General features: G+C 64.2%; 106 protein-coding genes, 1 tRNA gene and 10 pseudogenes (1 of these 117 only partly in view). 55 read left to right on the top strand and 62 right to left on the bottom strand.

The genetic code is table 11. The features are described from left to right. Positions 1–14: 14 nt before the first annotated feature. Positions 15–2,123, top strand: coding sequence for an ATP-dependent DNA helicase RecG (recG, locus tag AB3L03_RS37165; protein ID WP_247336716.1), 2,109 nt, complete (start codon positions 15–17; stop codon positions 2,121–2,123). Here the strand turns inward: recG and panE are convergent. The 3 genes from panE to AB3L03_RS37150 form a co-directional block, all read right to left on the bottom strand. After that, a complete protein-coding gene (panE, locus tag AB3L03_RS37160; protein ID WP_018457936.1) occupies positions 2,120–3,049 on the bottom strand; it encodes a 2-dehydropantoate 2-reductase in 930 nt (309 codons plus the stop codon). The genes recG and panE overlap by 4 nt on opposite strands. 66 nt (positions 3,050–3,115) lie before the next feature. Further along, complete coding sequence (locus tag AB3L03_RS37155) at positions 3,116–3,946, bottom strand: helix-turn-helix domain-containing protein (protein ID WP_204511258.1); 831 nt, start codon at positions 3,944–3,946, stop codon at positions 3,116–3,118. A gap of 106 nt (positions 3,947–4,052) precedes the next feature. After that, a complete protein-coding gene (locus AB3L03_RS37150; protein WP_018457938.1) occupies positions 4,053–4,442 on the bottom strand; it encodes a hypothetical protein in 390 nt (129 codons plus the stop codon). A 177-nt stretch (positions 4,443–4,619) separates the two neighbouring features. Between AB3L03_RS37150 and AB3L03_RS37145 the strand changes: the two genes are divergently transcribed. Further along, complete coding sequence (locus tag AB3L03_RS37145; RefSeq protein ID WP_368508013.1) at positions 4,620–5,279, top strand: AAA family ATPase; 660 nt, start codon at positions 4,620–4,622, stop codon at positions 5,277–5,279. On the opposite strand, the gene AB3L03_RS37140 is transcribed toward AB3L03_RS37145, so the two are convergent. From AB3L03_RS37140 to glmS, 3 genes are all read right to left on the bottom strand, one after another. After that, on the bottom strand, positions 5,165–6,022 hold the full coding sequence (locus AB3L03_RS37140) for an NAD(P)-dependent oxidoreductase (protein WP_085353114.1): 858 nt from the start codon (positions 6,020–6,022) through the stop codon (positions 5,165–5,167). The genes AB3L03_RS37145 and AB3L03_RS37140 overlap by 115 nt on opposite strands. Before the next feature lie 104 nt (positions 6,023–6,126). Continuing rightward, complete coding sequence (locus AB3L03_RS37135) at positions 6,127–6,900, bottom strand: DUF502 domain-containing protein (RefSeq protein ID WP_204511259.1); 774 nt, start codon at positions 6,898–6,900, stop codon at positions 6,127–6,129. Between the two features lie 89 nt (positions 6,901–6,989). Next, entirely contained in the window at positions 6,990–8,816 is a 1,827-nt protein-coding gene (gene glmS, locus AB3L03_RS37130) for a glutamine--fructose-6-phosphate transaminase (isomerizing) (protein WP_204511260.1), read from the bottom strand. A gap of 220 nt (positions 8,817–9,036) precedes the next feature. Between glmS and AB3L03_RS37125 the strand changes: the two genes are divergently transcribed. Beyond that, positions 9,037–9,255 carry a hypothetical protein gene (locus tag AB3L03_RS37125; RefSeq protein WP_018457943.1) on the top strand — a complete coding sequence of 73 codons (219 nt, stop codon included), beginning with the start codon at positions 9,037–9,039 and terminating at the stop codon, positions 9,253–9,255. 6 nt (positions 9,256–9,261) lie between these two features. Here the strand turns inward: AB3L03_RS37125 and glmU are convergent, their stop codons facing one another. After that, complete coding sequence (gene glmU, locus AB3L03_RS37120; protein ID WP_204511261.1) at positions 9,262–10,617, bottom strand: bifunctional UDP-N-acetylglucosamine diphosphorylase/glucosamine-1-phosphate N-acetyltransferase GlmU; 1,356 nt, start codon at positions 10,615–10,617, stop codon at positions 9,262–9,264. Between the two features lie 173 nt (positions 10,618–10,790). Here glmU and AB3L03_RS37115 point away from each other — a divergent pair, with 173 nt between their 5' ends. Further along, on the top strand, positions 10,791–12,149 hold the full coding sequence (locus AB3L03_RS37115) for a hypothetical protein (RefSeq protein ID WP_204511262.1): 1,359 nt from the start codon (positions 10,791–10,793) through the stop codon (positions 12,147–12,149). A 110-nt stretch (positions 12,150–12,259) separates the two neighbouring features. Further along, the gene (locus AB3L03_RS37110; protein WP_018457946.1) at positions 12,260–12,640 is read left to right on the top strand and encodes a hypothetical protein; all 381 of its coding nucleotides are present in this window, start codon (positions 12,260–12,262) and stop codon (positions 12,638–12,640) included. Here the strand turns inward: AB3L03_RS37110 and AB3L03_RS37105 are convergent. Further along, positions 12,600–14,215 (bottom strand): annotated as a pseudogene (locus AB3L03_RS37105) (beta-(1-6) glucans synthase). The gene AB3L03_RS37110 and the pseudogene AB3L03_RS37105 sit on opposite strands and share 41 nt — an antisense overlap. Positions 14,216–14,487: 272 nt before the next feature. On the opposite strand from AB3L03_RS37105, the gene AB3L03_RS37100 reads away from it, so the two are divergent. From AB3L03_RS37100 to AB3L03_RS37075, 6 genes are all read left to right on the top strand, one after another. Next, positions 14,488–15,078, top strand: a complete 591-nt coding sequence (locus AB3L03_RS37100) for a beta-1-3, beta-1-6-glucan biosynthesis protein (protein ID WP_085353125.1) — start codon at positions 14,488–14,490, stop codon at positions 15,076–15,078. A 214-nt stretch (positions 15,079–15,292) separates the two neighbouring features. Next, entirely contained in the window at positions 15,293–17,968 is a 2,676-nt protein-coding gene (locus AB3L03_RS37095; RefSeq protein ID WP_085353127.1) for a glycosyltransferase, read from the top strand. Between the two features lie 315 nt (positions 17,969–18,283). Continuing rightward, positions 18,284–18,359: transfer RNA gene (locus tag AB3L03_RS37090), tRNA-Lys, on the top strand. A gap of 674 nt (positions 18,360–19,033) precedes the next feature. Further along, a complete protein-coding gene (locus tag AB3L03_RS37085) occupies positions 19,034–19,402 on the top strand; it encodes a hypothetical protein (protein WP_204511263.1) in 369 nt (122 codons plus the stop codon). A gap of 100 nt (positions 19,403–19,502) precedes the next feature. Next, on the top strand, positions 19,503–19,886 hold the full coding sequence (locus tag AB3L03_RS37080; protein WP_085384048.1) for a hypothetical protein: 384 nt from the start codon (positions 19,503–19,505) through the stop codon (positions 19,884–19,886). A gap of 308 nt (positions 19,887–20,194) precedes the next feature. Continuing rightward, positions 20,195–20,377: a hypothetical protein gene (locus AB3L03_RS37075; RefSeq protein ID WP_018457954.1), complete on the top strand. Its 183-nt coding sequence runs from the start codon at positions 20,195–20,197 to the stop codon at positions 20,375–20,377. A gap of 83 nt (positions 20,378–20,460) precedes the next feature. Here the strand turns inward: AB3L03_RS37075 and AB3L03_RS37070 are convergent, their stop codons facing one another. Next, the gene (locus AB3L03_RS37070) at positions 20,461–20,667 is read right to left on the bottom strand and encodes a hypothetical protein (RefSeq protein ID WP_085384046.1); all 207 of its coding nucleotides are present in this window, start codon (positions 20,665–20,667) and stop codon (positions 20,461–20,463) included. Positions 20,668–20,828: 161 nt separating this feature from the next. On the opposite strand from AB3L03_RS37070, the gene AB3L03_RS37065 reads away from it, so the two are divergent. Continuing rightward, positions 20,829–21,188 carry a hypothetical protein gene (locus AB3L03_RS37065; protein ID WP_143273397.1) on the top strand — a complete coding sequence of 120 codons (360 nt, stop codon included), beginning with the start codon at positions 20,829–20,831 and terminating at the stop codon, positions 21,186–21,188. A gap of 178 nt (positions 21,189–21,366) precedes the next feature. On the opposite strand, the gene AB3L03_RS37060 is transcribed toward AB3L03_RS37065, so the two are convergent. Further along, a complete protein-coding gene (locus AB3L03_RS37060; protein ID WP_085384044.1) occupies positions 21,367–22,029 on the bottom strand; it encodes a hypothetical protein in 663 nt (220 codons plus the stop codon). Between the two features lie 489 nt (positions 22,030–22,518). Here AB3L03_RS37060 and AB3L03_RS37055 point away from each other — a divergent pair, with 489 nt between their 5' ends. The 4 genes from AB3L03_RS37055 (at position 22,519) to AB3L03_RS37040 (ending at position 24,009) form a co-directional block, all read left to right on the top strand. After that, a complete protein-coding gene (locus AB3L03_RS37055) occupies positions 22,519–22,689 on the top strand; it encodes a hypothetical protein (RefSeq protein ID WP_018457957.1) in 171 nt (56 codons plus the stop codon). Between the two features lie 321 nt (positions 22,690–23,010). After that, the gene (locus tag AB3L03_RS37050; RefSeq protein ID WP_026233467.1) at positions 23,011–23,253 is read left to right on the top strand and encodes a hypothetical protein; all 243 of its coding nucleotides are present in this window, start codon (positions 23,011–23,013) and stop codon (positions 23,251–23,253) included. A 121-nt stretch (positions 23,254–23,374) separates the two neighbouring features. Next, a complete protein-coding gene (locus tag AB3L03_RS37045) occupies positions 23,375–23,614 on the top strand; it encodes a hypothetical protein (RefSeq protein ID WP_026233468.1) in 240 nt (79 codons plus the stop codon). A gap of 104 nt (positions 23,615–23,718) precedes the next feature. After that, on the top strand, positions 23,719–24,009 hold the full coding sequence (locus AB3L03_RS37040) for a hypothetical protein (protein WP_368508012.1): 291 nt from the start codon (positions 23,719–23,721) through the stop codon (positions 24,007–24,009). A 1-nt stretch (position 24,010) separates the two neighbouring features. On the opposite strand, the gene AB3L03_RS37035 is transcribed toward AB3L03_RS37040, so the two are convergent. Together AB3L03_RS37035 and AB3L03_RS37030 are read right to left on the bottom strand one after the other, a co-directional pair. Further along, entirely contained in the window at positions 24,011–24,397 is a 387-nt protein-coding gene (locus AB3L03_RS37035) for an NUDIX hydrolase (protein ID WP_027518066.1), read from the bottom strand. Positions 24,398–24,541: 144 nt separating this feature from the next. After that, the gene (locus AB3L03_RS37030; RefSeq protein ID WP_317244218.1) at positions 24,542–25,651 is read right to left on the bottom strand and encodes an AI-2E family transporter; all 1,110 of its coding nucleotides are present in this window, start codon (positions 25,649–25,651) and stop codon (positions 24,542–24,544) included. A 141-nt stretch (positions 25,652–25,792) separates the two neighbouring features. On the opposite strand from AB3L03_RS37030, the gene AB3L03_RS37025 reads away from it, so the two are divergent. The 4 genes from AB3L03_RS37025 (at position 25,793) to AB3L03_RS37010 (ending at position 28,958) form a co-directional block, all read left to right on the top strand. Next, positions 25,793–26,014, top strand: a complete 222-nt coding sequence (locus AB3L03_RS37025; RefSeq protein ID WP_018457963.1) for a hypothetical protein — start codon at positions 25,793–25,795, stop codon at positions 26,012–26,014. 155 nt (positions 26,015–26,169) lie between these two features. Then, entirely contained in the window at positions 26,170–26,397 is a 228-nt protein-coding gene (locus AB3L03_RS37020; RefSeq protein WP_018457964.1) for a hypothetical protein, read from the top strand. 118 nt (positions 26,398–26,515) lie between these two features. Beyond that, the gene (locus AB3L03_RS37015) at positions 26,516–28,564 is read left to right on the top strand and encodes an acetoacetate--CoA ligase (RefSeq protein WP_368508011.1); all 2,049 of its coding nucleotides are present in this window, start codon (positions 26,516–26,518) and stop codon (positions 28,562–28,564) included. Positions 28,565–28,655: 91 nt separating this feature from the next. Next, positions 28,656–28,958, top strand: a complete 303-nt coding sequence (locus tag AB3L03_RS37010) for a hypothetical protein (RefSeq protein WP_085353143.1) — start codon at positions 28,656–28,658, stop codon at positions 28,956–28,958. A gap of 3 nt (positions 28,959–28,961) precedes the next feature. On the opposite strand, the gene AB3L03_RS37005 is transcribed toward AB3L03_RS37010, so the two are convergent. Continuing rightward, complete coding sequence (locus AB3L03_RS37005; protein WP_026233472.1) at positions 28,962–29,198, bottom strand: hypothetical protein; 237 nt, start codon at positions 29,196–29,198, stop codon at positions 28,962–28,964. A gap of 337 nt (positions 29,199–29,535) precedes the next feature. Beyond that, positions 29,536–29,823 carry a hypothetical protein gene (locus tag AB3L03_RS37000; protein ID WP_247296650.1) on the bottom strand — a complete coding sequence of 96 codons (288 nt, stop codon included), beginning with the start codon at positions 29,821–29,823 and terminating at the stop codon, positions 29,536–29,538. Positions 29,824–30,010: 187 nt separating this feature from the next. Between AB3L03_RS37000 and AB3L03_RS36995 the strand changes: the two are divergent. From AB3L03_RS36995 to AB3L03_RS36985, 3 genes and pseudogenes are all read left to right on the top strand, one after another. Then, positions 30,011–30,597 (top strand): annotated as a pseudogene (locus AB3L03_RS36995) (formyltransferase family protein). 199 nt (positions 30,598–30,796) lie between these two features. Next, positions 30,797–31,141, top strand: a complete 345-nt coding sequence (locus AB3L03_RS36990) for a hypothetical protein (protein WP_018457970.1) — start codon at positions 30,797–30,799, stop codon at positions 31,139–31,141. After that, positions 31,086–31,631, top strand: a complete 546-nt coding sequence (locus AB3L03_RS36985) for a hypothetical protein (RefSeq protein WP_026233473.1) — start codon at positions 31,086–31,088, stop codon at positions 31,629–31,631. The genes AB3L03_RS36990 and AB3L03_RS36985 overlap by 56 nt, the downstream gene beginning before the upstream one ends. Positions 31,632–31,683: 52 nt before the next feature. On the opposite strand, the gene AB3L03_RS36980 is transcribed toward AB3L03_RS36985, so the two are convergent. Both AB3L03_RS36980 and AB3L03_RS36975 read right to left on the bottom strand, forming a co-directional pair. After that, the gene (locus AB3L03_RS36980) at positions 31,684–32,082 is read right to left on the bottom strand and encodes a RidA family protein (RefSeq protein WP_204511265.1); all 399 of its coding nucleotides are present in this window, start codon (positions 32,080–32,082) and stop codon (positions 31,684–31,686) included. Positions 32,083–32,112: 30 nt separating this feature from the next. Next, entirely contained in the window at positions 32,113–32,304 is a 192-nt protein-coding gene (locus tag AB3L03_RS36975; protein ID WP_368509136.1) for a hypothetical protein, read from the bottom strand. Between AB3L03_RS36975 and AB3L03_RS36970 the strand changes: the two are divergent. Both AB3L03_RS36970 and AB3L03_RS36965 read left to right on the top strand, forming a co-directional pair. Continuing rightward, positions 32,234–33,108: pseudogene (locus AB3L03_RS36970) on the top strand (DMT family transporter). The gene AB3L03_RS36975 and the pseudogene AB3L03_RS36970 overlap by 71 nt on opposite strands. Before the next feature lie 204 nt (positions 33,109–33,312). Then, positions 33,313–34,743: a caspase family protein gene (locus AB3L03_RS36965; protein ID WP_368508010.1), complete on the top strand. Its 1,431-nt coding sequence runs from the start codon at positions 33,313–33,315 to the stop codon at positions 34,741–34,743. Between the two features lie 75 nt (positions 34,744–34,818). Here the strand turns inward: AB3L03_RS36965 and AB3L03_RS36960 are convergent, their stop codons facing one another. Next, positions 34,819–35,061, bottom strand: coding sequence for a BrnA antitoxin family protein (locus AB3L03_RS36960; protein WP_007610629.1), 243 nt, complete (start codon positions 35,059–35,061; stop codon positions 34,819–34,821). A gap of 8 nt (positions 35,062–35,069) precedes the next feature. Then, a pseudogene (cysK, locus tag AB3L03_RS36955) lies at positions 35,070–36,041 on the bottom strand (cysteine synthase A); the annotation flags it as partial. Positions 36,042–36,240: 199 nt separating this feature from the next. Between cysK and AB3L03_RS36950 the strand changes: the two are divergent. Next, positions 36,241–36,459, top strand: coding sequence for a hypothetical protein (locus AB3L03_RS36950; RefSeq protein WP_026233474.1), 219 nt, complete (start codon positions 36,241–36,243; stop codon positions 36,457–36,459). A gap of 15 nt (positions 36,460–36,474) precedes the next feature. Here the strand turns inward: AB3L03_RS36950 and tgt are convergent. Continuing rightward, a pseudogene (gene tgt, locus AB3L03_RS36945) lies at positions 36,475–37,621 on the bottom strand (tRNA guanosine(34) transglycosylase Tgt). Between the two features lie 227 nt (positions 37,622–37,848). Between tgt and AB3L03_RS36940 the strand changes: the two are divergent. The 4 genes from AB3L03_RS36940 (at position 37,849) to AB3L03_RS36925 (ending at position 42,020) form a co-directional block, all read left to right on the top strand. Further along, a complete protein-coding gene (locus AB3L03_RS36940; RefSeq protein ID WP_368508009.1) occupies positions 37,849–39,033 on the top strand; it encodes a patatin-like phospholipase family protein in 1,185 nt (394 codons plus the stop codon). Positions 39,034–39,166: 133 nt separating this feature from the next. Then, positions 39,167–39,913: a TetR/AcrR family transcriptional regulator gene (locus tag AB3L03_RS36935; RefSeq protein WP_018457980.1), complete on the top strand. Its 747-nt coding sequence runs from the start codon at positions 39,167–39,169 to the stop codon at positions 39,911–39,913. A 247-nt stretch (positions 39,914–40,160) separates the two neighbouring features. Beyond that, entirely contained in the window at positions 40,161–40,763 is a 603-nt protein-coding gene (locus AB3L03_RS36930; RefSeq protein ID WP_204511270.1) for a PepSY domain-containing protein, read from the top strand. Positions 40,764–40,982: 219 nt separating this feature from the next. Beyond that, the gene (locus tag AB3L03_RS36925; RefSeq protein WP_231188458.1) at positions 40,983–42,020 is read left to right on the top strand and encodes an aspartate-semialdehyde dehydrogenase; all 1,038 of its coding nucleotides are present in this window, start codon (positions 40,983–40,985) and stop codon (positions 42,018–42,020) included. A gap of 113 nt (positions 42,021–42,133) precedes the next feature. Here AB3L03_RS36925 and AB3L03_RS36920 read toward each other — a convergent pair whose 3' ends face one another. From AB3L03_RS36920 to coaD, 7 genes and pseudogenes are all read right to left on the bottom strand, one after another. After that, a complete protein-coding gene (locus AB3L03_RS36920) occupies positions 42,134–42,529 on the bottom strand; it encodes a type II toxin-antitoxin system VapC family toxin (RefSeq protein ID WP_231188457.1) in 396 nt (131 codons plus the stop codon). Then, positions 42,529–42,660 carry a hypothetical protein gene (locus AB3L03_RS36915; RefSeq protein ID WP_247453087.1) on the bottom strand — a complete coding sequence of 44 codons (132 nt, stop codon included), beginning with the start codon at positions 42,658–42,660 and terminating at the stop codon, positions 42,529–42,531. The genes AB3L03_RS36920 and AB3L03_RS36915 overlap by 1 nt, the downstream gene beginning before the upstream one ends. Before the next feature lie 167 nt (positions 42,661–42,827). After that, positions 42,828–43,902, bottom strand: a pseudogene (gene queA / locus AB3L03_RS36910) (tRNA preQ1(34) S-adenosylmethionine ribosyltransferase-isomerase QueA). 142 nt (positions 43,903–44,044) lie between these two features. Beyond that, positions 44,045–44,509 carry a peptidylprolyl isomerase gene (locus tag AB3L03_RS36905; protein ID WP_018457987.1) on the bottom strand — a complete coding sequence of 155 codons (465 nt, stop codon included), beginning with the start codon at positions 44,507–44,509 and terminating at the stop codon, positions 44,045–44,047. Beyond that, positions 44,506–44,931 carry a hypothetical protein gene (locus AB3L03_RS36900; protein WP_018457988.1) on the bottom strand — a complete coding sequence of 142 codons (426 nt, stop codon included), beginning with the start codon at positions 44,929–44,931 and terminating at the stop codon, positions 44,506–44,508. The genes AB3L03_RS36905 and AB3L03_RS36900 overlap by 4 nt, the downstream gene beginning before the upstream one ends. A gap of 8 nt (positions 44,932–44,939) precedes the next feature. Beyond that, positions 44,940–45,503: a peptidylprolyl isomerase gene (locus AB3L03_RS36895; RefSeq protein WP_231188456.1), complete on the bottom strand. Its 564-nt coding sequence runs from the start codon at positions 45,501–45,503 to the stop codon at positions 44,940–44,942. Between the two features lie 41 nt (positions 45,504–45,544). Continuing rightward, a complete protein-coding gene (gene coaD / locus AB3L03_RS36890; protein ID WP_204511274.1) occupies positions 45,545–46,039 on the bottom strand; it encodes a pantetheine-phosphate adenylyltransferase in 495 nt (164 codons plus the stop codon). 247 nt (positions 46,040–46,286) lie between these two features. Here coaD and AB3L03_RS36885 point away from each other — a divergent pair, with 247 nt between their 5' ends. Further along, entirely contained in the window at positions 46,287–46,544 is a 258-nt protein-coding gene (locus AB3L03_RS36885; protein ID WP_018457991.1) for a hypothetical protein, read from the top strand. Between the two features lie 206 nt (positions 46,545–46,750). Next, on the top strand, positions 46,751–48,604 hold the full coding sequence (locus AB3L03_RS36880; RefSeq protein ID WP_085353166.1) for a potassium transporter Kup: 1,854 nt from the start codon (positions 46,751–46,753) through the stop codon (positions 48,602–48,604). 105 nt (positions 48,605–48,709) lie between these two features. On the opposite strand, the gene gyrA is transcribed toward AB3L03_RS36880, so the two are convergent. Next, positions 48,710–51,454 (bottom strand): DNA gyrase subunit A, encoded by a 2,745-nt coding sequence (gene gyrA, locus AB3L03_RS36875; RefSeq protein ID WP_085353167.1) that lies wholly within the window; start codon positions 51,452–51,454, stop codon positions 48,710–48,712. A 370-nt stretch (positions 51,455–51,824) separates the two neighbouring features. Further along, positions 51,825–52,322, bottom strand: coding sequence for a single-stranded DNA-binding protein (locus AB3L03_RS36870; RefSeq protein ID WP_007590726.1), 498 nt, complete (start codon positions 52,320–52,322; stop codon positions 51,825–51,827). Between the two features lie 459 nt (positions 52,323–52,781). Here AB3L03_RS36870 and AB3L03_RS36865 point away from each other — a divergent pair, with 459 nt between their 5' ends. The 5 genes from AB3L03_RS36865 (at position 52,782) to AB3L03_RS36845 (ending at position 59,051) form a co-directional block, all read left to right on the top strand. After that, on the top strand, positions 52,782–53,564 hold the full coding sequence (locus tag AB3L03_RS36865; protein ID WP_026233477.1) for an outer membrane protein: 783 nt from the start codon (positions 52,782–52,784) through the stop codon (positions 53,562–53,564). Between the two features lie 230 nt (positions 53,565–53,794). Beyond that, a complete protein-coding gene (locus tag AB3L03_RS36860; RefSeq protein WP_018457996.1) occupies positions 53,795–54,484 on the top strand; it encodes an outer membrane protein in 690 nt (229 codons plus the stop codon). A 282-nt stretch (positions 54,485–54,766) separates the two neighbouring features. Continuing rightward, the gene (gene uvrA / locus AB3L03_RS36855; RefSeq protein ID WP_018457997.1) at positions 54,767–57,748 is read left to right on the top strand and encodes an excinuclease ABC subunit UvrA; all 2,982 of its coding nucleotides are present in this window, start codon (positions 54,767–54,769) and stop codon (positions 57,746–57,748) included. 46 nt (positions 57,749–57,794) lie between these two features. After that, a complete protein-coding gene (locus tag AB3L03_RS36850; protein ID WP_247391999.1) occupies positions 57,795–58,358 on the top strand; it encodes a DinB family protein in 564 nt (187 codons plus the stop codon). A gap of 18 nt (positions 58,359–58,376) precedes the next feature. Then, on the top strand, positions 58,377–59,051 hold the full coding sequence (locus AB3L03_RS36845) for an HAD-IA family hydrolase (RefSeq protein ID WP_247370329.1): 675 nt from the start codon (positions 58,377–58,379) through the stop codon (positions 59,049–59,051). A 48-nt stretch (positions 59,052–59,099) separates the two neighbouring features. Here AB3L03_RS36845 and AB3L03_RS36840 read toward each other — a convergent pair whose 3' ends face one another. The 3 genes and pseudogenes from AB3L03_RS36840 to AB3L03_RS36830 all read right to left on the bottom strand — a co-directional run bounded on the left by AB3L03_RS36840 (position 59,100) and on the right by AB3L03_RS36830 (position 62,284). Then, positions 59,100–60,053 carry a cytochrome D1 domain-containing protein gene (locus AB3L03_RS36840; protein WP_247370327.1) on the bottom strand — a complete coding sequence of 318 codons (954 nt, stop codon included), beginning with the start codon at positions 60,051–60,053 and terminating at the stop codon, positions 59,100–59,102. Between the two features lie 2 nt (positions 60,054–60,055). After that, positions 60,056–60,638: pseudogene (locus AB3L03_RS36835) on the bottom strand (SRPBCC family protein). Positions 60,639–61,516: 878 nt separating this feature from the next. Further along, positions 61,517–62,284 (bottom strand): AAA family ATPase, encoded by a 768-nt coding sequence (locus AB3L03_RS36830; RefSeq protein ID WP_247370326.1) that lies wholly within the window; start codon positions 62,282–62,284, stop codon positions 61,517–61,519. Positions 62,285–62,547: 263 nt separating this feature from the next. On the opposite strand from AB3L03_RS36830, the pseudogene AB3L03_RS36825 reads away from it, so the two are divergent. Further along, positions 62,548–64,621, top strand: a pseudogene (locus AB3L03_RS36825) (DUF1217 domain-containing protein). 16 nt (positions 64,622–64,637) lie between these two features. Here the strand turns inward: AB3L03_RS36825 and AB3L03_RS36820 are convergent. Next, positions 64,638–65,498: a DUF296 domain-containing protein gene (locus AB3L03_RS36820; protein WP_085353176.1), complete on the bottom strand. Its 861-nt coding sequence runs from the start codon at positions 65,496–65,498 to the stop codon at positions 64,638–64,640. Between the two features lie 9 nt (positions 65,499–65,507). Further along, complete coding sequence (locus tag AB3L03_RS36815; protein WP_368508008.1) at positions 65,508–67,115, bottom strand: acyl-CoA synthetase; 1,608 nt, start codon at positions 67,113–67,115, stop codon at positions 65,508–65,510. Positions 67,116–67,294: 179 nt separating this feature from the next. Here AB3L03_RS36815 and AB3L03_RS36810 point away from each other — a divergent pair, with 179 nt between their 5' ends. Together AB3L03_RS36810 and AB3L03_RS36805 are read left to right on the top strand one after the other, a co-directional pair. After that, the gene (locus AB3L03_RS36810) at positions 67,295–67,651 is read left to right on the top strand and encodes a hypothetical protein (RefSeq protein WP_368508007.1); all 357 of its coding nucleotides are present in this window, start codon (positions 67,295–67,297) and stop codon (positions 67,649–67,651) included. A 248-nt stretch (positions 67,652–67,899) separates the two neighbouring features. After that, the gene (locus AB3L03_RS36805; protein WP_018458006.1) at positions 67,900–68,175 is read left to right on the top strand and encodes a GNAT family N-acetyltransferase; all 276 of its coding nucleotides are present in this window, start codon (positions 67,900–67,902) and stop codon (positions 68,173–68,175) included. 53 nt (positions 68,176–68,228) lie between these two features. Here AB3L03_RS36805 and AB3L03_RS36800 read toward each other — a convergent pair whose 3' ends face one another. Further along, entirely contained in the window at positions 68,229–68,612 is a 384-nt protein-coding gene (locus tag AB3L03_RS36800; RefSeq protein WP_085384623.1) for a DUF3597 domain-containing protein, read from the bottom strand. Between the two features lie 334 nt (positions 68,613–68,946). Here AB3L03_RS36800 and AB3L03_RS36795 point away from each other — a divergent pair, with 334 nt between their 5' ends. Together AB3L03_RS36795 and AB3L03_RS36790 are read left to right on the top strand one after the other, a co-directional pair. Then, complete coding sequence (locus tag AB3L03_RS36795) at positions 68,947–69,855, top strand: DUF2189 domain-containing protein (protein WP_026233481.1); 909 nt, start codon at positions 68,947–68,949, stop codon at positions 69,853–69,855. A gap of 130 nt (positions 69,856–69,985) precedes the next feature. Beyond that, the gene (locus tag AB3L03_RS36790) at positions 69,986–70,810 is read left to right on the top strand and encodes a lytic murein transglycosylase (protein ID WP_018458009.1); all 825 of its coding nucleotides are present in this window, start codon (positions 69,986–69,988) and stop codon (positions 70,808–70,810) included. A gap of 76 nt (positions 70,811–70,886) precedes the next feature. On the opposite strand, the gene AB3L03_RS36785 is transcribed toward AB3L03_RS36790, so the two are convergent. Further along, the gene (locus AB3L03_RS36785; protein WP_204511280.1) at positions 70,887–71,213 is read right to left on the bottom strand and encodes a hypothetical protein; all 327 of its coding nucleotides are present in this window, start codon (positions 71,211–71,213) and stop codon (positions 70,887–70,889) included. Positions 71,214–71,829: 616 nt separating this feature from the next. Between AB3L03_RS36785 and AB3L03_RS36780 the strand changes: the two genes are divergently transcribed. The 5 genes and pseudogenes from AB3L03_RS36780 (at position 71,830) to AB3L03_RS36760 (ending at position 76,559) form a co-directional block, all read left to right on the top strand. Further along, a complete protein-coding gene (locus AB3L03_RS36780) occupies positions 71,830–71,982 on the top strand; it encodes a DUF1127 domain-containing protein (protein ID WP_018458011.1) in 153 nt (50 codons plus the stop codon). A gap of 126 nt (positions 71,983–72,108) precedes the next feature. Further along, positions 72,109–73,537: pseudogene (gene trmFO / locus AB3L03_RS36775) on the top strand (methylenetetrahydrofolate--tRNA-(uracil(54)-C(5))-methyltransferase (FADH(2)-oxidizing) TrmFO). 7 nt (positions 73,538–73,544) lie between these two features. Next, a complete protein-coding gene (locus AB3L03_RS36770; protein ID WP_317244194.1) occupies positions 73,545–74,639 on the top strand; it encodes a serine/threonine protein kinase in 1,095 nt (364 codons plus the stop codon). Between the two features lie 84 nt (positions 74,640–74,723). Next, on the top strand, positions 74,724–75,302 hold the full coding sequence (locus tag AB3L03_RS36765) for a CAP domain-containing protein (RefSeq protein WP_085353188.1): 579 nt from the start codon (positions 74,724–74,726) through the stop codon (positions 75,300–75,302). 78 nt (positions 75,303–75,380) lie between these two features. Continuing rightward, positions 75,381–76,559 carry an aminotransferase class V-fold PLP-dependent enzyme gene (locus AB3L03_RS36760; protein WP_368508006.1) on the top strand — a complete coding sequence of 393 codons (1,179 nt, stop codon included), beginning with the start codon at positions 75,381–75,383 and terminating at the stop codon, positions 76,557–76,559. A 16-nt stretch (positions 76,560–76,575) separates the two neighbouring features. Here the strand turns inward: AB3L03_RS36760 and AB3L03_RS36755 are convergent, their stop codons facing one another. Genes AB3L03_RS36755 through yajC form a run of 6 tightly spaced genes read right to left on the bottom strand, consistent with a single transcriptional unit; the run spans position 76,576 to position 82,229 of the window. Further along, positions 76,576–77,820, bottom strand: a complete 1,245-nt coding sequence (locus tag AB3L03_RS36755) for a threonine ammonia-lyase (RefSeq protein ID WP_368508005.1) — start codon at positions 77,818–77,820, stop codon at positions 76,576–76,578. Positions 77,821–77,865: 45 nt separating this feature from the next. Continuing rightward, complete coding sequence (locus AB3L03_RS36750; protein ID WP_368508004.1) at positions 77,866–78,729, bottom strand: phytoene/squalene synthase family protein; 864 nt, start codon at positions 78,727–78,729, stop codon at positions 77,866–77,868. Next, positions 78,726–79,109, bottom strand: a complete 384-nt coding sequence (locus tag AB3L03_RS36745) for an Mth938-like domain-containing protein (RefSeq protein WP_368508003.1) — start codon at positions 79,107–79,109, stop codon at positions 78,726–78,728. The genes AB3L03_RS36750 and AB3L03_RS36745 overlap by 4 nt, the downstream gene beginning before the upstream one ends. 60 nt (positions 79,110–79,169) lie before the next feature. Further along, positions 79,170–80,189, bottom strand: coding sequence for a protein translocase subunit SecF (secF, locus tag AB3L03_RS36740; RefSeq protein WP_368508002.1), 1,020 nt, complete (start codon positions 80,187–80,189; stop codon positions 79,170–79,172). Positions 80,190–80,199: 10 nt separating this feature from the next. After that, a complete protein-coding gene (gene secD / locus AB3L03_RS36735) occupies positions 80,200–81,804 on the bottom strand; it encodes a protein translocase subunit SecD (RefSeq protein ID WP_018458020.1) in 1,605 nt (534 codons plus the stop codon). Positions 81,805–81,863: 59 nt separating this feature from the next. Beyond that, entirely contained in the window at positions 81,864–82,229 is a 366-nt protein-coding gene (gene yajC / locus AB3L03_RS36730; RefSeq protein WP_007610701.1) for a preprotein translocase subunit YajC, read from the bottom strand. Between the two features lie 161 nt (positions 82,230–82,390). Here yajC and AB3L03_RS36725 point away from each other — a divergent pair, with 161 nt between their 5' ends. Continuing rightward, on the top strand, positions 82,391–83,425 hold the full coding sequence (locus tag AB3L03_RS36725; RefSeq protein ID WP_368509115.1) for an ATP-binding protein: 1,035 nt from the start codon (positions 82,391–82,393) through the stop codon (positions 83,423–83,425). Positions 83,426–83,582: 157 nt separating this feature from the next. Here the strand turns inward: AB3L03_RS36725 and AB3L03_RS36720 are convergent, their stop codons facing one another. Together AB3L03_RS36720 and AB3L03_RS36715 are read right to left on the bottom strand one after the other, a co-directional pair. Next, the gene (locus AB3L03_RS36720; RefSeq protein WP_247548107.1) at positions 83,583–84,968 is read right to left on the bottom strand and encodes a LysM peptidoglycan-binding domain-containing M23 family metallopeptidase; all 1,386 of its coding nucleotides are present in this window, start codon (positions 84,966–84,968) and stop codon (positions 83,583–83,585) included. A 109-nt stretch (positions 84,969–85,077) separates the two neighbouring features. Next, on the bottom strand, positions 85,078–85,728 hold the full coding sequence (locus tag AB3L03_RS36715; protein WP_026233485.1) for a protein-L-isoaspartate(D-aspartate) O-methyltransferase: 651 nt from the start codon (positions 85,726–85,728) through the stop codon (positions 85,078–85,080). A gap of 225 nt (positions 85,729–85,953) precedes the next feature. Between AB3L03_RS36715 and AB3L03_RS36710 the strand changes: the two genes are divergently transcribed. Continuing rightward, on the top strand, positions 85,954–86,325 hold the full coding sequence (locus tag AB3L03_RS36710; protein ID WP_007590670.1) for a response regulator: 372 nt from the start codon (positions 85,954–85,956) through the stop codon (positions 86,323–86,325). Positions 86,326–86,360: 35 nt separating this feature from the next. On the opposite strand, the gene surE is transcribed toward AB3L03_RS36710, so the two are convergent. From surE to AB3L03_RS36650, 12 genes and pseudogenes are all read right to left on the bottom strand, one after another. Continuing rightward, positions 86,361–87,128, bottom strand: coding sequence for a 5'/3'-nucleotidase SurE (gene surE, locus AB3L03_RS36705; RefSeq protein WP_085353192.1), 768 nt, complete (start codon positions 87,126–87,128; stop codon positions 86,361–86,363). Between the two features lie 101 nt (positions 87,129–87,229). After that, positions 87,230–87,592, bottom strand: coding sequence for a hypothetical protein (locus tag AB3L03_RS36700; protein ID WP_085353194.1), 363 nt, complete (start codon positions 87,590–87,592; stop codon positions 87,230–87,232). Between the two features lie 94 nt (positions 87,593–87,686). Continuing rightward, a complete protein-coding gene (gene serS, locus AB3L03_RS36695) occupies positions 87,687–89,018 on the bottom strand; it encodes a serine--tRNA ligase (RefSeq protein WP_018458027.1) in 1,332 nt (443 codons plus the stop codon). A 198-nt stretch (positions 89,019–89,216) separates the two neighbouring features. Next, on the bottom strand, positions 89,217–90,029 hold the full coding sequence (gene tatC / locus AB3L03_RS36690; protein WP_018458028.1) for a twin-arginine translocase subunit TatC: 813 nt from the start codon (positions 90,027–90,029) through the stop codon (positions 89,217–89,219). Beyond that, positions 90,026–90,580, bottom strand: coding sequence for a Sec-independent protein translocase protein TatB (tatB, locus tag AB3L03_RS36685; protein ID WP_018458029.1), 555 nt, complete (start codon positions 90,578–90,580; stop codon positions 90,026–90,028). The genes tatC and tatB overlap by 4 nt, the downstream gene beginning before the upstream one ends. An 88-nt stretch (positions 90,581–90,668) precedes the next feature. Then, the gene (locus tag AB3L03_RS36680) at positions 90,669–90,905 is read right to left on the bottom strand and encodes a twin-arginine translocase TatA/TatE family subunit (RefSeq protein WP_007610722.1); all 237 of its coding nucleotides are present in this window, start codon (positions 90,903–90,905) and stop codon (positions 90,669–90,671) included. 166 nt (positions 90,906–91,071) lie between these two features. After that, on the bottom strand, positions 91,072–91,821 hold the full coding sequence (gene scpB, locus AB3L03_RS36675) for an SMC-Scp complex subunit ScpB (RefSeq protein WP_204511288.1): 750 nt from the start codon (positions 91,819–91,821) through the stop codon (positions 91,072–91,074). A 27-nt stretch (positions 91,822–91,848) separates the two neighbouring features. Then, positions 91,849–92,688, bottom strand: a complete 840-nt coding sequence (locus AB3L03_RS36670) for a ScpA family protein (protein ID WP_007590654.1) — start codon at positions 92,686–92,688, stop codon at positions 91,849–91,851. Next, positions 92,685–93,713, bottom strand: a complete 1,029-nt coding sequence (gene nagZ / locus AB3L03_RS36665) for a beta-N-acetylhexosaminidase (RefSeq protein ID WP_018458031.1) — start codon at positions 93,711–93,713, stop codon at positions 92,685–92,687. The genes AB3L03_RS36670 and nagZ overlap by 4 nt, the downstream gene beginning before the upstream one ends. A gap of 45 nt (positions 93,714–93,758) precedes the next feature. Further along, a complete protein-coding gene (locus AB3L03_RS36660; protein WP_247296838.1) occupies positions 93,759–95,333 on the bottom strand; it encodes an SPOR domain-containing protein in 1,575 nt (524 codons plus the stop codon). A 138-nt stretch (positions 95,334–95,471) separates the two neighbouring features. After that, a pseudogene (gene argS / locus AB3L03_RS36655) lies at positions 95,472–97,261 on the bottom strand (arginine--tRNA ligase). A 9-nt stretch (positions 97,262–97,270) separates the two neighbouring features. Beyond that, on the bottom strand, positions 97,271–98,479 hold the full coding sequence (locus AB3L03_RS36650) for a deoxyguanosinetriphosphate triphosphohydrolase (RefSeq protein WP_085362127.1): 1,209 nt from the start codon (positions 98,477–98,479) through the stop codon (positions 97,271–97,273). Between the two features lie 134 nt (positions 98,480–98,613). Between AB3L03_RS36650 and erpA the strand changes: the two genes are divergently transcribed. Further along, entirely contained in the window at positions 98,614–98,943 is a 330-nt protein-coding gene (erpA, locus tag AB3L03_RS36645; RefSeq protein WP_007610737.1) for an iron-sulfur cluster insertion protein ErpA, read from the top strand. 9 nt (positions 98,944–98,952) lie between these two features. On the opposite strand, the gene AB3L03_RS36640 is transcribed toward erpA, so the two are convergent. Continuing rightward, positions 98,953–101,283 (bottom strand): ATP-binding protein, encoded by a 2,331-nt coding sequence (locus AB3L03_RS36640; RefSeq protein WP_368508001.1) that lies wholly within the window; start codon positions 101,281–101,283, stop codon positions 98,953–98,955. 133 nt (positions 101,284–101,416) lie between these two features. Between AB3L03_RS36640 and xth the strand changes: the two genes are divergently transcribed. After that, positions 101,417–102,214 (top strand): exodeoxyribonuclease III, encoded by a 798-nt coding sequence (gene xth, locus AB3L03_RS36635; RefSeq protein ID WP_007610740.1) that lies wholly within the window; start codon positions 101,417–101,419, stop codon positions 102,212–102,214. A 15-nt stretch (positions 102,215–102,229) separates the two neighbouring features. On the opposite strand, the gene AB3L03_RS36630 is transcribed toward xth, so the two are convergent. Next, a complete protein-coding gene (locus AB3L03_RS36630; protein ID WP_007590646.1) occupies positions 102,230–103,051 on the bottom strand; it encodes a tetratricopeptide repeat protein in 822 nt (273 codons plus the stop codon). Beyond that, the gene (gene ilvD / locus AB3L03_RS36625) at positions 103,038–104,762 is read right to left on the bottom strand and encodes a dihydroxy-acid dehydratase (RefSeq protein WP_027518135.1); all 1,725 of its coding nucleotides are present in this window, start codon (positions 104,760–104,762) and stop codon (positions 103,038–103,040) included. The genes AB3L03_RS36630 and ilvD overlap by 14 nt, the downstream gene beginning before the upstream one ends. 700 nt (positions 104,763–105,462) lie before the next feature. Here ilvD and AB3L03_RS36620 point away from each other — a divergent pair. Both AB3L03_RS36620 and AB3L03_RS36615 read left to right on the top strand, forming a co-directional pair. Then, positions 105,463–105,729 (top strand): hypothetical protein, encoded by a 267-nt coding sequence (locus AB3L03_RS36620; protein WP_204511292.1) that lies wholly within the window; start codon positions 105,463–105,465, stop codon positions 105,727–105,729. Next, positions 105,729–105,950 (top strand): hypothetical protein, encoded by a 222-nt coding sequence (locus tag AB3L03_RS36615; RefSeq protein WP_018458040.1) that lies wholly within the window; start codon positions 105,729–105,731, stop codon positions 105,948–105,950. Before AB3L03_RS36620 ends, AB3L03_RS36615 begins: the two co-directional genes overlap by 1 nt. 26 nt (positions 105,951–105,976) lie before the next feature. On the opposite strand, the gene AB3L03_RS36610 is transcribed toward AB3L03_RS36615, so the two are convergent. Further along, positions 105,977–106,555, bottom strand: a complete 579-nt coding sequence (locus tag AB3L03_RS36610; protein WP_204511293.1) for a hypothetical protein — start codon at positions 106,553–106,555, stop codon at positions 105,977–105,979. A gap of 200 nt (positions 106,556–106,755) precedes the next feature. Here AB3L03_RS36610 and AB3L03_RS36605 point away from each other — a divergent pair, with 200 nt between their 5' ends. Next, positions 106,756–106,929 (top strand): hypothetical protein, encoded by a 174-nt coding sequence (locus tag AB3L03_RS36605; RefSeq protein WP_018458042.1) that lies wholly within the window; start codon positions 106,756–106,758, stop codon positions 106,927–106,929. Positions 106,930–107,081: 152 nt separating this feature from the next. Here AB3L03_RS36605 and AB3L03_RS36600 read toward each other — a convergent pair whose 3' ends face one another. The 3 genes from AB3L03_RS36600 to AB3L03_RS36590 form a co-directional block, all read right to left on the bottom strand. Then, the gene (locus AB3L03_RS36600; RefSeq protein WP_018458043.1) at positions 107,082–107,294 is read right to left on the bottom strand and encodes a hypothetical protein; all 213 of its coding nucleotides are present in this window, start codon (positions 107,292–107,294) and stop codon (positions 107,082–107,084) included. Between the two features lie 149 nt (positions 107,295–107,443). Continuing rightward, a complete protein-coding gene (locus AB3L03_RS36595; RefSeq protein WP_018458044.1) occupies positions 107,444–107,620 on the bottom strand; it encodes a hypothetical protein in 177 nt (58 codons plus the stop codon). A gap of 105 nt (positions 107,621–107,725) precedes the next feature. Next, on the bottom strand, positions 107,726–109,462 hold the full coding sequence (locus tag AB3L03_RS36590; protein ID WP_018458045.1) for an adenylate/guanylate cyclase domain-containing protein: 1,737 nt from the start codon (positions 109,460–109,462) through the stop codon (positions 107,726–107,728). Positions 109,463–109,786: 324 nt separating this feature from the next. Here AB3L03_RS36590 and AB3L03_RS36585 point away from each other — a divergent pair, with 324 nt between their 5' ends. Then, on the top strand, positions 109,787–111,744 hold the 5' portion of the coding sequence (locus AB3L03_RS36585; RefSeq protein ID WP_368508000.1) for a transglycosylase SLT domain-containing protein. 232 nt of this gene lie beyond the right edge of the window; only the first 1,958 of its 2,190 coding nucleotides appear in the window; it begins with the start codon at positions 109,787–109,789; the stop codon falls past the right edge of the window.

The raw sequence follows: 111,744 nt of genomic DNA, 5'->3' as shown, positions 1-111,744 counted from the left end.
CCTAGATTCGCCTGATGCGCCCCAGCCTGCTCAACCCGCTGTTTGCCCCCGTGACCAGCCTGCCCGGCGTCGGTCCGAAGCAGGACAAGCTGCTGCAATATCTGCTCAGCCGCAATGAGACGCCGCGGCTGGTCGATCTGTTGCTGCATTTGCCGAGCCAGGTGATCGACCGTCGCGCCCGGCCGAAGATCCGCGACGCCGTGCAGGGAACCATGGTGACGCTGGAGGTCACGGTCGACCGCCACCGCCCGCCCCCGCCGCGCAATGCGCGCGCGCCCTACCTCGTTTACGCCAGCGACGACACCGGCGACGTCGTGCTGACGTTCTTCCGCGCAAAGCCCGGCTATGTCGAGAAGCTGCTGCCGATCGGCGAGAAGCGCTTCGTCTCCGGCACGCTCCAGATGTACGACGCCGTCCCGCAGATCGTGCATCCCGACCGGGTGCTGGACGAGGAGGCGATTTCCAAACTCTCCGGCATCGATCCCGTCTATCCCTTGACCGAGGGCCTTGCACTCGGCTCGCTGCGCCGTGCGGTCGCGCAGGCGCTGCAGAAGCTCCCGGCACTGCCGGAATGGATCAGCCCGGAGGTGCTGCGCCGCTGCGGCTTCCCGCCGATCGCCGAGGCGCTCACCCGCGTGCACCAGCCGGTCGAGCTCACCGACATTCTGCCCGACCAGCCGTTCTGGTCGCGCCTCGCCTTCGACGAACTCCTGGCCGGGCAACTTGCGCTTGCCCTGATCCGCGCCCAATTGCGACGCCCGGCCGGTGTGCGCAACGCCGGCGACGGGCACCTCCGCAACAAAATCATCGATGCCCTGCCCTATGCGCTGACAACCTCCCAGCGCGACGCAGCAGCCGCCATCGCCAATGATCTACAACAGCCGGTGCGCATGTTGCGCCTGCTCCAGGGCGACGTCGGCTCCGGCAAGACCGTGGTCGCGCTGCTGGCCGCCGCTGCCGTCACTGAGGTCGGCAAGCAGGCCGCCTTGATGGCGCCGACCGAAATTCTGGCTCGTCAGCATATCAAGACCATCGCGCCGCTCGCCGAGCGCGCGGGCATGCGGGTCGCGATCCTCACCGGCCGCGAAAAGGGCAAGGAGCGGCGTGACCTGCTGGCACAACTCGAAGCCGGCGAGATCGACCTGCTCGTCGGCACCCATGCGCTGATCCAGGACGACGTGATCTTTAGCGATCTCGCCCTCGCCGTCGTCGACGAGCAGCATCGTTTTGGCGTGCGCGAGCGGCTGGCGCTGACGGCAAAGGGCGAGGCCGTCGACGTGCTGGTGCTGAGCGCCACGCCGATTCCGCGCACGCTGGTGCTGACCTATTTCGGCGACATGGACATCAGCGAGCTCAGGGAGAAGCCGGCCGGCCGCCAGCCGATCGAAACTCGCACCATATCGATGAGCCGCCTCGGCGAGGTCACCGACAGCATCGGCCGCGCGCTCGAATCCGGCAAGCTGGTCTACTGGATCTGCCCGCTGGTCGAGGAATCCGAGGCCGAGGGTACCGAGCACCTGACCAATGCGACCAAGCGCTTCGAAACCCTGCAAAAGCGTTTCGGCGACCGTGTCGGCCTCGTCCACGGCCAGATGAAGGGCACCGAGAAGGACCGCGTCATGGGCCAGTTCGCCGCCCACGAGATCGGTCTGCTGGTCGCGACCACCGTGGTCGAGGTCGGTGTCGACGTGCCGGCGGCGACCATCATGGTGATCGAGAACGCCGAACGCTTTGGCCTCGCCCAGCTTCATCAATTGCGCGGCCGCATCGGGCGCGGCTCGGAGGCCTCGACCTGTCTGCTGCTCTACTCCGAGCCGCTCGGCGAGATGTCGAAAGCACGGCTGAAGGTGATCCGCGAGACCACCGACGGCTTTCGGATCGCCGAGGAAGATCTGAAGCTGCGCGGCGAAGGCGATGTGCTCGGCGTGCGCCAGAGCGGCCTGCCCGGCTACCGCATCGCCCGCTCGGAGGTGCACGGCCAGCTCATCACGCAGGCCCGCGACGAGGCGCTGCGCATCCTGAAGGACGATCCAAAACTCAAGGGCGAGCGCGGCGAGGCACTGCGCTGCCTGCTGTATCTGTATGAGCGGGATGAAGCGATCCCGCTGATCGGAGCGGGTTAGCTGGCCGCTCGTTGCCGCCCAATCTCATAAGCCGCCACATGCGCTCGGGCGAGATCCAGCAGGGGCGTGTCGATGCCGAGTGCACGAGCCCGGTTGGCCATATCGCCGAGGATATGCTCCGCCTCGGTGACCGAGCCGCGCTCGATATCACGCAGCATCGAGGCCTTGAGCGGGGAATCCGGGGTCGTGAACAGCTTCCGGTCAAACTCGATGAAAGGCGCTCGCGGCTCAAAACCCGAGGCCGTGGCGACGGCGCAGCATTCGGCAAACAGGCGGAAGATGGATTGCTCGCCGTTCGGAACGGCCAGAATGTCTCCGATGCTTGCACGCATCAGGCAGGTGATGCCGGCGAGCGTCGAGAGCTGGACGAATTTCTCCCACATGTCCTGCATGATCGCTTCGCTGGCGCGCACGTCGATACCGGGCACGTGCAGCAGCGTCTCCAGGGCGAGCACACGCTCGCTCAACGACCCCCCGATTTCGCCGAAGACGATGGTCTGATTGGCCATGAACTGAACGACGCGGCCATCCGCATCGAGCCCGGCACTGACGTTCGCGAGCCCGCCGAGAACCTGAGCGGCGCCGAACCGCGCCGTCAGGGCGTCGACATGTTTCAGCCCGTTGAGGATCGGCAAAATCATCGTGTGGGCGCCAACGGCCGGGGCAAACTGGGCCATCGCATCGTCGAGCGAGTAGGATTTCACCCCGACGAGCACGACGTCGAACGTTTCCTTGAGGTCGTTGGCCAGGATGATCTTCGGCTGCACGGCGAAATCGCCCTGCGGGCTCACGACCTGCAATCCATTCCGCCGCAATTGCTCCGCACGCCCGGCCCGCACCAGAAAGTTCACGTCGCCGCCGGCTCGGACCAGGCGCGCTCCGTAGTAGCCTCCGAGCGCTCCCGCGCCGATCACAAGCACTCTCATTCGAACTCCCATTGCGGAGTGACCGCTTTCGCAGAAACAATAACAGATGAGCCTCGCGACGTCTCCTCAACCGGCGTGCGCGCGCAAGAACCTGCCGTGCTCGGCTTCGGTCCCCTCGTTGGCGGGGAACATGCACTCGAGCCGCAGCTCCTCCCCCGTCACCGTCTGCGGCGTTCCAACCGTCGTGATCAGGGAGAAGTAGTCCAGCGTCACACCGTCCTTGACGAAGGACAACGGGATCATCGGCATCGCATCGGATGCCGACGGCGCACGCCATTCCGGCTTCACCCCGGGGTATTGCGACAGCTCCTCCAGCAACGCCTTCGTCCTGATGTCAACCACGTGTCCGACTGCCTCGCGATACACCCGCGCCAGCAGCCCGCGTGCGGTCTGCGGCCAGTTCGCGATAAAAGGGCGCATGCCCTCCGGATCGAACATAAGATGCAGCAGGTTTCGTGGCGCCGGCCGTGCGGACATGTCGATGAAGCAATTGAACAGAAGCGGCGCGGCCTCATTGGTCATCAGCACGTTCCAGTACCGGTCCATGACGATGGCGGGAAACGGCTCGTGCTGACGCAGCATGCGTTGCAGGGCACGGTTGATGCTCGTCATGGCGGGCGCCTCGAGCGCGGGCTCGGAATAGGACGGCGCATAGCCGGCGGCCAGCAGCAGCTCGTTGCGTTCGCGCAAGGGCACGTCGAGGGCTTGCGCAAGGTCGAGCAGCATCTGGCGGCTCGGAACGCTGCGGCCGCTCTCGACGAAGCTGATGTGCTTCTGCGAGACGCCGGCGTCGAAGGACAGGTCGAGCTGCGTCTTGCCGCGAATGTCCCGCCATTGACGCAGCAGCGCGCCCGCGGAACTGGCGCGCGTCTTGAGGGCACTGGCCGTCGCTTTCATGGCCGACTGATCCTTCCTGTCGATGTGCGGCATCGTCAACGCGCATCGGCGGCGGTAAGTCGGCTTGTCCGAGGCACCACCGCCGATGGTAGCAGGTTCGTGGCGATCAACCGAAGGCGACCGGCCCCACGGCACCGACCCAGTGCCGTACCTTGGTGTCGTTCCTCTCGTCCATGTAGAAGAAGTGCGTCATCGTGGGATGAACCGTCTTCATTGAGGGATCATCGGGTGTCATGTCCACGACACCCCGAAACACCTTCAGCGACCCCGCGTCCCAATATTCGGTGATGTGATGGAGCGCGGTGAATCCGGTGTCGATGAAGGCCTTCAGATTGCCGCGGATCGCCTCGCGCCCCTTCCAATCGGCGACGCCGAGGTTGCAAACGGCATCTTCCGTAAAACAGTCGAAGCCTGGTCCGAAGGTCTTGTTGTCGATCTCCCGCCACATGTCGAGCAGCCATTGCGGCGGCTCCTTCTTCGTAAACACGACTTGCATAGCTCTCTCCTCATGCACCGACACACACGCGACAGGAGGCTTGATGGAATGCTTCCTGTCGGGTGAATGAACCGGGACAGTAGCCAGGCTGCAGATGGGCTCAATTACATGCCAGGTAATAAGGCGCGTTCGGAGGCCTCCTCTTCCCTTCGCCCGACTTTATGGAACCCTACGACGATGCGCCGGATCATCGTTGTAGGCTGTCAGGGTAGCGGAAAGACGAGCCTCTCCCGAAATCTCGGGCAAAAGCTCGCGCTGCCGGTGGTGCATCTCGACGTGCTCTACTGGCGGCCGGGATGGAAGCCATCCGACAAACCGAACTTCCGAGCACGGGTTACTGAGGCGATCGCGGGCGACGCATGGGTTGTCGACGGCAGCTTCTCGGGACTTGCCTTCGATCTCACGCTCGCGCGCGCCGATACGCTGGTCGTCATCGACCGCCCGCGCTGGCTCTGCCAGTGGCGCATTCTCCTGCGATCCGCCTTCGATCGCGACAAGGCCCGGCCTGATCTCCCAGAGGGGTGCCCCGAGCAGTTCGACTGGAAATTGATGCGCGAGGCGTGGCGCTACGACACCGAGCGCGCGCCTGTCATCGAGGCCGAGCGTATGCAGTATGGCGCTGACGTTCCGGTCGTGCGCTTGAGACGCGATCGAGACATCCAGGGGTTTCTGGATCTCGCTGCACGGCACATGATGGATGGCGGTGACGTGAGACGGGACGATCAGGATTTCTTCTGCGCGATGCGCGCGGCGAATGCCTTCATCAGGTCGGTATCCGCCGCCTCGCCTTTCGCATCCTCGGCGAGGTGGTCGAACCAGCGCGCAAAGCCTTCGTAAACCTGGCTCGCCGGATGATCGGGGCCGAGGAAGCCGGAAATCTCCCGCATCTCCGCGACCCAGCGATAGGCTTTCGGAATCATGTCCGGCAGCGCGACTTCGAGCCGGGCCAGAACCGCGGGCTGGCTGAGTGCGAGTTCGTCGCGCAGCGCATCCGCAGCCCCCGCTTTCGTTGCCGCGACCACCATCGCCGCGCCGATCCCGGCGAGGCCCTTGACGATCCCGGCATAGGACATTTTCAGCGCGGACGCGGCACCGACCGGCCCTTCGACGATCCGCACGTCGAGCCCGAAATCCTTCAGCACGGCGACATCCTTGGCGTGCTCGCCCGACATGTAGAAGGCCGGGCTCTTGCCACCGGGCTGGGGCGGGAACCCGATGATGCCGGCATCGACGAACGGCGCCTGTGCCGAGCCGATGATCTCCTCGATCCTCATCACGGTATCGACGTTGACGGCATTGCAATCGACCACGACCGGCTTCTTCTCGCGCCGGACGATCAGCCCGGCCAGCCGCTCGGCGAGCGCCACGGCTTCGCCCGGCGGCACGATCGACAGGATGATGTCGGCGTCCGCGATCGCGTCGTCCTCGGCGCCGATCATGCCGGCATCCGTGGCGCGTTTGCGCGTCGCTTCGCTCCGCCCTCTCAACGACGTCAGCACACGCGCACCGTGCTCGCCGAGACGGCGGGCCACGGCACTGCCCATGGCACCGGGCGCGAGGATCGCAATAGTTTTGGACATCGTGCACTCCAGATCGAAGCCCGAGCAACGCGCTCAGTTCAATCGGAGACTAGCAGAGGACGAGACGCCCGCGTGAACGGCGGCCATCCCGCAGGGGAATGGCCCTACTCCACCTTCGCAGGCTGGGGCTGCACCGCCGCCGAGGCGTTGGCAATACGCGCGGCATTCGCCATGCCCGCCAGCGCCGCTGCCTTCTTCGAATCGGGCGCTGAGCCCGGCTGCACGACGCCGGCCGACATGATCAGCGTCGCGGCATCCTCGGTGCTCATGTCGACCTCGACGATCTTGCTCTTGGGCACATAGAAGAAGAAGCCGGTCGTCGGGTTCGGCGAGCACGGCAGGAACACCGAGACGTGCTCCTCCTGACCCGGCAGGCTGCGGGAGACGTCCTCGTTCGGCGCTTGCGAGATCAGCACGATCGACCACATGCCCGGCGAGGGAAACTCAACCAGGCCGACTTTGCGGAAGCTCGAGCCCTTGCCCGAGAACAGCGTCTCGAACACCTGCTTCAGGCCGCGGTAGATGGCGCGTACCGCCGGGATGCGGCCGAGGAAGGTCTCGCCGACATCGACCAGTGTCCGGCCGATCAAATTGGCCGCGAGGAAGCCGACCAGCGTCAACGTGAAGAATGCGACGATCAGCCCCCAGCCGGGAATGACATAGGGCAGATAAGTCTCGGGCCGATAGGCCAGCGGCACGAACGGCCGCACCACGCCATCGACCCAGGTGACGAACCACCAGACCAGATACAGCGTGATCGCAATCGGCCCCGTCACGATGAGGCCGGTGAGGAAATAGTTACGGAAGCGGCCGATCAGGCCGGTATGCGGCTCGAGCACGGCATCAAGAGGCGCAGGCGCGTCGTCACGGGGGTTCATTCGGGTTCCAAGTCAGTCGCTTCGTCCAAGCTAGGGTCTTCTAGCAGGTTTTGGAAGACCACGAAGCGTCCCGCACTCGACCCTTCTGCCTATTCCACCGTCACGGATTTCGCGAGATTGCGCGGCTGGTCGACATCGGTCCCCATGATGACCGCCGTATGATAGGCGAGCAGCTGAACCGGGACCGCATAGACCATCGGCGTGAACGCCGCCGCCATATCGGGCATGACGATGGTGACGAGGGACTCGACGGTTGCCTCCTGCGCGCCTTTGGCGTCGGTCATCAGGATGATCTTGCCGCCGCGAGCGGCGACCTCCTGCATGTTGGAGACGGTCTTTTCGAACACCCGGTCGTAGGGCGCGATGACGACGACAGGCATGGTCTCGTCGATCAGCGCGATCGGGCCGTGCTTGAGCTCGCCGGCGGCATAGCCCTCGGCGTGGATGTAGGAGATCTCCTTCAGCTTCAACGCCCCTTCGAGGGCGAGCGGGAAGCTGGTGCCGCGACCGAGATAGAGCACGTCGCGAGATTTCGCGATCTCGCGCGCGAGCTTCTCGATCTGGAGCTCGGTGGTGAGCGCATCCGACATCAAACGCGGGATTTCGACGAGCCCGTGAACGAGCTTGGTCTCGTCCTCGTCGGTCAGTTCGCCGCGGGCCTTGCCGGCCGCGATCGCAAGATTTGCCAGCACCATGAGCTGGCAAGTGAACGCCTTGGTCGAGGCGACGCCGATCTCTGGGCCGGCCAGCGTTGGTAGCACGGTCTCGCTTTCGCGCGCGATCGTCGAGGTCGGCACGTTGACGACGGCCACCGTGTGCACGCCTTGGGCCTTGGCGTAGCGCAGCGCGGCCAAGGTGTCGGCGGTCTCGCCCGACTGCGAGATGAAGATGGCGAGATCACCCTTGCGCAACGGCGCCTCGCGGTAGCGGAATTCGGAGGCGACATCGACCTCGACCGGCACGCGCGCGAAACGCTCGAACCAGTATTTTGCGACGAAGCCGGCGTAGCTCGCAGTGCCGCAAGCCGTGATGTTGATGCGCTGGATGTTCTTGAAGTCGAACGGCAGCTTGACCGGCAGCGAGACCCGCTCGGTCGCCATGTCGACATAGCGTGCCAGCGTGTGGCCGACCACTTCCGGCTGCTCGTGGATCTCCTTGGCCATGAAGTGGCGGTAATTGGCCTTGTCGACCAGCGAGGTCGAGGCCGCGTGCTTGGTCTTCTCGCGCTGGACGGCATGGCCGTCCTTGTCGAAGATCGAAGCGCTTGTATGGGTCAGCACGACCCAGTCGCCGTCCTCGAGATAGCTGATCGTGTCGGTGAACGGCCCGAGCGCGATGGCGTCGGAGCCGAGATACATCTCGCCGTCACCATAGCCGATCGCGAGCGGCGGACCGTTGCGCGCGCCGATCATCAAATCGTCCTCGCCCGCGAAGATGAAGCCGAGTGCGAACGCGCCGCGCAGCCGCGCCAGCGTCAATTTCACCGCTTCCACCGGCTTGTTGCCGCGCGTGAGCAGGTCGTCGACGAGATGCAGCACGATCTCGGTGTCGGTCTGGGTGTGGAACACCGTGCCTTTCTTTTCGAGCTCCTCGCGCAGCTCGCGGAAATTCTCGATGATGCCGTTGTGAACGACGGCGACACGCTCGGTCGCGTGCGGGTGCGCATTGTTCACGGTCGGCTTTCCGTGGGTGGCCCAGCGGGTGTGACCGATTCCGGTCGTGCCCTTGAGCGGCTCGGCCTCCAGCCGCTTCTCCAGATTCTTCAGCTTGCCCTCGGCGCGGCGGCGCTCGAGATGCTTGCCCTCGAGCGTGGCGACGCCCGCGGAATCATAGCCGCGATATTCAAGACGTTTGAGCGAATCCACCAATTGCTCTGCAACCGGCTGGCGCCCGAGAATGCCGACAATCCCGCACATGCGGATCAATATCCCCCAAATCGTCGAAAAATCGCCTAAACGACCAGCTCAGTTTTTAGCGAAGTTCCTAAGGAACCAGATACTCAATAATTATTGCTGATTGAGACAGCACCGACGGCGACCGAGCCTCGCCTGCGTCGAACTGGCTGGGCCTTAAACCGCGCGCGTTAACTTGTTGTCAACAAATTTGGCCAACCCTTGCGTACCAAGGAGAGAGGCCATGAAAGGCTCATCCAACCGCAAAGGCCTGTCATCGATGGCGGTGCGCGCCAGCGAGACCACCGGCACGCACCTCGCGCATTGGCCGCCGCCCCAGCGCGGCAAGGAAAGCAAGCCCGTCTTCATCAAGCATGTCGCGGGCGAGCCGGCGAAGCGTGCCAAGCCGCGCGGCTGGCGCCTGACGCGCGCGATCTTCTCCGAATTCGCCGACGACGAATAGCGGCGTTCATTTCTCCGGCTTCTTGCCACCCGTCTTCAGCTCGCGATAGCGCACCGCCCCACCTTCGCGGATGGTCTGCGGGCTACGCTCCAGCGCCATGGCGTCATCAGGCACGTCGCGCGTGATCACGGAGCCCGAGCCGATATAGGCGCCGTTGCCGATTGTCACCGGTGCAACCAGCGAGGAGTTGGTGCCGACGAAGGCGCCCTGCCCGATGATCGTCTTGTGCTTCTTGAACCCATCGTAGTTGCAGGTGATGGTGCCGGCGCCGATGTTGGAATTGGCGCCGATGGTGGCGTCGCCGATGTAGGAGAGATGGTTGACCTTGACGCCGGCCTCCAGCGTCGCGGCCTTGGTCTCCACAAAATTGCCGATGCGCGCGCCGTCGCCGAGCGAGGTGCCGGGCCGCAGCCGCGCATAGGGGCCGATCGAGACCTTCTTGCCGAGCTTGGTCTCGACGATATGCGAGAAGGAATGGACCACCGTGCCGTCGCCGATCGAAACGCCGGGGCCGATCACCACGAAGGGCTCGATCGTCACGTCGTTGCCGAATACGGTATCCGCGGCGAGATAGACGGTTTCGGGCGCGATCAGCGTGACGCCGGACTCCATCGCCACTTTCCGCAACCGCGCCTGCATCACGCCTTCAGCCTCGGCGAGCTGCGCCTTGGTGTTGATGCCGCGCACTTCGTCCTCGCTGGTTTCGATCACCACGGCATCCCATCCCTGTTCGCTGATAATGCCGACCGCGTCGGTCAGATAATATTCGCCCTTGGAATTCGCATTGCCGATCTTGTCGAGGATCGCGAGCGCGCGGCGGCCGTCGATCGCCATGACCCCGGCATTGCACAGGTCGATCTTGCGCTCCTCGGCGCTGGCATCGGCCTGCTCGCGGATCGCGACCAGGCGGTCGCCCTCGACGATGAAGCGGCCATAGCCGGTGGGATCGGCGGCGCGGAAGCCGAGTGCGGCAATTGCGGCGCCTTTGGCCAGCGGCGCGCGCAGCCGCGCAAAGGTCTCGGCCGAGATCAGCGGCGTGTCGCCGAACGCAATCAGCAGATCATCCACGCCCCGCGCAATGACATCACACGCCGCCAGCACCGCATGTGCGGTGCCGAGCCGTTCCTGTTGCACGAAGGTGAGCGCGTCGGGACGGATGCGCCTTGCTTCGTCCGCCACCGCCTGATGATCGGGTCCGATCACGACCGCGAGCGAGGTGCCGGTTCCCTTGGGCGCCGCGGCGAGCACGTGGGCGAGCAGGCTCTGGTGCGCGACAGGATGCAGCACTTTCGGCAGGTGTGAGCGCATACGCGTGCCTTCGCCGGCGGCGAGCACGATCGTGAGGCTGGAACGGGCGGTCATCGCAATCCTGTCAATCGGCCGAATCAATCGGCGCCAGCGGGCGACGGGCCGCCCTCATCAGCTATCGCCTTGCTACCCCCGCAAACGCCCGGAGTTCAAGTGCGACACGCTTTTCCTGTTAATGTTCCCTGATTGATCGGGGAAGCCGGACAGGGGTTGGGCACTTAACGTTCATGGCAAAGGATTCCGACCCACTGGCGGATGCCTTCGGCGCCAAGGAGACCGGCGGGCTGTTCTCCGGACTTGTGGCCGAGGAGAGTTCGTTCGATCGCGGCATGATGTGGCGGCTGGGCTCATGGGGCGTGGCGGCCGTCGGCGCCGTGGTGCTTGCCGTGTTCGCCAACCAGGCCCAGCTCGGCTGGCGGCGCGACCAGGTCGCATCCGCCGATCTCGCGCGCCAGGCCGACCGGCTCCAGATCCTGACCAAGGAGAGCCAGAACGAGGCCCGCCGGCTCGCCTCCGCCATCGAGACGCTGAACACCGATCGCGACCGGCTCTATTCGCGCGTCACCGTGCTGGAGCAAGGGCTCGATTCCGTCACCGGCGCCATCGCCAAGCAGACGACAACGCCGCCGCAGGCGTCCGTTGCGAAGCCGCAGGACGCGCCGGCCTTGATCGGCCCGCCGGCGCCCGGCATCGCGCAGGTCGCCTCGACACCGGCTCCGGCCAACGACAAGCCGCGCGCCGAGGCCGCAAAGGAGCCGTGGAGTCCGCCGCCGCAGAGCGCGGCCGCGGCCTCGCTGGTCGCGCAGTTGCCGGCGACGAATTCGGCACTGCCGATGCTTCCGTTGGTCCCATCCAAATCGATCATGGCGCCGCCCGATCCGGCCGCCCCGAAACTGGTTCAGCCCGAAACCGCAGAGAAGGCGACCGAGAAGGCTGCCGAGACGAAGCCAGAACCGGCGCCCGCTCCGATCGAAGTCGCCGCGGCACCTGCCAAGGAGGCCGCCGAAAGCGAGGCTCCCGCGATCGCGGTCCAGCAGACGCGCTTTGCGATTGATCTCGGTGGCGCCAACTCGCTCGATGGCCTGCGCGCGCTGTGGCGCGGGGTCACCAAATCCAATCCCGAAATCGCAGCGCTGCGGCCGATCATCATGATCAAGGAAGGCAACACCGGCCTTGGCATGCAGCTCCGCCTCGGCGCCGGTCCGCTGATCAATGCAGCGGCTGCAGCAAAACTCTGCGCCGGCCTCGCCGAGAACGACCGCCACTGCGAGACCACCGTGTTCGACGGCCAGCGGCTGTCAATGCGCGGCGGCCAAGAGAAGAAGCAGGACAAGACCCAAGACAAGACCCAAGACAGGGTTCAGGAGAAGGACTCCGACAAGCCCCAGGACTCGGTGCCGCAAGCCGAGACCGCCCCAGCGCCCGCGCCGGCCGCCAAGCCCGACAAGCGTCGCCGCAGCTATTCCTCAAAACGCTCATCGAAGCGCGAGGAGCCCGCGCCTGCTCCTGCGGCGCAGCCGGCCGCACAGCCGAAGCCCGAGACGGCGTCGGCGGGATCAACGCTGTCGTCGTTCTTCAGAAGGTAGCTTACCTCGCGGCAATTCATCAGCGTAATGGGTGAAGGATCTCACGCAGGTCGCGAGAAACTTGCGCCTCCCCTGTTGCCCCGTTCCACCATCCCGACCATATTGCCGCCATGACAAAAAAGCCCTTCCGCCTCACGCCCTACCAGGTGCAGTTCCTGATCGTCGTCGGCTTCGCCAGCGTCGGCTATGCGCTCTATCTGCGCTATCTCGGAATCGAAAACTCGCAGGTCGGTCTCGCCTGCGACGCCGGGCTTCAGACCCTGGTCTGCAAGGCGCGCTCGGTCTCGACCGTGCTGTTCAAGAATTCGGTGTTCGGCATCGTCGCGCTGGTGGTGGCAACGCTGAACCTGATGCGGCCGTCCATCGTGCTGCTCACCGCCGGCATCATCGCCGCGGGCCTTGGCATCGTGCTCTACAATGTCGTGCTGTCGGGCCTGGCGATCGGCCTGCTCATTCTTGGATTTGCTCGGCCCGCGCCCGCCACAGCGTGAGCGCGAACAAGAGATAGATCGCGCAGGTCCACAGCGACTGCCAATTGTCGCGGCCCTCGTTGAACAGCACATAGGCCGCCGACAGCGTCAGCACGCCGGCGAAGACCGATTCCGCGATCGGACGCTGACCGATCTGCGGCCGGTTCAGCATCAACAGCGCAAACGGCACAACCGCCATCGTCAGCGCGGCGTAAGGGAAATCCTTGTAGCGCGGGTCGAACACGAATCCGAGCGCGGTCTGCGCCGCGATGACCGCCGTCACTGCCAGCGTCAAGCCGAGCACGGCGGTGAGCTTCGACCATTTCCGGCCCTCGCGCGGACCAAGCAGATCGAGGAAGGTCGGAAGGCTGCGGCCGATCACCATCGCCTGCGCGCAGAAGATCGGCGACAGGATGCCAGCCGCGAGCAGCGCGCCCCACAGCAGCCAGCCGCCGATGCCGTAGCTCTCGTAGTACATCTTGTCGGCGCCGATCCCGAGCAGAATGCCGGCCGAGGTTGCCGAGATCGCCACGCCGAGCCAGGACGAGAAGCGCGGCGTCCAGGGTCTGCGCCGCAACGTCAGGCCCGCGACCGCGAACACCAGCACGGAGAGGCCCATGCCGGCGGCCATGTACCATTTCCAGTACGGGAAATTGCTGATCGGCTCGCCCGGCGGATATTTCAGGCTCCGGCGCACCGAGTCATAGAGGCCCCAATAGCCGCCGACGGTGCCTTCCAGTTTGCGCTTCCACGGCTGGTCGTAGGACTCGATCAGATTGACGCGGAATTTCTGCGCTTTCGCCAGACTCAGGATCTCCGAGACCACGCGCGCCTGGTTGGTGCGCGACGGCAGCGCGCCATCTCGCATGCGCCCTTCGCTCGGCCAGCCGGTTTCGCCGATCAAAATCTCCTTGCCGGGAAATGCGACCGCCATGCGCTCGCGGATCTGTTCAACATGGGAGGCGGCGAACTTGGCCCGCACCGGATTGTCTTCCCAATAGGGCAGGATGTGGATCGTGACGAAGTCGACGGCGTCATAGATCTCGCGATTCCTGAGCCAGAACTCCCAGACATCGGCATAGGTGACGGGCACGCTGACCTGCGCCTTCACCGAGCGGATGATGGAGACGAGGTCCGCGGTCGTCATCTCGCCGCGCAGCAGCACTTCGTTGCCGACGATGATGCTGGTGATGATCCCGGGGAAATCCTTGAAAGGCGAATGGCGAGCGCGGCCTGCTCGAAATTCTTGGTGCGGTTGCTGGAGAGCCAGATGCCCTGGAGCACCTTCAGCCCGCCGATCCGGGCCGCGATCGCCGGCACCTGGTCGAGCCCGTTCTCCATCGAATAGGTGCGGACGCAGTCGGTGATCTCCTTGAGCTGGCGCAGGTCCTGCTCGATCTGATCGGCCTCGATATGAGTCCATGCGTTCAGCGGCGACTGCTCGCCGCGGAACGGCGCGTAGGAGACGCATTGGACCTTGTCGGCGGGATCGATCGGGGCGCGCGCGAGCGAGATCGGCGTGGCAAGCCACCACCAAACGGCAGCGATCGCACCCAATGAAACGAGCAGAAGCGCCAGTGGCGTACGAAGAGAAATCGGTTCCGTCCTCCGCGAAGGGCCGTCGATTACCTGCTAGCACGCCGTCTGCCAAGGGGGTGACTCCGTTATGGATCCATCCCTCCCCTGAGGAATTTACCTGCGGCCGTTCGACCGAGGCCTAGGATCGTGACTTTGCTGGACAAAATTCCAGATTCAGGCCATGGACTCGGGAGGACTTTTCCGCCGCATTGGAGACCCATTTGGACGCCATCACCGGGCGCGTCCGCGAAGGTCCTGACGCGGACGGTCAGTGATATATTGGGGAATTCATGCGGCAACGGGTGTTCGAGTTACGAAATGCGGTCCTGCGGCAGTTCGCCGCCACCTTGGCCGTTTCTTCCCTTGTCATCCTGATGGGTATCGGCGCGGCCTCCGCCCAGAGCGGCACGCCCGCCCCCGACCAGAGCAAGGCAGCCGCCCAGCCCGCCGACACGGCCAAGGATGCCGCCCAGAATCAGCGCCGCACCGACGAATTCGCCGAAGCAGCCCAGGTCATCAGCGGCCCGGCCGGCAACCCCGAATGCGTCTGGCTCGGCCGCCGCGTGGTGCGGCTGATGTGGCGGGACGACCTCGATACCGCATTCCGCCATCTCGACCTCTATGACCGTTTCGGCTGCCCCGGCGGCCACATCCAGGCCGCCTTCCGCTGCCTGACCCGCTTCGGCGGCCAGATCGATCCCAAGGTCGCCGAGACCCTGGACAGCCGTGTGCACGCTTGCTGGATCAACCCGGCGTCGCAGCCACAGCAGGCGGCGGCCGCGGCCTCGCAGCCGGCCGCGCCCGCATCGGGCAATGCGCAGCCGCAGCCGGCCGCGAGCCCCTCGCCGGCGGCAAGCCCGTCACCGGCGCCCCCGAAATAGCCGCGATTGTTTCAGCCTCCGTTCAGGAACGATCGGCGATAGAAGCAATTGGCACTGCTGCGAATTTCGAAATGTGCATGCCCTCATTCGGTCATGAGGCGATGACAGTTGTGAAACCGCGCGGCAGAGGTATGCTCCATTTGCCGCGGACTTGGTCGGATCTCGGGGTCGGATCCGCTTCCCTGCCCCCTCAGCCCCTTTTGGTTTAGCCGCGATGCGGGTTGTCGCCGCCGTTCTGTTGCTTGTGTCCGCGCTCCACGCCGGCCTCTGGGGAGTCTCGCGCGACAAGGAACCCGCGCCCGACTTCAAGGGCCTGCTGCCCAGCGTCTCCTACGCCCCGTTCGAGGGCTCGGCTCATCCTGATATCGACAACATTCCGACGGTGGAGAAAATCCGCGCCGACCTGAAGACGCTGTCGACGATGACGCGCGCGATCCGCCTTTATTCGTCCACGGGCGGCGTGGAACTGGTGCCGCCGATCGCGGCGGAGTTCGGCCTCAAGGTCACCGTCGGCGCGTGGATCGACAAGGACAAGGATCGCAACGAGCGCGAGATCAAGGCCGCCATCGAGCTCGCGCGCAAGAACAGCAACGTCAACGGCGTCGTCGTCGGCAACGAGGTGATCTACCGCGGCGAGCAGAAGGTCGAAGACCTCATCGAGATGATCAAGAAGGTCAAGGGCTCGGTCCGCGTACCCGTCACGACCGGTGAGATCTGGAACATCTGGCGCGACAATCCCGACCTCGGCTCCAACGTCGACTTCATCGCCGCCCACGTGCTGCCCTATTGGGAAAACTTCCGCTCGGATCAGGCGGTCGACCAGGCCGTCGACCGCTACAATCTGTTACGCAACCTGTTCCCCGGCAAGCGCATCGTGATCGCCGAATTCGGCTGGCCGAGCGCGGGTTACAATTTACGCAACGCCGACCCCGGTCCGTTCCAGCAAGCACTGACCTTGCGCAACTTCGTCAGCCGCGCCGACGCCATCGGCATGGAATACAACATCGTCGAGGCCATCGATCAGCCCTGGAAATACTTCGAAGGCGGCGTCGGTCCGTACTGGGGCATCCTCAACGCCAGCCGCGAGCCGAAATTTGCCTGGACCGGCCCGGTGCAAAATCCCGATTATTGGAAGCTGATGGGTGTGGCGCTCCTCGTCGGTATCCTGCTGTCGCTGCCGATCCTGCGGCTGCAGCAGCCGACGGCGAAGCAGGCGTTCCTGCTGTCGGCCACCGCCAACGGCGTCGGCGCCTGGGCTGCCACCGTGTTCGCGTTCTGGAACGGGCACTATTTCATCTTCGGCTCGGCCTTCGCGCTCACGCTCGGCATGATCCTGCTTGTTCCCCTCGTGCTGATCGCGATGGCGCGCATCGACGAAATCGCGGCCGTCGCATTCGGCCGGCCGCCGCAGCGGCTGCTCACGAAAGGTAAGCCGGTCGAGGACGTGCCCGAGAATTATTGCCCGAAGGTCTCGATCCACATCCCCGCCTATTTCGAACCGGTCGAGATGCTCAAGCAGACGCTCGATGCGCTGTCGCGGCTGAACTATCCGAACTACGAATGCGTCGTCATCATCAACAACACGCCGGACCCTGCCTTCTGGCAGCCGATCCAGGATCATTGCCGCGCGCTCGGTGAACGCTTCAAGTTCATCAACGCCGAGAAGGTGCAGGGCTTCAAGGCCGGTGCGCTGCGCATCGCGATGGACCGCACCGCCGTCGACGCCGAGATCATCGGCATCCTCGATGCCGATTACGTCGTCGATCCCGACTGGCTGAAGGACCTCGTGCCGGCGTTCGCCGATCCCAGCGTCGGCCTGGTGCAGGCGCCGCAGGAACATCGCGACGGCGACCTGTCGATCATGCACTACATCATGAACGGCGAATATGCCGGGTTCTTCGACATCGGCATGGTCCAGCGCAACGAGACCAACGCCATCATCGTGCACGGCACGATGTGCCTGATCCGCCGCGCCGCGATGGACATGGCCGGCGGCTGGTCGTCCGACACGATCTGCGAGGACAGCGATCTCGGCCTTTCGATCCAGCAGCTCGGCTGGACTACGCACTACACCAACCACCGCTACGGCCAGGGCCTGCTCCCCGACACCTACGAGGCCTTCAAGAAGCAGCGTCACCGCTGGGCCTATGGCGGCCTCCAGATCGTCAAGAAGCACTGGCGGAACTTCCTGCCCGGACGGAGCCGGCTGACGCCCGACCAGAAGCGCGAATATGGCCTGGGCTGGCTGAACTGGCTGGGTGCCGAAAGCCTCGGCGTCGTCGTGGCGCTGCTCAACCTCGTCTGGGTGCCGATCGTCGCCTTCGCCGACATCGCCATCCCCGACAAGATCCTGACGCTGCCGATCATCGGCGCCTTCATCGTCTCGCTCGTACACTTCTTGTCGATGTACCGCGCCCGCGTCGCGATCAAGCCCGGCCAGATGCTGGGCGCGATGATCGCGGCGATGAGCGTGCAGTGGACGGTGTCGCGCGCGGTGGCGCAGGGACTGATCACCGAGCACATTGCGTTCGCGCGCACCTCCAAGGGCGGCCTGTCCAGGATGTCGATCGAGTTCCAGGCGTTCTGGGAGGCCGTGATCGGCGCCCTGCTCCTGATCGGCGCCGGCGTGCTGGTGGCCTCCAACAGCTACCGCCAGATCACCGAGATCTACATCTTCGCCGGCGTGCTGGTGCTGCAGAGCCTGCCGTTCCTGGCCGCGGTCGCCATCGCCATCCTCGAGCTCAGCCGCATCAACTCGTTCCAGTTCTGGCGCGACAGCGCGATCCGCACCGCCGAGCTGATCGGCTTGCGCCCGGTCGCGCTACCCACCCCCGCCGGCACGCCGCAGCAAGTGCCGGTGCCGAGCGAGGTCCGGCGGGAAGCGAACTGACGGGGCTCCGAACGTGGCATCCGTCCCGTGGGCGGACGTCGCGGCTTCTTCGGCGTGGATGACGGCCGCCATTCGGGTTGAAAATCCCGGCTCAAGCATTGGAAACGGCGAGCGAATTCCCGCTGTTGCCTTCAAGTTCGGCAACCACCCGAGCTATTGACCTCCGCGCCCCATCCCCCTACACAGCGCGGGCCGAAAGCATGATCCGGAAACAGCCGGTTTTTCCGCAACGCTTGCGTCGATGTGGCGGCAAGACATGCTTTTCCAAATGACCGAAGACGATGGCGATTTCTTTGAAGCCATCAGCGGCCATGGGAGCGCGTAGCTCAGCCGGTAGAGCACGTGACTTTTAATCACGGGGTCCTGGGTTCGAGCCCCAGCGCGCTCACCAACACAATGAAGCAGTAATCCCAAACGCAACTTCGACAGAAAGCTCCATGTCGGCACTGTGTCGGCAGCTGGAATTCCGCTGCTGACGCGTCCTGCCGCCGCAAATGAGCGGCGCTTTGATGTCGGCGCTTGCCGACGAGACTCTTCCGGAAAACTGGTGTGCCCAAAGCCATTCCGCCCCAAATAGGCCGCCTCAGTTGCCGCTCTCTCAGACGGTGCCGACGTCCCGCACGCCGGGCTCCGCCTCGTCACCGGAGCCAGAGAACAAGTAAATTAAGGCGGCGCCGGTCGTCCCCGCCTTAAGCGCGCAATCTTGATTTGGGCTCTCTCCCCGGCGACAGGCCAATCCTATATGATAACCAACGGACCATCGGCAGGAGCCACTCCATGCTTGCCTCAATCATGTTTGGCTTTGTCATTGTCACCCTGATGATGTGGTGTGGGCGCGTGACCGCCAATTTCGCGGCACAGAGAGGCCGGTCTAGGCGCATTTGGTTCATCTGGGGAGCGCTGCTGTTTCCACTGTTTCCGGCTCAATGGTTCGTCTTGGGACTTCTGCCAAAGAAGTAAGGCCGCTTCTCAAACGTCCGCCTCTTTCATTTGCCTATCGGCCTGAGTTCCGGGCGGAACGAACGGACAGTCGAACGATTGCTCCTCTTGAGTAGGAGTTGCGTCATGCGTCATGCGCCGTCGATTGTGCCGCTGGATCGGCTCGACCGGGAGATTTACCTGGTACTGGAAGACTTCGGCGCGCGCGCCGGCTGCTCCTGGCGCGAGGCCGACGAGCAGGATACCGACGTCGAGACCATCATCCGCGACCTACTCTCCGGGCAGTACGCGTATCCCGTCCGTATCGTCGCCTTCAACGCCATCGAGGGCTGGTCTCGCGATGCCACCAGCGAGATCGCAGATGAGCTTGCCGAGCGTGTCACGAGTAGCGAGATCACGCCGGCCTTGCAGGCCTTCGTCCAAGCAAATGCTTCCCGACCTTTTGCTGTACAACTGGCGCTTCCTTTACGGGGGCCGCCTGAGTTCAATCTGTGATCGTGATGTTGCGTGGGGATTGCGGTGCCAGTGCACTAAACAGGCACAGCCGTCGGAAGTTCGCGCTTCCCTTCGGCATGATTTTTTGGTACCAAATAAAATGAAACCAGCAAAAAAGATTCGTGCCAAAAAGCATCGCGGCCGCCCCGCTACTGGTCAAGGCGTCCAGATCGGCACGCGCTGGCCGGAGGCGACTGTCGCTCAGATCGACGCATGGGCGTCGGGGCAGGAAGACACTCCGGCTCGCTCTGAATCCATCCGTCGGCTGGTTGATATTGGCTTGGGCAAACCCGCCCCCGCCCTCGCGGTTACGTCTACCGCCAAGGCCTCGTCCGAGCGGGCTCGGGAAATGGCGGGTAATGCGATCGACAAGCTCAAAGACAACAAAGCGAGCCCGGATGACCAGGCCAGCCGCAAGCGGCGGCTCGTCAAGGGACCCGAGGAATTCCAGAATGTTCGACGCGACCGGCCAAATCGAAAATGAATTGACCGGCGCCCGCCTGGTCAATCTCGCCTGAAGGCAAAAAGCAAATGATCAAACCCAAACGGTCGGCCGCGCAACAAGTCTCGGACGAAGCCGATCGAAGGACCCTCAATCCGATAGGATCGAGACAGACAATAGCGGACAGCCAAGCCACTCCGGAGTTTCAGGAGAACCTCAAACGCCTGAAGTCCGAGCGGCTGGAGCGTGAGGCTAGACTGAATCCGAAGCACAAGGTCTGATTTGAGCTTATCGACCCTTCGCCTCGCCTGGCTGGGCCGGTCAGGCGAACGGGCCGCGTCGGATGGCGGGTGCAGAAGGTCATGGGAATGTTGAACCGACGGTGGATGATCTTCCTGCTGGTTTCCGTGGTGATTGTTTGCTCGATCTTCGCAGGCGCTCGGTACTATCTGAGCAAATGCCATGGCATGGATGCGTGCGCGGCCGCCGAAGCCGAGAGCCATGAGCGAGACAAGCCAACCGAGCCACAATAGTTCTTGGGTGAAAAGCCGGCTGCGGAGGCGGATGAAGCCACCGGCGAGTTCGCGAACGAATGTCAGTCGACCCCGACGACGGCCTACACCACGCCGCCGAAGTCGATGCCTTCCTTGGCAAGCGCCTCGGCTTCCTCGGCGGACGTTGTCGGCTTCGTGTCGAGGTAGGGACGCTCAGTCGCCGGCATTATCGTGCGGATGTTTTGGCCGTCTGTCCGCGTGATGCGAGCAACCCAGCGCTTGGGGCCGTGCTCGACTTGCTGGATATGGTACTGCTTATAGGTAATCATGACTCACGGACGCAACTGACGCTAACGGCGGCTCCCTTTATATCCAACGGCAGGCCGCCGAACAACGATTTCCTAAAGTGAGGTTAAGATCGCCGGCGTGAACCCGTTCAGCGATCATTCAGCCGCTCAGGCGTAGGCATAGTGCGATTGGGAGAAGTCCGATGATCGGTGCAGTTGTCGCAACCTTGCTGGCTCTACAGCTCGGTGAGGTTCATCAGGTTCAATACCGTGTCCCTGTGCACCCACCGCCGTGCGGCCACGGCTGGGACGTCAGCGCCCGCGACGGCATGTGCTACCCCAACGGCTACTTGCCGCCGCAAGAACAGGCCGCACGGCAGTACTATGGTGGCGGTAGAGGCTATGGCCATTATCCCGTTCCTTGCGGAAACGGTGCCGATATCGATACCCGCGACGGCCAGTGTTACCCGACCGGAACGGTTCCGCCGCAGTTTCAACAGGGCCGGCAAGGCTATTACGGCGATGATTATTACGAGCGCCGTCCGAGGCGCCGCTACTATTGAAAGACCCTCAGGGCAAACCGGCGGGCCCCTGATCATCGCTTCTTAGGATTCGCGGTGACAGTGCCGGAGAGCACTGTCACCAGCATTCCGTAGTTCCAAGTCGGGTAAAAAGCCGCGCTCACGTGAGCCCGCCAAGTGAGCGCGGACAAAGTCTCAGATCACCTGCCTGACCCTATCTTCAGCTCTCCGGGCCCGAAACTGTGGCAGGCACGCTCAACGGCGCTCCTCCAACTGAAACGGGACCTGCAGATTTCGACTGCCGAACCATCCGCTTGCGCATCGCTGCGGACAGTCCATAGCGCGCATGCGCTCTTCGAACCGAGGACGTGACGTCCGACATCATGGCATTTTGCAGCGAGTCGATCTTCGCAATCAGCGTGGACAGCTGCGAAGATACCTTCTTCACATCCACCCGTTCGTCCGTGATGCTCTGCCGCAGCGAAAGCAGCACCATCGAATCCGCCTGCAGCACAGCCGCGTTTTGTTGCAAGGCCTGATTGCTCTCCTGCAGCGAAGCCGTGTGTTGCTGCTGGGTCGACTGAATATCCTTCAAGGCCGCGACAACCGGATCCGGCTTTGGCGCTGAAGCCTCTTGGCGCGGGAGCAGATCAGCCAGGCTGCTCAGATTCAGCGATGGCAGGCCGGACGGCCATGTGTAGATCGCCGCGGCGCCGTTGATGGCCAGGGCACACACCGACAGCGCCATGACGGACGTCCGGCTGGATCGCTTGATCGGTTCCGGAGCGTCCAAACTTGCGGGTTCGCCGGCGGCGATGGCCGCAGCCAGTGCTGCAGGGTCGAGCTGTTCGACAAGGCCTTGCGTTTCGAAAGTCGCGGTCATGGGATTGACCCCAAATGAGCGAGCAACAGGAAGCCGTCGCCGGAACGTCCTCGCGACAGCTCCCTTACGCAGCACCCATCTACAACTGTCTAAAATTGTGGGCTTTTCAGCTTAATTCCACGTTAGCGGCCGCGGCCTGCTGCAGACCCCGCCACCCCCGGCCGACTACGGGGTCGTGCGAGGGTCATGACAGGCAGGCCGGTGCGCGAGCTCCTCCCGATCCCGGGAAGCCGCCCTGGCCCGAAGCGGATTTTCCGAAGTTGGCAGACTACCCCTGTTTTGCCCGACGCGTCAACCCGGCGTCTCCGCCGGATGCAGGACCGCCATGTGCCAAAAAGAAAGCGTTGCGCCAGCGGGACTTAGCTACTGTGCATGGGGTTGTTTTCGCGATTTTGGCCACCGCCTGCTCGTGCGCCGGGCCCCTGTCCCAAAAGCCGCGAGACAACCCGCTCAAAAAGTGTAGGATTCGACAAAACAGGGAGGAGCGGCATGTTTGAAATCAGCGGTTTCGACACGGCAGGAATCGTCAGCCTCAAGCGGCTGTCACTCGCCGCCGCCCTCAAGAAGGCCAAGGAGCTCATCGCCGACGGGTGCTGGGGCGTTCAGGTGATCGGTCCAGGTGGCCAGGTCTACACCTCGTTCGAGGAGCAAGCCGCGTAGTCGCCCGCCTTCGGCACCAGCCTTCGGCATCATTCGAAAAGCACCCGACCGATCGCGCGTCGCGCGCTCTGGCCGTGGCGGTGATCGACGTGAAAACCCCAGCGCCTGGTGGAGCGCTGGGGCGTTTTCAAAATATCAATCGGTCAAGCAATGAGGCCTTCGTAGCAGCGATCTCGACCATCGCTTGTGAACTGCTTCACACGGCCTTCGATCTTTCCACATCTTGACGAGGCTCACCTGCCGCGCGCCGTGCCGTTGCCAATCAACTCGTTTGGGAGCACGCTCTCTCCAGGCGCGCAGACGCCGCTCAGGGAGAAAGCCATGAAGGACACGGGCCTGGATCATCGCCACCGCGACAAGGATGGCGCGATCAGCAAGAAGCACGGCAACACGCTGGTCGGTACGTTGCGCAAGATCTACGGCAAGGGTTTTGCTGCCGGTTATCCGGATACGACTGAACTCAGCGAGGTCTTGCATCAGCTGAACGAGACATCGCTCAGCCAGTTGCGGCGCGATCACGACACCGGGCATCTCAGCCACAAGATCGACCACGTCCCGAAGTGATGGACGTCACGAGTCCCAACTTCAGGTAGTTGAATCAACTGGGCTGCCGGGCGTCTCGGCGAACTTGCCGTTTGAGCCCTCGCCGCCCGAGCGCTAAGATGAGTCTTTTACGGAGGCTCATTTGAAACAGTTCATGATCATCACCGCCATTGCACTCGCCGTGACGGCTCCCGCCCGCTCGCAGGCTCTCGTCGATCCCAACAAGGTTGCTCCCGAATATCGCGAGGCGGCCGAGAAGCGGCGGGCCGAGCAGATGCGGCAGCGCGAATGCGCGCTGAAGGCGGATCTCGAGAAGGTGCTGCCCAGGGATCGCACCGTCTATCTCAACCATTGCCTGGACACGATGGCGGCCAAGCAATAGCGCCTGATCGAGCGGCTTGAAGTCGCCGACGCGTTCAAGCTTTCTTCAGACATTTGGGATCACCTGACGATCCATTTTCATCAGTCATTGTCGATCGACCGCGCATGAGTTTCGTCCAGATTCAGTGCACGCGCTGCAAGACCGTATTCCGCGACCGCGCGGGACGGTTGCAGGACGGCTATTCCAGGCAATGTCCGAGCTGCGAGGTGGTGCTGTTCTTCGCGGAGGATTCACCGAACCCTCAGGTCAAGCAGGCCATGAAGCGCGCGCGCCAGGCTCGCAAGGAGCGGCGCGAAACCGAAATGGCCAGGGTGTCCGCGCCGCAAGTGCGCGGCAATTTTTCGCGGACCCAGACCGGACGGATACAGCACTCGTCGGAGGACGAGGAGGACTAGCTCACCCGCGCTTCCGCGGAAACAGGCGGTCGCGGATGTAGCGCGAGGTCGGCGTCAGGCGGATGCCGCGCGGCTTCTGCCAGACGGCGCGGTCGATCTCGTTCTTGTCCCCGATCGCGAGCCTGCCCTTGGCGCCCTTGGCAATGAAGATCGCATCGCTCATCTTGCGGCCGGAGCGCTTGTTCCTGGCCGTCACTTCCTTCCAGAGGCTGATCCGGCCGAGCTTCAGCTTGGGCAGCTCTTCCTTGATCTCCCGCCGCAGGCAGTCCTTGTCGGACTCGCGCGCGCGCTTGCGGCCGCCCGGGAACATCCACAGGCCGTCCGACCGGCGTCTGACCAACAATACCTTGCCGCGCTTGGCGGCAACCAGTTTGGAAGACTTCGCCATGTCCGCCGTAATCGAAAATAGAATCGAGCCCATGGTAACTTGTCTAGTCGGATAGACAAGTTCGGGATGGATCTTGATCACCCGGGGCAAGGCCGTCAGGTCTGATTAGTCCCGGCGGCCGATTCCGCCATTCGAGCGGCCCGATCAGCCCTCGCCCGTCGCTGTCCCCGCCCTTGACCCCGCCTCTGCCCGGTCCTCCGTCCTGATCCAGGCCATCATCATCTCCCAGGCCACCGACAGGATGATCGGGCCGATGAACAGGCCGACGATACCGTGGGCGAGCGTGCCACCGATCACGCCGACGAAGATGACGATGGTCGGCGTGGTCAGGCCGCGCCCCATCACCAGCGGCTTCAACATGGTGTCGAGGAAGCCGACGAGGACGAGAAACACGGTGAGCAGCAGCGCGGTGGTGACGTCCTTGGCGGTCCAGATCCAGATGATCACCGGCAGCAGCACCAGGAAGGCGCCGATCTGCACGATCGAGAGCAGCAGCACAATGAAGGCGAGCAGGCCGGCGCTCGGCACCGCGGCAAGCTTGAAGCCGATGCCGGCGAGCAATGCCTGCACGATCGCGACGCCGATCACGCCTTGCGCCACGGCGCGGATGGTCGCGCCCGCGAGCCCCAGGAAATGCTCGCTCTGTTCGGGCACGATGCGAAACAGGAAACCGCGGCCGGCCGCAACCAGCCGCGGCCCGTGCGGAAACAGGAAGCCGGCCACGAACACCGAGACCAGGAACTGGAGCGTGCCGACGCCGGCATCGCCCGCGAGCGACAAGAGCGGTCCCGCCAGCGGCTGGAGATACGGCGCCACCTCGCGCAGCACTGCGCGGATGTTGTTGTAGGCCTGCTCCCAGAGGTCGAATAACCAGGGGCCAACGACCGGCCACGACTTGAGCTGCTCCGGCGCCGATTGAAGCGCGAGGTCGCCGGTGCCGAGCTGGTGCGCCAGCTCGCGCACTCCGTCCACTGCGCTGATACCGAGCCAGGTCGCAGGACCGATGACGATGCCGAGCGTGATCAGGGTCAGGATCGCCGCTGCGGTCTTGGGCCGGCCGCCGAGGATCTTGGCGACCCAGCTGAAGGCCGGGTAGAACGCGACCGCGAGCACGCCGCTCCAGGCAAGGATCGGCACGAAGGGGCGGATGATCAGCAAGGTCCAGATGATCAGCAGGCCGAGCAGGCCGACGCGGATCACGAGCTGGATGATGTCCTCGCCCGTCAGGAGCTGACGCAGACTTTTCACGGGCACGGCTTTCCTTGCGGCATTGACGCGGGTTCCGGCACTTGCGCGGCCCCGCGTTATTGCCAGCCGCGCACCCGGCGTCAAGACGACCGGGCCGGCACGAGCCGGCGATTAGGAACGCATCGGGCCATTCTGCATTCCGAGACGATGGCACGCCGCCCCAGAGAGCCCGTCGCACACGCGGGAATTCACCGCGGCATCCGCTTTTCGCTGAAGCCAAACGGCGCACCGGGCTATTGGCGCTACGCCTATGCCGTCGGCGACAGGGCCCGCACCGGGCGCGTGCAAGGCAGGCTGCCGTTGCTCGCCATCAGGCGCGTGCAGATGTGCATCGACCGGGACATGCGAAGCATCCGGACCGGCGATTGATCTTGCGGCGGCGCCGTGGGCGAGCGCCGGCAAGGTGCGCGACGTGATGCCGGCTTGGCTAACGGTGATTAACCGGATTTCGGCCGACCGGTTTACGTCGATGCAAAGGCGTGCACCTACGCTTCCATCGAGGTCCCTCAAACCACTTCGGTGCAATGGCCAATACCATCTGGACGATCGAAGAATTCACCTGCGCGGGTTGCAGCATGAACTACACGGCGACAAGGGAGGAGCACGCCGAAGCGCATTCCGGCACCTTCAAGTGCAGCATCTGCAGCGGCGTGGTGCACACATGGTCCGGCAAACATCATTTCTTCGGCTGGGAAGCGGTGAAAACCAAGCCACCCGTGTTCGGAAGGCGTTGGGCCGGAGCCGGCGGGTAGACTGCTTCCACCGGACCCAGACCAGCTACTCCCGTCAACGCCCCCTGCCCGAACTGCGGCTTCTGCTACTCTGCGGCAACGGTTAAACTCTCCGCCCCGCAACTGAAGCCGACACGCAATGACCTCACCCTTCGTTCCCCAGATCGCCCTTTACCGCACCTGGCTCGCCGAGAAGCGCGGCCTCAACTTCGACAGCTACGAGGAGATGCGGCAATGGTCGGTGCGCGATCTCGACGGGTTCTGGCACGCCATCTGGGACTATTACGATCTGCAATCGCCGACGCCGTTTGCCGCCGTGATCACCGAGCGCAAGATGCCCGGCGCGCTCTGGTTTCCCGGCGCGCAGGTCAACTATGCCCGGCAGGTGTTCCGCCACGTGGACGCGGCTGACGCCGCCGGCCTGCCCGCAATCGTCAGCTGTGGCGAGGACGGCAGGCTTTGCGAGACGAGCTGGCCGGAGCTGCGGCGCAAGGCGGCTGCGCTCGCGCTGCATCTGAAAGAAAAAGGCATCAAGCCCGGCGACCGCGTCGCCGCCTATCTGCCCAACATCCCCGAGACCATCATCGCATTCCTGGCGAGCGCCAGCATCGGCGCGATCTGGAGCCTGTGCGCGCCCGACATGGCCGCGCCCGCCGTGATCGACCGCTTCAAGCAGATCGAACCGAAAGTACTGATTGCCTGCGACGCCGTCACCTATGCCGGCCGCCGGCACGATCGCAAAGACGTCCTCGCCGAGCTGCGGCGGTCGCTGCCGACGGTCGAGCACGTCATCCTGCACAGCGAGGCCGCCGCGCTCGCAGCGGCCGACGCCCTGCTCTCCGAAATTAGCGCAACAACCGGCGCGGAGATCGACGCGTTCGAGCCGGCCTGGCTGCCGTTCGATCATCCGCTCTGGATCGTCTATTCCAGCGGTACCACCGGCCTGCCGAAGCCGATCGTGCACGGCCATGGCGGCATCGTCATCGTGGTGCTGGCGCTGCTCGGACTGCACAACGATCTCGGCTGCTCCTACCACGAGACCTCGTTCGGCGAGCGCTATCACTGGTACTCTTCGACGGGCTGGATCATGTGGAACAGCCAGGTCGGCGGCCTGCTCAGCGGCACCACCTGCTGCATCTTCGACGGCAGCCCCGGCGGCGCCAGGGACAAGCCAGACTGGACCACGCTGTGGCGCTTCGTCGCGCAGTCGAAAGCGACCTTCTTCGGCGCGGGCGCCGCGTTCTTCGCCAACTGCGCCAAGGCCGAGGTCGACCTCGTCGCCGCCGGTGATCTCTCACAGCTTCGATGTCTCGGCTCGACCGGCTCTCCGCTGAGCGCCGACACCCAAGCCTGGTTCAACAACCGCTTCGCTGGCCTGTCGAAGACCAACGGCAGCAAGGCGCAGGCCGATATCTGGTGGGCCAACATCTCCGGCGGCACCGATTTCGCCGGCGCGTTCATTGGCGGCAATCGCGAACTGCCGCAGACGCCGGGCGCGATGCAGTGCCGTCTGCTGGGTGCTGCCGTGGAAGCCTTTGACGAACAGGGCCGCGCCGTCATCGGCGAGGTCGGCGAGCTCGTCTGCACCGAGCCGATGCCGTCGATGCCGCTCTATTTCTGGAACGACAAGGGCGGTGCGCGCTATCGCGCGAGCTATTTCGAGACCTATCCGGACAATTTCGACGGCACCGGCCGTGGGCCGGTGTGGCGGCATGGCGACTGGCTCAAGGTCGACCCGGACGGCTCCTGCATCATCTATGGCCGCAGCGATGCCACCATCAACCGGCATGGCCTGCGCATGGGCACGAGCGAACTCTATTCCGCGATCGAGGCCTTGCCGGAGGTGCTGGATTCCCTCGTCGTCGATCTCGAATATCTCGGCCGTGACAGCTACATGCCCCTGTTCGTGGTGCTGCGCGAAGGCGTCGCCTTCGACGGCGCGATGCAGGCGAAGATCAACAAGGCGATCGAGGCCGGCCTCTCGCGCCGATTCCTGCCCAACGAGATTTTTGCGGTCGCCGAAATTCCCCGCACGCTCTCGGGCAAGAAGCAGGAGCTGCCGATCAAGAAGCTGCTGCTCGGCCAGCCCGTCGAGAAGGTCATCAACCGCGAGGCGATGGCCAATCCCGCCTGTCTCGACTGGTATCTCGCCTTCGCACGCGACTATCTGGCGCGGAGCGAGACTTGAGGGAGATCGCCGCAATTGCGCCGATGCCGTTTGGACTCCGTTCACCGATCGCCGCTAGAGCAGGATGCATCTTCCGCAGCGAACGCGCGCCATGGCCGACCTCAACGCCGTCCTCTCCAGGCTGAACGACCGTCTGCTCCGCCTCGAGGGCGAGCTGTTCGTGCTGCGCTCGCTGGCCCGCGCGACGCTGACGGCGGGCGATGACCACGCGGCGCGAATGCGCAAGCTGGTCGAGGCCGCCAAGGTCGCGCTCGACGACGAAGCCACGCGTCCCCTCGACAAGCCGACGCGCAAATATGTCGATGCGGCGACCGCACTGGTGGAGGAATTGCTGGTCGAGCCGACCCAGGCGCGGCCGTTGTTCACCGTCATCGACGGTGGCCGGCGCGACTGAACGTCAAACTGGCCGTCCGTCGTCCGTCGCGGCGATATCGCCCGACTTGAGCCGGCTGAGGCCGGCTTCGATGATCGCGATCTCCTCGTCGATCTGGCCGATCGGCAGGCTGAAGTCGTAGCCGGACCTGCTCTTCAGATCGACTGCAAGCCGTTGCCTGTGCATCATCAGCTCGTCGAGGCCGCGCCGGTTCTTCAGCCGGACATAGACGTCGACGATCTGCTCAATCGCGCTCGGCATGAAATAGGTCCCGGCGAAAAAGCCCGCACGGCGCACCCGCGCCGGCGCGACAATCTCGGTGTCGCGGTACGCAATACAAATCCGCGACGGATTCGTCGATACGCCAAGCTGGTTGAGATCACGTTACCGTCAGATGATTTCGTGATGGCCGAGCATGAAAAAGCCGCTGGCGATCACGCCAGCGGCCAAATCCGGGTTCGAAAACGGATGCGGGTTGAAATGTCGCCAGCCCCGGTCGGTCCACGTTCTAACGGCAAATCCTGGGTCTCTCTGTTAAAAACGAAACACAGGAACCGGCCGTCGGCACTCGCCGCACCACCGTGGCGGCGTGGCAACGCTAGTCTGTGACGCAGAAATATTTGCGCGGCAGCCTGCGGTAGGCGCTGTAGCGGTAATGCGGCCGGTACGCGTAGCCGCGATAGAGCGCCGGCGGCTCCTGGCCGTAATAGGCGCCGTGATAAAAATTGGTGACCGGCCCTTCCGCGCAGCGATAGGTGTCCCAGGTCGGGCCGATGAAGGGCGCCACCCCGACCTCGGGCGGAACCACGGGATAGGGCGGTCCGCCAGCGCGCGCCGAAGTGGTTGCAACCAAGGCCGCGAGAAGGACAAACCACGCGCTCCGCATGCGTTCACTCCGAGCCGATGCCATGCGCATGGAAGCACCGGACCGGCCGACACCGCAATCGCGGAATTCATCGCGCAGCCTCGCCCGGCGCGTTGTTGATAACCGGCGCAAACCCAGCGCGGGTGGTGACAGGACGTCCGGACGTGTTATCGGGAGATGACGCAGTTGCGAGACGGATCGGACACCCATGCGCATTACTCTTGTCGGCTCCCGCCATTTCGGCGTGACCACCCTGAACATGCTCCGGGAGCATGGTGTCTCGATCGTGCGCGTCGTGGTGGCCGACGCCGAGGATCGTCTCGCCGCAACAGCCAAGGCGGCGGGCATCGACGTCGTGGTCCAGGCCAATCCCAAACTGGTGGTGGCCTCCGAGATCGCCCCCGACACCGATCTGATCGTCACCGCGCACAGCCACGCCCGGATCGGCAAGGACGCGCTTGAGGCAGCGAAGCTGGGCGGTATCGGCTATCATCCCTCGCTGCTGCCGCGTCACCGCGGCAAGGCGGCCGTGGAATGGACCATCAAGGAAGGCGATCCGATCGCCGGCGGCACGATCTATCACCTCGCCGACCGCATGGACGCTGGCGCCATTGCGGCCCAGGAGTGGTGCTTCGTCAAGAAGGGCGAGACGGCGCGGGAACTGTGGAGCGCGCGCTCGCCCCGCTCGGGCTCAAATTGCTGGCCGACGTGATCGACTATGCCAAGGTCCACAAGGCGCTGCCGTCCAAGACTCAAGACGAGCAGTTCGCGACTTCAGCGCCAAGTCTTTCCTGAGGCCCTTTATCCTGAGTCGATCTCCTGACGTTACTCTTAACGTGACGGGGCATTGATTTTGCTTCAAGAATCCCAGCTTGAAACCCAAATAAACCATTGTTCCCACAGGAACAATTTTCGATTTGGCACTGCACCAAATTTCCGTCACATTTGGCCCGAATAAGGGTCAGCATATCAGACAAATTCAAGGACGGATTTTATGCGTTTTGCTCGCATTGCGGCGTTCTGTGCCGCCTCAGTTACCACCCTCGCCGCGCCCGCCTTTGCCCAGACCCCCTATGACGGCAACTGGCACGTCACCATCGTCACCAAGAGCGGCACCTGCGAGCCGACCGCGAGCTCCTTGCTGACGGTTGCCGACGGCAAGATCACCGCGCCCGGCGCTAACGTTTCCGGCACCATCGGCAGCGGGGGACTTGTGAAAGTTTCGATCAATGGTGCATATGCCAACGGTCAACTCAGCGGCAACGCCGGATCGGGGAAGTGGAATGGAGCATCTGCAGGCATACCGTGCAGCGGGCGGTGGGAAGCATCGCGCCAATAGAAAAATCGTGACGAGCGGTGTGGGCCGGCGGCTGCTGATCGCGGCCGCCGTTATGTTTGCCGCCGGAATTGCAAACTCCGAGAGCAAGGCCCAGTCCGGCCCGTTCGCCCCGCTGGCCGGCAGCTGGAGCGGCTCAGGCACGGTCACCCTGGATGACGGCTCGACCGAACGGATCCGCTGCCGGGCGAAATACGCTCCGATCGGACCGACCATGGAGTTGTCTCTGACCTGCGCCAGCGACGCCTACAAGTTCAACCTCGGCGCCAACGTCAAGGCTGAAGGCAGCGCCATCGCGGGCAGCTGGTCCGAGGCCAGCCGTAATATCAGCGGCTCCCTTTCGGGTCGCGGGGCCGGCGGAAACTATGAGCTGCTCGCCTCCACTGCCGGCTTCAACGCCAACATTTCGCTGAAGACGTCCGGCAACAAGCAGAACGTCACGATGCGCGCCGACAGCCAGTTCCGCGGCGCCAACATCTCGCTGTCGCGCTAAGCCGATACGAGTAGATTGACAATCGACCCGGCGATCTCGCGGGGTCGATTTTTTATGTGCCCGGCACGAACGCCGTGACCTCGATCTCGACCTTGGCCCGGTCATCCACGAGGCCGCCGATGTAGAGCAAGGTCGAGGGCGGGAAATTGCGCCCCAGCGTTTCCTTCCAGGCCGCGCCGATGCCGGCCCCGGCTGCCTCATATTCGCTGCGGCTGGTCAGGTACCAGGTCAGGCGGACGATATGCTCGGGGCTGGCGCCGGCCTCGCCCAGGAGCTTGATGATCCGCTTCAGCGCGGTCCCGACCTGCGCTGCCATGTCAGGCACGTAATTGCCGGTCTCGTCGCCGCCGGTCTGCCCGGCCAGCACCACCCAGCGGCCCGGCCCCTCGACCACGACACCATGGGAAAAGCCGCGCGGTTTTTTCCACTCGGCCGGCTGCAAGATGTGCATGAGCGAAGATCTCCCGATTGTTCTCGTTGTTCACTGATGCCTTAGCACGGCGCCCTGCATCGCTGCACCGGCAGATTTGACCGTTGCAAACGGCGAGGATGTCGCCGATACCGGCCTTCCCTCAAGACCCTCGCCTCTCACACCCGCGCCGATGAACACGACACCGTCCAAAACGATGGCTGCCCTGTGGATGGCTGGCTGGCTGTCGCTGATGCTGGTCATGGCGGTCGCCGGACGCGAGACCACGCGCGAGCTGAATGTATTTCAGATCATGGAAGTGCGTTCGCTGCTAGGATTCCTTTGCTTTCGCCGATCATCTATCGGGCCGGCGGCTTCAAAGTGCTCAGGACGTCGCGCCTGCCGCAGCACATCGGGCGCAATTTGGTGCACTATGTTGCGCAGCTCGGCTGGTTCTTCGCGCTCACGCTGATCCCGATCGGCCAAGTGGTGGCTATCGAGTTCACCATGCCAATCTGGACGGCGCTGCTCGCAGCGAGCCTCCTCTCCGAGCGCATGACGCCGTGGAAGATCGCCGCCATCGCGCTTGGCCTTTTCGGTGTGATCGTCATCGTCCGACCCGCCACCGGCGAAATCAATCCCGGTCAACTCATCGCACTAGGCGCCGCGCTGGGCTTTGGCGTATCCATGGTGCTCGTCAAATCGCTGACCCGCACCGAAAGCGCACTGTCGATCCTGTTCTGGATGCTGGTGGTGCAATCGGTCGCAGGCTTCATTCCGACGCTGTTCGTCTGGACGTGGCCCTCCGCCTATGTCTGGGCATGGGTTGGCGTGATCGGCGTCTGCGGCACGTTTTCGCACTACTGCCTCGCCAGCGCGATGCGCTATGCGGATGCGACCATCGTCGTTCCCATGGATTTCCTGCGAGTTCCATTGACCGCGACCGCTGGCTGGCTGCTGTATTCGGAGCGGCTTGACACCTGGACGGTGGTCGGCGCCGCGCTGATCCTGTTCGGCAATCTCCTGAATCTAAAGCCAGCTCCGGCGGATCCTGCTCCCGCACGCTGAACCTCGCGCCGCCTCGCGCGACAAAACCAAGTGGCCGTGTGATTTAGATCACGTTGGAAGGGTATTCCATCGTGCACATTCTGCCACACAGCAGCGGGTTGAACGCGACGAACTGCCGTTTTGGTGGCGCCGAGGCGGGCACTTCATGTAAGTTCGTTGCCAATTCGTTGCTGCCTGCAATTTCGATTCTGTTGGGGATTCCAGATGCGCACTCTCACCCTCCTCGCGTCGCTGATGTGCATGGCACTGTCGATCAGTGCCGCGAAGGCCGACCGCCGCGTTGCTTTCGTCGTCGGCAACGGCACCTACAAGAACGTCGCACAATTGCCGAACCCGCCGATCGACGCTAAGGCGATGGCGGCAACGCTGCGCAATGTCGGCTTCGAGGTGATCGAAGGTTCGAACCTCTCGCGCGACCAGATGACGGAGAAGCTGCTGGACTTCGGCCGCAAGGCGCAGGGCTCCGACGTCGCAGTGTTCTATTATGCCGGTCACGGCATCGCGGTCGGCGGCTCCAATTATCTTCTGCCTGTCGACGCCGACATCAAGTCGGAGATGGACGTCAAGCTCGGTGCCGCCATCAACATCGATCTGACCCTCGAGCAGACCATGGGCGACGCCAAGGTCAAGCTGGTCTTCCTTGACGCCTGCCGCGACAATCCGTTCGCCGCCAAGATCAAGTCGAACTCCGCGACCCGCAGCGTCAACGTGCAGAGCGGTCTTGCCGAGATGAAATCCGGCGAAGGCACGCTGATCGCGTTCGCCACCGGCCCGGGCCAGACCGCGCTCGACGGCCAGGAGGGCAACAACAGCCCGTTCACCCGTGCGCTCATCGACAACATCACCAAGCCTGGTGTCGAGATCCAGCAGGCGATGACGTCGGTCCGCGCCCAGGTCAACGAGGAGACCCACAAGGGTCAACTGCCATGGGGCCACACCAATCTGACCGGCGCGGTCTATCTCAACCAGGCTCCGACGACCCAGGTCGCCAATGTGGCACCGACGGCTGCTGGCAGCGTGCCAATGGCGACGGGCGGCAGCTCGGACGGTGTCGAGCTCGAATACTGGCGTTCGGTCAAGGAGAGCAACAAGTCGGAAGAGCTCAACGCCTATCTCTCCGCCTACCCGAACGGTCAGTTCAAGGCGCTTGCGCTGGCACGCCTCGCGGCCATCAAGAGCGGCCCCTCGACCGCGACGCGTACCCTCACCGCAGGCGTCGATCCCGCGACCTTCACCGAAGAGGCCACCCAGCTTACCGAGGACCAGATCGGCCTCGACAAGAACCAGCGCCGCGACGTTCAGCGTCGCCTGGGCGGGCTCGGCTTCGACAACAAACAGACAGGCGTCTTCGGCGACGAGACCCGGTCGGTGCTCAAGCGCTGGCAGGCGGCGCGCGGCTATCCCGCGTCTGGCTACCTGAACAAGCTCCAGCACAAGGCTCTGCTTTCGGAGGTCGTGGCCGGCCCGCCGACCGCGAGCGACAACAGCCAGAAGGCAGCCCGCCGGGCCGCCGCCCCCGCGGCCAGCAGCGCGCCCGCACCGGCTCCCCATCGCAGCAGCGGCGGCGATCCTGCCGGAGCAGCCTTCGTTGGCGGTGTCGTCGGCGGCATGATGGGCGGCATGTTCCGCCGCTGAGGCGAGGCCAATCGCAGATACAAAAGCCCGGCTCGCGCCGGGCTTTTTCGTTGCGAAAAACCAAAGCTTTGGCGTCTACTTCCCCGCGGCCTTTCGCAGCGCCTCGTTGATGCGGTCCTGCCAGCCGGGCCCGCCGGACTGGAAATGCTCCAGCACGTCCTGGTCGATCCGCAGCGTGACCTGCTCCTTGACCCCCGGCGCCACGTTCTGCTTTGGCGGCGCCGCAGCGACCTTCGCCGTCACCTTCTTGAACGCCGCCTCGGCCTCCGTCCTGGCGTCGCCCAACGTCCGCGGCCGCCTCGGTGGTTGATCCGCCATGTCCTAGATCCCTCAAACAGAGCCGTCGAAAGATACCGCTCGGAGAAGGACGGCACTATAGCCAGGATGGTCTTTCCCGCAGCTTCGGGGCGCTTGCCGATCTCGACGGCCGCGGCAATCGCGGCGCCCGAGGAGATGCCGCCCGGAATGCCCTCATGCCGCGCCAGTGCCCGCGAGGTCTCGATCGCCGTCGTCGAGTTGACCTTGACGATCTCGTCGATCACCGAGCGATCGAGAATGTCAGGGACGAAGCCCGCACCGATGCCCTGGATCTTGTGCGGCGTGTGCTGGCCACCCGACAGCACCGGGCTCTCCTCCGGCTCGACCGCAACCACGCGCAGCGAGGGCTTGCGCGGCTTCAGCACCTGGCCGACGCCGGTGATGGTGCCCCCGGTGCCGACGCCGGCGACGAAGAAGTCGATGTTGCCGGCGGTGTCATTCCAGATCTCCTCCGCGGTGGTGCGGCGGTGCACCTCGGGATTGGCGAGATTCTTGAACTGCTGCGGCATCACCGAATTCGGCGTCGTCTTCAACAGCTCTTCGGCCGTCGCGATCGCGCCCTTCATGCCTTGCGCGGCCGGTGTCAGCACCAGCTCCGCGCCCAGAAAGGCCAGCATCTTGCGGCGTTCGATCGACATCGACTCCGGCATGACCAGCTTGAGCCTATAGCCGCGCGACGCCGCGACGAAGGCCAGTGCGATGCCGGTATTGCCGGAGGTCGGTTCGATCAGCACGGTGTCGGGCTTGACGATTCCGGCCTTCTCCATGGCGATGATCATGGCCGCGCCGATGCGATCCTTCACGCTTGCGGCGGGATTGAAATATTCAAGCTTTGCCAAAATGGTCGCGTTCACGCCATGCATGCCCGGCAGCCGGCGCAAGCGCACGATCGGCGTGTCGCCAAAAGCATCGACGATCGAGTCATAGATCCGGCCGCGGCCGGGTTGGTGCGCTGCACCCGTGGTGGACGATGCGTCCATGATGAACTCCCTGTGGCGACGATTGTGCTTCTAGACAGCCTGCGGCGACACGCAAGCGAGATTGCGTTACATGTTAAATACGCTGCATCGCAAAATCGCGTGAGCAATAATTATCAGAAAACCAACGCATTTGTGTTGCGACCTCGTCAACTGATTCTGCTTATGTTAGACTTAGGTCTCAAGCTGGGAGGTCACCACGATGTCAGCAGTCGCTGAAGTGTTGTCGACCGTCGCACCGAACCGCGCTCCGCGTTGCAGTGAGTTGCCGGCCTGTCCCGTCTGCGCCGACTCCATGATCGCCGCCGAAGGTTCTGCGTATTTGTCGGAACACGTGATCAGCTATCTCTGGACCTGCGACAATTGCGGCTACGGCTTCGTGACCAAGCACTCCGTCAAGCAGCGCCTCGTCTGCAACTGACGTTTTGCACTTGACCTAGCGCGGGGCGATGTCGCCCCTCCCCCAGTCTTCGCGCGTACGCCGATAGAACTCCTCGAACGTTCCCTGTGCGATCGCATCCCTGATGCCCTGCATCAGGAACTGGTAATAAGCGATATTGATCTCGGACAGCAGCATCGCACCCAGCGTCTCGCCCGCCTTGACGAGATGGTGCAAATAGGCGCGCGCGTAGCTGCGCGCCGACGGCCAGGAGCTCTCTTCGTCGAGCGGACGGGGATCGTCGGCGTGGCGCGCGTTGCGCAAATTCACCTGGCCGAAGCGTGTGAAGGCAACGCCATGCCGGCCATTGCGCGTCGGCATCACGCAGTCGAACATGTCGATGCCGCGCTTGACCGCCTCGAGGATGTCGTCGGGTGTGCCGACGCCCATCAGGTAGCGCGGCCGCTCTCTCGGCAGCAGCGGCGCTGTCTCGTCGATCATCGCCAGCATCACCGCCTGCGGCTCACCGACGGCGAGGCCGCCAATGGCATAACCATGGAAACCGATCTCGATGAGGCCTTGCGCGCTGGCATGGCGAAGCTGGGGTATGTCGCCGCCCTGCACGATGCCGAACAGCATGTAGCCGTCGGGCGCGCTCGAAGGCGCGCTTGCTTCGCTCGGCCCAGCGCAGCGACAATTGCATCGCGCGGTCGATGTCGGCGCGCTCGGCGGGCAGTCGCACGCATTCGTCCATCTGCATGGCGATATCGGAGCCAAGCAAACGCTGCACCTCGATCGAGCGCTCCGGCGACAGCTCGACCTTGGCGCCGTCGATATGCGAACGGAAGGTCACGGCCTGCTCGCTGACCTTGCGCAGATCCGCCAGCGACATCACCTGGAAGCCGCCGGAATCCGTCAGCATCGGCCCGTTCCAGCCGGTGAATGTCTGCAAGCCGCCAAGCGCCGCGATCCGCTCGGCGCCGGGACGCAGCATCAGATGATAGGTGTTGCCGAGCACGATGTCGGCACCGGCCTCACGCACCTCGCGCCAGTGCATGCCCTTCATCGCGCCGGCGGTACCGACCGGCATGAAGGCGGGCGTGCGCACCACGCCGTGCGGCGTGGTCAGGCGCCCGGTGCGCGCGGCGCCATTGGTGGCGAGCAGTTCGAAATGATTGGGCAGACCGGTGTCAGGACGATTCATGACGGTGCTTATTGCGTGTCGGAGCAGGCCGATCAACCCGCTCGGGCGATGCCTCGGCCGGCTTATGCATCAGACTGGGACAATGGGTGCAAATATTGGGGGACACGGAATTGTGCGCCTGCGACGCTTGTTAAACAAAACGATACAGTGTAGTTTTACGTTGGGCTGGACGAGATGCCGCGGCGATGTTGCCGGCGGCGGTAGATGCGTGATCGCCAGCCACCGCAATGCCCCTCCCCTCAAGTTCGACTGACCCAGCCGGCCGTTCGCATGGCTGGACGAGGTGGACCGGCGCCCGCCTGTTCGGATTGCTGGTCCTGACGTGCAGCTTGGCGCTCGGCGCCTGCACCTCCCTGCCCCGCACGCCCTATACGGCCACCGAAGCCAGCACATCGCGCGTGCTCGATATTGATGGCCTGCGGCGCTACGCCGACGAACCCATCACGAAATTCAATTTCGAGAAGGACACCAGCACCGCGACGAAGTCCTACCTGGCGCTGTCAGGCGGCGGCGCAGATGGCGCCTACGGCGTCGGTGTGCTCAACGGCTGGACCGCGGCCAGAACCCGTCCCACCTTCTCGGTTGTCTCGGGCGTGAGCACCGGCGGCCTGATTGCGCCCTTTGCGTTTCTCGGCTCGCAATATGACGACACGCTGAAGGAGGTCTATACCAGCGGCGTCGCGGAGAGCCTGTTGAGCGATCCCAGCATCATGCGCGTGCTGTTCGGATCCGGCCTGTTCGGCAACACCCGGCTGCGCGAGCTCGTCGCCCGCTATGTCGGACCGGAGATCATGGCGCAGGTCGCCCATGAAAACGCCAAGGGCCGAAGGCTGCTGGTGGTGACGACCGATCTCGACACCCAGCGCACCGCGATCTGGGACATGGGCAGGATCGCCGCGGTCGGCACGCCCGAGGCGCTCAAGCTGTTTCGCGACGTGATGGCGGCCTCCGCCAGCATCCCGCTGGTGTTTCCGCCGATCATGATCGACGCCGAAGGCGAGGGCCGCAGATTTCAGGAGATGCATGTCGACGGCGGCGTCACGGCCCCGGTGCTGACGCTGCCGGAAGCCTTGCTTTTCCAGGGCAGTCGCCTTCCCGGCCCTGCGAAGCTGGACATCTACATCCTCGTCAACAAGAAGATCGAACGCAATTTCGAGCTCGTTTCCAACAGCACCATCGACGTTGCCTCCCGCAGCCTGTCGTCGATCACCCAGTCGCAGACCCGCTCGATCATCTTCTCGACTTATGATTTTGCGAGGCGCAACCGCCTGGGCTTCCATCTCTCCTATATCGCGCGCGATTATCCGGCCGCCCCCTCGGAAGGGTTCGACACCGCTTATATGCGAGCGCTGTATCAGTACGGATACGAGAAGGCGGCTTCGGGCGAGGCCTGGACTTCGACGCCTCCGTGAGCGCTCGGTGAGGAACGGGGCCGTGCCGAGACGGTTGACGATGCGGTCATTCGGCCAGATTAGCCATGACGCACTCGTTGCCGCGCGTTATAGAGCAATGACTGATGTCACGACCGCGCAGGAATCATTGGGCATGGGATTGACTGCGACCAGGACAAGACCGGCGGCGCCGCGGCGCGAGGTGCCGAAATCGCGCGGCGGCCGGCCGACGAAAAGCGCCGCGATCGAGCGCGATCAGCGGCTGATCGAGGTCGCCACCCGCCTATTCCTGGATCGCGGCTTTGACGCGACCTCGCTCGATGCGGTCGCGGAAGCCGCGCGAGTGAGCAAGCCCACCGTCTATGCCCGTTACGGCGACAAGCGCGGCCTGTTTGCAGCCGTGCTGAGACGCGAGATCGCGCGATGGCTGGCACCGCTGTCCGCGGCAGCCGAGACGCAGCTCGGCAGCGCCTCGGATATCTCGGTCGAGCAACGGCTGGTCGAGATCGGGCGCGAGATGCTGACATTCACCTGCGGACCCGATGCCGTCGCCTTCAGCCGCATGATGACGTCGCAGGCCATCAACTTTCCCGACATCGCCAAGCTCGGCAAGGAGGAAGGCTGGCTCAAGGCCGTCGCCACCACGGCACGCTTCTTCGACCATCTGGTGGCGCAAGGCGCGCTCGACGTCGACGACACCACCATCGCGGCGGAAGTGTTTCTCGACGTCGTCGTCGGTCATAACCATCGTCTGGCGACGTTTGGAACGCCGCCGGAGATGAAGGCCGCGGAAAAGCGCATGCGCGCTGCGATCAAGCTGTTCCTGGCAGGCGCGCTGGGATCAGCGGACGGCAGCCAGAGTGCCGCCAAGGGCACGCAGCGGCGGCGCCCATCGCGCTGACAATTCCGTGAGCTTACGATCTTTCCAGGAGATCTCGTGGCCGCGCCGTTGACCGAAACAAAACGATACGGTATTGTTTAATTATAGGGCGATGCGGATCGCTTTTTCACCAGCCCCAAGAGGTCCGCACCGCTTCGATCGTCGCGGCGGTACAGCCCGTCGCGACGCTCAGCGGCCGACCGATGCCCAAGGTCGGCCGCAAATTCTTGACGATCATCCGGCATACTCGCTGGCCGAGGGTTCGAGCATGACGACGGCCAAACGACGGATCTCGGGACTGCTCGCGATCGCCCTGTCCGCACTCCTCCTCGCAGCGCCGGCGCGGGCGATCGTGAGCACGGGCACGCCGACCACCCTTCACAGCGACACAGATGGTGACGCCGAGGTCGACCGCCAAGCGGTCAGCCGCGAGATCGAGCGCTTCCGCAGCTCGTCGATCTCGATCAACCAGGCCATGGCGATTGCGGAAGCCCGCCACGTCGGTGCCACCACGGCGGATGTGAGTTTCGACGGAGCCTCAGGCGTGCCGGTCTACCGGGTGAAGACCCTGCACAACGACCGGATCTGGCGCCACACCATCAATGCCGCGACCGGCGAGCTCGTCGGCGGGGAAGCCGCCCTCCCTCTCGCCGAGCTCGACCTCGACGATCGCAGCAATCTCGCAGCGCTCGGTGCCATCAAGCACCGACTTGCGGATGCCGTCCACGTCGCCGAGCGCGCGGCCTCCGGCAAAGCCATCAGCGGCGGACTGGTGCGCGAACGCGGCCGGCTGAATTTCGCGATCGTCGTCATCAGTGGCGACAACCTCAAGGAGGTCATCCTCGAACCGCCGGGCGCCCGGACCAAATAGCGGCAGCCCCAATCCCGCCGAAAAGCCATTGACGGGGGCAGGACTCTCCCGCATAAGCTCCCGCCATGTTCGCGACCACCAAACGCACGACTAAAACCACCACGGCCTTCGGGGCCCGGGGAGGCGTGCGCGTGTAGTCGTCGACTAGAACGCAATCCACTCTACCGAAGCCCCGCCCATGATGGTCCGGGGCTTTTTTGTTGTTTAGATCGCAATTCAATGGAGGACAAAGTGAGTAACGATCCCGTCGTCGCGATTGTCGGCGTCACCGGTGCGGTGGGCGCCGAATTCATCGCCACCATGGACAAGCGCGGCTTTCGCGTCGGCAAGCTCAAGGCGCTGGCGAGCGCCCGCTCGGCCGGCAAGACGGTGTCGTTCCATGGGCAAGACGTCATCATCGAGGAGCTGACCGAACGCGCCTTCGAGGGCGTTGACATCGCCCTGTTCTCCGCTGGCGGCAGCATCTCCAAGAAGTTCGCGCCGATCGCGGTCAAGGCCGGCGCCGTCGTCGTCGACAACTCCTCCGCCTTCCGCATGGACCCGAACGTGCCGCTGGTGATCCCCGAGATCAACGCGAACCGCATCCGCGACCACAAGGGCATCATCGCCAACCCGAACTGCGCCGCCATCACGGCGCTGGTGCCGCTGTGGCCGATCCACCAGAGCAACCGCATCAAGCGGGTGATCATCTCGACCTACCAGGCGGCCTCCGGCGCCGGCGCTGCCGCGATGGAGGAGCTGGTCGAGTCCACCCGCGCCAACCTCAACGGGCAGGTTTATACGCCGAAGGTGATGCCGCATCCCTACGCGTTCAACCTCTTCAACCACAACACGGCGATCGACCCTGACACCGGCTACAACGACGAAGAGACCAAGGTCATCAACGAAACCCGCAAGATCTTTGAGGACGACAAGATCGCGATCGGCGTCACCTGCGTGCGTGTGCCGGTGCTGCGGGCTCATTGCGAGGCCATCACCTTCGAATGCGAGAAGCCGATCAGCGAGGACCAGGTCCGCGCCATCATGGCACGAGCGCGCGGCGTCAAGGTCGTCGACGACCGTGCCAGGAACTACTTCCCGATGCCGATCGACGCCTCGGGCCAGGACGACGTCCTGGTCGGCCGCATCCGCAAGGACTTCAGCGACCCCTCCGGGCATTCGATCTCGATGTTCGTGGCGGCGGACCAGCTGCTCAAGGGCGCTGCGCTCAACGCGGTGCAGATCGCGGAGCTCCTGCCACAGCGGGTGATGGCGTAACGGAAGATGCGTAAGGTGGGCAAAGGCGCGCAAGCGCCGTGCCCACCACTTCGCATCAAGAAAGTTGGTCGGCACGCTTCGCTTTGCCCACCCTACAATGGCAAACAGCGCGGTCAGGTCAACGCGGGGAGAATGTCTGTCTTAGCAAAGTCGGCTCCCTTGAAGAGCAGCGGTTGCGAACGCGCTTTCGCCAAAGCGTAGACCGCACAATCGACGATGTTGAGCTGCGCCGGATGTCCCCCGCCCGTGCCGAAGCGTTGAAATGCCTCGAACGCGCCTTTCGCCATGTCTGCGTCGAACGGCACTACGACAATCCCGGCAGTCTCCAGCAATTCGTCGAAGAACTTCACGGCCGATGCTCCGAAGCGAGCAGAGAGAACGATCTTGGTTTCCAGGATTGCTACTGCTGACATCGACAGGCTGGCAGCATCCAGCATGGCTTTCCGATAGCGCTGCCCATCTGGCTCGTTGGTGACGGTCGCGACGATCGCAGACGTATCCAGCACCATCAGGACGGCAGCCCGAAACGGTCATAGCCGAGGATTTCGTCTGCAGGCCGAGAATCGAGAACGGGCAAGCCAGCGGTTCGCTCGAAGAACGACGTCAGGGCGGCCCTCCTATCGACCGCCGGCGATGCCACGCGAGACAAGCGCTCCTCGATGGCGCGTTCGAGCGCCGTCTCGATATCTTCCCCGTCAGGCGGGCGAGGCGCTGGGCAAGCTCATCGACTTTCGCGGAACGGATGTTCATCGGCCACTCGATCCATGCAAAACGTATGAGCAGTATAGCACGAGAACGCCGCCGGCGTCACTCCCGCGCCGGAAACAGCAAACAGGCATCCCCGTACGAATAGAACCGATAGCCGGTTGCGATCGCGTGTGCATAGGCTTGCTGCATCGCCTCCAGCCCGGAGAACGCCGACACCAGCATGAACAGTGTCGACTTCGGCAAATGGAAATTGGTCAGCAGAATATCAACGGCGCGGAAGCGATAGCCGGGGGTGATGAAGATCGACGTCTCGGCGGCGAACGGCTCAATGGTGCCGTCCTCGCTGGCTGCGCTTTCGATCAGGCGCAACGACGTGGTGCCAACCGCGATGATACGGCCGCCGTTCTTGCGCGCCGTGTTGAGCCGCTCCGCCGTCTCGGACGACAGCGTACCCCACTCGGCATGCATCTTGTGGCCTTCGGTGTCGTCCACCTTCACCGGCAGGAAGGTCCCTGCCCCGACATGCAGCGTGACGCGATTGATGCCGACGCCGCGCGCGTGCATCGCCTGCTCCAGCGCCGGGGTGAAATGCAGGCCTGCTGTCGGCGCGGCAACGGCGCCTTCGTTCACAGCGAACATGGTCTGGTAGTCGGCGAGATCCTGATCATCAGGCGTGCGTTTCGAGGCGATGTAGGGCGGCAGCGGCGGGCTGCCGAGATCGGCGATGGCTTGATCCAGCGTCGGGCCGTGAAACGAAAATGACAGCGTCACCTCGCCTTCCCCGCCCTTCGCCTCGACCTCGGCGTCGAGATGGCCGAGCAGGCAGACCTTGCCCTCATTGCCGAAGCGGATGCGGTCGCCGGCGATGAGTTTCTTGGCAGGCTTCACCAACGCCTGCCAGCGCGAGCCGTCGAGGCGCTTGATCAGCGTTGCCTCGATCTTCGGCTCGGTCTCGCGGCCGATGCGACGGCCTTTTAATTGCGCCGCGATCACCTTGGTGTCGTTGACGACGAGCTGGTCGCCCGGCTTCAGCCATTGCGGCAGGTCGGTGATGATTTCGGTCGCGCAGCGTGCCGCGATCGACGACCAGCATCTTCGCGGAGTCGCGCGGGCTCGCCGGGCGCAATGCGATGCGCTCGGCGGGCAGGTCGAAATCGAAGAAGTCGGTGCGCATCTCGGACTCAGGGCCGTACAGTCACTCCTCATCCTGAGGGGTGCGGAACGCGCGTCTCGACGGATGAAGGCCCCGCTGCTGCAGCTCGGCCTTCATGGTTCGAGACGGCGCCACGCGCCTCCTCACCATGAGGGTTGAACGCCTACGCCGCGTCAGCCGCCATCCGCGCCTTGACGATCTTGTCGGGGTTCTGCACGGGCTCGCCACGCTTGATCTTGTCGACGTTCTCCATGCCCTCGGTGACCTTGCCCCACACCGTGTACTGGTTGTCGAGGAAGCGGGCATCGTCGAAGCAGATGAAGAACTGGCTATCGCCGGAATCCGGGCTGGCGGCGCGCGCCATCGAGGTGGTGCCGCGCACATGCGGCTCCTTGTTGAACTCGGCCTTCAGCTTCTGGCCGGAGCCGCCGGTGCCGGTGCCCTGGGGGCAGCCGGTCTGCGCCATGAAGCCGTCGATCACGCGATGGAACACGATGCCGTCGTAGAAGCCTTCGCGCACGAGTTCCTTGATGCGTGCGACGTGGCCGGGCGCCAGATCAGGCCGCATCTCGATGGTGACGGGGCCCTGCGTGGTCTCGAGGATCAGTGTGTTTTCGGTGGCGCTCATGCTCGTCTCTCTTGGGTTGGGGGTGAAGTCCTGTCAGGTGAAGACTTGCGGTTGCGAAACTGGATCGCGAACGGACGCCCCGCAGCGGCGCCGGCCATCGCATCGGTAAATGGCATCGGCGTGCAGCGTTGCAATGCCTCCATCACCGCGACCCGGTATTGCAGCCGGTCATTGTCGGAAGCCTCCGCGGATTCATAGGTAATCCTCGGATGGCCCAGAATGTTTCCAGCCCGGTTGAAGCTCACCACGACGGTGATGTCGATCGGGCGGGCCCTGGCGGCGGGCGGCGGCTTCCAGCAGGTGCGCAAATGCCGGAAGATGTCCTGGATGGTGTTGACCTGTGCGTCCTCGGCGACCGCGCCCGGGACGCCGAGCAGCAGCACCGCGGCAACCAGCAGGAGCTTGCCACCGCAGCGCGCCATCGCCGCTCCTACTTGATGTCGGAAGCGACCTGCACCTTCACCATCTTGTCGGGGTCGGTGACGGTGCCGCCGCTCGATCCGGGAGGCGCCTTCTTCAGCTTGTCGACGACGTCCATGCCCTGCACGACCTCGCCGATCACGGTGTACTGGTTGTCGAGGCTGCCGCCGTCGGCAAACATGATGAAGAACTGCGAATTTGCGGAGTCGACGCTGTCGCCGCGCCGGGCCATGCCGACGATGCCGCGCGCAAAATGCACCTTCGAGAATTCCTGCTTCAGGTTCGGATATTTCGAGCCGCCGGTGCCATTGAAGTTCTGACCGTCGCCGGTCTGCGCCATGAAGCCATCCATGACGCGGTGGAACGGCACGTTGTTGTAAAAACCCTCGCGCGCGAGCTGCTTGATGCGCTCGGCGTGCTGGGGCGCAAGGTCCGGCCGGAGCTTGATGACGATGCGGCCCTTGGTGGAGTCGATGACGATGGCGTTGGCCTTGTCGAGGCCGGCCGGCAAGGCTTGCGCGAAGGCCGGCACCGCGAACAGAACCGCGGCAAGAACTGCGAGAATTCGGATCATGACAACTCCGGATCAGAGATGAGAAAGGAAACCCGCCGTTATCAGGCGAATTTTGCCTTGAGCTGGGCCGCAACCAGCGGCGGAACGAAGGCCGAGACATCCCCGCCCATGGCAGCGATCTGGCGCACCAAAGTGGCGGTGATCGGGCGGACCATGGGAGAGGCCGGCAGGAAGATCGTATGCACCTCGGGCGCCATGGCCTCGTTCATGCCGGCGAGCTGCATCTCGAAGTCGAGGTCGGTGCCGTCGCGCAGGCCCCGAATCATGATCGTGGCACCGTGCTTGCGCGCCGAGGTCACCGACAGATCGTCAAACGTCACGGCCTCGAGCAAGCAGCCGGCCTGGGCGGCCACCGGCCCGCAGACGTCATGGAGCATCTTCAGCCGCTCCTCGGTCGAGAACAGAGGCTTCTTGCCGGGGTGCACCCCGATCGCGACAACAAGCCTGTCGCACAGCGACACGCTGTGCCGGACCACGTCCAGATGGCCGTTGGTGATGGGGTCGAAGGAACCTGGATAGAAGGCAATGCGCGGCATGGCCACGTCCTACCGCGCCCTGCCCGGCCCGGCAAGCCGGTCAAGTTCCCTGGCGGTTTTTCCGCAGAAGCGTGTCGGAATGCGCCGAATTGTTTCGTCCTAAGGGCGGCCACGACACAAAACGGAGCGCGAACGAAACCATTTCCCGCGTTCGCGAAGACGTCCGGAAACTGGCCATGGTTACTAATCCAGCCAACGAACGACGGGCCGCACACTGGGCGTAGCGGCCGCATCACAGGGGACTGTCATGATCAAGGCTCTTTCGGCGATCGCCATTTCTGCGTGTGTTGCTGCCACCCTCACGCTCCTGCCCGGCTTCGCCCCCACCGTCGAGGCGAGCGTGCCGCAGCCGCTTGCCAAGAGCGACCGGCTCGATATCCGCACCGTCGGCAAGGACTGCTCGCAGCAGGCCTGGCCGAATTTCGAAGCGTCCTGCCTCCGCCAGGCCGGCACCAAAGCCAACATCCGCGAGGCTCGCCTTGTGACTGCCAACCGTACTCCGTAGTGGGGGTCTGTCAGTTTCGCGTCAGCTAACTCTCAAGATAAACCCCAAAGATATACCCCATGGATATTTGCGACGTCCCGTCGCACACTGCCTGATGCTCGCGCCCGTCGGAATGACCCGTCGGGCGCGATCCCATCGGGGGGTCGCCATTGTCCAGTACGCCTGCAGTCGCCTCCGGCCATCAACCTGATCCACTGCCGATTGCCATGACCATGGGCGCCCTCGGGGTGGTCTATGGCGATATCGGCACCAGCCCCCTCTACGCCCTGAAGGAAGCCGCCAAGGCCGCCGCCCATGGCGGCACTTTGACGAACGATGCCGTTCTGGGCGTCGCCTCGCTGATCCTCTGGGCGCTGTTGCTGATCATCTCACTGAAATATGCGCTGTTGATTCTGCGTGCGGATAACCGCGGCGAAGGCGGCATCGTCGCGCTGCTGGCCTTGCTGCATGCCCGCAACGCTCAACCCGGTACCTGGCGCGCGCATTTGCTGGTCGTCGGCCTCGTCGGCGCCGCGCTACTGTACGGGGACGGCGCGATCACGCCGGCCATCTCCGTGCTCTCAGCCATCGAAGGTCTGAAGGTCGACGCACCCTCGCTCGCGCCGGCGGTTGTGCCCGTGACCGTCGTCATCCTGATCGGACTGTTCATGATGCAGAAGCAGGGCACCGGCTTCATCGGCCGCATCTTCGGACCGGTGATGCTGGCCTGGTTCTTCGTGCTGGCAGCGCTCGGCATCCACGGCATCGTCAAGGCGCCGGCGGTGCTGGCGGCGCTCAGCCCGCTCTATGCGTTCGACTTCCTGATCCATCAGGATTTTCATGTCTCCTTCGCGATCCTGGGGGCCGCCTTCCTCGCGGTGACCGGCGGCGAAGCCATGTACGCCGACATGGGGCATTTCGGCCGCCTGCCGATCCGGCTGGCCTGGTTCGCGATCTGCCTGCCTGCGCTCGTGCTGAACTATTTCGGCCAGGCCGCGCTGCTGATCACCGATCCCACCATGATCGAAAATCCGTTCTTCCAGCTCTGCCCTGACGCCCTGCATTATCCGCTGGTCGCGTTCTCGGCGGTCGCGACCGTGATCGCCTCGCAAGCCATCATCTCCGGCGTGTTCTCGTTGACGCAGCAGTCGATCCAGCTCGGCTTCCTGCCGCGCATGCAGATCCGTCACACCACGAGCGACGCGATCGGTCAGATCTACGTGCCGTTGGTGAACTGGCTGCTCGCCGCCGCAACGCTCGGCGCCGTGCTGAGTTTCGGCAGCTCGGAGGCGCTGGCCGGCGCCTACGGCATCGCGGTGTCGCTATTGATGGCGATCACCACGCTGCTCGCCGCCCTGGTCGCGATCCAGTGGGGCTATTCACCGTGGCTCGTGGTTGCCGTGAACGGCTTCTTCTTCGTGATCGATTTGATCTTCTTCTCGGCCAATTCGATCAAGCTGTTCGAGGGCGGCTGGTTTCCGCTGATGCTGGCGGGCTTCGTCGCCTTCCTGATGCTGACCTGGCGCAGCGGCGTGAAGCTCGTCGAAGCCGCACGCGCGAAGCTGCGCCAGCCCGAGGAGGATCTGATCGAGACCGCGGTCAACCAGTGCAGCGCCAGACTCCCCGGCACCGCCGTGTTCCTGGCCTCGGCGCCGCGCGGCGTGCCGCTGGCACTGACCCAGTTCGTCAAGCACAACCACGTGCTGCACGAGCGCATCGTCCTGGTCACCGTGCTGATCGAGGAGCTTCCTCACATCGCCGACGAAGACCGCATCGAGGTGATCGAGATCATTCCCGGCATTACCCGCGTCGTTCTGCATTACGGCTTCATGCAGAACCCGACGATTTACGAAGGGCTGACCTTCGCCTGCCGCCACGGCAAGCTGCCCGGCATCGATCTCTCCGACATCACCTATTACGTCGGCCGCGAGACCATCATCCCGCGCGAGGACGTGCCGGGCATGTGGGTCTGGCGCGAAACCGTGTTCGCCTTCCTGCAACGCAACGCCGAACGCTCCGCCGCGTTCTTCGGCGTACCGACCAAGCAGGTGGTGGAATTCGGCACGGAGCTGGAGATTTAGCTGGTCAGTGAAGTATCCGGATCGAGCACAACTCAATCCGGGACAGCCGTCCGAATGAAGAACCCGGATTTCGCTTGCGCTCCATCCGGGCTAGGGGGTGACGCATCACTCCCCGTTCGACTCCCCATTCGCCCCGTTTCCGCTCTCGGCCTCTTCCGTGATGTGCTCGACCGAGACGACGTGTTCGTCCTCCGCGGTGTCGAACACGATCACGCCCTGGGTCGAGCGGCCGGCGACGCGGATGCCTTCGACCGGGCAGCGGATCAGCTGGCCCTTGTCGGTAACCAGCATGATTTGATCAGCATCCTCCACGGGGAACGACGCTACGAGGTTGCCGTTGCGGTTGTTGACGCTCATGGCGACGATGCCTTTGCCGCCGCGGCCCGTGGTGCGGTACTCGTAGGACGACGTCCGCTTGCCGTAACCGTTGACGGACACGGTCAGCACGACCTGCTCCTGCGCTGACATCTCGACGTAACGCTCCTGGGCGAGTTGGAAGCTGCCGGAGGTCTCCTCGGCCTCGGCGTCCGCCGCCGGCTCCTCGGCCGCAGCTTCGCCGGCGACCGCACGACGCATCTTCAGGTACGCCGAGCGCTCGTCGGACGTCGTCTCGACGTGGCGCAGGATCGCCAGCGAGATCACCTTGTCGCCCTCGGCAAGCGCAATGCCGCGCACGCCCATCGAGGTGCGGCCGGTGAACACGCGCACGTCGGTCACGGGGAAGCGGATGCACTGGCCGCCGGCGCCGGTCAAAAGCACGTCGTCGTGCTCGGTGCAGATCTGCACGTCGACGATCGCTTCGTTGTCGTCGAGCTTCATCGCGATGATGCCGGAGCGGCGGACATCGACGAAGTCGGACAGCTTGTTGCGCCGGACGTTGCCGCCTGTCGTGGCGAACATCACGTCGAGATTGCCCCAGGTGGACTCGTCCTCCGGCAGCGGCATGATGGTGGTGATGCGCTCGCCCTGCTCCAGCGGCAGGATGTTGATCAGCGCCTTGCCGCGCGCATTCGGCGCGGCCATCGGCAGGCGCCAGACTTTGATCTTGTAGACCTGTCCGCGCGAGGAGAAGAACAGCATCGGAGTATGCGTGGACGCCACGAACAGCCGGCTGACAAAATCCTCATCGCGGGTCTGCATGCCGGCGCGGCCCTTGCCGCCGCGGCGCTGGGCCCGGTAGGCCGACAGCGGCACGCGCTTGACGTAGCCGGCGTGCGAGACGGTGACGACCATGTCCTCGCGCTGGATCAGGTCCTCGTCCTCGACCTCACCTTCCTGCTCGATGATGACGGTGCGGCGCGGGGTTGCGAACTCGGCCTTCACTTCGGCGAGCTCGGACTTGATGATGCCCAGCACGCGGTCGCGCGAGCGCAGGATGTCGAGATAGTCGGCGATCTCGCCGGCGAGCTTGTCGAGCTCCTCGCGGATTTCGTCGCGGCCGAGTGCGGTGAGGCGTTGCAGGCGCAGATCGAGAATGGCCCTCGCCTGCTCCATCGACAGCCGGATCGTGCCGTTCTCGCTGATGCGGTGGCGCGGATCGTCGATCAGCGTCAGCATGTCCTCGACGTCCCGGGCCGGCCAGTCGCGCGACATCAGGGTGTCGCGGGCGGTGGTCGGGTCGGGCGAGGTCCGGATGACGCGGATCATCTCGTCGATATTGGCGACTGCGATGGCGAGACCGACCAAAACATGGGCGCGATCTCGGGCCTTGGCGAGCAGGAACTTGGTGCGCCGCGTGACGACCCGCTCGCGGAAGTCGACGAAGATCGCCAGCAGGTCCTTCAGGTGCATGACCCGTGGACGGCCGCTGTCGAGCGCCACCATGTTGACGCCGAAGCTCGTCTGCAGCGGCGTGAACCTGTAGAGCTGATTGAGCACCACATCCGGCACGGCGTCGCGCTTCAATTCGATGACGACGCGGTAGCCGTCGCGATCGGATTCATCGCGCAGGTCGCCGATGCCCTCGATCTTCTTTTCCTTGACCAACTCGGCGATGCGCTCGACCATCGTCGCCTTGTTCACCTGGTAGGGAATCTCGGTGATGATGATCGCCTCGCGCTCCTTGCGGATGGTCTCGATCGCGACCTTGCCGCGCATCATGACCGAGCCGCGGCCGAGGTGATAGGCGGCGCGGATGCCCTGCCGTCCGAGGATGACGCCGCCGGTCGGGAAGTCGGGTCCCGGCACGATGTTGATGAGCTCGTCGATGGTGAGCGCGGGGTTGTCGATCAGCGCGACGCAGGCGTCGATGACCTCGCCGAGATTGTGCGGCGGGATGTTGGTCGCCATGCCGACCGCGATGCCGCCGGCGCCGTTGACGAGAAGGTTCGGGAACTTGGCTGGCAAGACCGACGGTTCGGTCTCGTTGTTGTCGTAGTTCGGCTGGAAGTCGACCGTGTCCTTGTCGATGTCGGCCAGCAGAGCCAGCGCCGCCTTCGTCAATCGGGCTTCGGTATAACGATAGGCAGCCGGGGGATCGCCGTCGACCGAGCCGAAATTGCCCTGGCCGTCGATCAGCGGCACGCGCATGGAGAAGTCCTGCGCCATCCGGACCATGGCGTCGTAGATCGACTGGTCGCCATGCGGATGATATTTACCGATGACGTCACCGACCACGCGGGCGGACTTGACGTACTTCTTGTCCGGCGTGTGCCCCTGCTCGTTCATCGAGTACAGGATGCGGCGATGCACCGGCTTCAGGCCATCGCGGGCGTCAGGCAGCGCCCGCGCCACGATCACGCTCATGGCGTAGTCGAGATAGGACTTCTTCATCTCCTCGAAGATGGAGACGGGGCGAATATCCGAGGGTTGCGCCGGCTGGTCGCCGGGCTTGTCGTCGTCGTCAGCCAAGGGGAAATCCGGTGAGGTTTTATCTGGGAATCATATAGCGCATCGAGCCTCTGATAACCACCCTCGCGGCGTTCTGGGAAGCGCTTGTTCCGCCTATTTTTCCAACAACTTAAGCCCTTGCGAGCGGTGTCTCGGACAGCACTCGCATCGGCCTTGCAAAATCGCCGCTCACGCGTGGAAAGCCGCGCGGTGAGCTTGCCGCGTCGGCGCGTTTGCCAAGCCGCAATCCGAGCTCACCCCAAACATGAAGCGGGCCCGGAAATGCCGAGCCCGTCCTGTCGATTAGTGGGATGTTCTGACATGAGATGAGAAGCGCCGCCCATCCGGCCGGGCGTCCGCATCAGGCGCCGCGTTCTTGGAGCGGAATCGCTCAGAACGGGATATCGTCGTCCATGTCGCTGTTGCGGCCACCGCCGCCGGCGGCAACAGGGCGCCGCGGCGCGCTGCTGACCGGACCGGAGGAGCCGAAATCGCCGCCCGGCTCGTCGCCGAAGCTGCCGCCTCCGCCACCGCCGCTACGACCGTCCAGCATCGTCAACGTCGAGTTGAACCCCTGGAGCACGACTTCGGTCGAGTACTTTTCGACACCGCTCTGGTCGGTCCATTTGCGGGTCTGGAGCGCACCCTCGACGTAAATCTTGGCGCCCTTCTTCAGATACTGTTCGGCGACCTTGCAGAGCCCTTCATTGAAGATCACGACGCGGTGCCACTCGGTCTTTTCCTTGCGCTCGCCAGTCGCCTTGTCGCGCCACGTCTCCGAGGTCGCGACGCTCAGATTGGCGATCGGCCGCCCGTCCTGGGTGCGGCGGATTTCAGGATCCTTGCCGAGATTTCCAACCAGAATGACCTTGTTGACGCTTCCCGCCATCTCCGCTCTCCGCTCCGAATGCCACTGAATTCAAGAAGGCCGGTCCGCTCCCGCGTTCCGCCGTGCCTGTTGAGGCGACCCTATACGCTCGCCGAACACTTGCGGACGACGATCAGGCCGTCACCCCTCCGGTTATCCCCACATATAGCATCGACCTCCGGTTCGTTCCAGATTTGTTCTTGGCGAAGACAGATCTGAAGGCGTGGGATCGATCGGCCACATGTGTTGCGGAAAGGCACACGTCGATTGGAACCTTTGTAGGTTCCCAAAAATGGAAGAAAGAACTTAACATTCAGCAAGTTATGGGTACTCGCACTGCCCCGGTCTTGTTGCATTTGGGAGACGGACTCTGCCGCTCCGTAGAGCTACGGTTGCCTCGGACTTAGTTCATATGGGCCCTCGCGCCTGATCAGCCGCTTCGGGGAAATAAGAAGCGGACGAAACCTGGGGAGACTGGCAATGAATAAGCTTCTTATTTGTGCAATCGGTGCAGTGGCGATGGGCTTGTCGGCTCCCGCAAGCGCGGCGGACATGGCCGCGCGTCCCTACACCAAAGCCCCGCCGCCGGCGGTTGCCGCCATCTACGACTGGAGCGGCTTCTACATCGGCATCAACGGCGGCGGTGGCTCCAGCCACAAGTGCTGGGACTTCGTCACGCCCGCGACCGGCGTTCTCGTCGGCGAAGGCTGTCACAATGCAACAGGGGGCACCGTCGGCGGCCAGATCGGCTATCGCTGGCAGTCCGCCAATTGGGTGTTCGGTCTGGAAGGCCAGGGCAACTGGGCTGACTTCCGGGGCGACAACGTGAGCACCCTCTTCCCTGGTACCGCTTTGGTGACGGGTGATCGCAACCGTTCCCGCATCGACGCTTTCGGTCTCATCACCGGTCAGGTCGGTTACGCCTGGAACAACGTGCTGCTTTACGTGAAGGGCGGCGCCGCCGTCGTCGGTGACAAGTACGACATCTACGCTGCTGCGGGTACGCCCGGCGCGGGCGCGCTGCTGGCTTCGGCCCGGGAGACTCGCTGGGGTGGCACGGTCGGGGCCGGTCTGGAATTCGGCTTCGCCCCGAACTGGTCGCTGGGCTTTGAGTACGACCACATCTTCCTTGGCGATCGCACGATCGGCTTCACAACGCCCGCGGGTGCGGTATTCGGCAGCGACCGGATTCGCCAGGACGTAGACATGGGCCTGGTGCGCTTGAACTATCGCTGGGGCGGTCCGGCCATCGCAAGGTACTGATCGCGCTGGACATATCGCACTTCGAAGGCCGGCCTTGCGCCGGCCTTTTGCTGTGCAGTTCTCCAATATTAATCGGTCAATAACCGTTCCGTTTTCCGACCGTTGTTGCTTTTGAGTGACACAACTTGCGGCTTCACTGGTGTAAGTACGGCATCAGTTGGGCAAGTGAGTCCGATGCCCTCCCTATCGTGGAAGGCACAATCAGAAACTGGGACTGGGATTAGTTGAAAATGAAAAAGGTTTTGTTGGCTTCGGCCTGTTTGTTCGCTCTCGCCGCCCCGGCTTCGGCCGCTGATCTCGCGGCGCGCCCCTACACCAAGGCCCCGGTGGCCATGGCTTCGGTCTACAACTGGACCGGCTTCTACCTCGGTATCGTCGGTGGCGGCGCTTGGGAAAATTCCTCGACCGACCCGAAGATGAAGGGCGGCTTCGTCGGCGGTACTGCCGGCTACAACTGGCAGACCGGCAATGTCGTGCTCGGCGTCGAGGCCGATGGTTCCTGGGCTGATGTCAGCGCGTCGGTCACCGGCCCCGTTGCCGTCCCCGGCTTCGGCCTCGTCAGCACCACCCTCAGCTCCAAAACCGATGCGATGGGAACCGTGCGCGGCCGCATCGGCTACGCCGTCAACAACGTCCTGTTTTACGGCACCGGTGGTTACGCCTGGATCGACAACAAGCTCAGCGTCAGCGCGCTCGGCGTGACCGTTTCCGACAGCAAGTGGCACTCCGGCTGGACCGTCGGTGCGGGCGTCGAAGCGTTCTTCGCTCCGCAGTGGTCGGTCAAGGGCGAGTACCTCTTTCGCAGCCTCGGCGGCGAGACCTACTTCTCGGGCGCCCTGCCCTCCGGCACGCTCGAGTTTCACACCGTGCAGGTCGGCGTGAACTATCACTTCGGGGGCCCGGTGGTCGCCAAGTACTGAGTTCAGTACTTAGCCCCAACGCCATCCGCGTTACGAAAGGCCGGCCTTGTGCCGGCCTTTTTGTTTTGTCGGGCACGTTGCCGCGCAGTTCCACCCTGCTCCTGCCAGATGCCGCCAGTGCGCCAACAATCCGTTGACGATTCGCAAGTCCCACTGGAAATCCGTCTCCGTTCTTCCTACGTTCGCTGACAACCCCATCGGCGCCGATCCCGGTTCCGGGCGAAGCGCGCCTTTTTTGTTGGCGCGATCGCGCGCCTTTGGGATTCCTTGAGGGCAACCCGGATGGATGAAGTGATCAAGGCGAAGCGCCAACAGCAGAACGTGGGATCAAACCTGCGCGCAATTACCATCCGTGGCGCGCGCGAGCACAATCTCAAGAACGTCGATGTCGAGATTCCCCGCGACAAGCTGGTGGTGTTCACGGGGCTGTCGGGCTCCGGCAAATCCTCGCTCGCGTTCGACACCATCTACGCCGAAGGCCAGCGCCGCTACGTCGAATCGCTGTCTGCCTACGCCCGCCAGTTCCTGGAGATGATGCAGAAGCCCGACGTCGACCAGATCGACGGCCTGTCGCCGGCGATCTCGATCGAGCAGAAGACGACGTCGAAGAACCCGCGCTCCACCGTCGGCACGGTGACCGAAATCTACGACTACATGCGCCTGCTGTGGGCGCGCGTCGGCGTGCCCTATTCGCCCGCCACCGGCCTGCCGATCGAGAGCCAGATCGTCTCGCAGATGGTCGATCGCGTGCTGGCGCTGCCCGAGGGCTCGCGCCTCTATCTGCTCGCGCCGGTCGTGCGCGGCCGCAAGGGCGAGTACCGCAAAGAGCTTGCCGAATGGCTCAAGAAGGGCTTTCAGCGCGTCAAGATCGACGGCGCCTTCCACGAGCTCGCCGAAGCCCCTGTTCTCGACAAGAAATTCCCGCACGACATCGACGTCGTCGTCGATCGCATCGTGGTGCGCCCCGACATCGGCCAGCGCCTCGCCGAAAGTTTCGAGACCGCGCTGAAACTTGCCGAGGGCCTCGCCGTCATCGAATTCGCGGATGCGCCGGCTGCGGCAGCACCCGCGGAAGAGAAGAAGAAGACCGCAAAGATCCACGACAAGAGCGGACCCGAGCGCATGCTGTTCTCGGAAAAGTTCGCCTGCCCGGTGTCCGGCTTCACCATCCCCGAGATCGAGCCCCGGCTGTTCTCGTTCAACAACCCCTATGGCGCCTGTCCCGCGTGCGGCGGCCTCGGCGTCGAGCAGCATGTCGACGAAGACCTCGTCATTCCCGACAAGGAGCTCGCCATTGGCAAGGGCGCGATCGCGCCCTGGGCCAAGTCTTCGTCGCCCTATTACATTCAGACGCTGACTGCGCTCGGCAAGCACTACAAGTTCACGCTGACCACCAAATGGAAGGATCTGCCCAAGAAGACGCAGAACGCGATCCTCCATGGCTCCGGCGAGGACGAGATCAAGTTCTCCTACGAGGACGGCGTCCGCTCCTACGACACCAAGAAGCCGTTCGAGGGCGTCATCACCAACATCAACCGCCGCTATCGCGAGACCGAGAGCGAGTGGGCGCGCGAGGAGCTGGCGAAGTATTTCCACGACGTACCCTGCGAGGCGTGCCACGGTTTTCGGCTCAAGCCCGAGGCGCTCTGCGTCAAGATCGGCGGCAAGCATATCGGCGACATCTCCGAGATGTCGGTGAAGGGCGCCGGCGCGTGGTTCGAGACCGTGCCGGAGGCGCTGAACACTCAGCAGAACGAGATCGCCGGCCGCATCCTCAAGGAGATCCGCGAGCGCCTTACCTTCCTGCTCGATGTCGGCCTCAACTACCTCACACTCTCCCGCTCCTCCGGCACGCTGTCCGGCGGCGAGAGCCAGCGCATCCGGCTGGCTTCGCAGATCGGCTCGGGCCTGACAGGCGTGCTCTACGTGCTCGACGAGCCCTCGATCGGCTTGCACCAGCGCGACAACGCGCGCCTGCTCGACACGCTCAAGAGACTTCGTGACCTCGGCAACACCGTGATCGTGGTCGAGCACGACGAGGACGCGATCCTGCTCGCCGACCACGTGCTCGACATCGGCCCCGGCGCCGGCATGCATGGCGGCAACATCATCGCCGAAGGCACGCCCGCCGAGATCATGCGCAACCCCAACTCGCTGACGGGCAAATATCTCACCGGCGAGCTCGAGGTCGAGGTGCCCGAGCGGCGCCCGCCGAACCATCGCCGCACCATCAAGGTGGTCAACGCGCGCGGCAATAACCTCAAGAACGTTACGGCCGAAATTCCGCTCGGCCTGTTCACCTGCGTCACCGGCGTCTCCGGCGGCGGCAAGTCGACGCTGCTGATCGACACGCTCTACAAGGCGATCGCCCGCAAGCTGAACAATGCCAGCGAAGGCGCCGCGCCGCACGACCGCATCGAGGGCCTCGAGCACATCGACAAGATCATCGACATCGACCAGTCGCCGATCGGTCGCACGCCGCGCTCCAACCCCGCGACCTATACCGGTGCCTTCACGCCGATCCGCGAATGGTTCGCCGGCCTGCCCGAGTCGAAAGCGCGCGGCTACGAGCCCGGCCGGTTCTCCTTCAACGTCAAGGGCGGCCGCTGCGAGGCCTGCCAGGGCGACGGCGTCATCAAGATCGAGATGCACTTCTTGCCCGACGTCTACGTCACCTGCGACGTCTGCAAGGGCAAGCGCTACAACCGCGAGACGCTGGAGGTCCTATTCAAGGGCAAGAGCATCGCCGACGTGCTCGACATGACCGTCGAGGAAGCGGCCGAGTTCTTCAAGGCGGTCCCACGTGTACGCGAGACGTTCCAGACGCTGCATCGCGTCGGCCTCGACTACATCCATGTCGGCCAGCAGGCCACGACGCTCTCGGGCGGCGAAGCCCAGCGCGTCAAGCTCGCAAAAGAGCTGTCAAAGCGCGCCACCGGCCGCACGCTCTACATCCTGGACGAGCCGACCACCGGGTTGCATTTCCACGACGTCAAGAAGCTGTTGGAGGTGCTGCACGAGCTGGTCGCGCAGGGCAACACGGTCGTCGTCATCGAGCACAATCTCGAAGTGATCAAGACCGCCGACTGGGTCATCGACCTCGGCCCCGAAGGCGGCGATGGCGGCGGCGAGATCGTCGCCTGGGGCCCGCCAGAGGACATCGCAAAAGCGCCGCGGAGCTATACGGGGAAGTTCCTGGCGCCGGTGCTGGCGAAGGCTCGGAAGCCGAAGCGGAGACGCGCGGCGAGCGAGGCGGCCGAGTAGGTTACGCCGCGGGAGCGGCCGACACATTGTCTGAGGGAGACTGAGTTTGCCTGCCGGACTTGTGCAAACCTATCGTGCGTTCGCCCACAATAATGCTTGGGCAAACCACCGGCTGCTCACCGCTTGCGCGGCGCTGTCTCAGGCCGACTTCGAAGCCGAGCGGACCGGCTTCTTTCCGAGCCTGCAACGCACGCTGAACCACATCCATGTCATCGACCTCTTCTATGTCGATGCACTGGAGGGCGGATGGTTGGGACCGGCAGCTTGGAAGAACGACGTGCCGCACCTTTCCCTTGCTGCGCTGAAGCCTGCGCAAGCCGCGATCGACAAGCGCTTGATCGCCATGTGCGATGCACTGACGCCCGAGATTCTCAACGGCATTGTGCGGATCAACCGCGACACGCGGGTCCAGGCCGAACGCCGCGACCGACTGCTCATGCATCTGCTCCAGCATCAAATTCATCACCGCGGACAAGCGCACGCCATGCTGTCCGAAACGAGCGTCGCGCCGCCTCAGCTTGACGAGTTCTTCGCCGAGGGAGAGGCGCCGCTCAGGGCCACCGAATTCGACCAACTCGGATGGACCGAGGAAACCGTGTGGAAAGCCTAGCGGTGTAGCTTCGTCTCCATGCCCTACTCCCTCGCCATCTTTGATCTCGACGGCACGCTGACCGACAGCTTTCCGTGGTTCCTGCGCACCATCAACGACGTCGCCGATCGCTTCGGCTTCCGCCGCGTCGCGGACGAGGATATCGAGGGGCTGCGGCATGCTTCTTCGCGGGAGATTCTGAGCCGGCTCGAGGTGCCGCTGTGGAAGCTGCCGGCGATCGCGCGGCATGCGCGGCGACTGAAGGCGGAGGCTGCAGCGGAGATTTCGCTGTTTGCGGGGGTCGAGACAATGCTGCGGACGCTGGCGGAGGGTGGCGTGCAGCTCGCGATGGTGACGTCGGACAGCGAAGCCAATGCGCGCGAGAAGCTCGGCGATTGCGCGACGCTGTTCGCCCATTTCGATTGCGCGGCCTCGCTTTTCGGCAAGCCCGCGAAGTTCCGACGGGTCATCCGCCGCGCCGGCGTGGAGCCGGGCAAGGTCATCTCGATCGGCGACGAAGTGCGCGACATCGAGGCGGCGCGGACAGTGGGAATTGCCTGCGGAGCGGTGGGCTGGGGTTATGCGGCGCCGGCGGCGCTGCGGGCGATGGCGCCGGATCACATGTTTGATCAGATGGATGAGATTGTATGGACGCTGTGCCCCGGTGCCGTAGCCCGGATGAGCGAAGCGATATCCGGGAACGCCGGTGGATGAGGAGAGCCCCGTCCCGCATGTCGCTCCGCTCACGCGGGCTACACGCCCCTACTCCGTCCTGCGCAAGAATGCCCCAAACGCGCGCGGGCCGTCGCCGGTCTTGACCTCGCCGATCAGCTTCAGCTCGACCGCATCGATGATATCGAGCGTGTTGCTTTCCCAGCAGGCGACGATAATGCGCTTGCCGTCGGCAGTCGCGGCAATGCCTTCGGGATAATCGCCGACATTGATGCGCTTGAGCGGCTTCAAGGTCACCAGATCGAACACGCTGACAGTGCCGCCATACTGATCGGTGACGAAGCCGCGGCCCTGCGCCAGCGCCACCGCATAAGGGCGCATCCCGACCTGCACGCGGCCGGTCTCAGCCCCAGTGGCGATGTCGATCACGGAGACGTCGTTGGAGCCGACATTGGCGGTGTAGGCGCGCTTGCCCTCGGCATCGATGGTGACGCCGAACGGACGGGTGCCGACCTTGATGGTCGTCGTGCGCTGGCGCGTCGCGGTGTCGACCACCGACACACTGTCGTCGTCGCGGTCGGCCGAGAGCAGCAGCTTGCCATCCGGCGTTACCGCGAGCCCCGATGGCGAGGCGCCGACCGCAATGCTGGCCGTGACGCTGCGCGAGGCCGCGTCGATCACCCGCACCGCCGCCGCATACCAGTCCGCGACATAGACGGTGCGGCCATCCGGCGCGACGGCAATGCCGAGCGGCCCGCCGCCGACCTCGATCCGCGCCGCAACCTGCCGCGTTGCTGCGTCCACCACCGTCACGGCTTTGGCATCCGGGCTCGTGACATAGGCAAAACGTCCGTCCGCGCTGACGGCGACGCCGGCCGGCTTGCCGCCGATCGGGATGGTCGCGACGCTGCGCGCCGTGGCGAGGTCCACGACCATCAGATCGTCGCTGAGCTGGTTGGTGACGAATGCCTCTTCGGCGAACACATGCGCGATGCCGGCCAGGCAAAAGCTGGCGGCGAGCGCCGCCAGGACCAGCGCCCGCACCGTCAGCTTCCGCTCTCGATCTTCTTCTTGAGTGCCTCGAGGCCCGCCTGGTACAGCCCCTTCACCGCCTTGACCGCGGCCTCGTCACTCCAGCTCCGGCGGCGGCTCGTTGTTGGGAAAGCCACGATAGAACGCGCCGGCCCATTCCAGCGTCGAGCCCTTGCCGTCAGCGCTCGGCGTCACCGTCAATGTCGAGGAATAATTGGTGACCGGCAGCACCTTCACGTCCACATTGGTGATCCGGTAGGAATAGCTCATCGCGGCGGCGTCAAACTTGTAGAGCTCCTCGTCGACGGTCGCGCCTCCCGTCAGCGTCAGCTTCCGCGTCGCGCCGATCTCGTTGCCCTTCTCGCCCTCGGTCTTGGTGACAGGTGGCAGCCAGCTCATGTCCTGGAAATTGCCCATTGCGGCCCACACCTTGGCCGGGGCGGCGTTGATCTCGATGGATTCGCGCACCTTCTGACGGGTCGGCCCGTGGGCCCAGGCCGATGTCGAAACCGGGCCAAACGCCGCCGTCAAAGCCACCGCGCCCGCGGCAATCAGCACCGCGGCCAGGACCGTGCGCCGTCCAATCGTCACCCTCATCTCGTTTCCTCATACGTGTCGTTGATCATGCGCGACTTGAAGCGCGCTGGAATCATGGTAGCGCATTTTGCGGCCGCGGGGAGACCCGTTCGTGGCCGCGTTGCGGCGGGGCCCGCGCGCCCCACAACCCCTTGCCGCCCCGGCGGGCAAAACACCAATAAGCGGGTCAATCACGGCGCTTAAAAATATTTCTCTTTATCCGCATTTCGGATTATCATATAAAGAGCCAACCCGGCCGAGGGGCGGATCGCGATCGTCACGAACGCGGGATGGGACGTGGTGGACGTGGGCCACACCGGCGCGAAGGCTTCGCAGGGCGGGCAACCGTGAGCGAAAGTGTCGGGCACACGACCGGTGCAGCCTGCGTACGGCAAAATCGTGTGGTCCTGGCGCCCGGGGTCTGTGCGCCAAGTCTTGCGGTGATGCGTGCGGGCCGACCGGGCCGCAGCGTCAGCCATCCGCAAGGTGACGGGGGCAATAGTGCATCGCTCCCCGGGGAGATCACGACATAAGCCGTAAAACCACTGCGCAGGGAAGGCCGTGTGTTGGGCTTCACCTGTATGCCGCTGTGCAGCCTCTTGTAGCGCAACCTTCGCACAGTGGACCGTCGGTGCCAGCCGGCACCCGGCCTTCCCTGCGCCCTCGGCATTTTTGGGGGCTGTGATGACCGCAAAGCTCGGGCGCGATGCGCCGCGAGGAGGCGAAGATGTGTCTACGATTCAGAAGCGAGTTGGCGGAGAACAACGATGCTTCTCGCTCCCTCATTGCGAGCACAGTGAAGCAATCCAGAGTACCTCCGCGGAGAGACTCTGGATTGCTTCGTCGCAGGGCTCCTCGCGATGACGACCGAGACAGTGAGTGCCGATCACGCCGCCCGATCACTCCGCCAGCGTCGCCTCTACGAACCCGCGCGGGTCGTCACAGAACTTCCGCATCACCCGGTAATGATCGGTCTGCTCCACCGTCGTCGGCTCCAGGCCGTATTTCCCGAGCCGGAGCAGCTGTGCGTTGGGATAGGCCATGAGCATCGGCGAATGGGTCGCCATGATGACCTGGCAGATGCGGGAATTCTCCATGCGTCGAAGCAGCTTCAGAAATTCGATCTGGCGCGCCGGCGACAACGCCGATTCAGGCTCGTCGAAGATGAAAATGCCCTGGCGCTGGCAGCGCTCCTCGAAGAAGCGCAGGAATCCTTCGCCGTGGGAATGCGACAGGAAATCGGGGCCGACCTGCCCGGCATCACGTGCGGCCTTGTCGAGATATCGCGCCACCGAGAAAAAACTCTCGGCGCGAAAAAACCAGCCATTCGTGATTTTCGGCAGCCAGCTTGCGCGCAGCGCCCTGGAGAGTTGGCCACCCATCTTCTCCCGCGCTTCGGAGTGATCGACCGGCATGTAACCCTTCCCGCCACCGGCGTCGTCGTAGCCGGCGAGCGCTGCGATCCCTTCGAGGATCGTCGACTTCCCGGTGCCATTCTCTCCGACGATGATCGTGATGGCGGCGTCGAAGTTGAGATCGAAATCATCCGGAAAGATGGGCAGGCAAAACGGATAAGCCTCGCGATCGCGAACTTGCGACGGGTCGAGCCAAACCCGTTTCAGGTAAGGCGCCGGCAGGTTGATCGTTCGGCTGCTTCTTCGACTCATGTCCGGTTTCCGATCCATTCCGTCCAATCGGGCCACTAGAACATATCCGGAACGCAACCCTCGCGAAAGCTGCATCTGAGAGACATACAGCAACAAAACCCGACACGCGTGGCGAGGGCAAACTGGAATCTGGGATTGCGGTCCGAAATCGCCTTAGAGAACGCAGCTCTGAGGCAGTCGGCAGGCATAAGGCCCGCGCCCACCTCGCGACCCCGCAATGATTGACGGACGTCCGGGACCGTAAGAGCCGCGAGGAGTGCGCGATGGTATCAACGTATTTCAGTTACAGCTACATCACGCGCAATCTCAAGCAGTCCCTGACGCGGGTCGAACAGCAACAGGACGTAGCGCGAGAGGCCGCCTATTACAAAGCCCACATCGGCAAGGTGAAGTCCGTCGACGACTTCATGAAAGACTATCGCCTTTATCGTTATGCAACGAAGGCGTATGGCCTGGAAGACATGGCCTACGCCAAGGCCTTCATGAAAAAGGTGCTGGAGAGCGACCTCTCCGACGCAAACAGCTTTATCAACAAGCTGGTCGACAAGCGTTACCGTGAGTTCGCCGCCGCGTTTTCCTTCAATGGCAGTGCCACGTCGGTGGCGCAATCGGAGAACCAGACCGACGAGATGATTGGTCTGTACACGGCGACCAGGAAAAGCCAGGTCGATGCACTTGCCGGCGATTCGAATTACTACAGCGCCGAAATCGGTAACATCAGCAGTGCAGACCAGCTCCTGAACAACGACCGTCTTCGCAACTATGTCTATTCGGCGTACGGGATCGATCAAAGCAAGTGGTCGCGTGACACCATAAGCCAGGTCTTGCGCAGCGATCCATCCGATCCCAACAGCTACGTCAACACCACTTTCGCTTCTCAGCTAAGTGGCCTCAACGCCGACCTTGCTCAGGCCCGATCGGATGTCACCGCGGCCAATTCAAGGATCGCCGACTACACCGCCCAACTATCGCAACCGGGCGCGAACGTAGCCCAGTTGAACGTCCAGATTCTGGTCGAAAAGCATCATTTGGAGTCATATGCGAGCAGCATTTTCAGCCTTAGCGAGCAGATAGGGACGATTGGCGGGTTCGTCGACCTGGCCGGTGCGTTCGAGTTTTCCTCCGACGGGTCGCTTCCGTCAGGTGTGTCGGCGCAGACTGCTGCAAATGTCACGATCACGAAACAGAAGTTCGACGACAGCAAGTCCGCCGTCTATTCGGCGGCGAGCCCGTTGAACGAAGCTTTTGCAATCAGGCAATTTAGAACTGCCATCCTCAAGATCAATTCAGTCCAGGCGTTCGTATCGACACCGGGCGTGTATGAATTTGCGCTGGGAGCTGTCGGCCTCGAGCCCGTGAACGTCTCGCCGGCGACTGTCAAGGCCGTGCTCGAAAGCGACATCAACGACCCCAAAAGCTACGTCTATACCCTCAAGGACAATCGATATTTGGAGCTGGCACGCGCCTTCAACTTCGACGCAAAAGGCAATCTGACCACCCCCTTGGTGGCTCAGGACTCGGCTGAAGTCCTCCAGATCGCCAAGGACTACGTCATTGGAGCGGTGAAGAGCGCCAGCACGGCGACTCCCCAGCAGCAGGCCGCAGTTCGGGCACAGGCCACGAAGGATGCGTCGGAATATCAGCAGGCCATCGCCGGCATCGACAGTGTTTCCGATCTTCTCGCAAACAGGCCGATGGTCGATTTCATTCTCTTGGCCAAGGGTCTGGATCCCAGGAAGGTCAGCACCGAATTTCTCAAGAAGATCTTCAGCTCCGACCTGAACGATCCAAAGAGCTTCGCGAACACCGAGAGCGATCCTCGCTTTGCCGAAATCGTGGCGTCGTTCAATTTCGACAGTAAAGGCAACGTCGCGCGTCTTCCGATGATGGGTCCGCAAAAGCGGGATCAGTTTCGGGAAACACAAGCGAACTATGTCGAGCAAAGCCTGGAGCAGCAGCAGGGCGATGCCAATCCCGGCGTGCGCCTTGCGCTCTATTTCCAGCGAAAGGCGGGGGGACATCACGTCCGCATACGACATCCTTGCCGACAAGGCTCTTTCGGAGGTGTTCAGGACCACTTTCGATTTGCCTGACTCGATGGCGGCGATGCCGATCGATCAGCAGGCCAAGTTCGTAGACAGATTCATGAAGATCAAGGATCTGTCCGATCCCGCGAAGGTGACAAAGCTGTTGAGCCGTTTCTCCGCCATGTATGACATCAGAAACAGCCAGAGCACCGGCCAGGGTCAATCCCCCCTGCTCAACCTGTTTCAGGGATCCAGTTCGGGGATCAGTGACTCCACATACTTGGCCATCGCCAAGCTACGCACCCGCTGATGATCGCTCGCCGATACTAGCCCAACACCTCGAGCACCAGCTCCATGGTCATCAGCACGGGATTGTCGCCACGAATCAGACGGCCCTCCGCTATGCCGCCAGTGTAGTCGATCAGGGCGACATCGAGTGCGGCTTCGAGGGCGCCGGAGGAGCCGGCCGCAATCGCGCCGCCGGTTACCGCAAGCTCGGTCGCGAAGGGCTCAGTCACGCCGCCATGGGTGAAGCGCGCCCCAATTGTCGAGCCGACACCGCCATGGATCCTCGCGCGCGCGATGCCTTGCGCGCGGCAGAAGTCTTCGAGACAGCCCGCGAAATCCTGATTGGGGCGCAGCCGCAGCGCGAAAGCGCGGCTGGTCGTGCGTGCGCCGGTGCTCGCAGCCGCCACGGGCCCGAACAGCTTGAAATTGGTCTCGGGATCTGGCTCTGCGGCGAACATCGCACCATCGATGCCGAAGGCCTCGACCTCGAACGGCTCGGCGACATCGGTCACGTCCGGCAGCATGTGGCCACCACCGGCGCGGCCATCGGCCTCCGTCCACAGCCCATGGCAATGAAAGAACGGGGCGCCATCGCGCATGCCCAGCGTCATGCTGCCGAGCCTGGTGCGCGTCACGCCGCTTGGCCGGAATGTGTCGCTATAAAACGCGGCGTTCTCGCTGGTCTTCGACAGCGCCGGCATGACATAGCCGAACGGCCCGAGCGCGCCGCGCTCGAAGCTGAGCACGCCGCCGGCGAATCCCTCCGCGGCGAAACCGCGGCGCGCCGCCTCCAGCAGCGGCAGACCTGCTTGAAGCGTGAAGGAGAAAGCGCGTCCCCTCGCCTCCGCCCATTGGATGCGCTCGGCGACCGGCGCGCCGGGCTGCTTGATGCTGCGCATGACCTTCGCTCAGCCCGCCCGTGTCTTGTCGAGATCGAGCAGCCCGCGCGCCTCGAGCTCGTCGCGAACCATCCGTTTGGGAACCTTGCCGTAGCCGGATTTCGGCAAGGCCTCCCAAAAGAAGAACCGCTTCGGCATCTTGTAGCGCGGCACCTTGGGGCTGAGGAATGCCGCCATCTCCGCTTCGCTCACCGGCTTCGCGCCCTCGCGGGCGACGCAGACGGCAACGCCGACCTCGCCCCAGGTCGCATCGGGCACGCCGAGCACCGCGACCTCGCCGACGCAAGGATGGGTCAGAATCTTCTCCTCGATTTCGCGCGGATAGATGTTGGAGCCGCCGGAGATGTACATGTCGGAGGCTCGTCCCGTGATGTAGACGAACCCCTCCTCGTCCATGTGGCCGAGATCGCCAGTGCGGAACCAGCCGTTGCGGAACGCCTTCGCATTGGCTTCGGGATTGTCATAGTAGCCGGCCAGCACCGCGGGGCCGATTACGCAGATCTCGCCGCTCTGGTTGGCGCCGAGTTCACGGCCCTCGTCGTCCTGGATCGAGACCTGCATGCCGGTACGCTCGAAGCCACAGGTGCCGATCTTCGCGTGCGGCCCGTCCTCGGGGTCATGCAGCGCTGCCGGCAGCACGGTGATGTTGCCGGTCACCTCGCCGAGGCCGAAATACTGCACGATCACCTTGCCGAGCTTCCTCAGCGCAGCCTTCTGGTCCTCGCGATACATCGGCGCACCCGCATAGATCACATGGCGCAGCGAGGAATGATCGTATTTGTCGGCGGCGGGATGCTCGACCATCATCTTCAGAATGGTCGGCACCACGAAGAGATTGCTGACGCGATGCGCCTCGATCAGGCGGAACGCCTCGTCAATGTCGAATTTCTCCGTCGGCAGCAGCACGGTGCACACGCCGCGCGCGGTCTGCACCAGCTGATGCACGCCGGCGCCATGCGACAGCGGCGCCACCACCAGCGAGGCATCTGCTTCGGTGACGCCGGGCGTAAGATCGGCGAGATGGTTGGTGACGACAAAACCCATCTGACCGTGGGTGAGCACCGCAGCCTTGGAGCGGCCGGTGGTGCCCGATGTAAAGAAGAACCAGCAGGGATCGTCGTGCTCGACTGCGACGTTCTCGACCACCGTGCCGGCGCGCGACGCGACGGCATCCGCAACCGACGTCTCGGCAAACGGCGCCCGACCGTCGATGCTCCAGGTGAATTCCAGCGCGCCACCGCTTACGGCCGCGGCGTGCTCGGGAAAATCGACATGGCACAGAAACGCCTTCGCGCCGGAGGCCTGCGCGAGATAGGCGACCTCGTCCGGCATCAGGCGGAAATTGGTGGGTACCCAGACCGCGCCAAGCCGGAACGCGGCGAACATCGAGAAGAACATCTCATCGCCGTTCTTGGAATGAACGAGGATGCGGTCGCCCTTCGCGATCCCGCGCGCCGCGAGAGCGGCTGCCAGTGCCGAGACCTGCGCATCGATCTCGCGCCAGGTCCAGGATCTGTCGCCCCAGACGAAACCGGGACGCGCCCCATGCCGCCGCGCATTCTGGGTCAGCATGTGAGCGAGATTCATGACGCGGCGGGACATGCGCAGGGGCTGCATCGGGCTTCCTCTTCGGCGGCGGACGGCACGCGAGCCGCCCGCTCATTGCAGCCCATTTATCGCCATCGCCAGGAGCCCTGCAAGGTTGCCGGGCGCAGCGCAGCCCATCCAACCGTTCAGGAAATTTTAAACATGATCGGCGCAACCTCGCTCAGTTCTCGCGTACAGAGTGCCGCATCATGGTCAAAGCGCCCGCCCTCCTCATGTTATCGCTGGCGCTTGCCGGATGTGCCGTGGGCCCACAAGCGCACCTCGCCTCCGATCCCGCCTTCAAGCCCGCGCGCTATGCCTGGGACGGCGCCGGCGAAAATCCCAATCACCCGCGCGCTGCTTCAGAACCAGCGCGCGCGGCCCGATCCGAGCGCAACAGGTCGCAAGCCGCGCTTCAGCCCTATTCAAAGGAATGGTGGCAGGCGAAGGATGGCATCGAGGAGGAACGGGACGCCAGGGTCAACCGTTCCCTCGTCATCTGCCAGGGATGCCTGCGCCCGCAGGCGCAGCCGGAGGATTCCAGGTTCGCCAAGGCGACCGATTGAAGCATCCGGGCGATCAGGCCTAGGAAGAGATCCAACGCCGGCGTTGCGAGAAGCGGCGGGGGGCTACAACGCCCCGAGCTTCCATAACGACTCCTGCGCCGTCGGCAAGCCCGGCTTCAATTCCAGGCTGAGCGGGACACGCAGTTTCCGGATATCTCCCCTGCGGCAACCACTCTTGCTCGCACCTTGGCAAGGGCCGGTTGAGGCGCCTAGATCAGAGGCAAGCAGCATGTCGGAAGGATTTTTGCATGGCGCCGTCGGTACGGGATAACAAGGACAGAAGCCGCTTCGAGCTCGATGTCGGCAGCGAAATCGCCTTCGCCAATTACCGGCTGACGCCGTCGGCGGTGATCATCACCCACACCGAGACGCCGCGCGCGCTGCGCGGCCGCGGCATCGGCTCCGAGCTGGTCAAGGGTGCGCTGGAATTGATCCGGCGCGACGGCAGGAAGGTGATTGCCGGTTGCGGTTTCGTCGTCGATTATCTCGACAGGCATCCGGAAGATGCGGATCTCGTCGCCTGAATGCAAAAGGGCCCGCGCGATCGCGGGCCCTTGGATTGCGACCGGGCGATCGGTCAGTGCTTGATCTCCGGCGGCAGCTTGCCGCCATTGGCGGCGAGCTTGGACATCACCTGCTTGTGCAGCCAGACGTTCATGGTCGCGGAATCGTTAGTGTCGCCGCTGTAGCCGAGCTCCTTGGCGAGGTCCTTGCGCGCAGCGAGGCTGGAATCGATGTCGAGCGCCTTCATCAGATCGACGATCGAGGTGCGCCATTCCAGCTTTTCGCCCTTGTGCGCAGCGGCCGCCGCGTCGACGATCGAGGCAACGTCCACCGTCGCCGCGGATCCGCTCGGCGCGGCCCCTGCGGGCGCGCTGCCCGACGGTGCGCTGCCTGCGGGCGCGGCGGAAGCTGGCTGGCTACCGAAGATCGCGCCCATAATTTTCCCGAAAATGCTCATGTCTGCTCCCCGAAAAGGACCCGCTGGAAGGGCCTTGAGTGGCACTTATAGACCAAGTTGCGTCGTTGCGCCCGCCAAAGTTCCGCGAACAAGCACGCAGCATCAGCTTATCTGCGGCGAAATAACGACCGAATGACACTGTAGAGATTGCACCGCGGCATCGAATCTCACCCAAGCGTGAGGGACAGGACTCGCAAATGGGCGTACGGTTGACGTTCAGTTCGCGATGCCATCCGGAATTCGCGTCTGGTTGGGGATCGCGAAACTCAGAATAGCGGCCGCTTGCGCCGTTGCTGGCGCCAGATGCGGCCGCATGGCAAGGGAGCTAGCGACCATGGCCACACTCTACCCGGGCAATGTCCCGTCCATGGCCCAGACCGCCGAAGCGGCTGGACCGGTGATCCGAACCATCCAACTCTCCGATCTGCAGGATGCGCTCAAGCGCGGCTGGGACGATTTCAAGGCGGTGCCGAGCCACGCCATCATCCTCTGCGTGATCTATCCTGTGCTGGGCCTCGTGCTCGCCCGCGTGGTGATGGGCTATTCAGTGTTGCCGTTGTTGTTCCCGCTGGCCGCAGGCTTCGCGCTAATCGGCCCGTTCGCCGCTCTCGGTCTCTACGAGCTCTCCAGCCGGCGCGAGCGCCATGAGGAGGCCAGCGCCTGGGACGCCATGGAGGTGCTGCGTTCGCCCTCGTTCGGCGCCATGCTCGGTCTCGGCGCGCTGCTGCTGGCCCTGTTCGTGACCTGGGTTGCGACCGCGCAGGCAATTTATGTCGCCGCTTTCGGCTATGAAGGCGCATCCGGGATCTCGGATTTTCTGACGCGCGTGCTCACGAGCCGGCAAGGCTGGTGGCTGATCGTGGTCGGCTGCGGCACCGGCTTCCTGTTCGCCCTTGCCGCGCTGTGCATCAGCGCCGTGTCGTTCCCGCTGATGCTTGACCGCCATGCCGGCGCGTTCGAGGCCATGGTGACGTCACTGCGCGTCGTCGCGAAGAACCCGGTGCCGATGGCGGCCTGGGGCCTGATCGTGGCCGTCCTGCTGGCGCTGGGCACCATTCCGGCCTTCCTCGGCCTTGCCGTGGTGGTCCCCGTGCTCGGCCATGCCACCTGGCATCTCTACCGCAAGGTGATCGCGGCCGATCCGGGCGCGCGTCCGGTGCCGCCTCCGCCGCATCGTGCACGCAAGCCGGCCGCCGACTTCCCCGCCAACCTCTTCCCCTGGCGCAATCGGACCGACGCCTGACGATATCGTGACATGCGATCCTGCCCCGGTGCGGGCAGGATCGCGCACTGTCATACGCCTTGCTTTGGCCGCGGTTTCCATCGAGATTGCGCGCGCCGTTCAGATCACTTCACGGAATTTATTTGCTCGAATGACCCCGACGATTTCTCGTCTCGCCCTCGCAGCCTTAGCCATCACCGCGTCCATCCTATCCGCTCAGCCAGCGCTCGCCGCTGTTGCCTGCGGTTCAGGCAATTTCGACGCGTGGCTTGCAGACTTCAAAACGGACGCCGCGGCCAAGGGCGTCTCGCAACAGGCCATTTCCGCCGGGCTCGCCGGTGTGACGCTCGATCAGAACGTGCTCAACCGCGACCGCTCGCAGAAGGTCTTCAGCCAGACCTTCGAGGAGTTTTCCGGCCGCATGGTGCCGCCGCGCCTGACGCGCGGCTCCAACATGATGAAGCAATACGGCTCGGTGCTGTCGCGTATCGAGCAGACCTACGGCGTGCCTGGCGAGGTGCTGGTCGCGATCTGGGGTCTTGAGACCGATTTCGGCGTCAATACCGGCAAGTTCGCGACCATCCGCTCACTGGCGACGCTGGCCTATGACTGCCGGCGCTCCGAGCAGTTTCGCGCCGAGCTGTTGGATGCGCTCCGCATTGTCCAGCGCGGCGACCTCGCACCGGCCGACATGAAGGGCGCCTGGGCCGGCGAGCTCGGACAGACCCAGTTCATGCCGTCGTCATGGATGAAATACGCCGTCGATTTCGACGGCAATGGTAAGCGCGATCTCCTGCACAACGCCCCTGACGTGCTCGCCTCCACCGCGAACTATCTTGCCGGTTATGGCTGGCAGAAGGGTAAGGATTGGCAGCCGGGCAGTCCGAATTTCGCGGTGCTGCAGCAGTGGAACAAGAGCGAGGTCTACTCGAAGACCGTCGCCTATTTCGCCACCCAGCTCGCGCGCGCCCCTTAGATGAGATGCTTGCAGGACAAAAGCGTAGGGCCGATCGCTCGGCGACCGGCCCTCTCCTAATGCGTTCCTGAAGTTCCTATTTGCCCATGGTGGCGTGCATCGCTTTGTTCAGATGCGCGCCGCACGCACCCATTTTGCCGTTGAGCAGCGAGTCCTGCGCGGCCGCGATCTCCTTCTGCGCGACGAACTTGCCGTCACCATCGGCCATGTTTTCGATCGCGGTCTCTGTCTTCTCCAGATTGGCCGAGCTGCAGCCGCCGGCGGCGTGCTTGGCGGCCTGGGCCGGCGTGACGGCGAACGCAACGGCGGCAATTGCGATAACCCCGAGTAACTTCATCATGACGTTACCTTCCTTCTCTTGTTCTTGGGCCAGAGCCAGCGACATTGCCGGAATCTGCGACATCACCTTCCTCCGGGCGCGGCAACTTGACGCAATGAATTCCCCGCGAGAATTGCGTGATGTTGCGCGGCGCGCAGAGCTGCATGCAAAATTTCTGATTTTCATTACACGCTTGTAATCAACGCCACACGTCAGCGTGTGTGCACTGCGAGCGGGGACGGTTGTGGCTAACCAAGCGGGATAGTCCTGACTCGCCGCCCTTCGTCATGTGGATCCGCTGCAACCAGGCGAATCGCTGGCGAGAGTTGGCAAAAGTGTACGCACGCGCCAAGTAATGAGTATCAATTCATTAGAATCATGCGATTCTCGCATGTGAGACTTGGTTATAGAAGCTAGTCGATCCGCTTGCGGACAAGAGCAAAGCGACTTATTTCGCTCCGAACGGAACCGACTAGCCCATAGCAAATCCGTGAATTCACGGGACTTCAGACCTGTGCTCCCTGTTCCGCCTACCCTTTGGGCGGGACTGCTTTCGGGTTAATCGTCCGTTACCAGCGCCATGCACTCAGCGCTTAGCTGCATCGCAGCATCGGAACTTTCGCACTGCACCACTCTCACCTATATTCATTTCAACGATGAGGCTCGGGCAAGAGCTGAATCGAACTACAGGAGATTACCAATGCTGCTCTCGCTCATCCGCATGATCCAAGCTTTCCGGGACTATCAGCGCAATGTTGCCGAGCTGTCCCAGCTCAGCGATCGCGAGCTTTCCGATATCGGCCTCGATCGCTCGGACATCCCGCGCGTTGCCGCCGGTCAGTATCAGGGCTGATATCGTTCAGCCCTGAACCGGACGGACCGATAGCGCCCGCCTCGTGCGGGCGTTGTCGCATCCGGAGGCAGAAAACTCGATCTCGGCGATTCCACTGATCGCCGAAAAGCGCTACCTGTCCGCCCCATGACAGGACCCCAATCAAATACCGTGCACGTGATCGGCGCAGGCCTTGCCGGCTCCGAAGCCGCCTGGCAGGTGGCCAAATCCGGCGTGCCCGTGGTGCTGCACGAGATGCGGCCGACCCGCATGACCGAGGCACACCGCACCGATGGGCTTGCCGAGCTCGTCTGCTCCAACTCGTTCCGCTCGGACGATGCCGCCAACAACGCCGTCGGCCTGCTGCATGCCGAGATGCGCCGCCTCGATTCGCTGATCATGCGCGCAGCCGACGCTAACCAGGTACCCGCCGGCGGCGCGCTGGCGGTGGACCGCGACGGCTTCTCGGCGGCCGTCACCAAGGCGCTGAACGATCATCCGCTGATCGAGATCGCCCGCGGTGAGGTCGCAGGCCTGCCGCCGGCCGAGTGGAGCAACGTCATCGTTGCGACCGGCCCCCTCACTTCGGCGCCGCTGGCCGATGCGATCCGCGAGTTGACCGACGAGAACGCCCTCGCCTTCTTCGACGCGATCGCGCCGATCGTGCATCGCGAATCCATCGACATGTCGGTGGCCTGGTTTCAGTCACGCTACGACAAGGTCGGTCCCGGCGGCACCGGCGCCGACTACATCAACTGCCCGATGACAAAGGAGCAGTATGACGGCTTCGTCGCAGCGCTGGTCGCCGGCGAGAAGACCGAGTTCAAGGAATGGGAGACCAACACGCCCTATTTCGACGGCTGTCTGCCAATCGAGGTCATGGCGGAACGCGGCCCCGAGACTTCTCCGCCATGGACCGATGAAGCCGGTCGGCCTCACCAATCCGCACGATCCCACCACCAAGGCCTACGCGATCGTGCAGCTGCGCCAGGACAACAAGCTCGGCACGCTCTACAACATCGTCGGCTTCCAGACGAAACTGAAATACGGCGAGCAGCAGCGCATCTTCCGCACCATTCCGGGGCTGGAGAAGGCCGAATTTGCTCGCCTGGGCGGCCTGCATCGCAACACCTTTCTCAACTCGCCAAAGCTGCTCGACGGCCAATTGCGCCTGCGCGCGCAGCCGCGGCTGCGCTTTGCCGGCCAGATGACGGGCTGCGAGGGCTATGTGGAATCCGCCAGCGTCGGCCTGATTGCCGGTCTCTATGCGGCAGCGGAGGTGCGCGGCGAGACGCTTGCGAGTCCGCCGGTCACGACTGCGCTCGGATCCCTGCTCGGCCACATCACCGGCGGCCATATCGAGACCATCGAGCCCGGCACGCGCTCGTTCCAGCCGATGAACATCAATTTCGGCCTGTTCCCGCCGCTCGCCAGCGCACCGACGAAGAAGCCCGACGGAAGCCGGCTGCGCGGGAACGAGAAGACGGTGGCCAAAAAGCAGGCGATGAGCGCGCTGGCGCTCGCCGATCTCGATCGCTGGATCGCCGATCACCTGCGCATTGCCGCCGCGGCGTGAGTTTTCGATGAACCTTCCCAAAGACGACGCCGCAACACTCTCGGCGCGCTGGACCGAGGGCGTGCTGCTCAAGCGCGACGTGTTCTCGACCGTCGAGCGCGGCCGATTCCGCGACGATGACGGCGAGGTCGACGCGGTGCTGCGCCGCCTCGACGAGGTGCCGTGGTGGTCATTCCTTTTGGCGCGCCACCTGTTCGCCCGCGAGAAGCATGCGCTGGCACTCGCTAAGGGACTCGATGTCGGCCCGGAGCTGCTGTGGGCCGGACGCCGCGCGCTGGTGCGCAGCTTCGTCGATGGTGTCGCGCTGCATCTGGCGAAACCGCATGGCGACCTCGCCTATTTTCGCTCGGCGAAGGCCGCGCTGCGACGGCTGCGCCGCGCCGGAATCTGCCACAACGATCTTGCCAAGGAACAGAACTGGCTGGTCGGCCGCGACGGTCGCGCCTATGTGACCGACTTCCAGCTCGCCGCCTGCTTCGACCGTCGCGGCCGGCTTTACCGGATCCTGGCCTATGAAGATCTCCGGCATCTGCTCAAGCACAAGCGATCCTACGCGCCCGAGGCGCTGACGCCGCGCGAGCGCAAGATCCTGGCGAAGAAGTCGTTCGCCGCCAGCCTCTGGCTCGCCACCGGCAAGAAGGTCTATCGGGCAATCACCCGCGGCCTGTTCAACTTCACCGACCGTGAAGGCGGCGGCCGAAGGCTCGTCAACGACGCGCCGGTGCTGGCAGAATTGATCCGCAAGAACCCCGCCGTGCGCGACACCGCCATCGTCGCCTTTGCCGACCGCCGCTCCGGTGTCGGCCTCTATGCCTTCGTCGAAGCCGATCAGGCCGCGCTCGAAGGCCAATTGCGCAACGAGCTCACCGTTGCCAAGGGGCCAAAGCCGCCGGAACACATCCAGGTCGTGCACGCACTGCCACGCAATCCGGACGGCAAGCCGCGCACGGAGATCCTGCAACTGGTCGCCATGAACCAGCTCGACCTGATCGAGCCGATGATGAAGAACGACCAGGACCGTGCTTTCCTCAAGGACATCCTGGAGCAGCGCAAGAACCTGCGCGACCGCTTCAATTTCGAGGCCGACCTGCCGGCGAGCTAACGTGGATCACGCCTTGAAGCGTCCACATTGGCGATAGAGAAGCGATCCGATAATTCGAACTTGGTGGGGGGACTTGGCGGGGTCATGGGCACTCGGGGGTACATGATGCATCGCGTGGTTGGCGGCCTGATCGCTAGCCTTCTGCTGCTCGCCACCACGTCCGCAATGGCCGAGTCCCCCGCCGAGCTGATCTCGAGCTTCCGCCTCAAGCATGGTGAGGTCCGCGTCGTCCGCGATTCGACCCTCGACCGCATCGCCATGGACCAGGCGCGCGCGATGGCGACGAAGGACGACCTCAGTCACGACGCCCTCGGCCCGTTCAACCGCCGGGTCGCACCGGCCGGCGCAGGCCGCGCCGCCGAGAACATCGCCTACGGCTACGACAATTTCGAGAAGACCCTCGGACAGTGGATCGACTCGTCGGGACACCGCAAGAATCTGCTGCTGCACAACGCTTCCCGCGTCGGGATCGCGAGCGCGAAAAACGCTAGCGGCAAGCGCACCTATTGGGCAATGGTGATCGCCGGCGACTACGAGCCGAAGGGCAAAGGCAAAGGCAAGAAAGACGGGGAGCCGCTGGTTGCGGTGAAGCGCGAGGCTGCGCCCGCCAGCAAGCCAAAATCCAGCGGCTGCCACATCAAGCTGCTCGGCCTTTGCATCTGAGACCAAGCTTGGCCATCTTGTTCGCATCCCTCGACGCGTTTAATCCATGCATGAGGATCGCGAGACGCGGAGGCATGGATGATGGATATCGACCGAATTCGTCGCGACACCCCGGCTGCCTCTCGGCTCGCCTATCTCCACAACGCGGGCGCAGCGCTGATGCCGGCGTCCGTTGTTGCGGCGATGAAGGAACACATCGATCTGGAGAGCGAGATCGGAGGCTATGCCGCCGCCGACCGCGAGGCGCGCCGACTTGAATCCGTTTACGGCTCGGTCGCCCGCCTCCTGAACGCCGCGCCCGATGAGATCGCCCTCATGGAGAACGCGACGGTTGCCTGGCAGATGGCTTTCTACGCGCTTCCATTCAGCAAGGGCGACCGGATCCTGACCGCCGAGGCGGAGTACGCGGCCAACTATGTCGCCTTTCTTCAGGTCGCCAACCGAACAGGCGTCGCGATCGACGTCGTGCCGAGCGATGCCAGCGGCGAGCTCGACGTCGACGCGCTCGAACGCATGATCGATGAGCGCGTGAAGCTGATTGCGATCACCTGGGTTCCGACCAATGGCGGGCTGGTCAATCCGGCTGCAGCCGTCGGCAAGATAGCGCGGGCGCACGGCATCCCCTATCTGCTCGACGCCTGCCAGGCAGTCGGACAGATGGTGGTCGACGTCGAGGCCATCGGCTGTGACATGTTGTCGGGGACCGGGCGTAAATTCCTCCGCGGCCCGCGCGGCACCGGCTTTCTCTACGTCGGCCGAAAAATGCTGCAGCGGCTCGAACCGCCAATGATCGATCACTTCGCCGCACCCTGGGTCTCCCGGGACGCTTTTCGGCTGCGTGACGATGCGCGCCGTTTTGAGACCTGGGAGAACAACTACGCAGCCCGGCTTGGGCTCGGCGCGGCTGTCGATTATGCCCTCGATATCGGGATCGGCCCGATCGAGCGGCGTTGCCGCATGCTGGCGGACCGCCTCCGGGGCGGCCTTGCATCCATTCGCGGCATCAGAGTTCGCGACCTCGGACGCGCTCCGGGAGCCATCGTCAGCTTCACGGTGGAAGGGTACGAGGCGGAAGCGGTCGTCAGCGACGCGGCCGCAGCCGGCATCACGATCGGTGCCTCAGATCCGTCGAGCACGCGCATCGATGCCGAAATCCGCTCGCTGCCGCCGGTGGTGCGCGCCTCCCCGCACTACTACAATACGGACGCGGAGATCGATCGGCTGATCGTCCATTTGGCGGGTTTGACGCGGCGATAGCGGCGATCATGCACGCTCAGGTACAGCGCGCACTCAATCCGGATGCGCCAAGCTTCGCCATGACCTCGTCGAGATGGGCGCTGTCGCGGGTTTCAATCACCAATTGCAGCAACGTCGCCTTGGCCGGAAGATCCGAGAACGTGCGCTGGTGCGAGACCTCGATGATGTTGGCGCCGGCCTCGGCCAGCAGTGCCGCGACCGCAGCCAATTGGCCGGGCCTGTCGGGAATGTCGAGCGACAATTGGGTGAGCCGCCCCTCGCGCGCCAACTCGCGGGTCAGGACCGATGCGATCAGACGTGTGTCAATATTGCCCCCGCTCAGCACCAGCCCGACCTTCTGACCGGCGAAACGGGACGGGTCGGACATCAGCGCGGCGAGGCCAGCGGCACCGGCGCCTTCGACGACCGTCTTCTCGATCGAGATCAGGGTCGCCACCGCGCGCTCGAGCTCGGCTTCGTTGACGAGCGCAATGTCGTCGACAAGGCGGCGGACGATTTCGGTCGTGATCTTGCCGGGCGACTTCACCGCGATGCCTTCCGCGAGTGTGTCGCCACGTGCCGGCAAATTGCCGTCATGGATGGCATTGTGCATCGAGGGGTAGAGCCAGGCCTCGACGCCGAGGATCCGCAGCGACGGCTTGATCGATTTCGCGGCAATGGCGATCCCGCTGATCAGGCCACCGCCGCCGATCGGGACGACCAGCGTATCGAGCTCCGGCACGGCCTCGAGAATTTCCAGCCCGACCGTGCCCTGCCCTGCGATGACAAGCGGATCGTCATAGGGATGGACGAAGATCATGCCATGGACTTCGCCGTGGCTGCGCGCATACGCGGCCGCCTCCTCCAGCGTGGCGCCCGTCACCACCACCTCGGCGCCGTGATGCCTGGTGTTCTCGACCTTCACCATGGGCGTGCCGACCGGCATGACGATAGTGGCGGGAATGCCGAGCCGCTTGGCGTGATAGGCGACGCCCTGCGCGTGGTTACCCGCCGACATCGCGACGACGCCCCGCGCGCGCTCCTCCGGCGTCAGCGCCTTGAGGCGGTTGAGCGCGCCGCGCTCCTTGAACGAGGACGTGAACTGGAGGTTCTCGAATTTCAGCCAGATGTCGCAGCCGCAGATATTGCTCAGCGTGCGGCTGTAGCTACAGGGCGTCTCGACGACGGTGCCGCGGATCGTCTCGGCGGCGGCATGGATGTCGGCCGGTACGACCGGAAGGCCGCCCAGATCGGAAGATATGGTTTGGGACAACTCAGCCATAGGACAGCATAGAGCATTTGCCCGGCTCCGGCGATAAGCCAACCGCTATTTGGTAAATTCCCGCGAACGTGAAGCCCGCCACAGCGTCCACAGCGTACGCAGCCGCGATGACGGTTGCGGCGTAAATGGATTGCGCCCGGGTTGCGACAGGCGCTTGAGGTCGGCCCGCGCTTGTCCGAGCGGAAGGAACGCTGGACGCACTGATGCCGGCACCTCCACCAGCAGCGACAAGGCCGTCGTCAAATGTTGCTGCGCCTCGCCCGAGAGTTGGCCCAGCGCGGCGCGCAAGTTTGGCGTCTCCTTTCCGGCGAACACGTCTTCCACGTCGCAATCGTGGCTCGCCAGCACCTGCTGCGGCAGGAACAATTGCCGGCGCGCCGCATCGCGCGGCAGATTGGCGATGACCTGTACGATGCCCTGCGCCAGCCCGGCATGGCGGGCGAGATGCTCGGCCGCCGCCGACGGTGGTCCCATGATCCGGGCGGCGAGATCGAACAGCGCCGATGAGGTCGCCGCGAGGTAGCCCTCCAGCGCCGCCATTGTTGGCATTGGGTCGTTGTAGAGATCGAATTGATGCTCGTCGGCGAGCAGCGACAGCGGCTCGACCGGCAGGTCGAAATCACGGATTGCGCGGAGCAGCTCCGCCGCCACCGGATTGCGCTCGGCACTGCCATGGACTTGGCCCGACAGCATGTCGGTCCACCATTGCAGGCGGATTTCACCGGGCAAGGGCTGGCTCACCTGATCGCGGACGCGGACGATCTCGACATTGAAGGCATAGAGCGCCAGCAGCCCGCGGCGCTCGGCAGCGGGCGCGAACAGGGTCGCGGCATAGTGCCGAAAGTCGTGGCTGCGCACGAGGTCAGCACAGAACGCAACAGAATCCGGCGGCGGCGCGGAGCCACTCATGGCACGGCGATCAGCGCGGCCGCGACGCGCCGCCGTTCGCCCATCATGATGTTGTAGGTACGCACGGCGGGACCGGTCTGCATCGCATCCAGCACCACCCTCGCCGCTTTGAGCGCCTGGCGCAGTTCCGGCGGCGGCAGCCAGACCCCGGTTCCGGTGCCGACCAGGAGCGTGTCGATGCTGTTGGCAGACTTGAAGACTCGATCCAGCGAATAGCGGTCGATCTTTGCAGGGTCCGTTATGTCCCAGGCCCAGATCGCGTCGGGCAGGCAAAGCAGCGATCCCCGATGCGACATGCCGGCAAAGGCAAAGCCGCCCTTGCCATAGGCTTCGATCGGCGCCGAGCGGGGGAAATGCGGTGCTTTGGGATCGCCGGCCATGAGCTTCGTCCGAATGAGCTTACTGCCCTCCCAAACTCCTGCGAGGGCATGCGGTTCGGATCATGCCTTGCTTTTCTTCGCCGGCGTACCCTTATCGACCGCATCCTCGCGATGCTCGCCGACGCCGAGATAGATCAGGATCGGGGCCGCAATGAAGATCGAGGTATAGGTGCCGACCAGCACCACGCCGAACATCATGACCGCGGTGAAGCTGTGGATGGCATGGCCGCCGAACAGCAGCAGGGCCAGCAGCGCCAGCGTCACAGTGAAATGGGTGATGATCGAGCGCGACAGCGTCGAGTTGATTGATTCGTTGAGGAGCTGCGGCATCGGCATCTTCTTGTAGCGCCGCAGCATTTCACGGATGCGGTCGTAGATGACGACGGTGTCGTTGAGCGAATAGCCCAAAATCGTCAGAAGCGCCGCGATGCTGGTCAGGTCGAAATCGACCTGACTGATCGACATGAACCCGATCGTGAGCACGATGTCGTGCACGTTGGCGATCATGGCGCCAAGCGCGAACTGCCACTCGAATCGGAACCAGAGGTAGATCAGGATCGAGACGATCGCCAGCATCAGGCCGAGCATGCCGTAGGCGAGCAATTCGCCCGATACGCGCGGTCCCACCACCTCGACGCGGCGATAGTCGACGGAATCGCCAAGCGCGGTGCGGACCTTCTGCACGGCCTCCTGCTGGGCGGCGTCGCCGCCCGGCTGCTCCGCGACACGGATCAGGACATCGGCGGGGCCGCCGAATTGCTGCAACTGGACTTCGCCCAGACGCAGGGCATCCAACGTCGTACGCATCGCCGCAATATCGGCGGTGCCGGACTTGGCCTGCACCTCCAGTAGGGTGCCGCCGCGGAAGTCGATGCCGAAATTCAGTCCATGGGTGAAGAACAGCGTGATCGCGACGATCGACAACGCCGCCGAGATCGGGAAGCTGATCCGGCGAAAACGCGTGAAGTCGAAATGGGTATCGTCGGGGACGATGCGCAGCGACGGCAGCCAGCCGAATGCCGCAACCACGGTGAGAATGGCAATGAGGACGCCGAGCCCGATGAGAACAGTGTGATTCACGATCAGGCTCCTAGATCGGCACGCTCTGCGGCCGCTTCCACCGCACCCACCAGGCCACGATCAGCCGGGTCAGGGTGAAAGCGGTGAACACCGTGGTGATGATGCCGATTCCGAGCGTCACGGCGAAGCCGCGCACCGGACCGGTACCGATGTAGAACAGCACCGCGGCGGCAATAAAAGTGGTGATGTTGGAATCGAGGATGGTCGCAAGCGCCCGCTTGAAGCCGGCGTCGATCGCCGAGATCGCGTTGCGGCCGCCACGCAACTCCTCGCGGATGCGCTCGTAGATCAGCACGTTGGAATCGACCGCGATACCGACGGTGAGCACGATGCCCGCGATGCCGGGCAACGTCAGCGTGGCGTTGAGAAGCGACAACAGGCCGAAGATCATGGCGACGTTGATGGCCACCGCGATGTTGGCGAACACGCCGAACAGCCGGTAGGTCAAGAGCATGAAGATGATGACCAGGATCGAGCCGACATAGGCGGCGAGCTCGCCCTTTTCGATCGAGTCCTGGCCGAGGCCCGGACCGACGGTGCGCTCCTCGACCACCGTGAGCGGTGCCGGCAGCGCGCCGGCGCGCAGCAGGATCGCGAGATCGTTGGCCGATTGCACCGTGAAACTGCCCGAGATCTGGCCTTGTCCGCCTGTGATGGGCTCGCGGATCACGGGAGCCGAGATGACCTTGTTGTCGAGCACGATCGCAAAAGGCAGCCCGACGTTCTCTTGCGTGGCCTGCGAGAACTTGCGCGCGCCCGACGTATTGAACTTGAAACTCACGACGGGTTCGCTGGTGCGCTGGTCGAAGCTCGCTTGGGCATCGGTCAGGTCGCCGCCGGCGACCAGCACCTGCTTCTTGACCACATAGGGTGTGGGCGGCGGTGACGCGCTCATCAGAAGCTCGGATTCCGGCGGCAAACGTCCTTGCTGCGCCTGATCGGGCGGCACCGACGTATCGACCATGCGGAATTCCATCTTCGCGGTCTTGCCCAGCAATTCCTTCAGCCGGGTCGGATCCTGGAGGCCGGGGACCTGCACCAAAATGCGATCGTTGCCCTGGCGCTGGATGACGGGCTCGACGGTGCCGAGCTCGTTGACGCGGCGTTCGACGATCTGGATCGACTGCTCGATGGTCTTGCGCATGCGGTCGAGCATCGCGGCCTGCGGGATGGTAAGGCGGATCACGCCACCGCCGGCGTCAGTCACATCCAGGTCGCGCTGACCGCTGGATCCGACCAGTCCGCCCAGCGGCTGGGACAGCTCGCGCAGCTTGGCGAGCGCAGGCTGCAGGTCCGATTCCTTGGTGATCCTAACCTCGGCCGCGTCGTTGCGCACGGTGACGCCGCCGGTGAAGCCGATCTTGGCATCGCGCAGCGTCCGGCGAACGTCGTCGCGGACCTGGTCGAGCCGCTCCTTCTTCACATAGTTGCCGTCGACCTCGAGCAGCAGATAGGAGCCGCCTTGAAGATCGAGGCCGAGCACGAGCCGACGCTGCGCCCAGGCGGGCCAGGTCTTGACCTGCGCTTCGGGGAAGAAGTTCGGGACCGCGCAGAGGCACACGATCAGCGCCGTCAGGATAATCCCGAGCGCCTTCCACCGCGTGAAATACAACATCGACTGGACCTGTCAGATCAGGAGATTTGCAGGAAAACTTGAGAGACTCGCGGAAGCACTCACTTCGACGCGGCGTCTTCCTTGGCGCTTTCCTTGGATTCCTTGGCCGGCTCGCCCTTGGCGCGCACGCCGGAGACCATCGAGCGCATCTGCCGCACGCGCACGCCATCGGCGATCTCGAACTCGATCTGGTCGTCGTCGACAACCTTGGTGACCTTGCCGACGAGACCGCCCGAGGTCACGACGGTGTCGCCGCGGCGGATGTTCTTCACCAGGTCGGCGTGGTCACGGACCTTCTTCTGCTGCGGACGCAGAATCAGGAAGTACATGATCACGAAGATCAGGGCGAACGGCAGCAGAGACATCAGCATGCCGCTGGTGTCGCCGGCGCCCGCAGCCTGGGCATACGCAGGGGTAATCAGCATTCGGACGATCCTCGTGAGAACGGGGGAAAACCGGTCAGGCCCAAATGGCGACCGGTTCGGTCAAATTCGCGCGGACTATAGCGGCCATTGCCCCAATTGCAACGCTGCCAGACCGCCCTTTTAGCCACCTTGCGGCGCGCGCACAGGCCCGATAAGGCTGCATTCTCAGGAACTTCGGACATGCCCCAAAACCGAGCAAAAGCCCGGCCGGCAAAGGCCCTCGCACCCCTGCCGCGAAGGCAGCCGGCGTCGCGGCAAAACGTCCCAAGGTGGCCCTCAAGGCGGCTTCCAAGACGATTTCCAAGACGACGTCCAAGACGAACCAAAACGTCTCCCAGCAGCGCATCGTTCGCGCGCTGGAGACGATTGCGGCGCACCTCTCCGCGCAAGGCAAGCCCGCCGCCGAACGCGAGTCGTTCAAGCAGGCGGATGCTTTCGTCTGGCACCCGGACGGCCGCCTTGCGGCGGTGCCGCGGGTCAGCCGCGTCGAAATGTTCCTGCTCAAGGGCGTCGACCGGATGCGCGACATCCTGATGGAGAACACCGAGCGTTTCGCCAACGGATTGCCCGCCAACAACGCGCTGCTCTGGGGCGCGCGCGGCATGGGCAAGTCGTCGCTGGTGAAGGCGGCGCATGCCAGCATCAACGCGGAGCGCAAACCGGCCGACAGACTGAAGCTGATCGAGATTCATCGCGAGGACATTGAGAGCCTGCCCGCCCTCATGGAACAGCTTCGCGCCTCATCCTTCCGTTTCATCGTGTTCTGTGACGACCTCTCGTTCGACGGCAATGATGCGTCCTACAAATCGCTCAAGGCGGTGCTCGAAGGCGGCATCGAGGGGCGGCCGGAGAACGTCATCCTCTACGCCACCTCCAACCGCCGCCATCTGCTGGCGCGCGAGATGATCGAGAACGAGCGCTCGACCGCGATCAATCCCGGCGAAGCCGTCGAGGAGAAGGTCTCGCTGTCGGATCGCTTCGGTCTCTGGCTCGGCTTCCACCGGTGCAGCCAGGACGAATATCTCGCCATGGTGCGGGGCTATTGCAGCCATTTCGGCGTGAAGATCGACGATGACGCCCTGGAACGCGAGGCACTTGAATGGTCGACGACGCGCGGCTCGCGCTCGGGCCGTGTCGCCTGGCAGTTCGTCCAGGAGCTTGCGGGACGGCTCGGCGTCAAGCTGGCGGCGACGTAGCCACAGTCATAGCCCAACCCAAAACTGTCATCGCCCGCGAAAGCGGGAGATCCAGTATTCCAGAGACGGTTGTGATCGATCGAGAGGCCGCGGCGTACTGGGTCGCCCGGTTAAGCCGGGCGACGACAGCTTCAGTTGGGAGACAATGTAGGCCTCATCACGCCCCGTTCAGGAATTGAAGCGGATCAACCGGGCTCGATCCCTTGCGGATCTCGAAGTGGAGCTGCGGCGACGCCACCTCCCCGGATTGACCCGACTTGGCAATGACCTGGCCGCGCTTGATGGTATCGCCGCGCTTCACCATCAGCTCACTCGCATGGGCATATGCGGTGACGTAGCCGTTGGAGTGCCGAACCAGCACCAGATTGCCGTAACCTTTCAGCTCGTTGCCGGAATAGGCAACGACACCGTCTTCGGCCGCCTTGACCGGCGTGCCCTCGGGCACCGCGAGATTGATGCCGTCGTTGGATTTGCCATTGGTCTTGGCGCCGTAGCTCGTGACCACCTTGCCGCGCACCGGCCAGCGGAAAGTCGGCAGCGCGCTGGTGGTCTCCGCAGCTTTCGCGGGAGTGTCCGCGGCCTTGTCTTCGACGTTGGCGGTGGCCTGGGCCAGGCGCGCGCTCTGCACCGGCGCGGCGACGGCGGCCATCTTGGTGGCGGGCGCAGGCGCGGCAGCAACCGGCTGCAGCGTCCCCGCGACGGGAGCGGCTCCGACCGGAGCCGCGGCAAGCGGTGCTGCGACAGCGGCGGTCTTGGCCCCGGGCACGGCCAGCCTGGCGCCGAGCTTGAGTTTTGCAGAGGGATCGAGGCCGTTGGCGCGGGCCAATTCGGCCGCCGAGATATGGTTCTTGCGGGCAATGCTGGCGAGCGTGTCGCCGTGGTTCACGAAGTGCGTGCTTGACGGCGCGGCAACGGCCGCAACCGGCTTCGCAGCGGGCGCTGGGGCAGCGGCAAGGGGAGCCATAAGCGGCGCGGGCGCAGCCGCCGTAGCTTGGTGCGGAATGATCAGTTGCTGGCCGGGCGAGAGCGCGCGCGGCCCCTTATAGCCGTTGGCGGCGAGGATCGCCTGCGGCGTGACGCGATAGCGTTTGGCAAGCAGGTCGAGCGTATCGCTGGTGCCGACGATGATCTTGGTTCCGCCGACCGGCTGGGCGGCTGCAACCGAGCGTGGCGGCACGGTGGCCGTGGTCTCGAGATGCGGCTGCGCCGGGGGTGCGTAGGAGCCCACGCCGCGTCCGCCTCCGGACACACCGCCTGCTGCAACGGGGTAGGATTGCGGCGTGGATACCGCCGGCGGCAAAGGCTGCGACTGATAATAACCGGACTGCGTCTGCGGCCGCGAATATTGCGGCAACTCACGCTGCGGCGGCGGGGCCTGCTGCACTGAACCGGTCGATTCCTGCGCGAAGGGATTGGAGAAGTTCGACTGGGACATGCGCGACGACATGTCGGCGCTGCACCCTGCGAAGCTGAAGGAGATCAGCGCCAGCACCGCGACCTGCGGCACACGGCGCGAGTAAAGCAACTCGGCGGCAACGGACATGGTTACTCACTCGTACGCAACAGAACTGGTGTTTTAAGTAAACACGCGCCGAGTAAATAACGGCTTAACCCTCCCAATAAGATGTTGGCAGCGCAGCCAATCCGGAATTCTACAGCTCCCGCGCCACGCCGGGCAGCGCCGGCACGAAGCGGACCTCGACGAGTTCCTTGCGCTCGATCCCGGCTTCGGTCCGGCTCAGCCGGATCAGCGTCTGCACCCCCTGATGCGGGCCGACGGGCGCGATCAGGATGCCACCCACCTCCAGCCGCTCGACCAGGTTCTCCGGGAGCTGCTCCATCGCGGCCGTGACGATGATGCGATCGAACGGGCCAATATTGGGGGGCAGATTGAGTCCGTCGCCCAGCATCACCTCGACGTTGTGATAGTTGAGTTTTTCAAGCCTGATACGTGCGGCATCCGCAAGCTTGCGGTAGCGCTCGACCGTCAACACCTGGCCGGCGAGCCGCGACAGCACCGCCGCCTGGTAGCCCGAGCCGGCGCCGATCTCGAGGACGCGGTGCTTCTTCTGAAGCTGGAGCTGCTCGGTCATGTAGGCGACGACAAAGGGCTGGCTGATGGTCTGCCCGCAGGCGATCGGGAGCGCGCTGTCGCGATATGCGCCGTCCCGATCGGCGTCGTCGACGAATTGATCGCGCGGCACCTCCTCCATGGCCCTCAGGACCGCCTGGTCGCTGATGCCCCGACGCCTCAGCGTGAGCTGAAACATCATCTTTTCCGGCGGGTGCTGATGGGGGGTCATTGCCTGCTTGTGCTGTGTTTTCGGTCCGGGACGCCCAACCTGGGCGCGAGATTCCTGTTCCGGCTCAGGGAACCCATGATAGGCTTCGGATGGCGTAGTTGACCATAAATTGGCTTGCAACGGGCGAGCCGCGATGGCCATTTTCAGGCATCCGTTCGTCGAAACGCGCATTGCGTCGATTCATGTTATCTGCGAACGTTTTTGGCAATGGGCAAGGACTCGACCATGACCGCGACGGGGCTTACTGGCCGCTCTGTATTCCTCGTCGAAGACGAGGTGATGATCAGGATGATGGTCGCGGACATGCTCGAAGAGCTTGGCTACAAGATCGCAGCCGAGGCGGGCGACATCACCGAAGCCATGCGGCTCGCCCAGGCAACCGAGTTCGACATCGCCATTCTCGACGTCAACGTCAACGGCAAGGTCATCTCGCCGGTCGCCGATGTCATCAAGGCGAAGGGCTGCCCGTTCATCTTCGCCACCGGATACGGTTCCTCGGGCCTGCCCGAGCAGTACCGCGATCGGCCGGCGCTTCAGAAGCCATTTCAGCTCGACGCCCTCGGCAAGACCATCGAAGCCGCGCTTCGCGGCGGCTAGGCCCCATTCCAGGTCGGATTACTTCAGCGTCGGACTTACTTCAGCGTCGCACTCAGCGCCTCGGAAAACGCCTCGTTGGTCCGGTCGAGCCTGAGCGGCGTGACGGAGACGTAGCGTTCGCGGAGCGCCGCGAGATCGGTGCCGTCGGCCGGCGTATCCATCATCGCGGTGCGCTCGAAGCCGATCCAGAAATACGGATTGCCACGGCCGTCCCTGCGCTCGTCGATCCTAAGGAAGCCGAGATTGCGCTTGCCTTGCCGCGTCACGCGGATGCCCAGCACATCCTCCGGCGCGCAGGCCGGGAAGTTGACGTTGATGACGGTGTCCTTCGGGATGCCGGCGGCGATCACCTTGCGCAGGATGTCGGGCCCGAATTTGCGGGCCGTGTCCCACAGCGGCCGGTCGCGGGTCTCCACGCTGAACTCCTGCGACAGGGCGAAGGACGGCAGCCCCAGGATGGTGCCCTCCAGCGCACCGGCGATGGTGCCGGAATAGACCACGTCCTCGGCGACGTTGCGGCCCTTGTTGACGCCGGACAGCACGACATCGGGCAGCTTGGCGCCGAGGATGTGGCGCGCGCCCATGATGACGCAGTCGGTCGGCGTGCCGCGCACCGCGAAATGCCGCGGACCGACCTCGCGCAGGCGCAGCGGATCGTTGAGCGACAGCGAATGCGACACGCCGGACTGGTCGAGCTCAGGCGCGACCACCCAGACGTCATCGGACAATGCGCGCGCGATCTCCTCCAGGACCTTGAGGCCGGGGGCGTGGATGCCGTCGTCATTGGTGCAGAGAATGCGCATGGGAAAGGTCGATTCCTGAAGCGGGTCTGAGCCGTCTTATCCGGCCGGGGCCGATCAGGCAAACCGGCCGACCGGGCGGCACCTGGTCGCCGGCTTGGCGGTTATCGGCGAACTCGCCATTGCGGCAGAAAGCGCGCAAGCCGGCCCTCCGCGTGCAATCTCATCGCCGGCACGACCGGGCTCACCATCGGCGCCTCAATCACGCCGAGCGCCTCCAGCTGCGCGACGAATGGGTCCGGCACCGGCGCCTGTGGAAAGCGGTCACGTGCCAGCGTTAGCGCCTGGTCGAAATCGGCTGCATTCACACCGGGCTTGGCCCGCCGGCTCTGGACCAGATCGTCGTCCCAGAGCCGCGTGATCGCGATGTCGAGCACGCCACGCAGCCGCTGATCGACGGCCTGGATACCGGCACCCGTCACCGCCCATTGTCTGCCGACCCAGAAGATATCGCGGTGCAAGGCCATGAACGATCGGTTCGCGTTGTCGGGTGGCCGGCAGGATAACCGGCCGCCCGATCTTCGCAACCAAACGTTTCTCCGTTTCAGATTGGCGGCACGCCTAGTCGCGTGCGACCACCTTCAGCCCGCCCATATAGGGCTGGAGCACGCTGGGGACCGCAATCGAGCCGTCCTCTTGCTGATAGGTCTCCATCACGGCGATCAACGCGCGGCCTAGCGCTGTGCCGGAGCCGTTGAGCGTGTGCACGAACCGCGGCTTGCCATCGGGGCCGCGCGAGCGCGCGTCCATCCGGCGGGCCTGGAAATCGCCGCAAACCGAGCAGCTTGAGATCTCGCGGAATGCCCCGCCGTCGCCCTGACCCGGCATCCAGACCTCGATGTCATAGGTTTTTTGCGACGAGAAACCCATATCCCCGGTGCACAGCGTCATCACGCGGTAATGCAGCTCGAGCCGTCGCAGCACTTCCTCGGCACAGGCGAGCATGCGCTCGTGCTCGTCCTTGCTCGTCTCCGGCGTCGTGATCGAGACCAGTTCGACCTTGGTGAACTGGTGCTGCCGGATCATGCCGCGGGTGTCGCGCCCTGCGGCGCCCGCCTCCGCGCGAAAACACGGCGTCAGCGCAGTCAGCCGCATCGGCAGCTGCTTTTCGTCGAGGATGGATTCTCGGACGAGATTGGTGAGCGCCACCTCCGCGGTCGGAATGATCCCGAGACGCTCGGTCCGGAGCCGCTCATGGTCGGGCGCGGCGAGCAATTCGCCCTTGATCGCCCAGAACTGGTCGTCCTCGAACTTCGGCAATTGTCCGGTGCCGAACATGATCTCGTTGCGCACGAGCAGCGGCGGATTGATCTCGGTATAGCCGTGCTCGTCAACGTGTAGGTTCAGCATGAACTGGCCGAGCGCGCGTTCGAGCCGCGCCAGTCCCTTCTTCAACACGACGAAGCGCGCGCCGGAGAGCTTCGCTGCGGTCTCGAAATCCATGTCACCGAGCGCGGCGCCGAGATCGTCATGGGGTTTTGGCACGAACGCGTAGTTGCGCCTGTTGCCGAAGACATGGCGCTGCACATTGCCGTGCTCGTCGACACCATCGGGCACCTCGCCGAGCGGCAGATTGGGGATCGCCGCCAGCTCCTTGGCGAGCTCCTCGTCGGCAGCCTTCGCGGTCGCCTCGAGCTCCGGCATGGTGGTCTTGAGCTCGGCGACCTCCGCCATCAGCTTCGCCGCGCGCGCCTCGTCCTTCGTCTTCTTGGCATCGCCGATTTCCTTTGAGGCCGCATTGCGCCGCGCCTGCGCCTGCTCGGAAGCCAGGATCGCCGCACGCCGGGTCTCGTCGATCGCAAGCAGCGACGCCGACATCGGCTTCAGGCCGCGTCGTGCGAGGCCGGCGTCGAAGGCTTGCGGGTTGTCGCGGATCGATTTGATGTCGTGCATGGCCGTGGTCCTGGGGCTTGTTGCAACCCTGCAAATCCTGGATTTGCATTTATGCAAATGGCTGCTTCCCCTAGCACGGCTGTCATCGCCCGCGAAAGCGGGCGATCCAGTATTCCAGAAACATCACTGATTCCCGATAGGCCGCGGCGTACTGGATTCCCCGCTTTCGCGGGGAATGACACCGGAGTATGGGGCGCCCTACTCTGCCGGATTGGCCGGCGTCGATACGTCGGTGCCGCTAGAGGCTTGCGAAGCTGCCGCCTTCTTCTCCACAATTCCCACCGCGATGATCGAGCCCTCGTAGAGCGCGAGCAAGGGAATCGCGAGCGAGCACTGGCTGAGCACATCGGGCGGGGTCAGAACGGCCGCGATGACGAAGGCAACGACGATGAAATAGCGGCGCTTCTCGCGCAGCATTTTAGACGTGACGATGCCGATGCGCCCCAGCAGCGTCAGGATCACCGGAAGCTGGAAGGCGATGCCGAAGGCGAAGATCAGCGACATCATCAGCGACAGATATTCGCCGACCTTGGGCAGCAGCTGGATCTGCGCGGTCTCGTCACTGCCGGCCTGCTGCATGCCGAGCGAGAAGCGGACCAGCATGGGCAGCACGACGAAATAGACCAGTGCTGCGCCCAGCACGAAGAAGAACGGGGTCGCGACCAGATACGGCAGGAAGGCCTGCTTCTCGTGCTTGTAGAGTCCGGGAGCGACGAACTTATAGATTTGTGTCGCGACGATCGGGAACGAGATGAAGCCGGCGCCGAACAGCGCGAGCTTGAGCTGGGTGATGAAATATTCCAGCAGCGCGGTATAGATGAATTTCGAGTTCTCGGGACCCGCGATCCACACGAACGGCCAGACCAGCACGTTGTAGATCTGCTTGGCGAAGAAGAAGCAGAAGATGAAGGCAATGCCGAAGCCGAGCAGCGCTTTGATCAGCCGCGAACGCAGCTCGATCAAATGGTCCATCAGGGGAGCTTTGCTGGCCTCGATATCGGCGGCGCTCATGACGCTTTGGCGCCCTTAATCGCCTCGGCCGGCGCAGTGTCCTGGGTGACCGAATCTTGCGTGACCGAACCTTGAGCGACCTGCGCCTGCTCGACCTCACGGGTGATGGCGAGCGGCTCGTTCACGGCCGCATGTGCCTCGGCTTCCACGAAGGTCTCCGGCGTCGGCGCTTCCGGCGTGGTGGGCGTCGTCAGCGCTTCGCTTGAAGTCGCCGACGGTTCGACAGCGGTGGAGATCGAGGTCTCGGCGGGCTTGTCCAGCGCATCGACGCGGAGCGCGTCGCTGACGTCTTTCTGGAGCGAGGTCATCAAATTGTTGCCGGCGAAGCCGGAAGCCGCTTCCTTGACCTCGTCGAAGCTCTTCTTGAGGTCGGCCATTTCGGCCTCGCGCATCGCTTCCTGGAATTGGCCCTGGAATTCGGCGGCCATCTTGCGCGCCTTGCCCATCCACTGCCCGACCATGCGCAGCACGCCCGGCAGCTCTTTCGGGCCGATGGCGATCAGGGCCACGACCCCGATCAGGACCAGTTCACTCCACCCGATGTCGAACATGAGGTCTTCCGTTCACGCCAGCCGCAGCCGGCCCAATCCCTCGCGCGCAGGATCGGGTCCGCTACCCGCGTCTCGCGTGCTCTCTGGCTCAGACGGCCTTGCTGCCGACGTCCGACCGTGCCGCGGTCGGCGCGGCATTGTTGTGCTCGATGGACTTGGCCGGCTCGGGCTTGTCGGCGACCTTGTCGTCGTCCTGCATGCCCTTCTTGAACGCCTTGATGCCCTGCGCCACGTCGCCCATCAGATCCGAGATCTTGCCGCGACCGAACAGCAGCAGGACCACTGCGATCACCAGGACCCAGTGCCAAATGCTGAGTGAACCCATCCTGCAACCCTCCAAACGCGCATGGCCGGGGACCGGCCGATCTTCACCGAAACCTAGGCTTGGCAGGTGTCAAAAACAAGGACCAAGGCAGCGGCAATTCGCTGTTGGCGCTACGTAATTTTGCTAGTGTTAACTGGTCGCAGGCGGCCGGTAAAAGGCCGGGACGTCAGTCCTCGCTGCCACCCTCGCCCCCCTCATGGCCGCCTTCCGGCGTCTCGGGCTCGACCGCGGGCGCCAGCGCCAGATCAAGGTCCTCGCCCGGCTCCAGCGGATCCTCGTCTTCCCGCAAAGTCGGGTCATCCGACGGCGTCGGCACGCTGAATCCGGTCGGCAGGCGCGAATCCAGCAGGCCAGTGCCCTTCAGCTCCTCCAGGCCCGGCAAATCGCCGAGCTGTTCCAGAGTAAACTGCGACAGGAAGTCCTCGGTGGTTCCGAAGGTCAAGGGACGGCCCGGCGTCTTGCGACGACCGCGCGGCTTGATCCAGCCGGTTTCCAGCAGCACGTCCAGCGTGCCCTTCGAGGTGACGACGCCGCGGATCTCCTCGATCTCGGCGCGCGTCACCGGCTGGTGATAGGCGATGATCGCCAGCACCTCGATCGCGGCGCGCGACAGGCGGCGGGTCTCGGTGCTCTCGCGGGTCATCAGCCAGGCGAGATCGCCCGCGGTGCGGAAGGTCCATTTGTTGGCGACCCGCACGAGATTCACGCCGCGCAGGGAGTAGTCGGCCTGCAACTGCTCGAGCGCGGCCTTCACGTCGACGCCCTCGGGCATGCGCTTGGCCAGCGTCGCGGTGTCCAGCGGTTCATTCGAAGCGAACAGCAGCGCTTCCAGCAGCCGCAATTCTTCGGGACGTGCCTGGGACTCGTTCTCCATCGGCTCGGCCTCTTCTACCCGCACTTCAGCCAGGCTTGCCATGGCAGATTCTCCTTGTTGCACTTGCACTTAAGCGACCGGCGCATCGGGCGCAGGAGCTGCGTCCATGACCGGCTTGGGGCGCCCCTTCCGGAAATAGATGGGCGCAAACGCCTCTTTCTGATTCAGCTCGAGCTGACCTTCGCGCACCAGCTCGAGCGCAGCCGCGAAACTCGAGGCGAGCACCGTCGCGCGCTGCGTCGGGTCGGCGACATGCTGAAGCAGAAAATCGTCGAGAACGCCCCAATCGTCTTGCTCGCTGATGCTTCCGACGAGCCGCTCCAGCGTGGCGCGCGCCTCGGCAAGCGACCACACCGTGCGCTTGGCCAGATGCACGCTCGCCAGCACGCGCGACTGGCGCTGCGCGGCATAGGCGGTGAGCAGGTCATAGAGCGTTGCCGTGTATTTCGGATGCTTGATCTCGGCGATCTGCTCGGGCTCGCCGCGCGGGAAGATGTCGCGCAGCAATTGCTGCCGGTTCATCAGCCGGTTGGCGGCTTCACGAATCGCCTCCAGCCGGCGCAGGCGGTTGGCGAGCGCCGTCGCCATCTGCTCCGCGCTCGGGCCTTCCGCACTCGGCGGCTCCGGCAGCAGCAGACGCGATTTCAAGAAGGCGAGCCATGCCGCCATCACGAGATAGTCGGCGGCGAGCTCGAGGCGGATCTTTCGCGCGGCTTCGATGAAGTGGAGATATTGGTCGGCGAGCGCCAGGATCGAGATCTTGGCGAGATCTACCTTCTGCTGCCGCGCCAGTGCGAGCAGCAGGTCGAGCGGACCTTCATAACCCTCGACGTCCACCACCAACGCCGGCTCACCCTCGGCGAGCTCTGCGGGCCGCCCGGTTTCAAACGATAGGATTTCTGCGGTCATGCCGATGCCGTGTTTGCCCGTGCGATCAATGCCTCCAGTTCGGCGCGCGCGGCCGCGCGATCGAACGGTTGCGGTCCTTTACGCGCAGCGAGCGCGGCGTTCGCCCGCTCCAGCGCCCTGCCCGCCAGTTCGGGTGTCTGGCCGGCGACCTCACGCATTTCCTCGATGTTGCCGTTGCAATGCAGGGCCATGTCGCAGCCGGCCGCAAAAATGGCGCGGGTCCGTTCGGCGATGTTGCCCGACAGCGCGTTCATCGACACGTCATCACTCATTAACAAACCCTGGAACCCGATTGCGCCGCGAATCACCTCAGCGATCATTGTCGCAGATGTCGTCGCCGGATGGGCGGGGTCGACCGCGCTAAACACAACATGTGCAGTCATGGCCATCGGCAAATCCGCCAAAGGCTTGAATGCCGCGAAGTCGGTGCGATCCAGTTCGTCGCGCGACGTGTCGACCGTCGGCAGATTGAAATGGGTATCGGCCGTAGCTCGGCCATGGCCGGGGATGTGCTTGAGCACCGGCAACACGCCACCCTGTTCCAGGCCCTCGGTGACCGCGCGGGCGATCGCGGCGACCTTTCCCGGTTCGGTGCCGTAAGCCCTGTTCCCGATGACGGCGTTGGCGCCAGCCACCGGCACGTCGGCCAGCGGCAAGCAATCCACGGTAATGCCGAGATCTGCGAGATCGCACGCGATCAGCCGGGCGCTGAGGCGCGCCGCGGTCAGCCCGAGCGCCGAATCAGTATCGTAGAGGCCTGCGAAAATAGCGCCCGGCGGATAGACCGGCCAATGCGGCGGCGTCAGGCGCTGCACCCGCCCACCCTCCTGATCGATCAGGACAGGGGCATCAGCGAAACCCGCAACCGCCCGCAATTCCGCAACGAGTGCAGCAACTTGAGCCGGCGTCTCGACATTGCGCTTGAAGAGGATGAAGCCCCACGGGCGTTCGCTGCGGATAAACTCCCGCTCGGCGGCGGTTAGTTCCGTTCCGGAAACGCCGGTAATGAAGGCCCGCGTGCTCATACGGCCGATTAACCCTGACCCGCGAGAGGGTCAAGGAAACGGCCGTTAATTCCTCTGGACGAAGCAGGCAGACAGGCCAGCGGATTTCAAACTGTTGCAGGCCTGGTTCGCCTCTTCGAGCGATCCGTACGGCCCAGCGAAGGCGCGGTAGACGATTCCCTTGCCCTTGTCGGTCAGGTCGACCCGCTTGACCACGGGTGCGCGGGAGCCAAGCACGCTGCCGTACTTGCTCTGAAGCACCCGGTACGAGGCGTGGGCGCTATCCTCGGTCTGCTGCGAGGAGACCTGCACGACGTAGCCGCCGCCACCGCTGCTCGCGGGCGCAATTTGCGTCGGATTGGTCGCAGCCATCCGCTGCGGTGGCTCCGCGGCCGGCGCCGATTGCGGCGCAAGCGAGAGCGGCTGATTGGCACTGGCATTGGCCGAGGTCGGCGGCGTGCGTGGTGCAGCTGGTGCCGCAACGGGCTTCGGGAGAGCTGTCGGCTTCGCGGCCGTGGCCGCTTGCGACGCGGTGGCGTCGGTCTGATCGCCCTTCACGGCCACGGTCCTGATCGCGCGCGGCGAATTGTTCGGCAGCGTGCCGTTGCTCGGATTCGGGCCCGCACTCGACAGCGGAATGCTGGACGGCGACACGCTCGCGACTGGCGGCGGGTTCGCGTTCTGGTTCAGCGCCGGGAACACCACGCGGGGACCTCCCGCCTTGGCGTTGACGTCGACAGGCGCCTCCTCGCGCGGCACGATCTTCTCGGCGCCATCTCCGGTGACCATGCGGTCCGGTACCTTGGCCGAGGAGTCCGACGGCGCCGGCACGATTTTGGTCGGCGTGTTGTCGGCCTTGATGATCGGCGGCTCGCCGCTGCGGGGCGAGCCCACATAGGTCTTGTAAGCGAACGCAGCGCCGGTCCCGACCACGGCAAGGGCCAGGATCGCCGCGACGGTCATCATGCCGCCGCGCTGCTTCTTCGGCTCGTCGAGATCGGCCTCGGGATAGTCGCTCTGGAACGCGTAAGGATCGTCGGGATAGGCGGGATCGCGCTGATAGTCCTGCTCGCCCGCCTCCAGCCGTCCGTAGAGCGCCTCGTCGTAGCGCGCCGGATCGGGCTGCTGGTGGGCTTGCTCCTGGTAAGCCTGATCGGGCTGCTGATATGCCTGATCCTGATAGGCCTGCCCCTGATGGGTGCGAGCTTGATAGGCCTGATCCGGATAGGCCTGCGGCTGACGATAATCAGGTTCAGGCTCGGGCGCAGTCGGCTGGGCTGAATAACGATGCAGTGGATGAACCGGGTTTACGGAAGCGGGATAGGCAGGCTCAGCTGGCACCGTCTGCGGCTGCACATTGGCGCGCCGCATCCATGAGGGTGGCCCGGGCGGCGGCGGGGCCTGCTCGGCATAGTCCTGCTGGCCATCGTCCTGGCGATAGTCGTCGTCCTGATAGCTCTGGGCAGGCGCAGGTGCTGCAGGCGGGTGCACGCCCGGCCGCCCTTGCGCTGCGAACGGATCGGTCTGCCCGATCAGGCGGGCAAGTTCGGCCAAGGGATCACCGCTCTCCGCCCTCCCATGCTGATCGCCACCGCGATAGTCATCGGAAGGAAACGGTCTGTCCTGATATCGTTCGGCCATCGTGATGATGCGTCCCTTCGGGAAAGCCGCGCGCCCTCGACCAAGGCGCGGCTTTCGACCCACAAGGCTTTCAACCAAGTCTAAGCGATCCGGCTTCTGCCGGTTACCCCCGAAATCCCTTAAGTAGTTCGCCCCAAACTACCGCATCTCGTCCGGAGCATGGACGCCGAGGATGGCGAGGCCCGATGCCAGGACAGAGACGACGCCCTGGACCATGGCCAGCCGCGCCTTCGTTAGATCTGCATCATTATTGATAATGAAGCGTAAATAGGGCAAATCGCGCCCCTTCGTCCAAAGTGCATGAAATTCGCTGGCTAAATCATAGAGATAGAAGGCAATTCGGTGCGGCTCGTGGGCGGTTGCGGCCGCTTCCAGCATGCGCGGAAATATTGCGAGCCGCTTAAGAAGGTCGAGTTCAGCCGGGTCCGACAGCCGTTCCACCGCCGACTCACCCAGCCAGGCGATGCGCTTTTCCGTTTCCTCCGGGAGTTCCGGGAACACCTCGGCCCGGGCGTTGCGGAAGATCGAGTGGCCGCGGGCGTGGCCGTACTGCACGTAGAACACCGGGTTGTCGCGCGACTGTTCCATGACCTTGGCGAGGTCGAAGTCGAGCACCGCGTCGTTCTTGCGGTAGAGCATCATGAAGCGGACGGCGTCCTGGCCGACTTCATCCACCACCTCACGCAAGGTGACGAAGTCCCCGCTCCGCTTGGACATTTTCACCGGCTCGCCGTTGCGCAGCAACTTCACCAGCTGGACGATCTTGACGTCGAGCGCCCCCTTGCCGGAGGTGGTCGCCTTCACCGCCGCCTGCATGCGCTTGATGTAGCCGCCATGGTCGGCGCCCCAGACGTCGATCATCTCCGCGAAACCACGATCGAACTTGTTCTTGTGGTAGGCGATGTCGGCGGCGAAGTAGGTGTAGGAATTATCCGACTTGATCAGCGGGCGATCGACGTCGTCGCCATAGGCGGTCGCCTTGAACAGCAACTGCTCGCGATCTTCCCAATCCTCGGTCGGAGCCCCCTTGGGGGCGGCAGACGGCCCTGGTAGACGTCGCCCTTGGCGCGCAGGAAATCGATGGTCTCGGCGACCTTGTTGTTGCCGGCGTTCTGTAGCGAGCGCTCGGAGAAGAACACGTCGTGGCGGATGTTGAGCGCGGCGAGATCATCCTTGATCTCGTCCATCATCATCGCGATCGCCTTGGCGCGCACCGTCGGTAGCCACGCGCCCTCGCTCACGGCGAGGAGCTTGTCGCCGTGCTCCTGCGCCAGCGCCTGCCCGACCGGCTTCAGATAGTCGCCGGGATAAAGGCCTTCCGGCATCGCGCCGATGTCTTCGCCGAGCGCCTCGCGATACCGGAGGAACGCGGAGCGGGCGAGCACGTCGACCTGCGCGCCGGCGTCGTTGATGTAATATTCGCGCGTGACGTCACGGCCTGCGAATTCAAGCAGGCTCGCCAGCGCATCGCCGAACACGGCGCCGCGGCAATGGCCGACATGCATCGGTCCGGTGGGGTTGGCGGAGACATATTCGACGTTGACCTTGGAGCCGCCGCGGACGCGGCCGTAATCGGCGCCCTCGCGCAGCACGGTCCGTAGCGCCTCGGCCCATGCGGCCGGCTCCAGCGTCAGGTTGATGAAGCCTGGACCTGCGACGTCGACCTTGGCGATCAACGGGTCCGCGCGCAGCTGTTCGGCGATCTGCTCGGCGAGGTCGCGCGGCTTTGCCTTTGCCTCTTTCGCAAGCACCATGGCTGCGTTGGTCGCCATGTCGCCATGGGAAGCATCGCGCGGCGGCTCGACCACCACGCGCGAGAAATCGATGCCCTCGGGCCAGTTGGCTTCCGCCGCGAGCGCGCGGCAGACCGCGTGCACGCGTGCGAGCACGTCGGCGAACAGGTGCAGTGCTGAGGATGTGTCGGGCATGGGCGCCGCCTAACGCAAATCCGGGGTCGAGTCAAAGAGCCGCTGGTGCTCGGTCAGGGCGAAACGGTCGGTCATTCCGGCAATGAAATTCCCGATCCGGCGGGCCCGGTCGCCCTCATTGTCCGCCTCCGCCCCGACCAGCCATTCCGGCGGCAGCTCGCCGGGCGAGGTGAGGTATTTTGCGAACAGGTCGAACAGGATCTGTTCCGCCTCGCCCATCACCCGCATGACCCGCTTGTGGCGGTACATGTGCTGATAGAGAAAGCGCTTGATGGCGGCCTCCTCCTCGGCGACCGCTGCGGGGAATGCGATCAATGCCCGGCTCTGCTGGCGCACGTCCTGTGCGGATTGCGGTTTCACGGCGGTAAGGTTTATCTGGGCCTCGGCGAACACGGCACCGATCAAGTGTGAGATCAGCTCGCGCACCAGCTCGGCGCCGCGCCTGACGTCTTCGAGATCGGGGTAATGCGCAGAAGTCTCGGCGATGATCTCCGCGGTCAGCGGCATCACCTTGAGGTCGTCGAGGTGAAACAGGCCGGCGCGCAGACCGTCGTCGATATCGTGGGCATCATAGGCGATGTCGTCCGCGATCGCGGCGACCTGTGCCTCCAGCGAGGCGAAACTCCACAATTCGAGATCATAGATCTTGATGTAGTCGGCGATGCCGACGGGAACGCCGCGCTCGCGATAACGCCCGGCCGGCGCACCGCTGCGATCGGTCAGCGGGCCGTTGTGCTTGACGATGCCCTCCAGCGCTTCCCAGGTCAGGTTGAGCCCGTCGAATTCGGGATAGCGCTGTTCCAGGGCCGCAACGACGCGGAGCGTCTGGGCGTTGTGATCGAAGCCGCCAAAATCCTTCAGGCAGGCGTCCAGCGCCCGCTCGCCGGCGTGCCCGAACGGCGGATGGCCGAGATCGTGGGCGAGCGCCAGGGTTTCCGTGAGGTCCTCGTCCAGCCCGAGCTGCCGGGCCAGCGCGCGGGCGATCTGCGCCACCTCCAGCGAATGGGTCAGCCGGGTGCGGTAGTGGTCGCCCTCGTGGAACACGAACACCTGGGTCTTGTATTTCAGCCGGCGGAACGCGGTGGAATGGATCACCCGGTCGCAATCCCGTCGAAACGGGCTGCGGGTCCGGCTTGGCGGTTCCGCGACCAATCGGCCGCGACTGCGCTCGGGATCGCAGGCATAGGGCGCGTGGGGGGCAGCCATTCCGACGGACACGGCGAATTTAGTCTCTATCCATTTGATTCTGCGTATGGTGGCACTTAACTATGCCGGACGCGGGATACCAACTGAATAGGGCACGTGACCTTCAGGTGACCTTGGTGTGACCGCGGGCCTATCGGAGACGAACGATGACGACTGACGTGACCATCAGTGACAAGGCCGCACGCCGGATTGGGGAGATCCTCAAGGGCGAAGGGTCTGGCGCGATGCTGCGGATCTCGGTCGAGGGCGGAGGCTGTTCCGGCTTCCAGTACAAGTTCGACATTGACCGTGCCCGCACTGACGACGATCTCGTGATCGAGCAGGACAATGCGGTGGTGCTGGTCGATTCCGCCTCGCAGCCGTTCCTGGCGGGGTCGCAGGTCGATTTCGTCGACGATCTGATCGGCGCCTCGTTCCGCGTCAACAATCCGAACGCCACGGCGTCCTGCGGCTGCGGGACCAGCTTCTCGATCTGACGTCGCCGGCTAGGCGCCGGTCATCTGCCTTTCCTCGTCCGTCCACTCCACGTCGACCGACATGAGCTCCGGCTGAAGTGGTGCGTCTCCCGCCATCACATGTCCATCGAGCGCGCGCAGCAGCGCCGCCAGCAGCGCGGGTTTGCGTAGCGGCTTGGCCAGGAAGTCCGACATGCCGGCCTCGCGGCAGATCTTGACGTCCTCGGGGAAGGCATTGGCGGTGAGCGCGATGATCGGCAAGGATCTGAATCGGCCACCTTGCGCACGGATCGCCCGGGTTGCGGCAAGGCCGTCCATGTCGGGCATCCGCACGTCCATCAGCACGATATCGTATTCGCCTTGGGACATGGCCGCGACGGCGTCAACACCGTCGGTCACGACGCGCAACTCGACATCGAAGGCGCCAAGCATCTTGCTCACGACCATGCGGTTGACGGCGTCGTCCTCGGCGACCAGCACCCTCAGCGGTCGGTCGAGACTCGCGATACGCGCCTTGAGGTCGTCGGCTTCGTCGCGGTCGGCAATGTAGTCGGACGCCTGCTCCTGGCTCCAGGGCAGCACCAGCGTGAAGCTGAATGTCGAGCCCTCGCCCGGCGTCGAGGTGACGCCGATGGTGCCGCCCATCTGTTCGATGATGCGCCGGGAGATCGCAAGCCCAAGCCCGGTCCCGCCGAAGCGGCGGCTGATCGAGGCGTCGGCCTGCGCGAAGTCGGAGAAGAGCTGGCCAAGCTTCTCGGGGGCGATGCCGATACCGCTGTCGGTCACGCTCCATTCGACGGTGGCGAGCAGATCGCGGCGGGCCTGACAGACGGCTGCGATCGTGACTTCGCCTTGGTCGGTGAACTTCACCGCGTTGGATGCGAGGTTGTGCAGGACCTGGCGGATACGCGCGACATCGCCGCGCAGCGTCGGCGGCAGGTTCGGATCGAGCTTGACCTTGACCGCGAGCCCCTTGCTCTTGGCACTCGCGCGCACGACGGTCGCCAATGTCTCTACCAGCGCCTGCGGCGCGAAGTCGATCACCTCGAATGCGAAGCGTCCGGCCTCGAGCTTGGAGAGGTCCAGGATGTCGTTGAGGATGCGCTGGAGATTGTCGCCGGACTCGCGGATCGTGGTGACGGCCTCGTGCTGCTCCGGATCGAGTTTTGTCTCCAGAAGCATGCTGGCAAGCCCGAGCACGCCGTTCATCGGCGTGCGGATCTCGTGGCTCATCACCGCGAGGAAATCCGATTTGGCGCGGCTCTCGGCCTCGGCCTTTTCCGCGCGCCAGCGCTCGGTCACGTCGCGGCCGAAGCCGCGATAGCCGAGGAATTGACCGTCGCGGTCGTAGGCCGGCTTCGCGGTGAGCGACCACAGCCGCGCCTCGCCGCCGGCGACGACCTTGAGGTTCATCTCGTGCAGCGGTTCGGCGTGCTCCATCAGGCCGACGACATTGTAGGCCGCGCTCTTGTCTTCGGGGCACAGCATGTCGAGCACGTCGGCGAAATGCGAGCCCTTCAGCAAGGGCAGTGGCAGCTGTGCGACCGCGGCGAAGCGCTCGGGCACGTCGACGAAATGCCCTTCGGCGTCGGTCTGCCACAGCCAGTCGCTGGCGTTCTCCTGAAAATCTTTCAGCAACAGCGAGATGATCTCGGTCTGGCGCTCGAGCTCAAGCTGGGCCTTGAGATTGCCAAGGAACAGATTGCCTTGCGAGACGATGTTGCGCGCCATGAAGAACGCGAACAGCAGCAGGAACACGGCGGTCACGAGGTAAGGCCCGGTGCCGCATAACAGCAACGCACCGGCGCAGGCGATCGTCGTCGTCGCGAGATAGACAAGGCCCGCACGCGGGAAGGTCGAGAGCGTGAAGGCACCGCCGGACATCATGCCGACCATAAGGCAGGCCAGAATGAGCTGACTGGTCGGCTCGATGCGGCTGAACAGCGCGACCGGCAGCGTGCCCCAGATTGCGGCGAGGAAGAACGCCTGCCGCAACATCTGCCGCGCGGCGCGGGGTGAGGCTTCCTGAGGCGGGCTTTGGTGGGAGCGCCGCCACGCGCGCACCGCGAGCGAGGCGGCGGTCGCGAGGGTCATGCCCCAGATCGCGAGAAAGTCGTTCCAGCCACGACCCCAGAACAAAATCAGCACAACGGCGACGTTGAGCATGGCGACGGCCATCGTCACGGGGATCAGGCGTATCACCGCGTCGATCTGCTTGGCGCGGATGCGGCTCAGCTCGCGGTCGCTGAGACCGGCGGTCAGGCCGTCCTCGATCTCGTAGCCGCCGAGCCAGTACAGGAACGCGCCGATCAACCCGTCGCGGGGCTCGGTTGGCTTCATGGCTTTGTTCGGCCGTCCCATTCGAAAAACCTTTCCACGATCAATGGCCCAGGCCCGACTTAAGCCGGGTTAATTTTGTGGGAGATTTCGCAGCGTCCTTGACGGGCGCGTTTGCATTTTGTTCTAACCATGGCCCCTGCCCGGAGCCGCCAAGATGCCCATCAGAATAGCCACCTGGAACGTGAACTCGGTCCGGCAGCGCATCGATCTCCTCCTGACCTGGCTGAAGGAGTGCCAGCCGGACATCGTCTGCCTCCAGGAGATCAAATGCGTCGACGAAGCCTTCCCGCGGCTGGAGATCGAGGCGCTCGGCTACAACGTGGTCACCCACGGCCAGAAGACGTTCAACGGTGTCGCCCTGCTCTCCAAGCTCCGGTTCGACGAGACCAAGTCGGGGCTGGCCGGCGACGACGAGGACGCCCATGCCCGCTTCCTCGAAGGCGTGGTGACGCTCAAGTCCGGCGTGCTGCGCATCGCCTGCCTCTATCTGCCCAACGGCAATCCGGTCGGCACCGAGAAATATCCCTACAAGCTCAAATGGATGTCGCGGCTTCTTGAGTATTCGAAGGAGCGCCTCAAGACCGAGGAGCCGCTGATCCTCGCAGGCGACTTCAACGTCATCCCGCATGCCCGGGACGTCCATAATCCCGCCGCCTGGACCGAGGACGCCCTGTTCAAGGCCGAGACGCGGGAGAGTTTTCAGTCCCTGCTCGGCCTCGGCCTGACCGATGCGCTTCGGGCCGTCACCGACGAGCCCGGGCTCTACACTTTCTGGGACTACCAGGCCGGCGCCTGGCAGAAGAACCACGGCCTGCGGATCGACCATCTTCTGCTGTCGCCACAGGCCAGCGACCGGCTCGCCAATGTCGGCATCGACAGCTATGTGCGCAGCTGGGAGAAGCCGTCGGACCACGTGCCGGTGTGGGCGGATCTCGATCTTGAGGCGGCGTGAGGCCGCCTCAACCCATCACTCCCGTCGACCCTGCACCCATTGCTCCAGCATCTGCAGGCACATGGCGCGATCGTCGTCGGAGGCCTTTGCGAAGGCGCGGTTGTAGTTTTCCTTGATCCAGGTCTCGTCGCTGCCTGCGCTGTCGCGCGCCAGCGTCAGCCACATCAGGCCGCGGGCGGCCTGCCGCGGCAGGCGGTCGCCGTTGAACAGCATCTGGCCGAGCAGCGCCTGGGCCTCGTGCTGGCCCTTCTGCGCGGCGAGCCCAAGCCAGCGCGCGCCGTAGCGGAAATCCTCGCGCGAAGCGTCCGGCGTCTTCAGGTACAGGCGGGCGAGATCGTATTGCGCATCCGCATTGCCGAAATAGGACGCGGCATAGGAAAACATCTCCCGCGCCCGCTCCTGGTCCGGCTTGACCTTCGAATTCGGGATGCCGCTGAGATAATAGCGGCCGAGCGCCACAAAGGCGTTGGCGACGATCTGCGCCTGCGGCGCGGACGGGCTGTCTTCGGCGTGCGCGTTGGCGATGCGGGTGAAATACTCGAACGCACGCACATCGTCCTGGGCGACGCCGTCGCCATTGGCGTACATGCGGCCAAGCTTCCACTGCGCGATGGGGTGGCCACCCTCCGCGGCATATTGCAGGGCGCTGAGCGAGGTTTCCTGGGGCACGACTGGCGGTACATTGCGCACCTTGCCTGCTGCGCCCGGCAAGGTCGTGACCACCGGGATGGTCGCATCCTTCTGGCTGACGGGTGCGCCGTCAAAGGCGAGCGCCGGCGCGGCCAGCGCAGTAGCCCCCAACACAAATGCAACGATGGTACGCCTAGATGTCCGCATAGCACTGTTTCTCGTGCGCGCCGCCCGGATGGGTCACTGCCCCACCGACCGCTGGTCCAACCTGCTGAGCATATTTCCAGAGCGCGCCCGTCGTGTGGTTAGTCGCGCGAGCGGTCCATTTGGTCTTGCGTTGGGCAAGCTCCTGGTCGCTCAATTTTACGTTAAGGGTACCGGCGACCGCGTCGATCTCGATGATATCGCCGTCCTCCAGCAACCCGATCGGGCCGCCGATGGCGGCTTCCGGCCCGACATGGCCGATACAGAAGCCGCGGGTGGCGCCGGAGAAGCGGCCGTCGGTGATGAGCGCGATCTTGCCGCCCATGCCCTGGCCGGTCAGCGCCGCGGTGGTCTGGAGCATTTCCCGCATGCCGGGACCGCCCTTCGGCCCCTCGTAGCGGATCACGATGACTTCGCCTTCGCGGTAGGTGCGCTTCTGGACGGCCTCGAAAGCATCCTCCTCACGGTCGAAGCACCTGGCCGGACCGGTGAACCTGAGGTTGGACATTCCCGCGACTTTCACGATCGCACCTTCTGGCGCCAGATTGCCCTTCAGACCGACCACACCGCCGGTGACGGTGATGGGCTTGTCTGCCGGGTGCACCACGTCCTGGTGCGGATTCCACTTCACGCTTTTGAGGTTTTCGGCGATCGTTCGACCGGTGACGGTCATGCAGTCACCGTGGAGAAATCCGTTGTCGAGCAGCGTCTTCATCAGAAGCGGTATGCCACCTACTTCAAACATGTCTTTGGCGACATAACGGCCGCCTGGCTTCAAATCCGCGACGTACGGTGTCTTTTTGAAGATTTCGGCGACGTCGAACAGGTCGAACTTGATGCCGCACTCGTGCGCGATTGCCGGCAGGTGCAGTGCAGCATTAGTCGAGCCACCGGACGCGGCGACCACGGCGGCGGCATTCTCCAGCGCCTTGAGGGTGACGATGTCGCGTGGCCGGATGTTTTGGGCGATCAGCTCCATGACCTGCTCGCCCGCGGTCATGCAGAAGGCGTCGCGAATTTCATAGGGTGCCGGAGCACCGGCCGAGTACGGCAAGGCCAGCCCGATCGCCTCGGAGACGGTCGCCATCGTGTTGGCGGTGAACTGCGCGCCGCAGGCACCCGCCGAGGGGCACGCCACGCGCTCGATCTCGTCGAGGTCCTCGTCCGACATTGCGCCGACCGAGTGCTTGCCGACGGCTTCGAACATGTCCTGCACGGTCACCTGCTGGCCCCGGAAATTGCCGGGCAGGATCGAGCCGCCATAGATGAAGATCGAGGGCACGTTGAGACGGACCATCGCCATCATCATGCCCGGCAGCGACTTGTCGCAGCCGGCCAGGCCAACGAGAGCGTCATAGGCGTGGCCGCGGATCGTCAATTCGACGGAATCGGCGATGCATTCGCGCGACGGCAGCGAGGAGCGCATGCCGTCATGCCCCATGGCGATGCCGTCGGTCACGGTGATGGTGCAGAACTCGCGCGGCGTGCCGCCGGCGGCTGCGACGCCCTTCTTCACCGCCTGCGCCTGGCGCATCAGGGAGATGTTGCAGGGCGCGGCCTCGTTCCAGCACGAGGCGACGCCGACGAAGGGCTGGTGGATCTGGTCGGTGGTCAGACCCATGGCGTAGAGGTAGGAGCGATGGGGCGCGCGCGCAGGACCTTCCGTCACGTGACGGCTCGGCAGCCTCTGCTTGATGTTGCTCTTCGCGTCCATCGCAAACCAGTTTCCCCGGCCAACCCTTTCAGACCCGAAAAATCAGAGCCAAGATTTGAATCGACCTTTTGAATCGACCTTGGGGATTTCCGTCGTCTTCCAGGATCACCGCTGCCGCTAAAATATTCGAGTGATTTTATTCATGTTCGGGTGTGGCCAAAAAGCGGCGTCGATGCGAACGGACAGAGAAGATGGTTAAATCCGTGACGAGTGTTGCACGGACGGCACAATCGTGGCCGTGAGGACACGATCGAGCTTACTGCGATACCCCCGGCGGGAGGACAATCCCACAACTTCAAGTTTCCGGTGCGTGCCTGCGTTGCAACTTCGGCGCGACGACGAGGCGCAGCCAAGGTGAGTCGGCGCTTCATCATCTCCCCGCCTGTCCGGACGCGCCGCAAGGGCGCTGCGTCCAGGCCACAGATCGAAGTGTTGTGCACACTCTCTCCACATCGTCTTTGCGAGCGGAGCGACTTGTCCGCCGAAGCTTTAGCGAAGGCGGAAGCAATCCAGAATCCTCCGCGGAAAGACTCTGGATCGCTTCGCTGCGCTCGCAATGACGGAGCAAGGGGCAGCAATCGCCATCCGCCAATGCAGATTCAACTTGCAGACACGCTTCGCGTTCTCGCGGCTGATTCCGCCCGAGCTTTGCTTCGTCGCTTCACCCTCTTGTCCAAGAGGGCGCAGGGTACCCGCTGTCGTGCTCGCCAGCGTGGGCAGCCTGATCGCGGTGCTCGACCATGCGCACGGGCTGATGACGAAACTGTCCATCGCCGTCGTGGTCTGCGCCTGGGTCTGGATCGTCTGTCGATCGCGGACGCGCGGCTTGAAAATCCGATCGTCCGTGCTGGCTGCAATGTGCGCCGCGACCGTTCTGACCGCGACGGCCGCGCTGTGGCCGGTTATGGGGCCCGCCGTCGTCCACACCCTCGGTGTCGCCAAGAAGCCGAAGCCTCCGGCCGGCTGATGGACGCAATCACAATCTTCGGAGTGCTGTCGGTCAGTGCGATGCTGCTGTTTTACGCGCTTGAGCCGCGCGGACCGCATTTCGTGCTGGCCTTCGCGGCAGCCTGCGCGTTCAGCGGGGTCTATGGCTTTCTCCAGGGCGCCTGGCCGTTCGGGTTTGTCGAGACGGTTTGGACAGCGGTCGCCTTGCAGCGCTGGGCAAAGGTCCGGTTATCGGCATGACCGGACTTCAGTGCCTTGGTTGGCGCTCAGGCGTTCCGCATCGCGCGCCCGAACGGATCGGCCAGACGGACGATCTCACAGACGGCGACGAGGCCGGCGAGCCAGATGGCGCTGGTCAGCCCGATCCGGGTCACGATGGCGGCGGTGAAGGCGCCCTCGCCGCCCAGGACCGGCGTCGCGGCAAGCAGCGCGAACTCATAGACCGCGTAGGCGGCAACGAATGCAATCGCAAGCATCAGTGGCGTGCGGCCTCGCGGCAGCCTACGGAGGACCGTCGATGCTGCTGCGGTCGATAGCAGCGCAGCAGCGCCGATGACGAAGCCCCAGGCGATAGTGCTGGGGTCGATCGGATAGTGCAGCGCGCCGAAGCCGATGCCCTGGTTCACCAGCCAGGCGCCGGTGACGACGAGCAGCGCCGGACGCAGCGGCAGCATGGCGGCGGCGACAACCGCGCAAGCCGCAAACGGCGTGGCACAGGCGAATGCAAAGCTTGCCAGCGCGCATGACACGATCAGCAGCGCGAAGCCGAACAGCGGCGCAAGGCGCGCCGCGACCGGGTTAAGGCGGAAACGGTCGCCGAGGGGCGGCAGGATTGGACGGGGCATGGATGAACTCATGCCGACGATCCTAGCACATTTGCACCTGCTTGGATCACCTCCCGCGGCAGTTCCAACCGCCTCATCAGAGGTCCCGACGGATGGTGACGCGCGCCCTCTTGCCCTCAGCTGGCTGCGCTCGGCCCTCTTCTCCTTAAACGGCGGGCTACGCTCGCCCTCTTGGGCGCTGGGCCTGAGCCCAGGCCGCGGTGACGTCGCGCGGCGGGACGTCGACGCGCCGGATCGGCGTCAACTCGCCGGAGGCGGAGATGATCGCGGTCTCCTCGCGGCGGCAGCGCGGGCAAACGAAGCGGACCTCGTTCGGCGAAGCCGACCAGCTCGAACGTCTTACATTGGCGGCCATCGGCCAGGCTGCGCAGTGAGAGCATGACACCAGGAACCGACCGGGATCGAGCATACCCATTCCAAAGGACTCCGCGTCCTGCCATCCCTTCAATGATTGATCCATGTGAATCGTTCCGGTGCCAAAACACCGTCGAGACACCATCGGCCCCGAACCAGGAGGCGGAGCCGCTCAGCGGGCGCCCTTGAGCGTGCACGACGTGCTGCAGGTGACCGTGTTGCCGTGGTCGCACGCCTTGCAGGCGGCAACGCACTGGGTCATGTCGCGGGGATTGAAGGAAGTGTAGTTCCGCATCGCGCAGACCGGGGTCGAGCCGGTGATCTCCTGCTCCTGGTTGCAGGCTGCCGTCATGAGTCCAAACATGATGACCGCAAAAAGGCGCATGGGATCGCCCTGCTAGGCACGACAAAACAATCTCGCGACGCGCGCTGCACCGCAGCGAGCCCCGGCATTACCACAGCGGGAAATCACCGGAGGCGTCCCCGCATCTGCATTGAGGATGCGCGCCAAGTGTTAAGAACGGATTGCCGGCGTCAGGCCGCAGCTTGGCTCGCTATGGCCTGCCGCATGTCCACCGCCAGCTGGCGATACCGCTCCGAGAGCTTCAGATAAAACTCACGCTTGGTGCTGTCGGTGGCGAGCCTGGCGATCAGCTCGCATTCGGCGGTGAGCGTCTCGAACCGTTCGAGCCTGTTCTCAAGTTCTGTCATCGGCGTGTCCCCATCAAACGCCTCAAGGACACCAAACCTAAGCCCGGGAAATAGGTCACTGCGAACATCGTTATCGAGTAGAATCAATTTTTCCCGCGCGGCCGACTATTTCTGCTCCAACCGCCAGGCGCCGTCCCAGCCCTCGTCCGGCGGATGGGCCTCGAACCGCGTGATACGAGCAAGCATTGCCCGCGAGGGGCCGTCGCCTGGGACGGCTTCAAGTGCCGCGTTGAAGCCCGCGCGGGCCTCGTCGAAGCGGCGGGCGCGATAGGCGGCGAGGCCTTCGGCGTAGTGAGAACGCAGGCTCTCATGCGCGGCCGTGAGTGCGCCTGCCCGGCCCATCACCTCGAAGATCGTTTGCGGCGCGCTCTGGCCGGCGACCGCAAGACGGTCGACCTCGCGCAATCCGAGGTGCGAGCCGATCGCGTCCGCCGTCGCCTGCGAGATCAGGATACGGGTGCCATAGGTCTTGTTGACGGCCTCCAGTCGTGAGGCGAGGTTCACGGCGTCGCCCATCACGGTGAAGCTCATCATCAGCTCGGAGCCGATGCTGCCGGTCAGGACCTCGCCGGTGGCGATGCCGATCCGCAGATCGCAAAGCCCGGGCATGGCGCGGATGCCGAGCAGATCCGGCAATTGCTTCTGCAGCGCGGGCACCTGATCGGCCATTTCGATCGCAGCAAGGCCTGCGAGCAGCGCCGGCTCTTCCTCCTCGATGAAGGGAGGGCCCCAATAGGCCATGATGGCGTCGCCGATATATTTGTCGATGATGCCGCGGTTGCTCCTGATCGGACCGGACATGACGGTAAAATAGTGGTTCATCACCTTGACCAGGCCGCGCGGGGTCATGCCCTCGCTCATCGCGGTGAAGCCGCTCATGTCGCAGAACATGATGGTCATCACCCGGCGCTGGCCGTCGACGGCGACCTCCGGCCGGTCAATCAGCCCCTGCACCACCTTGGGATCGATGTAGCGGCCAAAGGTCTCGCGGATGCGCTCGTTCTGGCGCAATTGCTCGACCATGCGATTGAAGGCGGAGGCGAGTTCGCCAATCTCGTCCTGCGTCGAGACACTGATGGTCTTGTCGAAGCGGCCCGCCTCGACTTCGCGGGTGCCGGCCAGCAAGAGCCGGACCGGTCGCGTGATCCCGGTGGAGACCATGATCGCAAAGGCAAGTCCGACGATCGCCGCGAGGATGGTCACGATGCCCGAGACGATGATCGCCTGGCGCTGATGGCGGATCACCTGCGCGGTGCTCACGAACACCTGCGAGAGCATCTCGGCGCGGATCGCATCGATCCGCTGGGTGAAGAGATCGCGGAGCGCGTCCACATGGACGAGCACGTCGCGCGTGGCCGCAAAGTCCTTGGCATCGAGCAGCCGGAGCAGCTTGGCGTCCTCCTCGTCGAGTTCGCGGCGAAGCTCCTTGACTGCATTCTCGATGCGCGTCTCGATCCGGGCGAGTGCCGCGTTGTCCGACGGTGTGCTCTCATCGTCGATGATCGCGTTGATCAGCTTTCGCGCGGCTTCGGCCTCCTGCTCGACCTGGGCGTCCGTTTCCCTGAAGATCTTCAGCCGCGCCGCAAAGCCCTCTTCGTCCGGCGGCGTTTGCATTTTGGCGATCACCATGCGCCGCATCGCCAGCGCCCGCTCCAGCGAACGCACATTGGACCGCGCCAGGTGGCCGTAAGCCGGAATATACCGCGCGGTCAGCTCATCCAGAAGATGGCCGACGCGGCTGGACATCACCATCGACAGGATCGCGGTGACGACCATCAGGATGATGAGGCCGAGCGCAATCCCGACGATCTTGCGCCGGATCGACTGGTTGAAAATCGGCATGGGCGCGGGACAATGGGCTGAAGGGGAAAGGCTTTGGAACCCAATACAACGGATTTGCCGCCGGGAATACGCGCAATTTGGCCGCTTCGAGGCGTCCTGAACCGCCGCAACCGTCGCGCGAGCCGTATTCGTTAATGAAGGTTAAGAGACCCGCTCGCCCCGCCGTTGCACAGGTTCCCTGGCTCCATCCGTATTTCGCCGCATTGTTGGAACAGCTTCAGGATGCGAAACGACGTCGTGTCACCATTTTGACGCCGTTTTGATTCTCGAGCCGCATCTCGTCGCGGACTTTGGTTTGTACTGGTTTCGCAGGGGGACCACGGAATGAACCAGTGCCTACGCTCGCTCGCGTGTGTCGTTGCCGTGGCCGCTTTGGCCTTCATCCCTACAGAGCTGGCAGCGAAGAGCGGTCACAAATCGTCCGCGCCGAAGAAGACGCATGAGGCGAAAACCGGCAAGCAGCGCCACGCCTCCGCGGGCAAGGCGCGGCACGGCAAGCATGCCGAGGCCAAGCGCAAGTCGAAGAAGCAGGACGACGCGCCCTCGGACAAGCCGGCAGCCCCGCCGCTGACTGGCGATCTCGCCGCGCTGAAGGATGCCATCGATCTCGCGCGGAAGGGCAAGACCGAGGACGCCAGCGCGGCGCGCGACCGCATTGCCGACCCGGCCGGACAGAAACTCGCCGACTGGTTTATGCTGCGCCATTCCGAAAGCACGGCGAATTTCAAGCGCTACGCCGCCTTCCTCGCCGCCAATCCGGACTGGCCGAGCAGCGCGCTGCTCCGCCGCCGCGCCGAGGCGCGGCTGTGGCAGGAGAAGGCCAACGCGGCGACCGTGCACAAATTCACGATGGACCGGCCGACCAGCGCCAAGGGCAAGTTCGCGCTCGCCCGCGTGCTGATGACCGAGGGCGACAGCGACAGGGCCGCGCGTCTCGTGCGCGATGCCTGGCGCACGGACGAATTGTCCGAGCGCAGTGAGGAGGATTCCTACCAAGCGTTCCGCGATCTCCTGACCGCCGAGGATCATCGCGCCCGCATGGACAAGCGGCTCGGCGCCAAGGACTATGCGGGGGCGCGGCGCGCAGCCAAGCGGCTCGGCGAGGATGCGCTCGCGATCGTCAAGGCCTGCGCCGCAGTCACCGGCAAGGCTAGCAAGGCCAAGGATTACCTGGAGGACATTTCGGCCGAGGCGCGCCGCGACCTCGGCTATGTGCTGTGCCGCGCGCAATGGCATCTCCAGAATGACCGCATCGACGACGCGGCCGAGGTGATCCTGGCCGCCGCGCCCGATACGATGGCGGCGCAAGACACCGACGCCTGGTGGCGCGAGCGCCGCCTGCTCGCGCGAAAGCTGCTCGACCAGGGCAAGTTCAAAACCGCCTATGATTTGGTGCGCTCGGCAGCCGTGCCCGCGATGGAGGTCTATCGCGCCGACTATCACTTCATGTGCGGCTGGATCGCGCTGCGCTATCTCGATGATCCCAAGGCGGCGATGACGCATTTCGCCGCGATCGACGAAGGCTCCGCCAATCCGATCGCGCTGTCGCGCGCGCATTATTGGCGCGGCCGCGCGGCCGAGGCAATGAACGCACCGGCCGATGCGCGCCTGAGCTATCAGGCGGCGGCGCGCTATCCGACCGCCTATTACGGCCAGCTCGCGCGCGCCAGGCTCGGTCTCGACCGCATCGAGCTGCGTGCGCCCTCGCCCGTGCTGGCAGCAGTCGACGCGCCGCCCGCGGACGAGCGCGTGCGCGCCGCCGACATGCTCTACGGCGTCGGTGAGCGCGACATGGTGTTTTACTTCGCCGAGGATTTTGCCAAGGAGAGCACCGACGTCGCCGCACTGGAAGCGCTCGGCGAGCTCGCCGGCCGGCGCAACGATGCGCGCGTGATGCTGGAGGTCGGCAAGTCGGCGCTGGCGCGCGGGCTCGCGCTCGATCACTACGCCTTCCCGACCATCGGCATCCCTGAACATAAGCAGGTGGCGCCCACGATCGATCCCAGCGTGATCTATTCGGTGGCGCGCACCGAAAGCTCGTTCGACCAGCGCGACAAATCGGCCGCCAACGCAGTCGGGCTGATGCAGGTGACGCCGGAAGCGGGCCGCGACACCGCAAAGCGCTTCGGCCTGACCTATGACTGGGACAAGATGGTCTCCGATCCCGTCTACAACACGCAGATGGGCGCGGCCGAGCTCAGTGCGCTGATGTCGGAATACCGCGGCAACCAGATCATGACCTTCGCCGGCTACAATGCCGGCCGGGGCCGCGTGCGCGAATG

Source organism: Bradyrhizobium lupini (genome assembly GCF_040939785.1).
In the GTDB taxonomy this organism is placed as follows: Bacteria; Pseudomonadota; Alphaproteobacteria; order Rhizobiales; family Xanthobacteraceae; genus Bradyrhizobium; species Bradyrhizobium canariense_D.
The sequence above is the reverse complement of the archived record's forward strand: the minus strand, read 5'-3'. Positions and strand labels throughout refer to the sequence as shown.

Coding starts and splice junctions, on each gene's coding strand:
- recG (WP_247336716.1), top strand. CDS start 15: ATGCGCCCCAGCCTGCTCAACCCGCTGTTTGCCCCCGTGACCAGCCTG.
- panE (WP_018457936.1), bottom strand. CDS start 3,049: ATGAGAGTGCTTGTGATCGGCGCGGGAGCGCTCGGAGGCTACTACGGA.
- AB3L03_RS37155 (WP_204511258.1), bottom strand. CDS start 3,946: ATGAAAGCGACGGCCAGTGCCCTCAAGACGCGCGCCAGTTCCGCGGGC.
- AB3L03_RS37150 (WP_018457938.1), bottom strand. CDS start 4,442: ATGCAAGTCGTGTTTACGAAGAAGGAGCCGCCGCAATGGCTGCTCGAC.
- AB3L03_RS37145 (WP_368508013.1), top strand. CDS start 4,620: ATGCGCCGGATCATCGTTGTAGGCTGTCAGGGTAGCGGAAAGACGAGC.
- AB3L03_RS37140 (WP_085353114.1), bottom strand. CDS start 6,022: ATGTCCAAAACTATTGCGATCCTCGCGCCCGGTGCCATGGGCAGTGCC.
- AB3L03_RS37135 (WP_204511259.1), bottom strand. CDS start 6,900: ATGAACCCCCGTGACGACGCGCCTGCGCCTCTTGATGCCGTGCTCGAG.
- glmS (WP_204511260.1), bottom strand. CDS start 8,816: ATGTGCGGGATTGTCGGCATTCTCGGGCGCCAGCCGGTTGCAGAGCAA.
- AB3L03_RS37125 (WP_018457943.1), top strand. CDS start 9,037: ATGAAAGGCTCATCCAACCGCAAAGGCCTGTCATCGATGGCGGTGCGC.
- glmU (WP_204511261.1), bottom strand. CDS start 10,617: ATGACCGCCCGTTCCAGCCTCACGATCGTGCTCGCCGCCGGCGAAGGC.
- AB3L03_RS37115 (WP_204511262.1), top strand. CDS start 10,791: ATGGCAAAGGATTCCGACCCACTGGCGGATGCCTTCGGCGCCAAGGAG.
- AB3L03_RS37110 (WP_018457946.1), top strand. CDS start 12,260: ATGACAAAAAAGCCCTTCCGCCTCACGCCCTACCAGGTGCAGTTCCTG.
- AB3L03_RS37100 (WP_085353125.1), top strand. CDS start 14,488: ATGCGGCAACGGGTGTTCGAGTTACGAAATGCGGTCCTGCGGCAGTTC.
- AB3L03_RS37095 (WP_085353127.1), top strand. CDS start 15,293: ATGCGGGTTGTCGCCGCCGTTCTGTTGCTTGTGTCCGCGCTCCACGCC.
- AB3L03_RS37085 (WP_204511263.1), top strand. CDS start 19,034: ATGCGTCATGCGCCGTCGATTGTGCCGCTGGATCGGCTCGACCGGGAG.
- AB3L03_RS37080 (WP_085384048.1), top strand. CDS start 19,503: ATGAAACCAGCAAAAAAGATTCGTGCCAAAAAGCATCGCGGCCGCCCC.
- AB3L03_RS37070 (WP_085384046.1), bottom strand. CDS start 20,667: ATGATTACCTATAAGCAGTACCATATCCAGCAAGTCGAGCACGGCCCC.
- AB3L03_RS37065 (WP_143273397.1), top strand. CDS start 20,829: ATGATCGGTGCAGTTGTCGCAACCTTGCTGGCTCTACAGCTCGGTGAG.
- AB3L03_RS37060 (WP_085384044.1), bottom strand. CDS start 22,029: ATGACCGCGACTTTCGAAACGCAAGGCCTTGTCGAACAGCTCGACCCT.
- AB3L03_RS37055 (WP_018457957.1), top strand. CDS start 22,519: ATGTTTGAAATCAGCGGTTTCGACACGGCAGGAATCGTCAGCCTCAAG.
- AB3L03_RS37050 (WP_026233467.1), top strand. CDS start 23,011: ATGAAGGACACGGGCCTGGATCATCGCCACCGCGACAAGGATGGCGCG.
- AB3L03_RS37040 (WP_368508012.1), top strand. CDS start 23,719: ATGAGTTTCGTCCAGATTCAGTGCACGCGCTGCAAGACCGTATTCCGC.
- AB3L03_RS37035 (WP_027518066.1), bottom strand. CDS start 24,397: ATGGCGAAGTCTTCCAAACTGGTTGCCGCCAAGCGCGGCAAGGTATTG.
- AB3L03_RS37025 (WP_018457963.1), top strand. CDS start 25,793: ATGGCACGCCGCCCCAGAGAGCCCGTCGCACACGCGGGAATTCACCGC.
- AB3L03_RS37020 (WP_018457964.1), top strand. CDS start 26,170: ATGGCCAATACCATCTGGACGATCGAAGAATTCACCTGCGCGGGTTGC.
- AB3L03_RS37015 (WP_368508011.1), top strand. CDS start 26,516: ATGACCTCACCCTTCGTTCCCCAGATCGCCCTTTACCGCACCTGGCTC.
- AB3L03_RS37010 (WP_085353143.1), top strand. CDS start 28,656: ATGGCCGACCTCAACGCCGTCCTCTCCAGGCTGAACGACCGTCTGCTC.
- AB3L03_RS37005 (WP_026233472.1), bottom strand. CDS start 29,198: ATGCCGAGCGCGATTGAGCAGATCGTCGACGTCTATGTCCGGCTGAAG.
- AB3L03_RS37000 (WP_247296650.1), bottom strand. CDS start 29,823: ATGCGGAGCGCGTGGTTTGTCCTTCTCGCGGCCTTGGTTGCAACCACT.
- AB3L03_RS36990 (WP_018457970.1), top strand. CDS start 30,797: ATGCGTTTTGCTCGCATTGCGGCGTTCTGTGCCGCCTCAGTTACCACC.
- AB3L03_RS36985 (WP_026233473.1), top strand. CDS start 31,086: ATGGAGCATCTGCAGGCATACCGTGCAGCGGGCGGTGGGAAGCATCGC.
- AB3L03_RS36980 (WP_204511265.1), bottom strand. CDS start 32,082: ATGCACATCTTGCAGCCGGCCGAGTGGAAAAAACCGCGCGGCTTTTCC.
- AB3L03_RS36975 (WP_368509136.1), bottom strand. CDS start 32,304: ATGACCAGCATCAGCGACAGCCAGCCAGCCATCCACAGGGCAGCCATC.
- AB3L03_RS36965 (WP_368508010.1), top strand. CDS start 33,313: ATGCGCACTCTCACCCTCCTCGCGTCGCTGATGTGCATGGCACTGTCG.
- AB3L03_RS36960 (WP_007610629.1), bottom strand. CDS start 35,061: ATGGCGGATCAACCACCGAGGCGGCCGCGGACGTTGGGCGACGCCAGG.
- AB3L03_RS36950 (WP_026233474.1), top strand. CDS start 36,241: ATGTCAGCAGTCGCTGAAGTGTTGTCGACCGTCGCACCGAACCGCGCT.
- AB3L03_RS36940 (WP_368508009.1), top strand. CDS start 37,849: ATGCCCCTCCCCTCAAGTTCGACTGACCCAGCCGGCCGTTCGCATGGC.
- AB3L03_RS36935 (WP_018457980.1), top strand. CDS start 39,167: ATGGGATTGACTGCGACCAGGACAAGACCGGCGGCGCCGCGGCGCGAG.
- AB3L03_RS36930 (WP_204511270.1), top strand. CDS start 40,161: ATGACGACGGCCAAACGACGGATCTCGGGACTGCTCGCGATCGCCCTG.
- AB3L03_RS36925 (WP_231188458.1), top strand. CDS start 40,983: ATGGAGGACAAAGTGAGTAACGATCCCGTCGTCGCGATTGTCGGCGTC.
- AB3L03_RS36920 (WP_231188457.1), bottom strand. CDS start 42,529: ATGGTGCTGGATACGTCTGCGATCGTCGCGACCGTCACCAACGAGCCA.
- AB3L03_RS36905 (WP_018457987.1), bottom strand. CDS start 44,509: ATGAGCGCCACCGAAAACACACTGATCCTCGAGACCACGCAGGGCCCC.
- AB3L03_RS36900 (WP_018457988.1), bottom strand. CDS start 44,931: ATGGCGCGCTGCGGTGGCAAGCTCCTGCTGGTTGCCGCGGTGCTGCTG.
- AB3L03_RS36895 (WP_231188456.1), bottom strand. CDS start 45,503: ATGATCCGAATTCTCGCAGTTCTTGCCGCGGTTCTGTTCGCGGTGCCG.
- coaD (WP_204511274.1), bottom strand. CDS start 46,039: ATGCCGCGCATTGCCTTCTATCCAGGTTCCTTCGACCCCATCACCAAC.
- AB3L03_RS36885 (WP_018457991.1), top strand. CDS start 46,287: ATGATCAAGGCTCTTTCGGCGATCGCCATTTCTGCGTGTGTTGCTGCC.
- AB3L03_RS36880 (WP_085353166.1), top strand. CDS start 46,751: ATGACCATGGGCGCCCTCGGGGTGGTCTATGGCGATATCGGCACCAGC.
- AB3L03_RS36870 (WP_007590726.1), bottom strand. CDS start 52,322: ATGGCGGGAAGCGTCAACAAGGTCATTCTGGTTGGAAATCTCGGCAAG.
- AB3L03_RS36865 (WP_026233477.1), top strand. CDS start 52,782: ATGAATAAGCTTCTTATTTGTGCAATCGGTGCAGTGGCGATGGGCTTG.
- AB3L03_RS36860 (WP_018457996.1), top strand. CDS start 53,795: ATGAAAAAGGTTTTGTTGGCTTCGGCCTGTTTGTTCGCTCTCGCCGCC.
- uvrA (WP_018457997.1), top strand. CDS start 54,767: ATGGATGAAGTGATCAAGGCGAAGCGCCAACAGCAGAACGTGGGATCA.
- AB3L03_RS36845 (WP_247370329.1), top strand. CDS start 58,377: ATGCCCTACTCCCTCGCCATCTTTGATCTCGACGGCACGCTGACCGAC.
- AB3L03_RS36830 (WP_247370326.1), bottom strand. CDS start 62,284: ATGAGTCGAAGAAGCAGCCGAACGATCAACCTGCCGGCGCCTTACCTG.
- AB3L03_RS36820 (WP_085353176.1), bottom strand. CDS start 65,498: ATGCGCAGCATCAAGCAGCCCGGCGCGCCGGTCGCCGAGCGCATCCAA.
- AB3L03_RS36815 (WP_368508008.1), bottom strand. CDS start 67,115: ATGCAGCCCCTGCGCATGTCCCGCCGCGTCATGAATCTCGCTCACATG.
- AB3L03_RS36810 (WP_368508007.1), top strand. CDS start 67,295: ATGGTCAAAGCGCCCGCCCTCCTCATGTTATCGCTGGCGCTTGCCGGA.
- AB3L03_RS36805 (WP_018458006.1), top strand. CDS start 67,900: ATGGCGCCGTCGGTACGGGATAACAAGGACAGAAGCCGCTTCGAGCTC.
- AB3L03_RS36800 (WP_085384623.1), bottom strand. CDS start 68,612: ATGAGCATTTTCGGGAAAATTATGGGCGCGATCTTCGGTAGCCAGCCA.
- AB3L03_RS36795 (WP_026233481.1), top strand. CDS start 68,947: ATGGCCACACTCTACCCGGGCAATGTCCCGTCCATGGCCCAGACCGCC.
- AB3L03_RS36790 (WP_018458009.1), top strand. CDS start 69,986: ATGACCCCGACGATTTCTCGTCTCGCCCTCGCAGCCTTAGCCATCACC.
- AB3L03_RS36785 (WP_204511280.1), bottom strand. CDS start 71,213: ATGTCGCAGATTCCGGCAATGTCGCTGGCTCTGGCCCAAGAACAAGAG.
- AB3L03_RS36780 (WP_018458011.1), top strand. CDS start 71,830: ATGCTGCTCTCGCTCATCCGCATGATCCAAGCTTTCCGGGACTATCAG.
- AB3L03_RS36770 (WP_317244194.1), top strand. CDS start 73,545: ATGAACCTTCCCAAAGACGACGCCGCAACACTCTCGGCGCGCTGGACC.
- AB3L03_RS36765 (WP_085353188.1), top strand. CDS start 74,724: ATGGGCACTCGGGGGTACATGATGCATCGCGTGGTTGGCGGCCTGATC.
- AB3L03_RS36760 (WP_368508006.1), top strand. CDS start 75,381: ATGATGGATATCGACCGAATTCGTCGCGACACCCCGGCTGCCTCTCGG.
- AB3L03_RS36755 (WP_368508005.1), bottom strand. CDS start 77,820: ATGGCTGAGTTGTCCCAAACCATATCTTCCGATCTGGGCGGCCTTCCG.
- AB3L03_RS36750 (WP_368508004.1), bottom strand. CDS start 78,729: ATGAGTGGCTCCGCGCCGCCGCCGGATTCTGTTGCGTTCTGTGCTGAC.
- AB3L03_RS36745 (WP_368508003.1), bottom strand. CDS start 79,109: ATGGCCGGCGATCCCAAAGCACCGCATTTCCCCCGCTCGGCGCCGATC.
- secD (WP_018458020.1), bottom strand. CDS start 81,804: ATGTTGTATTTCACGCGGTGGAAGGCGCTCGGGATTATCCTGACGGCG.
- yajC (WP_007610701.1), bottom strand. CDS start 82,229: ATGCTGATTACCCCTGCGTATGCCCAGGCTGCGGGCGCCGGCGACACC.
- AB3L03_RS36720 (WP_247548107.1), bottom strand. CDS start 84,968: ATGTCCGTTGCCGCCGAGTTGCTTTACTCGCGCCGTGTGCCGCAGGTC.
- AB3L03_RS36715 (WP_026233485.1), bottom strand. CDS start 85,728: ATGACCCCCCATCAGCACCCGCCGGAAAAGATGATGTTTCAGCTCACG.
- AB3L03_RS36710 (WP_007590670.1), top strand. CDS start 85,954: ATGACCGCGACGGGGCTTACTGGCCGCTCTGTATTCCTCGTCGAAGAC.
- surE (WP_085353192.1), bottom strand. CDS start 87,128: ATGCGCATTCTCTGCACCAATGACGACGGCATCCACGCCCCCGGCCTC.
- AB3L03_RS36700 (WP_085353194.1), bottom strand. CDS start 87,592: ATGGCCTTGCACCGCGATATCTTCTGGGTCGGCAGACAATGGGCGGTG.
- serS (WP_018458027.1), bottom strand. CDS start 89,018: ATGCACGACATCAAATCGATCCGCGACAACCCGCAAGCCTTCGACGCC.
- tatC (WP_018458028.1), bottom strand. CDS start 90,029: ATGAGCGCCGCCGATATCGAGGCCAGCAAAGCTCCCCTGATGGACCAT.
- tatB (WP_018458029.1), bottom strand. CDS start 90,580: ATGTTCGACATCGGGTGGAGTGAACTGGTCCTGATCGGGGTCGTGGCC.
- AB3L03_RS36680 (WP_007610722.1), bottom strand. CDS start 90,905: ATGGGTTCACTCAGCATTTGGCACTGGGTCCTGGTGATCGCAGTGGTC.
- scpB (WP_204511288.1), bottom strand. CDS start 91,821: ATGGCAAGCCTGGCTGAAGTGCGGGTAGAAGAGGCCGAGCCGATGGAG.
- AB3L03_RS36670 (WP_007590654.1), bottom strand. CDS start 92,688: ATGACCGCAGAAATCCTATCGTTTGAAACCGGGCGGCCCGCAGAGCTC.
- nagZ (WP_018458031.1), bottom strand. CDS start 93,713: ATGAGCACGCGGGCCTTCATTACCGGCGTTTCCGGAACGGAACTAACC.
- AB3L03_RS36660 (WP_247296838.1), bottom strand. CDS start 95,333: ATGGCCGAACGATATCAGGACAGACCGTTTCCTTCCGATGACTATCGC.
- erpA (WP_007610737.1), top strand. CDS start 98,614: ATGACGACTGACGTGACCATCAGTGACAAGGCCGCACGCCGGATTGGG.
- AB3L03_RS36640 (WP_368508001.1), bottom strand. CDS start 101,283: ATGGGACGGCCGAACAAAGCCATGAAGCCAACCGAGCCCCGCGACGGG.
- xth (WP_007610740.1), top strand. CDS start 101,417: ATGCCCATCAGAATAGCCACCTGGAACGTGAACTCGGTCCGGCAGCGC.
- AB3L03_RS36630 (WP_007590646.1), bottom strand. CDS start 103,051: ATGCGGACATCTAGGCGTACCATCGTTGCATTTGTGTTGGGGGCTACT.
- ilvD (WP_027518135.1), bottom strand. CDS start 104,762: ATGGACGCGAAGAGCAACATCAAGCAGAGGCTGCCGAGCCGTCACGTG.
- AB3L03_RS36615 (WP_018458040.1), top strand. CDS start 105,729: ATGGACGCAATCACAATCTTCGGAGTGCTGTCGGTCAGTGCGATGCTG.
- AB3L03_RS36610 (WP_204511293.1), bottom strand. CDS start 106,555: ATGCCCCGTCCAATCCTGCCGCCCCTCGGCGACCGTTTCCGCCTTAAC.
- AB3L03_RS36600 (WP_018458043.1), bottom strand. CDS start 107,294: ATGCGCCTTTTTGCGGTCATCATGTTTGGACTCATGACGGCAGCCTGC.
- AB3L03_RS36595 (WP_018458044.1), bottom strand. CDS start 107,620: ATGACAGAACTTGAGAACAGGCTCGAACGGTTCGAGACGCTCACCGCC.
- AB3L03_RS36590 (WP_018458045.1), bottom strand. CDS start 109,462: ATGCCGATTTTCAACCAGTCGATCCGGCGCAAGATCGTCGGGATTGCG.